The organism is Erwinia sp. (genome assembly GCF_049696395.1).
GTDB lineage: Bacteria > Pseudomonadota > Gammaproteobacteria > Enterobacterales > Enterobacteriaceae > Erwinia.
Genome location: NZ_JBAVTT010000029.1, coordinates 1 through 115,343, shown reverse-complemented (window position 1 = coordinate 115,343; position 115,343 = coordinate 1). Strand labels below are relative to the sequence as shown.

Here is a 115,343-nt window from a genome sequence, read left to right as displayed (position 1 = left end):
CGCTTTATCCAGCTTCAGCTGCATTTTTGCCACTTCATCCGCCCCAAACGCCCGGTTATCCTGAATCGCATCCAGCAAAGAAAGCCCCATACGGCTGAGTTCTTCCACCTGCTGAGCCACGGGCTGCAAAGGCTGTAGCTGGTAGTTTTGCGCCAGCAGAGGCATCACTTCCGGCACGTTTTGCTGCCACAAACGCAGCTGATGACGGATGGCCTGCATCGCCTGGCGATCGCCTCTGTTAGCGATCACCGCCTCAACGTACCGATCCAGCTCGCGGACTTTATCGCTCTCAGCCGGTAAGACATCCGCAAGGCGATTCAATGGCTCGTTCAGATCGTAATGCCCGGCCTGGAATTTCAGGTGCTGTCGGGTGTAATACTGGGCAGGCTCCAGCGCTTCAGCAAAGATTTGCAGAGGAACGATGTCGCTGCTGTTGGCCAGACGGATCATCTGTGTCTGCGCCTGAGCATGCTGCTGCAGACCTACCGATACGGTTGACCAGCGGTCCACCGCCGCCAGCCGCTGATACATGTTCTGCTCATTGGTCACATCTCTTGCTGACCAGAGGCGCTCCGCCACGACATAAGCTCGCGGCCACAGGCGAACATCAATCACCTGTGGATTAACGATCTCTGCCCACAGCGCGGCTTCACCGCCAAGCAGGTTATCTTTCATCTGCTGCTCGCCCGGCACGCTCGGCTGGATGCCCGCAGGCACAGCCTCTAACTTACTCCCCTGGGTTGGATAGCGTGCGTTGCCCACCAGCATATAACCAGAAAGCCGATCGCCATCCAGCGTGACTACCGGTTGGACGTTCCCCATCCAGGTATCCACAGCGAAGGTCACCTGATGCGGTGAAAGCCAGTCCACCTCGCGCACCATCCGCCGCGATTTTCCGGCAAAATCAATAAAACCGCGCCACTGTCCCTCATGCTCAATCAGTGTGAAGCTACCTTTCACCGCACTGCCTTTCAGCCTTGGCAGGGTGAACTGCCAGCTCTGCGCCGTATCGCCCTGCTGAAGCTGGTCTTTGCCGTTCAGGCCGACAGGATAGACTTCATTGCGGAAGTGGTAAGAGGCCGGTTGCGCCTGGTCCAGATAGAAACCGGCTGACAGAATGCCGTGATAATCCTGCTTGCTGACCTCACCCAGCGCATCCTGCCCCTGCCAGGATTGGATCAGAATGCTTTTTGGCAGATCCGGATGGGCAATCTCATCCCAGCCCAGCATCTGGCGATGGTGCTTCTCAAGGATCTTCTCCACTCGCTGGTTGAAGTAAGCCTGGAGCGCATGCTCATCCTTCAGCCCTTTTTCCTGCATAAACGCCTGAACAGATTTCGACTCTTTCCACTGCGTGGCATCTACTTCATCACCGCCAATGTGCAGCCACGGATCCGGGAAGATGGCCGTCACTTCACCGATCAGCGTATCGATAAACTGATAAACCTGCTCGTTGCTGGGATCAAGCAGCGGTTTGAATACGCCCCAACCCCGTTCGATCTGATACGGCCCTGGGGCGCTGATCAATTCCGGCATCGCTACCGCCAGCGCAGTGGCGTGACCAGGAAGATCGATCTCCGGCACCACACGCACGCCACGATCCGCAGCGTACTGCACGATCGCCTTCATCTGATCCTGGGTGTAAAACAGGCCATCACTGCCCTTTTCCTGCAGCTGAGGGAAATGCGTGGAAGCAAATCGCCAGCCCTGATCGTCCGTCAGGTGCCAGTGAAAGACGTTCATTCTGGCCGAGGCAATCCCATCGATCTGGCGGCGGATCGTGTCAAGCGGCATAAAATGGCGGGCAGAGTCGATCAGGATCCCTCGCCACGGGAAGCGCGGACTGTCGTGGATCGTCACATAAGGGATCTCGCTGGCCTGCTTGTTGTTCTGCACCAGTTGCAGCAAGGTTTCCATGCCACGCATCGCGCCGAAACGCGTGGCTGCCTCCAGCACCACACCTTCACTGCTGACCTTCAGATTGTAGCTTTCATCACTGTCCGGCTGCGGGACAGTGTCAACGCGTTTGGCGATCACAACCCTGATGGTGGGCTCCGCTACTTCACTGGTCTGCGGCATCATCTGCCAGCCAGTTTGCAGGCCAATTCGCAGACGCCAGCGGTCGACGGCGCCCGGCAGATCATCCCCTTCAATGCGGATAGAAAGCGTATTATCAAGCCGTAAATTCCCGCCGCTGGCAGGCTGTTCTACCTGCTGTGGCCAGGGCATCAACGGCAGGTTGCCAGCAGGGGTGGCATGCGCATAGAGTGAGACCAAAAGGGAACTGGCAAGTAACGACAAACGCAGGGAATGAGGCATCAAAACTTCTCCATAAGTATGACGGGCCAAAAAAGACAAAAAACCCATAAAACATATTTCGCAATGCGCATCAAGTGACTTCGGGTTTCAGGCCCCCGCCACTGTCTGGTTTTGTGACACCTTGCCAGTTAATGGCTAATCTTAGGAAATAAGAACGGATTAGAACGATCGAGACAGCCCGACCCTTTCACCTGAGAATCAGGATTGAGCGATGACAAAAACTCCCCCGTGGTGGCAAAACGGCGTTATTTATCAAATTTATCCCAAGAGTTTTCAGGACACCACCGGCAGTGGAACCGGGGATCTGGCCGGCGTGATACAGCGCCTGGATTATTTAAAAGGGCTTGGCGTGGATGCTATCTGGCTGACGCCGTTCTATATTTCCCCCCAGGTGGACAATGGCTATGACGTGGCGAATTACATCGCCATCGATCCGATCTTCGGCACCCTGAACGATTTCGACAAGCTGGTAGAAGAAACCCATCGGCGCGGGATGCGGATCATTCTGGATATGGTGTTTAACCACAGCTCTACCCAACATCACTGGTTCCATGAAGCGCTGGATCGCGATAGCCCTTATCGCTCTTACTATATCTGGCGTGACGGCACGCCAGGCCAACCACCCAATAACTGGCTGTCGAAGTTTGGCGGCAATGCCTGGCGCTGGCATCCGGAAAGCGCCCAGTACTATATGCACTTGTGGGCGCCTGAGCAGGCCGAGTTGAACTGGGAGAATGACAATCTGCGCGCCGAGCTGAAGCAGATCGTGAACTTCTGGGCAGATCGCGGTATCGACGGCCTGCGGCTGGACGTGGTGAACCTCGTGTCCAAACATCAGGATTTCCCGGACGATCCCGGCGGTGACGGGCTGCGGCTTTATACCGATGGCCCGCGCATTCATGAATTTATGCAGGAAATGAGCCGCGACGTGTTCCGCCCGCGTGAGTTGATGACCGTTGGCGAGATGTCTTCCGCTACGCTGGAACACTGTCAGCGTTATGGCTCGCTGGATGGCGAAGAGCTGTCGATGGTGTTCAGTTTTGATCATGTTGAGGTTGACTTTTACAACGGCCAGAAATGGACGCTGACGCCGCTGGACCTGGTGGCGCAGAAAGCGATTTTCAGCCACTGGCAGCAGGGCATGCACAATCGGGCGTGGAATGCGCTGTTCTGGTGTAATCACGATCAGCCACGAGTGGTGTCGCGCTGGGGAGATGAACATCACTATCGCGTGCAGTCAGCCAAGATGCTGGCGCTGGTGTTGCACGGTATGCAGGGCACGCCTTACATCTTCCAGGGCGAAGAGCTGGGAATGACCAATCCGCACTTCACCCGAATCATCGATTATCGAGATATCGAAAGCCACAATATGTACGCTGAGCTACGTTCCCAGGGACGGGACAGCGATAACCTGCTGGCTATCCTCGCCAGCAAATCCCGCGACAATGGCCGCACGCCAATCCCCTGGAACGCTGGCGAGAATGGCGGCTTCACCAGCGGCACGCCGTGGATTGGCATGTGCGACAACCTGGAAACGATCAATGCAGAAGCGGCGGTGGCCGATTTGGGATCGGTGTATTACACCTATCAGCGGTTGATCCAGTTACGCAAAGAGTTTGCGATCCTCACCTGGGGCGATTATCTGGATCTGCTGCCGGATCATGCTTATCTGTGGTGCTACTGCCGACGGCTGGAAAACGAGACGCTGGTCGTGGCAACCAACTTCAGTGCCGAGACGCAGGTCTGGCATCCACCGGCCTACAGCGGCCAGTGGGACGTGTTGATCAGCAACTACCCCGATACTCACGTTACGCCGGGCGAAGTGATGCTGCGCCCGTGGGAAGCCGTCTGGTGGTATCAGAAGCGTTGAGTTAACCTCGCCCAACTTCGTTGTTTGTTATAGCGGCGCAAACAGCATGGCGAGATCGTCACTGGTGAAACTGGCTGGTTCGCTCAGCTCATCCTCAAGGATGCTGTCTGCCAGTTCGGCTTTCTGCCCTTGCAGCGCGACGATCTTCTCTTCAATGCTGCCAGCGGCAATCAATTTGTAGACGAAAACCGGCTTGTCCTGGCCGAGGCGGTAAGCCCGGTCGGTTGCCTGATTCTCTGCTGCCGGGTTCCACCAGGGATCGTAATGGATCACTGTGTCCGCCGCAGTCAGGTTAAGCCCCACGCCGCCAGCCTTCAGGCTGATCAGGAATACCGGCACTTCACCTTCCTGGAAACGCCTCACCGGCTCAATACGATCCCGCGTGCTGCCCGTGAGGGTGACAAAAGGGATACGGGCTTTTTGCAGCTCTTCGGCAATCAACGTCAGCATGGTGGTGAACTGCGAAAAGATCAGGATGCGGCGATCTTCCGCCAGCAGATCGTCCAGCATCTCCCGCAACAGTGCCAGCTTGGCTGAGTGCTTCACCTTCGCCGCTTTATCGGTTTTCACCAGCCGAGGATCGCAGCAAATCTGCCGCAGTTTCAGCAGCGCATCCAGCACCAGCAGATGACTGCGTCCTGCGCCCTGCTGCTCCACCGCCAGCCGCACACGATCCTGCATGGCGCTGCGCACGGATTCGTACAGTTCGCGCTGGCTGCCTTCCATCTCCACAGATCGCACGATGGTGTTCTTCGGTGGCAGCTCTTTCGCCACTTCCTGCTTGCGTCTGCGCAACATAAACGGCCTGACGCGGCGAGCAAGGAGCTCTCTACGAACGCGGTCGCCATTGCGCTCAATCGGCACTCGCCAGTCTTGAGTGAACTGCTTTTCGCTGCCAAGAAAACCCGGCAACAGGAAATCAAATTGTGACCACAGCTCGCCGAGGTGGTTTTCCAGCGGCGTACCCGTCAGGCACAAACGGTGACGAGACTTCAGCGAGCGAATAACAGAAGCCGCACGGGAGGCGCTATTCTTCACGTACTGGGCTTCATCCAGGATCAGCAGATGATAGCTGTGACCAATCAGCTGTGGCTGGTCGCGCCATAACAGAGAATAGGTGGTGAGCACCACATCGTACTTTTCGATGTCGTCATAAAAGGCTTTCCTGTCCGGCCCGGTCAGCGCAAGAACGGTAAGTTCCGGCGTAAAACGGCTGGCTTCCTGCGTCCAGTTATAGACCAGCGTGGTAGGCACTACGATCAGCGCCGGGCGATCCAGCCTGCCCGCTTCTTTCTCCAGCTGAAGGTGCGCCAGTGTCTGAATCGTTTTACCCAGGCCCATATCATCCGCCAGCACGCCAGAAAGATCCTGCGCACGCAGGAACTGCATCCAGTTCAGGCCTTGCTGCTGGTAATCACGCAGCTGAGCATGCAGCCCTTTTGGCGGCTCGACAGGAAGGATGCCTTCACTGGAACGCAGGCGTTCAGCCAGTTGGTAAACGCCGCTGTCGCCGTGGAACTGCCAGCGCCCGGTGTCACTGAGCGCCGTTAAGCGGCCAGCCTCGTAAGGGGCAATGCGCAGTGGAGTATGAGCCCCCAAAGCAAACAGGTCGATCAGGTTGCCCACCAGCGGCTTCATCACGCTGGCGCTGATGTGCAGCCGTTCGTTGCGATCGCTTCTGAGTTCGATCACCTCTTCGTCCGGGATGTGGTTCAGATTGCCAGAGAACCAGCGCCGGTCTTTCTGGAACAGCGCAGACAGCAGTGGCTGCATCCGTACCTGACGTTTGCCCACGCTCACTTCCAGCTCAAGATTGAACCAGCCGTCTTCTCCCTGCACGGCCTTACCTTCAATGCCGGCAATGTCGGTAACGTTCCAGGTAAAGTCATTATCCATGCTGACCTTCCACCCGCGTTTGCGCAGTTTAGGCAGCTGTTTACGGATAAACGCCCGCCACTCAACCGGGGTTTCAGGGGCAAAGATCAAAGGAGGTAAAGGGGCAGACTCAGGCGTGTAGATGTGCCCGGCGGGGATAGTTTCCAGACCTGCGGCATTAATGTCCTGCACCCAGCCCTGTTCAAGCTCAAGCTGGCGCTGAACCAAAAATGGCGCGCCCTGACGGTCTTCAAAGCGTTCACCCGTGCTGCCAGCGGCCACCGCCACGCCCGCATAATCAAAATGCACCGCAGCGAAGTCCAGCATCTTCTGCCGGTGACCATAACGGCCAAATCCACTGACAAATTTCGCGCGCGACTCAAGCCGCAGCGTAGGGACAGGCCTGGCGGAAAGTGTGTGTAATACAGGTTCTTCTGACGCTTTTTCAGGCTGCTGTTGCAGCCAGGCCAGCATCACAGCCGCAACGTGGCGACAGTTGTTTTTTACCGGACAGGTACATTCACCGTTGGCGAGCAGCTTGCCCTGCGGCCTGCTGAAATGCACCATCACCTGAAAAGGTTCGATTTTCCTGCCTGGCACTTCGCCCGTCAGCAGGTTGTTTTGCCACTGAATATTCTGCGCTTTTTCCACCAGGCTTCTTCCCCTGGCAACGGTGCGCGCACCGATCCATCGGCTAACCTGTTTTTCATTGTACGTCACAGAAGGCATCAGACAGTATCCCGGGATGACCTGAGCAAAGACATGTTTGCTCCGCATAACAGGCAATAATATGAATTCCTCTGCTATGAATGCAACTGAAGTGCGCCATTCTGTCGCCAAAAAATATTTACAGCTGCGTTGTTGCCCGTTCTCCGGCCAAAGTTTCAACGCCGCAGGGAGCAGATCAGATCACCAGAGTCGGGCTGAGAGGGAATGGGGAGTCATCGCTAAGGACTAACAGGCCGATCTTCATCGACCGGCCTGTTTGTTCTGATTAGACGGCGGGCTGTGAAGCGGCGGCGGCTTCTACATTTTTCTGGGCGGCCTGTTGCTCTTCGCGGGCTTTGAGGTTGTCCCAGGCGCGGAAGAACGGATAGTACATCACCAGCGAAATCCCCAAATTCACTACTTGCAAGACGGTTCCGGAAATATGGCCGCCGGTTGCCAGATAGCCGCTAACAAAGATCGGCGTGGTGAACGGCAGCGCAATTCCGGCTGGGGGAGCCACCAGACCGGTAGACATCGAGAAGTAGGAAACCAGCACCAGAATCACCGGCGTCAGGATAAACGGCAGGAAGAAGTAAGGGTTCATCACTAACGGAATACCAAACACCATGGGTTCACTGATGTTGAACAGCGCGCCAGGTGCAGCGATTTTACCCAGCTGACGCATCTGTGCGCTTCGGCTACTGATCACCATAAAGATCACCAGTCCCAGCAATGCGCCTGTGCCGCCTGGTGCTATCCACAGGTCATAGAACTGCTGGGTGATGATGTGCGGGATCGGCAGGTTATGCTGAAAGGCATTCAGGTTTTCCGTCATATTCGAGAGCCACACCGGCTGAATAAACACCAGCACAATGGCATCGCCATGCAGCCCCAATGTCCAGAGCACGCCAATCAAAATGACCGAGAAGATCATCCCCGGCAGCGTACCGCCAACGTGATGCATAGGAATGCCAATAATGGTGGCAATCATGTTGTTTACATCGCCAAAGGAGGAGGCTTCTACCGCCAGTCTGATTGCCAGCACCACGGCCAGCACGCAGAAGCCCGGAACCAGCGCCAGGAACGATTTTGCCACCGCTGGCGGCACGCCTTCAGGCATGCGGATCACCAGATTTCGTCCGCTGACAAAGCGGTAGATCTCCGTTGAGAGCAACGAAATGATGATCGCCACAAACAGCCCCTGACTGCCAATCAAATTGACTGGGATCACCCCATCAATGATTTTCTGAGAGGCACCTTCTACCGGCGCAAATAACGTGTGCTGCGGGATGGTCATCATAAAGGCTACCAGCGACATCGCCCCGCTGGTCAGCGGATCAATCGTACGGTATTTTTCCGCCAACCGATAAGCGATGCCGAAGCTGGAGAGGATCGCCATGATGTCGTAAGTGGCTTTCACCGGGTACAGCAATTTATCCTGCCAGGTATCCCCGAACAGATCGGCCATCAGATGTCCCCAGGCAGGGATCGGCAGATAGGCAAAAATCAGAAAGAAGGAGCCAATCAGCATAAAAGGCATGTTCAAAATAATGCCGTCGCGGACCGACAGGACATGCTTTTGCCCGGCGACTTTCAGCGCTACGGGCAGGACATAACGCTCAATGATTGTTTTATTCGCAGTCACAGACACCCCCATCACCGGTTCGTCGCCGGTGTTTTCCCATCAGTTAAATTGCGGCAGATACGGTTTGTTCAGCGTCAGCACGTCTTCCAGCAAGGCTTCAGCACTGGCCAGATTGCCAATCAACGGATTGGTCACCAGTGCCAGCAGCGCGCTCTGGCGATCGCCTTTTACCGCGGCTTCAATAGTCAGTCTTTCAAAGTCTTTTACCTGTTGCGTCAGGCCATTCATCGCCGGAGGCAAAGGTCCAAAAGCCAGCGGATGAGCGCCCTGTGCATCAATCAGGCAGTTGATTTCAACCACCGCATCCTCTGCCAGTCCCTGTATCGCCCCGTTATTGCGGCAGTTCACCACCAGCTCTTTTCCGGCGTTGGTGTAAATAGCGCTGATCAGCTCTACCGCCACTTCCGAATAGTGTGCCCCACCACGGAAGCTAAGCTGCTCCGGTTTGGTATCCAGCTGTGGATCGGCATACAGCTCAAACAACTCTGCTTCCACTTTCATCACCTGCTCGGCTCGCGTGCCACGGGATTTGGCCGCCTCAATTTCCTCTTCGATCATCGAGGCAGTTTGATAGAAATAACGATGATAAGGACAGGGAATGGCGCCCAACGCTTTCAGGAAGGCTGGCGGCCACGGCAAATCTTTAATGTTGTTCATCGACAGCGCTTTACCATCACACAGCAGATCGATCGCCTTCGCCGTCAGATCTTCACCCAGCCTGCTGACCTTGTGTACCCAAACCATATGATTCAGCCCGGCAAACCGCAGCGACAGCTCCTGATAAGGCACTTCAAGCATGTCAGCAATCATATGGTGCATGGTGATTGGGACATTACAGAGGCCGATAATTTTTGCCTGGCTGTAGCGTGAGACGGCTTCAGTGACAATGCCTGCCGGGTTGGTGAAGTTGATGATAAATGCGTCCGGAGCCAGCTGTTCCACCTTGCGCGCCACGTTCAGCATGACCGGAATGGTTCTGAGCGCTTTAGCAAACCCACCGACGCCGGTCGTTTCCTGGCCCAGCAAGCCATATTTCAGCCCAAGACGTTCATCGGCGGCACGTGCGGCTAACTGCCCGACACGCAGCTGCGTCAGCACAAAACTGGCGCCACGGATGGCTTCATCCAGCTCGAAGTGAACGCTGACCTTTACCTGCTCCAGCCCGCTATGCTTAAGCATCCTGCGTGCCAGAGCGGCTATCACTTCCACCTTCTCGCGCCCGGATTCCACATCCACCAGCGCTAATTCCGTTATGGGCACCTGCTGATAGCGTTGGATCAGCCCTTCCATCAACTCTGGCGTATAGCTGCTACCGCCACCCACTACCGCGATCTTAAGCATGACAAACCTCCTGGGGTAAACGGCGGTAAAGCGTAATGAAGTCCGTTGCCAGATCCTGAATCAGCATCGCATTCATCAGATGATCCTGGGCATGGACAGTGATTAAGGTAACGGGCACCTTGCCGCACCCTTCATCCATGCCGATCAGTTCAGTCTGGATCTGGTGAGCTTCATTGACTGATTCTTTGGCTGCCGCCATGGCGAGATCGGCCGCGATAAAATCGCCTTTTCGCGCTTGTTGCAGCGCAGAGAGCGCATGGCTTCGGGCGCTTCCAGCCCTTACCAGCAACTCCATGATCAGGTTTTCCAGTGACATGAAAATTCCTCTTTGACGAAAAAAAAGTGCAGTGAGCCGCACGCTGCAAAAGCAGCGCGTAACAGCATTAACCTAAAAGGGAAGTGAGGGGTCAGGCTCCCAGCAACGCCAGGGCTTTATCCAGCACGTTATCACCACGCATCATGCCGTAATCCAGCATATCGATGACTGCAACCTGCTTGCCTTGAGGGGCTGCAAGCGCCTGAAGACGGGCGGCTTCGTACTGGACCTGCGGGCCCAGCAAAACGATATCCGCGCCACCCAATTCCTGCTCGAAATGGGCAACCGGTACCGCTTCGATCTCAATCTGCAACGCGCGCTTTTGCGCTTCGGCTTTCATCTTAGTGACCAGCATGCTGGTAGACATTCCAGCGGCACAACACAATACGATTCGCATCAGCTTTCCTCCTGTGATGGCGTGGAAGCATATAAGCCTGAACCTTCAGGTTCTGTAAATACCCTGAGGACATAGGATTTGCTGATGTTTTTGGAAAGGTGTTAATAATCATCAAGATAGAAATCACTCTCCATGAAAATAATTTTCATGAATGTGATCTGGATAGATTTTCGTTAATTAATTCCTGCTGGGTTATTTTTTAAAACCATTTATAATCATGCAATTAACATTATTAACTCCCTTTCAAGACCTAAGAAAGCAATGTGAAAAAGTTTTTCATTGGCATATGATGGTAAAACAGTTCTCTGGTTACACTCCGTCAAAGGCAGAACGGTTCTGGATATTCTCTGGCAATTGCAAACAGCGAAGACAAGCTCACCCGCTCAGCAGTCGCGGGTTGCGCGTTTTGTGCTGGATAACTTAGGGTTTACCTCTCAGGCCAGTATCGAACAACTGGCCACGAAGGCAGGGGTTAGCGCTGATACGCTGACGGCTTTCGCACGCTCGGTAGGATGCAAAGATTTGAATGATTTTATGGCGCAATTACGGGCCCTGAACACCGAACAGGTTGATGAAAACAGCGTTGCACCTGCCGTCACTGGTGATATCGACTTCTCGACCACCACCGCGCTGGAGAAGCTGGCAGCGAAGGCCGGTATCGGCCCGGAGATGCTGAAACGTTTTGCGCGTTCAATTGGCCGGGAAGACTTCAGCGATATTCTGTTCCAGATCCGTCGCCGTCTTAACGAGCTCAGTCAGCAGGAAGCGAAAGTGGCACGGGCAGTGTTAGACGATGTCGATTTCGCCTCTTCAGCCTCTATCGAGCAACTGGCGACCCGTTCAGGCGTCAGCCCGGCAACCATTACCCGTTTTGCCAAGTCCGTGGGCTGTGAAGATATCCGCGAGATGAGAATGAAACTGGCTCAGGCCAGCACCAGCCATTCACGTTATCTGCCTGCCAGAGAAGCCACCAATCTGCCTTCCGTCTGGCAGAATACCCTGTCAGGCGTTGAACAGGCGCTGCAAAAGCAACTGCAGAACAGCGACACAAATGCCTTCAGCCAGGCCGCCGCCTGCCTGAAAAAAGCCCGCAGCGTGACTCTGTTCGCCATGGGGAACCAGGATGCCCCTTTTGCCAGCGAGCTTCAGCATCGTCTGCTCCAGGCAGGCATCATGACCACGCTTTGCCAGGAAAGTAATCTGATGCGGATGACTGCCGCTACCTTAACCGACGATCACGCGCTGCTGGTGCTGGCAACCGATGAAGCCGACATGATGCTGCAAGCTGCGGTGCTGCAGGCGCGAGAACACGGCCTGCCCATCATCACCCTCGCCCCTGCCACCAGCCCGCTGGCCGCACTGTCACAGCATCTGCTGACGCTGCCTGCCGGACAGAAAATGGCCCGCTATGGCGCGTTAATGGCGATTGATTTGCTGCTGGCCGAGTGGCAATAGACTGGCTGGGTCTGCTTATTAACGCCCTGAATCCCCTCTGATTAGCACCACTTCCCCCCCCCCTTATTCAGGGAGGCTGATCCTGCGTGATTAAGACTTTGCTGATCATTTGCGCCAGGTCAACAAACTGGCAGTTATATCCGCCAAATCACTACATATAGCGTTTATCATGCCACTCTTACTCCATATATAGATATTCAATGAGGGATGTAACGTGGCTAGGGTGATTAAACGTGATGGCTGCAGTATGCCATTCGATGCAACACGCATCGGCGAAGCGATCAAAGGCGCGGCACGAGCGGCGGAGATTAAGGATGAGGCTTATTGTGTTGAGGTAACCGCACAAATTTGCCAGCAGCTTCAGCAACACGACAGCCTGGATATTCATGATATCCAGCGGGCAGTAGAAAACCAGCTGATGGCCGGACGCTATCCTGAGCTGGCCCGCACGTACATCGAATATCGCCACGATCGGGACATTGCCCGCGAGCTGCGCGGGAAACTGAATAAAGCCATTCGCGGCCTGGTTGAGCAAAGCAACCCTGCCCTGTTGAACGAAAATGCCAACAAAGACAGCAAAGTGATCCCGACACAGCGGGATCTGCTGGCGGGGATCGTTGCCAGGCATTATGCCTCGCAGCATATTTTACCGCGTGATGTGGTGATGGCGCACGAGCGTGGCGAGATCCACTACCACGACCTCGACTATTCGCCTTTTTTCCCGATGTTCAACTGCATGCTGATCGACCTGAAGGGAATGCTGACCCAAGGCTTTAAGATGGGTAACGCAGAAATTGAGCCACCGAAATCCATCTCCACCGCTACCGCCGTCACCGCGCAAATCATCGCTCAGGTCGCCAGCCATATTTACGGCGGCACTACCATCAACCGCATTGATGAAGTGCTGGCCCCCTTTGTTGAGGCCAGCCAGGCAAAACATCTGAAAACCGCCCATGAGTGGCAAATCGCGGATGCCGAAGCCTATGCCCGCAACCGGACTGAGAAAGAGTGCTATGACGCTTTCCAGTCGCTGGAATACGAAGTGAATACCCTGCATACCGCCAACGGCCAGACGCCTTTTGTCACCTTTGGTTTTGGCCTTGGCACCAGTTGGTCTGCGCGCCTGGTACAGCAATCCATTCTACGTAATCGCATTGCCGGGCTGGGTAAAAACCATAAAACAGCGGTGTTCCCTAAACTGGTGTTTGCTATTAAAGAAGGGCTGAACCGGCTGGCTGGCGACGTGAACTACGATATCAAACAGCTGGCTCTGGAGTGCGCCAGCAAGCGCATGTACCCGGATATTCTCAACTATGAGCAGGTGGTGAAAGTCACCGGTTCATTTAAAACGCCAATGGGTTGCCGCAGTTTCCTCGGAACCTGGGAAGAGAATGGCGAACTGGTGCACGAAGGCCGCAATAATATTGGCGTGATCAGCCTTAACCTGCCGCGTATTGCGCTGGAAGCGAAAGGGAATGAAGCGCACTTTTGGACGCTGCTGGACCAGCGCCTTGAACTGGCGAAGAAAGCATTGATGACCCGCATCGCAAGGCTGGAGAACGTCAAAGCTCGCGTCGCGCCGATCCTGTATATGGAAGGTGCCTGTGGCGTCAGGTTAAAAGCCGATGATGATGTGGCAGAAATCTTCAAATATGGCCGCGCCTCAATCTCTCTGGGCTATATCGGGCTGCACGAGACGATAAATGCCCTGAGCGGTGGCGAAAACCATGTTTATGATGATGCAGCGCTGCGGGCAAAAGCGGTGGCCATCGTCAGCCATTTACGTCAGGCCACCGATCGCTGGAAGGCAGAAACCGGCTACGGCTTCAGTCTTTACAGCACACCAAGCGAGAACCTTTGCGATCGCTTCTGCCGCCTTGATGCCGCTGAGTTTGGCGTGGTGGCTGGCGTAACTGACAAAGGGTATTACACCAACAGCTTCCACCTCGATGTGGAAAAAAAGGTGAACCCTTACGACAAGATTGATTTCGAAGCGGCTTACCCGCCTGTCGCCAATGGTGGCTTCATCTGTTACGGCGAATACCCCAATATTCAACACAACCTGAAAGCGCTGGAAGACGTCTGGGATTACAGCTACAGCCGCGTGCCTTATTACGGCACCAATACGCCAATTGATGAATGCTATGAGTGCGGCTTTACCGGTGAATTCTCTTGCACCAGTAAAGGCTTCACCTGCCCGAAATGCGGCAATCACGATGCGGCGAGGGTTTCCGTAACCCGTCGAGTTTGCGGCTATCTTGGCAGCCCGGATGCCCGGCCTTTCAATGCCGGCAAACAGGAAGAGGTGAAGCGGCGCGTTAAGCATTTAAGTGGGCCGCTGGGGTGAATATCCACCAGTATTACCCGGTCGATATCCTTAACGGGCCGGGAACCCGCTGCACGTTGTTTGTGGCGGGTTGTGAGCATCACTGTGTTGGCTGCTATAACAAAAGCACCTGGCGGCTCAATTCCGGGCAGCCTTTTACCGTTCAGCAGGAAGAGCAGCTGATCGCTGATCTGAATGATTCGCGCATTCCCCGCCAGGGTTTTTCCCTGTCGGGAGGCGATCCCTTACATCCGGCTAACGTAGCGGACGTATTGAGGCTGGTGAAGCGGGTGCGGCGCGAGTGTCAGGGCAAAGATATCTGGCTGTGGAGCGGATACCAACTGGCTGAGCTGACGGCGAAACAGCAGCAGGTTGTAGAGGAGATTGACGTGTTAATAGACGGAAAATTTGTCGAGGCGTTAAAAGACCCGGCGCTGCTCTGGCGCGGCAGCAGCAACCAGGTCATTCACTATTTACGTTGATCCCACTTAAGAGGCTTAAAGCAGTAACAGCCCAAGGCCGCCAACAATCATCCCGCTTAACGCCACTAACCCACCTGTAAGCCATAAAGACCGGGCAGGAAGCGTGCCGTGCAACATCAGCAATGACGGCACGCTGACCGCTGGCAAGGTCATCAGCAGGGCCAGCGCAGGTGCCATTCCCATCCCTGCCAGCATCATAGCCTGGACGATCGGAATTTCAGCCGCCGTTGGGATCACAAACAGACAACCGGCAATCGCCATGGCCACGACCCAGAACAGCGTATTGCTGACAAGGCCATCTGCATGGGGAAACAGCCAGACTCGTGCCGCACCCAGCAGAAGAACCGCCAGGATATACAGCGGAATGGTATTCCAGAACAACGACCAGAGTGCGCTAAGCCAGCGACGCAGAAACGGCGTGTTATCCACTTTTGGCCTCATCGGGATCACGTTGCTCACTTGCGCTTCTGGCGTCATTTTTTGCACCAGCAAGGCGATCCCCAGCACCATCAGCAAACCGGCAACCAGCCGGATAGCCGCAAACTGCCAGCCAAGCACAAACCCCATAAACACCAGCGTGGCCGGGTTAAGAACGGGATTGCCCAACCAGAACGCCAGCGTTCCTCCGACGGAAGCGGAAGACCTCCTAAGCCCGGCAGCAACCGGCGCAGCACAACAGGTACACATCATACCAGGCAGTGAAAGCAACGTGCCGAACAACGTACCGGCAAAACGCGGCTGCCCCAAGGTGCGTAACAGCCAGTTCCTCGGGATCAGCACCTGAACCAGCGAGCCTAAGATCACCCCCAGTACGGCGGCTTTCCATACGGCCAGAAAGTAGACCTGCGCATAATCCCAGGCTGCCTGTAAAGGGTGTTCGCTCGGATTGGCGAGCAGAGACTTGCCAATGCTATGCGTGTCGGCGGCAAGGAAAGCTTTAAAGTAATAAGGCTGCCATTTGACGTACCAAAGCCCGGCAACCACTACGGCTAAAAACAGCAGCGGTTTCCATCTGGCAAACGCAGGAAGGGTAAGGCGTGATGAGCTTATATGGGACATTCCGATGACTCCGGATCATTGCAGGCTACGCCCGACGTCGTCATAGTACTCAGGATCCTCTGTCCACAGTTTGATCAGGGTTCAATTTCAGGTTACATGTTGCTTGAATAAACGACTTATTCTCGCGTCCAGATCAGTTTTTTACCAAAGCCTAACGCATTATCGGTCATCTTCAGCTCATCGAGCTTTATTTCCCATAACGGCGCAGAGACTTTTGCCGCGATCGGGAAACGTTTGATGTATGCCTTGCGGGCATGCTGTTCTTCTTCGCCCTCCAGCAAGACTATCCGCCCGGAATATTGCACGCCTTTAATCAACAGTACCGATTTAGGCTGCCCATTGATGGTCCCGGCCACCAGCGGATCTTTTGCTATCGTTGCGCCGTGGCGGGTTTCCGTTTCCGTCATCAGCCAGAACGCGACCCGTTCAGCGTCATAGACGTAAAAGCAGTTGGCGCACCACACGGGATTGCCACTGCAAAGGGACAGCACATGGTGTTTTTTAAGATACCGACCGATCGCAATTAGGTGTTCGCTTGCTGACATTCCGCCTCCCTGAAAAACGCTACTTTGCCACATTCACAGCAGGTTTTGCTATGCTGCGGGCAGAGGAATTGTGATGACAGAAATGATAATCGAAAATGAACGCGCGCACTGGCGTCTGTATATCCTGCGCACGGCCAGCGGTCTGTTATATACCGGGATCACCAATGATGTGGCCAGACGCTTCTTGCAGCATCAGGCGGGAAAAGGGGCGAAGGCGTTACGCGGTAAAGGCCCGCTGGAGTTGCTGTTTCACTGCGAAGCTGGCGACCGTTCTTCTGCTTCGCGCCTGGAGTATCAGGTGAAGCAGTTGAAGCGTGCGGAGAAGATCAGGCTGGTAGAACACCAGCCTGTCTCATTAAGCGCCTGGCTGGAGGCACTTAAGAGCGGTTAAAGGGTGCAGAATAGTCAATATGGCCTTCGGCACCGGTAAACGCATTGTCAGCCAGCTTGTAGACCTGAAAAGCAGCCTCCGCGCCCGGCGTGCGGCAACGAAGTTGATGCCTGGCTGCCGGTTCAAAACCGTAACGCTCGAAGTAGGCCGGATCACCGATCACCACCACCGCGGCATAGCCAAACTCATTCAGCGTATCCAACCCTTCATAGATCAACTGTTTACCCAGTTCCTGCCCGCGGAAACTGGCGTCAACGGCGAGTGGCGCAAGGCCAACCCACTGATAATCTTCACCATTCAGCGTAACTGGGCTAAATGCGGCATACCCGAGAACCTGGCCTTCCTCATCCGTGGCAACGACGCCAAGGGTAAGTAAACCGTCTTCACGCAGTTGCTGAACCAACTCGGCTTCTGCGGAGGTCTCAAAACAGCGGCGCAACAGACTGTCAATACTCGCCGCATCCATTCCTATTTCACTACGAATCAACATGGTGCACCCGCGCGATCCGCTGGGGAATTCGCGTCCTCAGTCAGTCCAGCCTCAACCAAATCGGCCAGTTGCATAAGGCCAAAGCGCAACGGCGCTGGCATGAATTCAAGCTCAATCGCATCCATCAGATTTTTCACTTCCAGCCCCAATTCTGTGTCTCCTTCAATCACCAAACGGCGCTGGAAAAACAGGGTATCGGGATCCAACCTGCGAGCGGCAATAAGCAGCAGATCGTTAGCGTCGCCACGAAACCAGACGTCCGCTTCCACCCGTTCAGCTACGCGTATTTTTCCCTGTTCAACAGTCGTTGCCCAGCTCAGCCCGAGGTCACGGATCTCAATCCCTAACCAACGCCCCTGCAGAAAGTTTACCTCACCTTCGGCCAAAGCATGGTGAAATTGCCCGTTCAGGATCTGCTGCAGCATCTGCTTCTTGATCATAAACGGCGCAAACTGCAGCGGTATCCGTAACATTTTCGGACCTTTTCGAACCAATTGAGCGCGAAATGGGTTCAACACCATCGTGACTCCTTCTGAGTAAATTTCGACTATTTTGCCAGATTGACAAAACACATCAGGCAGTTGGATCAACAAAATGAGCGAACTTTCTGGAAATCGTCGGTAAATCTCTTCCCATCAATACGCCATTAGCTGCCTTAAATCAAAAATTGTCCTCTCCATGCTGACTAAACTCGACGGCTCTTCAGTTTATCCGGAATGTCTTGATATGGAATTGCTTTGCCCTGCAGGTAACTTACCTGCCCTGAAGGCGGCGATAGAGAATGGCGCTGATGCCGTGTATATCGGCCTGAAAGACGACACCAATGCACGCCATTTTGCCGGGCTCAACTTCACAGAGAAACGTTTGCAGGAAGCTTCCCGCTACGTTCATCAGCATAGACGCAAACTGCATGTTGCGATCAATACATTTGCCCACCCTGACGGTTATCAACGCTGGGAACGGGCGGTGGATATGGCCGCACAGGCCGGTGTAGATGCTCTGATCCTTGCCGATATCGCGATGCTGGAGTATGCCGCCGAGCGCTATCCGCACATCGAGCGCCATGTTTCGGTTCAGGCTTCAGCCACTAACGCCGAAGCGATCAATTTCTATCAACGTAACTTTGAGGTTTCGAGGGTCGTTCTTCCCCGAGTACTTTCAATTCACCAGGTTCGACAGCTTGCGCGGGCCACCACCGTACCGCTTGAAGTCTTCGCCTTTGGCAGCCTGTGCATCATGGCCGAAGGACGCTGTTACCTCTCCTCTTACCTGACTGGCGAATCTCCGAACACCGTTGGCGCCTGTTCTCCCGCTAAATATGTCCGCTGGCAGCAGACACCAGCGGGGCTTGAGTCGCGTCTGAACGAAGTGCTGATCGATCGCTACAGCGCCAATCAGAACGCCGGTTATCCCACGCTTTGTAAGGGCCGTTATAAAGTAGATGATGTGCCCTATCACGCCATGGAAGAGCCGACCAGCCTGAATACGCTGGAGCTGCTTCCCACGCTGCTGGCGGCGAACATCGCCTCGGTGAAAATCGAGGGACGCCAGAGAAGTCCGGCTTATGTCGCTCAGATCGCTCGCATCTGGCGGCAAGCCATCGATCGCTGCAAAGCAGATCCGCAGAGTTTCACCGCACAACAAAGCTGGATGGACGCATTAAGCGCGCTCAGCGAAGGCACACAAACCACGCTCGGTGCCTATCACCGTGAATGGCAGTAAGGATCACCATGAAATACGCATTAGGCCCGGTTCTTTGGTACTGGCCAACTGAAACATTGCAGGCATTTTATCAGGCGGCTGCAGACAGTCAGGCCGAGATCGTCTATCTGGGCGAAGCCGTTTGCAGTAAGCGCAGGGCAACAAAACATGCCGACTGGTTGGGCATGGCAAAAGAACTGGCAGCCAGCGGCAAACAGGTGGTTCTCAGCACGCTGGCACTGGTGCAGTCCCCTTCTGAACTGACGGAGTTGAAAAGGTATGTCGATAACGGTGAGTTTCTGATTGAAGCCAACGATATGGGCACGGTGAATATGGCTTCTGAGGCCGGCCTGCCTTTTGTCGCCGGGCATGCCCTCAACTGTTATAACGCTGTAACGCTGCGCCTGCTGCACAAAATGGGCATGGTGCGCTGGTGTATGCCGGTTGAGCTTTCCCGTGAATGGCTGGTCAATTTGCTCACCCAATGCCAGGCGCTGGGCATCAGGAATAAGTTTGAGGTAGAAGTGCTGAGTTACGGCCATTTGCCTCTGGCTTATTCCGCGCGCTGCTTTACCGCCAGAGCGGAAAATCGCGGTAAAGATGACTGTCAGACTTGCTGCATTGACTATCCCCAAGGCAGAGCATTGCGCTCACAGGAAGATCAGCAGGTGTTTGTGCTTAACGGCATCCAGACCCTGAGTGGCTACTGCTATAACCTGGGCAATGAACTGATTTCGATGCAGGGACTGGTCGACATTGTGCGTCTGTCTCCGGAAGGCAGTGACACCCTGTCGATGCTTGACGCTTTCCGCAACAATGAAACCGGGAAACACCCTTTACCGCTGGTTTCTCGCCAGCAATGTAATGGCTACTGGTGGAAAGTGGCCGGGCTGGAATTAGTTAACTAAAAATCAGCGGGTTAATGGCCCGCTGAATTCCCCTAAGAATAATGGCAGTTTTAATATGACTGATGATGGAGGATACTGGTCGGACTAGCCTGTCCTGAGCGCGAACCGTTGGAGTGGCAGGTCTTATGACCGGCCCGGCGCTGTGAAAAGTGCTGCAAACTGCCAATCCTTTTGAGAAGAAATCGTCCAGGATAGATATTTGTATTGGCGCTAAGCCGCCCTTCGAATAAGTGAGCACCCATGTCTGATATAAAAAATGTTCCACTTTCGGTTCTCGATCTGGCGCCGATCCCGCAAGGCGCTACAGCGCGCGAGGCGTTTCACTCTTCTCTGGCACTCGCACAGCAAGCGGAAAAGTCAGGATATAACCGTTACTGGCTGGCTGAACACCACAACATGACCGGTATTGCCAGTGCGGCAACGTCCGTGCTGATTGGTTATCTGGCTGCCAACACCACGACGCTGCGCCTGGGGTCTGGGGGCGTGATGCTGCCGAACCATTCACCGCTGGTCATTGCTGAACAGTTCGGCACACTCGAATCTCTCTATCCCGGCCGTATCGATCTGGGACTGGGTCGCGCGCCGGGTTCGGATCAACGCACAATGATGGCACTTCGCCGTCATATGGGCGGCCATGTAGATAACTTCCCGGCTGACGTTTCAGAGATGATTGCCTGGTTTGATGCCGAAGACGGCGAACAACCAGCCGTACAACCGGTGCCGGGACTTGGGCTAAAAATCCCTGTCTGGTTGCTTGGTTCCAGCTTGTATAGCGCTCAACTTTCCGCACAGCTAGGCCTGCCGTTTGCCTTTGCTTCGCATTTCGCGCCGGATATGTTGTTCCAGGCTTTGCATCTTTACCGTGAAAACTTCAAGCCTTCGGCCCGCCTTGAGAAGCCCCATGCGATGGTGTGCGTGAATGTCGTCGCGGCGGACAGCGAACGCGATGCCCGCTTCATGTTCACTTCAATGCAGCAGCAGTTCATCAATCTGCGCCGTGGCAAACCAGGCCCGCTTCCCGCGCCGGTTGAGAACATGGATAATCTGTGGTCACCTTCAGAGCAATACGGTGTGCAGCAGGCGCTGAGCATGTCGATTGTGGGCGATCTGGATAAAGTTCGTCAGGGACTGGCTTCACTGATCCGTGAAACTCAGGCTGACGAAATCATGGTGAATGGTCAGATTTTTGATCAGCAGGCGCGTTTGCGCTCGTTTGAACTCGCTATGGAAGCGCATAAGTCGCTTCAGGCATAAGAAACCTGCCCCCGAAAGCACTGCTGTGCTTTCGGGTCACTCTTCAGAAAGGCCCTCTTCCTTCCACCAGTCATCAATCACCTGAATTCCACCGGCTCGTTGTTCGGGCGGAAGCAGGCCGCAGATTTTCAGGGTTTGTAGCGGAGTTTAAAAGCGCCAAAGGTGATAATCAGAAATGCTGCCGCTACCACCGTGAAGGCGACGTAAAGACTGGAAAGATGAGCAACCCAACCCAACAGCGCGGGTCCGCCCAGCACGCCGAGGTAACCCATCGTCGCCACCAACGCTACCGACATGTTGACCGGCATCACCGTTTCCTGACCGGCAAGCGTGATTAGCACCGGAACAATATTGGCCGCACCAACGCCTACCAGAGCAAACCCAACCAGCGACAACTCCCAGCCCGGTAGCAACACGACCATCAGATAGCCTGCCAGCCCAACCAGTCCCCCCCAGGTCAGCACGCGCTTGCGTCCCAGTTTTTTCACCATGGCATCGCCGGTCAGTCGCATCAGTGACATAGTGAAGGCAAAGAGCGCAAATCCCCATCCGGCATGCTCTACCGCCAGCCCGCGCTGGCCGGTCATAAAGACGCCGCTCCAGTCCATTACCGCCCCTTCCGCCATAAAGGCAATCATAGCCATCACTGCCATCAGCACCAGACGGAAATTAGGCCGTCCCTTCGCTTTGCTGCTGTTACCGTCCGGCTGCTGATTACCTGAAGCCAGCAGGCCTGAAAGTGAGAACACGGTGACCAGCGCTATTATGCTTACGGCAAGCACAGTACTTAATTCAGGGGTGATGCCGCTGCCAAGTAGCAGTGCGCCGCCAGCGGCACCGACCATGCCACCTACGCTCCAAAGACAGTGGAAGCCAGACATCAAAGGCTTATCGGCGGCCTGCTCAACCATCGTTCCCTGCACGTTAACCGCCACATCAGCCAGGCCAATCCCCATGCCAAAAATAAACAGGCTCAGCGCCAGCAGGCGGATGTCGTTCAGCGCTGCCATGAGCGGCAGCATCAGGCAGTACAGTACAACCGCACTGACAATCACTGCCCGGCAGCCAAATCGGCCAATGATGCGTCCCGATCCGATCATCGACAGCAGTGAGCCAGCGCCAAGGCAGAGCAACAAGAGTCCCAATTCACCCTCGGCGGCTCCTGTTCGCTGCTGAGCGAAAGGTACCAGAGCCGCCCAAAGTCCCATCGCCATCCCGGTGACAAAGAAGATTGCTCTGGTGGCGAAACGTCTGGCAGGGTTGTCGGCGATAGTCAGGGAATGATTAACGGACATAGTCAGCCTTTCTCAGTAGGAAATCGTTTCACTGCAACAGCAGTACGCACTTATTAAAAGACTTATAATAAGTGCTGATTATAGTATCGCGCGACAAGAGCTGTCAAATCACGCGGTGATGAAATTACCGCGTAAAGTGAGGGATGCAGGAGTGGGTAGAGAGGTTAACGGTCAAAGAGTCGATGAAGGTTGTAACTTTGGGCCGTGAGTTCCGCGATCCCCTGTAAGTAGTCCGGACGGACCGAGTGGCGATAGACCAACTCAGGAATATGACGTTCAGGAATGCGCTCAGCACAGCGCTCGCGGATTTGTGCAACCAGCCGTTCACTAACCTGTGGCCCGGAGAGTGCCACCGTGGCGGGGTTCACCGTTGCCGTAAGAGAAAGCACGATATTAATCAGTTCATCCTGCACCAACTGTGGTTTAGGTGTGTTGCACGGAAGGTAAGAGACCTCACCTGCGAAGTAGCTTGCCCCCTGCAGAAGCTGGCCGTTAATCACTATTCCACAACCGGTACAGGGCACTTCAGGTTTCAGCAGGAATGCGACGGGAGCGGTGGCTGCAGCACCGCTGCTGCGATAAAACCCCCAGGCAGTGTAGTTCATGTCATTGTCCGCCTGAACGTACAGGCCGAGCCGTTCGCGCAGCCGCTGTGCAATCGGTACACCAGTAAACAGGCTGATATCACAAGAGAGCACAACGCCTTCCGCCACCACGCCGGGTAATCCTACGCCCAGTGCTTTCACATTGGGATAAGCTTTTATCAGCATAGCAGCCTGCTCAATGAAGTTTTCCAGCGTTAGCGGCAGAAAACCGACTTCCCCCTGCGCCAGAACCTGGCCGGTTGCGGAGGTAACCGACCATACCAGGTCAGACGAATCATCACTTCCTTCCGCATAGAGGCTCAATAAAGAGAAGAAATCAGGATTGCAGGCATAGCGTTGAGCAGGCCGTCCCCCGCGCGAAGACTCCAGCTCAAGGGCCAGCACTTCACCGCTTTGGCATAAATCATTAAGCACCGTGCCGCAGGTAGCCACGCTCAAGCCTGTTTGTGCAGCAGCTTCTGCTTTAGTGGCTGAGCCGAGCGACTTAAGCACATCGGTAACCAGCACGACGTTGTTGATCTTCATCTCATGTGTCGTACGGCTGACGGGGGTTCTCATATTGCCTCACTGGCCTGTTCTTCAACGGGCCTAATTTACCACAAGGTGAGCGGCAGCCTGTAGCAGCCCTGCTCACCGATATTCAGGCAAAAAAAAAGCCAGTCACCGAAGTGACTGGCTTTTCGTGTGAACAACGCCGTTAAGCGTCAGTCAGTGATTATGCATCACGACGACGAGTTGGCGCGTTGCCACCTTCGGTACGAGGACCGCGGTTGCCACCGTCACGGCTGAAACCGCCGCCACGACGCTCACCACCGGCAGCAGGTCCGTTGCGGTCATTGCTGAAGCGACGAGCGCCTTCAGGACGATCGCTACGGCCGCCTTCACGGTTGCCAGCGCCGAAACCACCACGGGCTGGAGCAGGACCACGACGCTCGCCGCCACCACTACGCTCTTTGCTGTGTGGCACGGCATCGCCAATCAGCTGCATATTCATTGGTTTGTTCAGAATACGCGTACGAGTGAAGTGCTGCAGGATGTCACCCGGCATACCTTTCGGCAGCTCGATAGTTGAGTGAGTACCGAACAGTTTGATGTTACCGATGTAACGGCTGCTGATATCGCCTTCGTTAGCGATAGCACCAACGATGTGACGCACTTCAACGCCGTCATCGCGGCCAACTTCAATGCGGTAAACTTCCATATCGCCAACGTCACGACGTTCGCGACGGGCTGGACGCTCGCCACCTTCACGGTTTTCACGAGGAGCACGCTCTGGACGGTCTCCACGACGATCGTCACGCTCTTTGAACTCACGACGAGGACGCTGAGGTGCATCGGCAGGAACGATCAGAGGACGTTCACCCTGAGCCATTTTCAGCAGAGCAGCGGCCAGCGTTTCGATATCCAGCTCATCTTCTGCAGGCTGCATTTTGCTCAGCAGCGCACGGTACTGTTCCAGATCGCTGCTTTCCAGCTGCTGCTGAACTTTAGCCGCGAACTTAGCCAGACGACGCTCACCCAGCAGTTCTGCGTTAGGCAGTTCAACTTCTGGAATGGTCAGCTTCATGGTGCGTTCAATGTTGCGCAGCAGACGACGCTCACGGTTCTCAACGAACAGCAGAGCGCGACCAGCACGGCCAGCACGACCGGTACGGCCGATACGGTGAACGTAAGACTCTGCATCCATTGGGATGTCGAAGTTTACCACCAGGCTGATACGCTCAACGTCCAGGCCGCGGGCCGCAACGTCGGTTGCAATCAGGATGTCCAGACGACCATCTTTCAGGCGTTCCAGAGTCTGCTCACGCAAGGCCTGGTTCATATCACCGTTCAGAGCAGCACTGTTGTAACCGCTACGCTCCAGCGCTTCAGCAACTTCCAGCGTCGCGTTTTTGGTACGCACGAAGATGATCGCAGCATCAAAGTCTTCAGCTTCCAGGAAGCGAGTCAGTGCATCAGTCTTACGACCGAAAGCAGTCCAGTAGCTCTGAGAAATGTCAGGGCGAGTGGTCGTGCTTGACTGGATACGCACTTCCTGCGGATCTTTCATAAAGCGTTTAGTAATACGACGAATCGCTTCTGGCATGGTGGCAGAGAACAGAGCAGTCTGATGATTGTCTGGGATCTGAGCCATGATAGTTTCAACGTCTTCGATGAAGCCCATACGCAGCATTTCATCGGCTTCGTCCAGCACCAGGCCGCGCAGGTTAGACAGATCTAACGTGCCACGCTTCAGGTGATCCAGCAGGCGACCAGGCGTACCCACAACAACTTGTGGACCCTGGCGCAAAGCGCGCAGCTGAACGTCATAACGCTGACCGCCGTAAAGGGCAACCACGTTAAGACCTTTCATGTGTTTAGAGAATTCGGTAATTGCTTCGCCTACCTGAACCGCCAACTCACGAGTTGGTGCCAGCACCAGGATCTGAGGTGCTTTCAGGGAGCTATCAATGTTGTTTAGCAGTGGCAGCGAGAACGCTGCAGTTTTTCCGCTACCGGTCTGTGCCATACCCAGAACATCACGGCCTGCCAACAGGTGAGGAATACACTCAGCCTGGATTGGAGAAGGCTTAACGTAGCCCATACCGTTCAGAGATTCGAGGAGTTCGGCGTTCAGGCCAAGGTCAGCAAAAGTGGTTTCAATATCAGTCATGTAGTACACGTGCCTCTTAGATTGCGGCGGCCAGTCTACATAACTCGTCGTGAAAACATTCAGTCATTTTCATCAAAAAGTGTGAACCGGCTCAAATTAGTGGTTTCGACGAACAAGAAAGCCCTCATCCGCTAAGATGATGACATTTCGAAAAAAGGGCGATAGTAGTTCGTCAGCTATTGCTGGTCAGATTCTGATAAATCGTCTTGTGTCTGGCCGAGTAGGGCCAGCTCCAACAATGCATATCGGTGCTCAACGAAGTTATGAACGTTGTTAGCGACCGTCAGCTTGAACAACGCTTCTGCGTCGTCCTTCTCCCCCAGACTTAGGTAATGTTTACCTAAATAGAAGTTGGTTTCACTGAGATGTTCAGCGAGCGAGGTGTTATCCGTTGCGTCTGCCTTGAGACTGTCCATCAGTGTACTTTCACTGATATTTCCCAGGTAGAACTCGACAATTTTCCATCCCCATTGGTCTCTGACCGCTTTGTCATAACGCTGTTGAAGCGCTATTTTAGCCTTGTCTGCATCCATCTCACGTTCGTCGAGATAGAGCCACAGGCTGCGGAAAGGATCGTTAGGATCGTCTTGATAAAACGCCAGCAGATCATCTTGCGCTAATTTATACCTTCCGCCGTAGTATAAGGCGATACCGCGGTTTAAATGCGCATAATTGTAAGTTGGATCAAGCTCAAGTACAGAATCGAACGCTTCATAGGCAGCATCAAAATTGCCTGCCTGCGTTAAGTATATGCCTAAGTAATTGAATACTTCAGGCATATCAGGTCTGACAGATAACGCTAATGAAAAGTCATTTCGCGCCAGTGCTCTCAAACCTAAACTATCATACAACACTCCGCGCTCATATAACAGCTGTGCGCGTTCATCATCGCTAAGGGATCGACTGGCAAGAATTTGTTCCATACGTGCCAGAATCACTTCCTGTTGCAGCGTAGGCTGCAGCGGAACAGCCAGAACCTCGTTCTTACGCCAATCCGAGTTGCTGCATCCTGCCAGCGTTAAAGCTGTCGCAACGAAACACCAGCGTAAAAAAGGCTTCATTTCCCACTCCCAAATACAAACAATGGGATGACCATCCTTTCATCCGCCTGCCGTGCACAAGGTGTCGTCCTGTCCTCGCGATGATACAGCTCTCCCTGCGAACAGGGAGAGCTTAAGGGTCTGACTTTATTCTGCTTCAGGAGCTTCAGGCGCTGCTGGCGTCGCAGCTGCTTCAGGCTCTGCAGCCTGCTCAGTCGCTTCTTTGATGCTCAGACGCACACGGCCCTGGCGATCAACCTCCAGTACTTTCACCGGCACTTCCTGGCCCATCTGCAGATAGTCGGTCACTTTCTCTACGCGCTTGTCAGCGATCTGAGAGATGTGAACCAGACCTTCTTTACCACCACCGATAGCTACGAAGGCACCGAAGTCAACGATGCGGGTCACTTTACCTTGGTAGATACGGCCCACTTCGATTTCTGCAGTGATCTCTTCGATACGACGGATAGCATATTTCGCTTTATCACCGTCGGTCGCAGCAATTTTCACCGTGCCATCATCTTCGATTTCGATGGTGGTGCCGGTTTCTTCAGTCAGCGCACGAATAACAGAACCGCCTTTACCGATCACGTCTTTGATCTTGTCCGGGCTGATTTTGATAGTGTGAATACGTGGTGCGAACTGAGAAATATCGCCGCGCGGTGTGCTGATAGCCTGTTCCATCACGCCCAGAATGTGCAGACGCGCACCCTTAGCCTGATTCAGAGCCACCTGCATGATTTCGCGGGTAATACCTTCAATTTTAATGTCCATCTGCAGCGCGGTGATACCTTCACGGCTACCGGCTACTTTGAAGTCCATGTCGCCCAGGTGATCTTCGTCACCCAGAATGTCAGACAGAACCACAAAGTTCTCGCCTTCTTTTACCAGACCCATCGCAATACCGGCTACGGCTGCTTTGATTGGTACGCCTGCATCCATCAGTGCCAGAGAAGCACCACACACGGAAGCCATTGAAGAAGAGCCGTTTGATTCAGTAATTTCTGACACTACACGCACGGTGTACGGGAACGCATCGGCTTTAGGCATCACAGCTAACACGCCACGCTTCGCCAGACGACCGTGACCAATTTCACGACGCTTAGGCGACCCAACCATGCCAGTTTCGCCTACGCAGTACGGAGGGAAGTTGTAGTGGAACAGGAAGCTGTCAGTCTTCTCACCCATCAGCTCATCCAGGTTCTGCGCATCACGGGCGGTGCCCAGTGTAGCGGTAACCAGTGCCTGAGTTTCACCACGGGTGAACAGCGCGGAACCGTGAGTACGTGGCAGAACGCCAGTGCGCACATCCAGACCACGGATCATGTCTTTTTCGCGACCATCGATACGTGGAGCGCCGCTCAGGATACGACTACGAACCACGTTCTTCTCAAGTGAATGCAGAAGGTCGCCGATTTCGTTAACGTCCAGGTTTGCGTCTTCCGCCAGCAGTGCTGCGGTAGTTTCGGACTTGATCACACCAACCTGAGCATAACGCTCTTGTTTCTCAGTGATCTGGTAAGCTTCGCTCAGGCGGGATTCAGCCAGCGCAGCAATACGGCCCTGTAAAGATTCGTTGACAGCTTCTGGCTGCCATTCCCAACGTGGTTTGCCAGCTTCAGCCACCAGGTCGTTGATTTGATCGATAACAATCTGCTGCTGCTCATGGCCAAACACCACAGCACCCAGCATCTGGTCTTCGCTCAGCAGTTCAGCTTCAGACTCAACCATCAATACCGCGCCCTGAGTACCAGCAACAACCAGGTCCAGCTTACTTTCTTTCAGCTCATCTGTTGTTGGGTTCAGCACGTACTGATCGTTAAGGTAGCCAACGCGAGCGGCACCGATTGGACCATTGAAAGGCAGACCTGACAGGCTCAGCGCTGCAGAAGCACCGATCAACGCCACGATATCAGGGTGAACCTGTGGGTTAACAGACACCACGGTTGCAATGATCTGGACTTCGTTAATGAAGCCTTCCGGGAACAGCGGACGAACCGGACGGTCAATCAGGCGAGAGATGAGGGTTTCACCTTCGCTTGGACGGCCTTCACGACGGAAGAAGCTGCCTGGGATACGACCAGCAGCGTAAGTACGCTCCTGATAGTTAACAGTCAGCGGGAAAAAGTCCTGTCCTGGCTTAGTGGTCTTTTTGCCTACAACGGTAACGAACACAGCGGTGTCGTCCATGCTTACCATTACGGCTGCCGTTGCCTGGCGAGCCATCATACCGGTCTCAATGGTGACGGTATGCTGACCATACTGGAATTTTCTTACGATCGGGTTCAGCAAAATTATGTCCTTAACGTACTGGCAAGGCACTGACCCTGCCGTTAATTTTAAATCCTCATCTGCATCCTCGCGACTAATGACAACCCTAATCCCTTATGGGACAAAGCCTCTCATTAGCCGCGCGAACCTCTGCAACTGAAGATCACACCCAGCAACAATACAATAGTTTGGCTTGAAATGCTGCCGCTGACCTGAAAAAAGGGGCCATAAAGGCCCCTTTTTAGCGAAACTCGCACGAATCTGCCATTACCGTATTTCGGACCATCAGAATGGCCCGAAATGACCTGGCAAACTCTAAGACTAGCGACGCAGACCCAGACGCTCGATCAGGCTGGTGTAACGTGCTACATCTTTACGCTTCAGGTAATCCAGCAGCTTACGACGCTGGGAAACCATACGCAGCAGACCGCGACGGCTGTGGTGGTCTTTTTTGTGCTCAGAGAAGTGACCCTGCAGATGGTTAATCTGCGCAGTCAGCAAAGCAACCTGAACTTCGGTAGAACCACTGTCATTCGCATCACGACCGTAATCAGCAACGATCTGCGCTTTAGTTTCAACACTTAGAGACATGATAACTCCAAATTATAAGATAAATGTACAGGCGCCGATCTCTAATTCAGCAACCCAATGGTAAAGCCGCGCCATTCTACTCTTAGCCAGAAGCTTACGCAAATGACTAGTCGGAATATTCTACAACCAGCCGGCGTGGCGCCACGCGACCGTCGTCAGCAATTTCAGCCATGCCGATAAACTTCTGCTCTTCGCCTTCCGTGACCCGAACCAGGCCGGAAGAAGGAGCATTAGCGGCCTGCACTGGCATGCCTTGCCTGAAGTAAGCTGAGACAGCTAAAGGCAGATTTACCGCTGGATAAGCGGCTGCCGGGCTATCCATTGGCATCAGTAACGCATCAAGCAGTTCTGCCGGCGTGCGCTCTGTGCGGTAAGCTTCTTCACTTAGTTCAGCCAACTGTTCCAGCGTCACCATACTGGCGATGGGATAGGTAGCAACCTGTAATCTGCGCAGGTAAATTACGTGCGCTCCGCAGCCCAGCATCTCGCCGAGATCGTCGGTGATGGTGCGGATATAGGTGCCTTTAGAACAGTGGATTTCCAGCTCCAGCTCGTCGCCTTCCCAGCGAATAAACTTTAGCTCGTAAACGGTAATGCTGCGGGCTTCACGCGGGACTTCAACGCCTTCTCGGGCATACTCGTACAGCTTGCGACCCTGATACTTCAACGCTGAATACATAGACGGCACCTGCTGGGTTTCCCCACGGAAGCTGTCTAAGGCCTTCTCCAGTTGTTCCTGAGTAAAGGCTAGCGGACGTTCGCTGATAATTGCGCCATCGGCGTCAGAGGTATCCGTGCGTTGTCCCAAACGGGCAATCACGCGATAACGCTTATCTGAGTCCAGCAGATACTGAGAAAACTTGGTGGCTTCCCCCAGGCAGATCGGCAGCATGCCGGTAGCCAGAGGATCTAACGCGCCGGTGTGGCCAGCACGGTTTGCTGTGAACAACCGCTTCACTTTCTGCAGGGCATCGTTACTCGACAGTCCCTGGGGTTTGTCCAACAGCAGAACACCGTGGACGTCGCGTCCGCGACGACGAGGACGGCTCATCAGTCTTCCTTCTTGTCTTCTTCTTCCTGCTCTTCCTGCGGTCCACGACGTTCAACGTCGTTTCTGACCACGTTAGTAACCAGGTTAGACATGCGCATCCCTTCCACCAACGAGTTGTCGTAGAAGAAGGTCAGTTCAGGCACGATGCGTAAACGCATTGCTTTGCCCAGCAGCGTACGGATGTAACCAGAAGCATCACCCAGTGCACGCAGGCCGCCTTTAATAGCGTCTTCGTCTTTGTCGTTCAGGAAGGTAACAAACACTTTGGCGTAGGCCAGATCGCGAGACAAATCGACGCCTGACACGGTAACCATCATGCCCAGGCGGGGGTCTTTAATCTCACGCTGCAGAATGACAGCAATCTCTTTCTGCAATTCCTGGGAGACACGCTGTGGGCGACCAAATTCTTTCGCCATAATAATACTCTCCAAATAATTCGGGAGGCACAACGGCCTCCCAAATAAGTCACTGTTTTCAGGCGACCATTAATCGATAGTACGTTGGATCTCGATAATCTCGAACACTTCGATCATATCGCCAACACGCACATCGTTGTAGTTCTTCACGCCGATACCACATTCCATGCCGTTACGGACTTCGTTAACGTCATCTTTGAAGCGGCGCAGGGATTCCAGCTCGCCTTCGTAGATAACCACGTTGTCACGCAGTACGCGGATTGGGTTGTGACGTTTGATGTTACCTTCAGTCACCATACAGCCCGCTACAGCGCCGAACTTAGGTGATTTGAACACGTCACGAACTTCAGCAAGACCGGTAATCTGATGCTTGTACTCAGGCGCCAGCATACCGCTCATCGCCTGCTTAACTTCGTCAATCAGATTATAGATGACGGAGTAGTAACGCAGATCCAGACTTTCGGTATCCACTACGCGGCGAGCAGAAGCATCGGCACGGACGTTGAAGCCCAGCAGGATAGCGTTAGAAGCAGCGGCCAGAGTTGCGTCAGTCTCGGTGATACCACCTACGCCTGAACCAACAATTTTCACTTTCACTTCGTCAGTAGACAGCTTCTGCAGGGAATCAGAGATCGCTTCGACAGAACCCTGAACGTCAGCTTTCAGTACGATATTCAGTTCAGAAACTTCACCTTCGGTCATGTTAGCAAACATGTTCTCCAGTTTAGATTTCTGCTGACGTGCCAGCTTAACTTCACGGAATTTGCCCTGACGATACAGTGCAACTTCACGGGCTTTCTTCTCGTCACGAACCACTGTTGCTTCATCACCGGCTGCAGGAACACCTGACAGACCCAGAATCTCAACAGGAATTGAAGGACCAGCTTCAGTCACTTCACGACCTAATTCGTCACGCATCGCACGCACACGGCCATACTCGAAGCCGCACAGCACGATATCGCCTTTGTTCAGCGTACCTTCACGTACCAGCACGGTAGCAACCGGACCACGACCTTTATCGAGGAAGGATTCGATAACCACACCGCTTGCCATACCCTGACGAACCGCGCTCAGTTCCAGAACTTCTGCTTGCAGAAGGATGGCGTTGAGCAGGTCATCAATACCGGTACCGGCTTTAGCAGACACGTTCACGAACATGTTCTCACCGCCCCACTCTTCCGGAATGATTCCGTACTGGGTCAGTTCGTTTTTAACACGTTCTGGATCGGCATCTGGCTTATCAACCTTGTTCACCGCTACAACAACCGGCACTTTCGCCGCTTTAGCGTGCTGGATAGCTTCGATAGTTTGTGGCATCACGCCATCATCTGCCGCTACAACCAGGATAACGATGTCCGTTGCCTGAGCACCACGAGCACGCATTGCGGTAAACGCGGCGTGTCCCGGGGTATCCAGGAAGGTGACCATACCGTTTTCAGTTTCAACGTGGTATGCACCAATGTGCTGAGTAATGCCGCCCGCTTCGCCAGAGGCGATTTTGGTGGAGCGAATATAATCCAGCAAAGACGTTTTACCGTGGTCAACGTGGCCCATGATGGTCACGACTGGTGCACGGGATTCCTGCAGCGCATGAGTATCACGATCGCTCATTACCGCTTCTTCCAGCTCATTCTCGCGGCGCAGCGTCACTTTGTGACCCATTTCTTCCGCGACCATCTGAGCAGTTTCCTGATCGATAACCTGGTTAATGGTGGCCATGGCGCCCATTTTCATCATCGCTTTGATGACCTGGGAACCTTTCACCGCCATTTTGTTAGCCAGTTCGGCTACGCTGATGGTTTCGCCGATGATCACATCACGGTTAACAGCCTGCGCTGGCTTGTTAAAGCCCTGCTGCAGAGTGCTTGGCTTGCGTTTGCCGCCTTTACCGCCGCGAACCTGCGCACGCGCTTCTTCACGGTCAGTTTTCGCTTCAGAATGCTTGTTGCCTTTCTTGGAGCGTGGCGCTTTTGCCGGGCGGACTGCACGGGTGCGACGGTCGCCTTCAACCTTCGCATCGTTTTCGTCTTCAGCCGCACGGGCGTGGGTAGAAGTGGTTACGTGATAGTCAGAAGTGTCTTCAACTTCTTTAACCTCAGTCCACTCGGTGCCTTTCTCTTCTGCCATTTTACGAGCCTCTTCCGCTACGCGCTTCGCTTCTTCTTCAATCTTGCGATGCGCTTCTTCTTCGGCTTTACGCTTCAGTTCTGCAGCTTCTGCTTCGCGACGGGCTTTATCAGACTGCGTTGCCCGGGTTACTTCATCAGTAGGTTGATTGCTCACTTTATCTTTTTCCGCTGCTTCACGTTTGGCTTTATCAGCTGCCTGTTTAGCCTGCTCCTCGGCTTCACGCTTCGCTTTGTCTTGGGCTTCATGCTTGGCTTTTTCTTCAGCCTCGCGACGAGCCAGTTCTTCCGCTTCACGCTGTGCCTGCTCTTCTGCTTCAGCCTGTTCAGCTTCTGCAGGATCGCCTTTTACATAGGTGCGCTTTTTGCGGACTTCAATTTGGACTGACTTGCTTTTGCCCCCGGTAACGGGAACATTCAAGGTGCTGCGCGTCTTGCGCTGCAGAGTCAGTTTACCTGAACCGCCGTTATGATCGCGATTCAAATGGGTCAGGAGCGTTTCTTTTTCCTGCTGTGTCACAGAATCAGTCTCAGACTTGCGGATCCCTGCATCAGCAAACTGCTGTACCAGGCGTTCTACCGGTGTCTGGATCTCTGCGGCCAGCGATTTTACAGTTACATCTGTCATGCTGTTCCTTCCTGCTACAGTTTATTACGCGTCGTCGCCGAACCAGCAGATATTGCGTGCAGCCATAATCAGCTCACCAGCCCGTTCATCGTTCAGGCCTTCAATATCTGTCAGGTCGTCAACACCCTGTTCGGCAAGATCTTCCAGCGTACAGACGCCAATCGCTGCCAGCTTAAATGCCAGCTCACGATCAAGACCTTCCAGATTCAGCAAATCTTCTGCCGGCTGGTTATCGCCCAGGCTCTCTTCTTTCGCCAGCGCCAGGGTTGTTAACGCATTTTTCGCACGATCGCGCAGCGCTTCTACTGTCTCTTCATCCAGACCGTCAATTTCCAACAGCTCGTTGATCGGAACGTATGCCAGTTCTTCCAGAGAAGAGAAACCTTCTTCAACCAGAACGGTAGCAAAGTCTTCGTCAATATCGAGATGCTTGGTAAAGACGTCGATGGCAGCATGGGCTTCAGCCTGGTGCTTCGCTTGCAGATCGTCGACCGTCATCACGTTCAGCTCCCAGCCACTCAGCTGAGCTGCCAAACGTACGTTTTGACCATTACGGCCAATCGCCTGAGCCAGGTTACCGGCTTCAACAGCGATATCCATGGTGTGATTATCTTCATCCACCACGATAGAGGCAACATCCGCAGGGGCCATGGCATTGATCACGAACTGCGCAGGATTATCATCCCACAGCACGATATCAATACGCTCGCCACCCAGCTCACTGGATACTGCCTGAACACGCGCACCACGCATACCTACGCAAGCACCGACCGGGTCGATACGCTTGTCGTTGGTTTTTACCGCAATCTTGGCACGAGAACCAGGATCGCGCGCGGCAGCTTTAATCTCAATCACTTCTTCGCCAATTTCTGGCACTTCAATGCGGAACAGTTCGATCAGCATTTCCGGCTTGGAACGGCTGACAAACAGCTGAGCACCGCGAGCTTCTGGACGCACTGCGTACAGAACACCACGAATACGGTCGCCCGGACGGAAGTTTTCGCGTGGCAGCATGTCTTCACGAATGATGACGGCTTCAGCGTTGCTGCCCAGATCCAGCGAGATGTTGTCGCGGTTAACTTTCTTAACCACGCCGGTGATGATCTCACCTTCCTGCTGACGGAACTGATCGACAACCATCGCACGTTCAGCTTCGCGCACTTTCTGCACGATAACCTGTTTCGCGGTTTGGGTGGTGATACGGTCGAAGGTTACAGATTCGATCTGGTCTTCAACGTAGTCGCCCAGATTGAGCGATTCGTCTTCGTAGCGAGCCGCATCCAGCGTGATTTCACGCGTTGGCATGGTCACTTCGTCAACGATAACCCAACGACGGAACGTGTCGAAATCGCCGCTTTTACGGTCAATGCTGACACGGACTTCGATTTCCTGCTCGTATTTTTTCTTGGTCGCCGTGGCCAGTGCGCTCTCCAGCGCTTCGAAAATCTTTTCGCGCGGGAGTGATTTCTCGTTCGACACAGCCTCAACTACAGCTAAGATTTCTTTGTTCATCCTGGTATGCCTCAATCCGGACTTTTAAAAGTGGGGAACCAGGTTCGCTTTCTGAATGTTGCTCAGCGCGAACACTTCGTCGTTACCCTCAACAGCAACAGTGATCATTTCACCTTCAACAGATTTAATGATTCCCTGCCATTTGCGGCGGTTTTGAACGGCCATACGCAGCACCAGGCTCACTTCTTCGCCAATAAATTGTGCGTAATGCGCAGCGGTAAAGAGTGGGCGCTCAAGGCCTGGTGAGGAGACTTCAAGGTTGTAAGCTACGGTAATCGGGTCTTCGACATCGAATACGGAACTTACCTGGTGGCTAACATCAGCACAATCGTCAACATTGATGCCATTTTCACTATCAATATAGATGCGCAACGTCGATGTGCGACCGCGTACAAACTCGATACCGACCAGTTCGTAGCCCAGCGCCTCTACAGGTGCTGTGATCAGCTCAGTTAATTTTTGCTCTAATGTGGACAAGGCCACCCCCAAGACATAAAAAAAGGGCTTAATAGCCCAGTATGCTGTTTCCTGATAACAAAAAACCCCGATAAATCGGGGCTTTATGCGACTGGACCCTGTACGCCAAACATCTGGCGGTTCGGCACAATCCAAAAGAATTTTTTTCAAAATCTGCTGAGATGCGCCGTTCGATGCATACAGTATATTTGAAAAAGAACTCTAAGGGAAAGTGGTTGCGGGGGCCGGATTTGAACCGACGACCTTCGGGTTATGAGCCCGACGAGCTACCAGGCTGCTCCACCCCGCGTCCGAAATAACGTGGCAAATACTACGCCGATCTTGCATAAAATGCAAGCAATACTGAAGTTTGGTACCGAGGACGGGACTTGAACCCGTAAGCCCATGCGGGCACTACCACCTCAAGGTAGCGTGTCTACCAATTCCACCACCACGGCACTAAAGAGACGACTTTTTTATTTCTGTCGTGTCGAAATCACTGCTTTTTACGACTTACTGCGGGATATCGCTACCCGGGGTTGCCGGCTTAGCTGGCTGGCTCTGCTGCGACTGTGCAGGCTGAGTCAGATTTTCCCACTCGCTTCCTTTCTGAGTCTTATTGGTGTTGAGGTTACCCAGAATCAAGCTAATGATGAAGAACAGTGTTGCCAATACTGCGGTCATACGGGTCATGAAGTTGCCTGAACCGTTAGAACCAAACAGCGTTGCCGAACCGCCTGCACCAAATGACGCGCCCATGTCAGCGCCTTTACCTTGCTGAAGCATGATCAAACCTACAAGGCCGATTGCAACAATAAGGAAAACTACTAAGAGAGCTTCGTACATAATTAACCTGTTTCCTTGCGCGGTAGCCGCACATCAAAAAGCTTCAAACCAGTTAGAGAGATAGCGTTGTCACTACCCATCAGAAGCGGGTGTGAATACTAACTAAAGCCGCCTGACTGCGCAAGGGCAATTTAGCGACAGATAACTGATTGCGGAAAAAAACGGCAAATGAGCAAAAAAACTGCTGCTAAATCACTCATCTGCCGCCCTTTTTGGGCTTATCAGACCGCTTTCACCGCATCGGCAATACGGTGTGCCAGCGCCGTCACTTGCGCTTCATCTTCGCCTTCTACCATCACGCGGATCAGGGGTTCAGTCCCTGACTTACGCAGCAATACACGGCCACGGCCATGAAGCTCTTTTTCAACTTCTGCCGTGACTGTTTTAACGGTTGCATCTTCTAACGGATCGGTTGCGCCGCTAAAACGCACGTTGACGAGGATTTGTGGCAGCAACTTCATGCCGCTGCACAGATCGTGCAGAGTCATGTGGTTACGTACCATCGCAGTAAGCACCTGCAAACCTGCCACAATGCCATCGCCGGTGGTCGTTTTGTCCAGCAGGATCACATGACCGGAGTTTTCTGCCCCAATACGCCAGCCTCGTTCCTGCAGTTTTTCCAGCACGTAACGGTCACCCACTTTGGCACGGACAAAGGGGATACCCAGCTGCTTAAGCGCCAGCTCCAGCCCCATATTGCTCATCAGTGTGCCAACGACACCACCACGCAGTTGCCCCTGCCGCAAACCTTCACGGGCAATGATATACAGGATCTGATCGCCATCCACCTTGTGGCCAAGATGGTCCACCATCATGATGCGGTCGCCATCGCCATCATAGGCCAGGCCCACGTGAGCTTTCTCAGCCAGCACGCGTTCCTGAAGCTGACGGACATCTGTCGCGCCGCAGTCTTTATTGATGTTCATGCCATCCGGATTCACCCCAATGGTGATAACCGTTGCGCCGAGCTCACGCAGGACATTTGGCGCGATGTGATAGGTCGCACCGTTTGCGCAGTCCACCACAATCTTCATGCCATTCAGGCTAAGTTCGCTCGGGAAGGTTCCTTTGCAAAACTCGATATAGCGACCGGCAGCATCGACAATGCGGCTGGCACGTCCCAGTTCTGCAGATTCAACGCAAGTGATGGGTTTCTCCATCTCAGCTTCAATTGCCTCTTCCACGTCATCTGGCAGCTTGGTGCCTTCGATAGAGAAGAACTTGATGCCGTTGTCGTCGAAGGGATTGTGGGAAGCTGAGATCACGATCCCGGCTTCAGCACGGAAGGTTCTGGTCAGATAGGCAATCGCTGGGGTTGGCATTGGGCCGGTAAAAGCGGCAGACAAACCTGCGGCTGCCAGGCCAGCTTCAAGAGCCGACTCCAGCATATAGCCAGAAATGCGCGTATCTTTACCGATAATGATTTTCTTTGAGCCATTGCGTGCCAGCACTTTACCCGCTGCAAAGCCAAGCTTAAGCACGAAGTCAGGTGTAATAGGAGACTCACCCACTTTGCCGCGGATGCCATCTGTCCCAAAATACTTACGGTTGCTCATAGCGTTCTTATTCCTTCGCTGACAGTGTTGCTTCGACGACGCGCATCGCTTCGACGGTTTCTTTAACATCATGAACGCGCAGGATGTGCGCGCCTTGCATTGCGGCTATCACCGCGCAGGCCAGACTGCCTGTCAGCCGCTGCGAGGGGCCAACATTCAGCAGTTGACCAATCATACTTTTGCGGGACATGCCGACCAGCAGTGGCAGGCCGAACTGGTGAAAATCTGCCAGATGGGCCAGCAACTGATAATTGTGGGACAGATTCTTACCGAAACCGAACCCTGGGTCGAGGATCAACTGCTCTTTTTTAATCCCTGCCGCCTCGCATCTGGCGATATGGTGCACAAAAAAGGCTTCCACATCCTGCAGCAGTTGTTTGTACTTCGGCGACTGTTGCATGGTACTGGGGGCGCCCTGCATATGCATCAGGCAAACGGGAAGGCCGGTTTCAGCCGCAGCTTCCAAAGCGCCAGGCTCCTGCAGAGAACGAATATCATTGATGATATGCGCCCCGGCTTTTGCGGATTCCCGGATCACTTCAGGTTTTGAGGTATCAACTGATATCCACACTTCAAATCGTTGAGAGATTGCCTCAACCACAGGAATAACGCGCTCCAACTCCTGCTCAACGCTAACTTCGGAAGCGCCTGGACGTGTAGATTCTCCGCCAACATCAATGATGGTGGCCCCCGCGTTAATCATTTCATTGGCATGAGTCAGCGCCTGAACCAAATCGTTATGCTTGCCGCCATCAGAGAAAGAGTCCGGGGTCACATTCAGGATCCCCATCACATGAGGATGGGAAAGATCGAGGACGGTGTCTCTGGCGTAAAGCTTCATAACGGTAAGTCTCCATACGGGTTTCGCAGGTCTGTTGGACCGGGTAATGAAATTGTAGATATAAAAAACCCCGGACAGCGCCGGGGTTTGGAGTGAGCTCAGACCAGCAAGTAAATTACTTGTCGCCCAGCTGCTCTGACATGGTGTTACCAGGATTTGGCGTGCGCGGTTCATCAACCGGGCGCGGCGCCTTTGGCGTACCGTTGCTGTCAGAATTGTTGGTGCTGCCCGGATCTTCCCAGCCCTGCGGCGGACGCACTTCGCGGCGTGCCATCAGGTCATCGATCTGCGGAGCATCAATGGTTTCATACTTCATCAGGGCATCTTTCATCGAGTGAAGAATGTCCATGTTTTCATTCAGAATACGACGGGCACGTTGGTAGTTACCTTCAACCAGAGATTTTACTTCCTGGTCGATGATACGCGCGGTCTCATCAGACATGTGCTTCGCTTTGGCTACTGAACGACCGAGGAACACTTCACCCTCTTCTTCAGCATACAACAGCGGGCCCAGTTTCTCTGAGAAGCCCCATTGCGTAACCATGTTACGTGCTATTGAGGTCGCTACTTTGATGTCGTTAGAGGCACCAGTAGATACACGCTCAACACCGTAGATGATCTCTTCTGCCAGACGGCCACCGTAGAGGGTAGAAATCTGACTTTCCAGTTTCTGACGGCTGGCGCTAATCGCGTCGCCTTCAGGCAGGAAGAAGGTCACACCTAATGCACGGCCACGAGGAATGATGGTCACTTTGTGCACCGGATCATGTTCCGGCACCAGACGACCAATAATCGCATGACCAGCTTCGTGGTAGGCAGTCGACTCTTTCTGCGCTTCTGTCATCACCATGGAGCGACGTTCTGCACCCATCATGATTTTATCTTTCGCTTTTTCGAACTCAACCATCGAGACAACACGTTTATTACCACGGGCAGCAAACAGCGCAGCTTCGTTGACCAGGTTAGCCAAATCGGCACCTGAGAAGCCTGGTGTACCACGGGCAATAACAGAAGCTTCAATGTCGGTTGCCAAAGGTACGCGACGCATATGCACTTTCAGGATCTGCTCACGACCACGAACGTCTGGCAAGCCTACAACAACCTGACGGTCAAAACGGCCTGGACGCAGCAGCGCTGGGTCAAGTACGTCTGGACGGTTAGTAGCGGCGATGACGATGATGCCTTCATTACCTTCAAAACCATCCATCTCAACCAGCATCTGGTTCAGCGTTTGTTCACGTTCATCGTGACCACCGCCTAAACCAGCACCACGCTGACGACCTACTGCATCGATCTCATCAATAAAGATGATGCAAGGCGCGGCTTTCTTGGCTTGTTCAAACATGTCACGGACACGGGATGCACCCACACCAACGAACATTTCAACGAAGTCAGAACCGGAGATGGTGAAGAAAGGCACCTTAGCTTCACCGGCGATAGCTTTCGCCAGCAGCGTTTTACCGGTACCCGGAGGCCCGACCATCAGTACGCCTTTCGGAATTTTACCGCCCAGTTTCTGGAAACGGCTTGGCTCACGCAGGTATTCAACCAGCTCAGCCACTTCGTCTTTCGCTTCGTCGCAACCGGCAACATCAGCGAAGGTAGTCTTGATCTGATCTTCCGTCAGCATGCGGGCTTTGCTTTTACCAAAGGACATTGCCCCTTTGCCGCCGCCGCCCTGCATCTGGCGCATGAAGAAGATCCAGACACCAATGAGCAATAGCATTGGGAACCATGAGATGAAGATCGACGCCAACAGGCTCGGTTCTTCAGGCGGTTCGCCAACCACTTTTACATTTTTAGTCAACAGGTTATCAAGCAACTTGGGATCGTTGACAGGAATGTAAGTCGTGTATTTGTTGCTGTCTTTTTTGACAACGTTGATTTCACGCCCGTTAATACGTGCCTCGCGGACCTGATCCTGGTTCACTTCTGACAGGAAGGTTGAGTAGTCAACCCTACGGCCATTCGACTCGCTGGGCCCAAAGCTCTGGAATACAGACATCAGCACGACTGCGATGACTAACCAAAGAATTAGGTTTTTCGCCATGTCACTCAAGGGGATTAACCTCTTATTACAACTGTGTTAACAGACAGCGTAGGGTACTATAGTTTGCGCCCTGTCGCTACAATGTACACTTCACGCGAACGAGAGCGTGAAGCGTCCGGCTTACGAATTTTTACTTTCGTAAACAGGGAGCGAATTTCCCGGAGGTAATCTTCAAAGCCATCTCCCTGGAACACTTTTACTAAAAAACTGCCGCCAGGTGCCAATACATCACGACACATTTCCAGTGCAAGCTCAACTAAATACATTGCACGTGGAATATCAACTGCTGGCGTTCCTGTCATGTTGGGAGCCATATCGGACATCACAACTTGTACTTTGTTGTCACCTACTCGTTCCAGCAACGCTTTCATGACCAGTTCATCACGAAAATCGCCCTGAAGGAAATCGACACCGGCGATAGGATCCATCGGCAGGATATCACACCCTATAACACGCCCTTTTGACCCAATCTGCGTTACCACATACTGAGACCAGCCACCGGGTGCAGCACCCAGGTCGACTACGGTCATGCCAGGTTTGAACAGCTTGTCACCTTGCTGTATTTCATCGAGTTTAAACCAGGCGCGCGAACGCAGCCCTTTTTTCTGTGCCTGAAGCACATATTTATCGCTAAAGTGTTCCTGCAGCCAGCGGCTGGAACTGGCCGAACGCTTTTTACCAGTCATACAATTTCCAACTATGATTCAACGTATGCGATAAATAAACCGCGCAAATCAGCAAAGCCGATTTGGTGATACACCAGAGATGGCGGTAGAATGACCCGTTTTCAATCCCAATGTAAGTAAAAAATACGATGAATCTGAGTACCAAACAAAAACAGCACCTGAAAGGACTGGCCCATCCGCTGAAGCCCGTTGTCATGCTGGGCAACAATGGTTTGACCGAAGGGGTGCTGGCCGAGATCGAACAAGCACTGGAGCACCACGAGCTCATCAAAGTGAAAATCGCCACGGAAGATCGTGAAACGAAAGCACTGGTTGTTGAGGCTATCGTGCGCGAAACCAAAGCAGCAAACGTGCAGGTTATCGGCAAGATGCTGGTGCTGTACCGTCCAACGAAGGAACGCAAGATCTCCCTTCCTCGCTGAGGATCAGATAACAATTCTGACACTTAGACCGGAGAAGGTGACACGCTCCTGATGTTGATAAAAGGCCGCTATGCGGCCTTTTTCCTTTCTTTACAATACGCGTGATAATTTCAGCGTAGCAGAAATCAAAGATATTCTATCTTCAAAATCTCATACTCGACGTCGCCGCCGGGCGTTTTCACGATTGTCACATCATCGACTTCTTTGCCAATCAGGCCACGCGCCATTGGCGAATTCACAGAAATCAGATTTTGCTTAAAGTCAGCTTCATCATCGCCCACGATGCGATAAGTCGACTCTTCGTCAGTATCCAGGTTCAATACCTTGACGGTTGAACCGAAGATCACCCGACCGTTCGCGTTCATTTTAGTGACGTCGATAACCTGAGCATTAGACAGTTTTGCCTCAATCTCCTGGATACGACCTTCACAGAAGCCCTGCTCTTCGCGCGCTGCGTGATACTCAGCGTTTTCTTTTAAGTCACCATGCTCGCGTGCGTCTGCAATTGAGGCAATAATTCGGGGGCGTTTAATGGTTTTCAGCTCTTCCAGCTCTTCGCGCAGTTTGTCCGCGCCCCTTAACGTCATTGGAATCTGATTCATCTCAATACCTCGTAAACTCTGTCCTGTGCAAAATTTCGTCATCCTGACAGGTTGATGCAGAAAAAGCGTTCTGCGGCGCTTGCCACTGAATTACAAACGAAATAAACCAGACCCAGAGGGAAGCTCAGGGCCTGGAGGTTTTGCATTTTGATACGTATTTTAACCCAGAGTTCCTTATGGGTCATCGTTTACTTTCCACAACGATGCACCGTAGTATGTCAGCATCACCTGTCAGTAAACGCGAGATTATGCGATTTTCACGAATTGTTACCGGTTTAGCCTGCGCATTTATGCTGAATGCCCACGCTGCTTCGGTTGAAGACTACACCCAATATTTACCTGATGGCGCAAACCTGGCGCTGATTGTGCAGAAAATAGGCGCAACCACCCCCACGATTGATTACCACAGCAAGCAAATGGCCCTCCCGGCCAGTACAATGAAAGTATTGACCGCTCTGGCGGCTTTGCTTCAGCTCGGCCCGGACTACCGCTTTCATACGCAACTGGAAAGCAAAGGATCGATTACTGACGGCACCCTGCAGGGCGATCTGGTGGCCCGTTTTGGCGGCGATCCTACACTGACGCGGCAAGACCTGCGCAATATGGTCACCACCCTTAAAAAACAGGGTGTAAAGCATATCCAGGGTAATCTGGTGGTTGATACTTCAGTATTTGCCAGCCACGACGAAGCACCAGGCTGGCCGTGGAATGATTTGACCCAATGCTTTAGTGCCCCGCCGGGCGCAGCCATTGTTGACCGTAACTGCTTCTCGGTATCGCTTTACAGTGCCCCGAATCCGGGCGACAAGGCGTTTATCCGTGTTGCCTCTTATTACCCCGTCAATATGTTCAGCCAGGTTCGTACGCTGGCGAAAGGTTCGCCGGATGCTCAATACTGTGAACTGGATGTGGTACCTGGCGAGTTAAATCGCTTTACCCTGACGGGCTGCATGACTCAACGAGCCGAGCCGTTGCCTCTCGCTTTTGCCGTTCAGGATGGCGCGAGTTATGCCGGGGCCTTGCTAAAAGCTGAGCTGCAGGCTGCCGATATCGATTATTCCGGCCATTTGCTGCGCCAGACTCAAGTCACGCAGCCTGCCAAAGTACTGGCTGAAACACAGTCGGCTCCTTTACACGACCTGCTGAAAATCATGCTGAAGAAATCGGACAACATGATTGCTGACACGGTATTCCGCACTATCGGTCATGAAAGATTTGGTGTGCCCGGAACCTGGCGGGCGGGCTCAGATGCTGTGCGCCAGATATTGAAGCAGAAGGCCAATGTCGATCTTGGCAACAGCATTCAGGTGGACGGTTCTGGCCTTTCGCGGCACGATTTGATTTCCCCGGCTACGATGATGCAAGCGTTGCAATATATTGCACAAAATGATCAACAGCTGAATTTCATTTCCATGTTACCTCTCGCGGGATACGACGGAACATTACGCTATCGCGGGGGTCTTCATGAAGCCGGCGTGGACGGAAAAGTGTCAGCTAAAACCGGTTCATTGCAGGGTGTCTACAATCTGGCTGGCTTTATGACCACCGCCAGCGGGCAGCGCGTGGCATTCGTCCAGTATCTTTCTGGCTATGCCGTTCCGCCGGAAGATCAACGCCAGCGCCGTATCCCGCTGGTCCGCTTTGAGAGCCGGCTCTATAAGGATGTTTACCAAAACAACTGACAATTATGAAACTACTGATTGTTGAAGATGATGCACTGCTGTTGGGTGGACTGGTTCAGGCACTGACTGCCGAAGGTTATGCGGTGGACGCTGCCTGTAACGGTGCTGAAGCCTGTGCACTGCTCCAAAGTGGGCAGTACAGCCTGATCGTTCTGGATCTTGGGCTGCCAGACCGTGATGGCAGCCAGTTGTTGCGCCAGTGGCGCAAAGAGAGTGTCGATCTGCCGGTGCTTATTCTTACTGCCCGTGATGCGTTAGAAGATCGGGTTGATGGGCTGGATGCCGGTGCTGATGATTACCTGATTAAACCCTTTGCTCTGGCAGAATTAAAAGCCAGAGTCCGGGCTTTAATCCGCCGTTATCAGGGCCGTAGCGATAACTTGCTGCAACAAGGCGACCTCTCCCTCAACCTGTCATCCCAGCAAGTGTATATAGACAATCAGCCTGTTGAACTCACGCCGAAAGAGTTCGCGCTGCTTACCCGTTTACTCATGCGTATCAGCCAGACCGTTCACCGCGAGACGCTGCAGCAGGACCTTTACAGCTGGCAGGATGATACCGGCTCCAACACCCTTGAAGTCCATATCCATAATTTACGTCGCAAACTGGGCAAAGACCGTATCAAAACCGTGCGTGGCGTCGGTTACCGTCTGGAAGAACGCAGTTGAACAGTATGCGTCGGCGTTTATTGATTATGCTGGCTCTGATCCTGCTCTCCTGCCAGATGATGAGCGCAGCCTGGCTGTGGCATGAAAGCCGTGAACAGATCAGTTTTTTGGTCAATGAAACACTGTCTGCTCACGCACGAAATGAGCGAGTAGAGAATGAAATCCGCGAAGCGATAGCCTCGTTGCTGCTTCCTTCCGTCGTGATGGTCTGTTTCACGCTACTGCTCTCCTTCTGGGCGATAAGCTGGATTATTCGCCCTTTAAAGTCCCTGCAGACCAGTCTGTCTGAGCGCTCAGCCGATAATCTTACTCCGCTCCCCTATTTTTCTGATATGGATGAAATTGCTGCCGTTACCGGAGCCCTCAACCAGTTACTGGGCAGGCTCGATCACACATTACAGCAAGAGCGACTTTTCACGGCTGATGCCGCACATGAGCTGCGTACACCGCTGGCCGGACTGAGGCTTCACCTTGAACTGCTGGAACAACAGGGTGTTTCTCAGGGGCCGATGTTAGTCGAACGCATCGATCAGCTGATGCATGTTATTGAGCAACTTTTAATGTTGTCTCGTGCAGGGCAAGCTTTAGCGGGTGGACACTATCAGGTTGTTAGCTGGGAGAACGTCTTCCAGCCTTTGCAGCAGGAAATGACTGAGATGTTATCGCTTCGCGGGCAGACCCTGGATATCTCTGGCGATTTATCTCTCGAAGCTCAGGGAGATGCCGTGCTGCTGCGGTTGATGGTACGAAACCTGCTGGAGAATGCGTCCAGATACAGCCCTGAAGGTAGCCATATTGCCCTGTTAGCGGCAAGTGAAGACGGTGGCAGCAGCTTAACTATCAGAGATGAAGGACCCGGTATCGATCCTTCTGCCTCAGCCGATCTGACGAAAGCATTTCGCAGGATGGATCAACGTTACGGCGGAAGTGGTTTGGGCCTGAATATTGTGCTGCGAATCGCGCAGATCCATCATGGAGAATTGCGATTAACCAATCGTGACGATCGCAGTGGGCTCAATGCCACCTGTTGGCTACCCCATAACCTGAACTGATCGCGGTGGATGGGCCACATCAACGCACCTCGCAGAGATAAAAAAAGGGACACCTCGGTGTCCCTTTGTTTTGGATTAACGCTTGTAAATGATTTCGACGCCTTCGTCGTCTTCTTCATCCCAGTCGTCATCCCAGTCGTCATCTTCCACTTCAACGGCAGATTCTGCTTCAGCTTCTTCGAGTTGCTGGCGATGGTAGTCATCCCACATAAACTCGACTTTCTCAGGCTGCTTCTGTGCTTCTTCCGCTTCTTTCGGATTGGCGTTGATAAAGGACATCACGTCCCAGCACAGTGGCGTTACGCCAACGCGATTAGCAGCAGAAATCAGGTAGTATTTCTCCGTCCAGCCCAGGGCTTCAGCGATAGCTTTCGCACGGGATTCTGCTTCTTCCTGGTCCAGCAGGTCAACTTTGTTGAACACCAGCCAGCGCGGTTTGTTGAACAGCTTCTCGCTGTATTTTTCCAGCTCACCCAGGATAATGCGGGCATTCTCAATGGGATCCGATTCGTCAATGGGTGCCAGATCAATAGTATGCAGCAGAACACGGCAGCGCTCGAGGTGCTTCAGGAAGCGAATACCCAGACCCGCGCCATCAGAAGCCCCTTCGATCAAACCAGGGATATCCGCAATCACAAAGCTCTGCTCGGTGTCCATACGGACGACGCCCAGGCTTGGAACCAGCGTGGTAAACGGATAGTCAGCCACTTTTGGTTTCGCTGCAGAAACAGCACGGATAAAGGTAGATTTACCGGCATTCGGCAAGCCCAGCATGCCAACGTCGGCCAGTAACATCAATTCCAGCTGGATATCACGAATCTCACCCTTGGTCCCCATCGTTTTCTGACGAGGAGAGCGGTTTACAGAGGATTTGAAGCGAGAGTTGCCCAGGCCATGCCAGCCGCCTTTGGCAACCATCTGGATCTGACCATGAGTCATCATGTCGCCCAGCGTCTCACCCGTTCCCTGATCGATGATACGGGTGCCCACCGGGACTTTGATAATAATATCTTTGCCGCGTTTGCCGGTACAGTCACGGCTCTGGCCATTCTGGCCACGCTCTGAACGGAAAGATTTTTCGAAACGGTAGTCAATCAGGGTGTTGAGGTTTTCATCAGCCTGCATGTAGACATCGCCACCGTCACCACCGTCGCCGCCGTCCGGACCGCCTCTTGGAATATATTTTTCACGACGGAAGCTGACGCAGCCATTGCCGCCATCACCCGCAGCGACGAGTATCGTCGCTTCATCAACAAACTTCATGTTACTTCTCCGTAAATCATTCGCCCGACGCTGGCAAGGTGACGCGTGTCCGGGAGTGATCCGCCGTGGCAGGCTGTGATGCCTGATGACGGAAACTGGGTTTCTGGCGCCGCAAAAGCTGTCTTCACGTCGATTCCAGATAGGGGATCCGCCTCAAGACATCGTGCAGCTGAATATAAAGTGTACAGCAAAAACGACGTTTGCTGTGACCCCTCTGGCGTAATTACACCGGGGCAAAACGCAGAATGTAAAAAGCCCCGCAATCATAGCGGGGCTTTTAGATTCGCTGCTGAAAACAGTATCAGGTACCGCTTTCAGGCACGAAAACCTTACTCAGCAACGATGCTGATGTATTTACGGTTGTTCGGGCCTTTCACTTCGAACTGGACCTTGCCGTTTGCAGTAGCAAACAGAGTGTGGTCACGGCCGCAGCCTACGTTGGTGCCCGCATGGAATTTAGTTCCACGCTGACGAACGATGATGCTACCTGCCAGAACAGATTCGCCGCCGAAACGCTTAACGCCGAGGCGTTTTGCATTGGAGTCGCGACCATTTCGAGTGGAGCCGCCAGCTTTCTTGTGTGCCATTTGTCAGATATCCTCTTACGCGCTGATGCCAGTGATCTTCACGTCAGTAAACCACTGACGGTGACCCTGCTGCTTACGGTAATGCTTACGACGACGGAATTTTACAATCTTGATTTTGTCGCCGCGACCATGAGCAATAATTTCTGCCTTGATCAAGCCACCTGAAACTAAAGGCGCGCCAATTGACACATCTTCACCGTTGGCAATCATCAGAACCTGGTCGAATTCAATCGTTTCGCCGGTTGCGATGTCCAGCTTTTCCAGGCGAACGGTCTGACCTTCGCTTACTCGGTGTTGTTTACCACCACTTTGGAAAACCGCGTACATATATACTCCGATTTCGCGCTTGCCGTCTTAGTTTCAGGCTGCGCTATAAATATTCATAATAGGGCGCGAATTCTACGCAACTTCCAGGGTAATGACAAGTGTCTGATGCGGGGTATTGCAGAAAAAAAACGCTAAGCGAATGCAATTGTTTCGTTGCGCCGATTTTCCAGTACAATCTGTTATACATTACATGCCGCAGGCACGGGTAAAGACGCTTATCATAGCAGCATACTGAGCAATAGCTGAACAGACTGATGAACTTAGAACAGATAAACGAACTCACCGCGCAAGACATGGCGGACGTCAATGCAACTATCCTCGAACAGCTGAACTCTGAGGTCTCCCTCATTAATCAGTTGGGTTACTACATCATCAGCGGTGGAGGCAAGCGCATCCGTCCGATGATCGCTGTCCTGGCGGCGCGAGCCGTTAATTACAGCGGTAAACAACATGTTACCGTAGCAGCCCTGATCGAATTTATTCACACAGCCACGCTGCTTCACGACGATGTTGTGGATGAGTCAGACATGCGCCGCGGTAAAGCCACGGCTAATGCTGCCTTCGGTAACGCGGCCAGCGTGCTGGTAGGCGACTTCATCTACACGCGCGCTTTCCAGATGATGACCAGCCTTGGATCGCTCCGGGTTCTGGCGTTGATGTCAGAAGCGGTGAACGTCATCGCTGAAGGCGAAGTCCTGCAGTTGATGAACTGCAACGACCCGGACATCACCGAAGAAAGTTACATGCGGGTGATTTACAGCAAAACAGCCCGTTTGTTTGAAGCGGCGGCTCAATCTTCGGCAATCCTCGCTGAAGCTGCGCCAGAGCAAGAAAAAGCGCTGCAGGACTATGGCCGCTATATTGGCACCGCTTTCCAGTTAATTGATGATTTGCTGGATTACAGCGCGGACGGCAAAACGCTCGGTAAAAATGTCGGTGACGATCTGAGTGAAGGGAAACCTACTCTGCCACTGCTACATGCGATGCGTAATGGCAGCCCTGAGCAGTCGCAAATGATCCGTGAGGCAATTGAACAGGGTAACGGGCGTCATTTACTGGAACCCGTTCTGGAAACCATGCGTCAATGTGGCTCCCTGGAGTGGACGCGTCAGGCCGCAGAACATGAAGCGGATAAAGCCATTGCAGCCCTCAAAGCGCTGCCAGAATCACCGTGGCGCAGTGCCCTTGAAGCGCTGGCTCATATGTCAGTACAGCGCGAGTTTTAGTCTCTATAGCGCGGGCAACCGCGCTTTGTTTCTTCTCCCCTACTCCTTCACCTTCCGCCTTAACGCTGCCTTTAACACCTGCTGAATGCAACAAGCCAGTCTTTACGCAACTTTTGCGTGCAATCGCACAAAATTAACTCCACATCTAGAAATTATTGGAAAATAAAATCCAATTATTGCTATAAACCTATGGCGTTATACCGCTACAACGAAGAGTTAATGCAGGCACTGTATTAGCAAATGGAGTCAGGCTACCCAGGCGTCAACAAAGCAATGCCCTGCGTAATCAGGTGTACAAGGAGGAGACACAAATGGTTAAAATGAAAGAGGATTGGCACAACGCAGACATCATCGCCAGCCTGCGTAAAATCGGAACCAGCCTTGCTGGTGTTTCCAGAGAAGCCGGACTCAGCTCATCAACACTGGCAAACGCGCTGTTTCGCCCATGGCCAAAAGGTGAGTGGCTGATCGCCGATGCGTTACAAATCCATCCCGCAGAGATATGGCCAAGCCGCTATTACGATCCGATAACCAAAAAGCTTATCGACCGCAAAGGATTGATGCGGTGATAAAAAAAGGCGGTAGTTTCCTACCGCCTTTCATTGTTGGCTACAAAGTTAGCGACAAAAAAAGTTACTCTTCGCCGCTAACACGCTCGATGTTCGCACCCAACGCCTTCAACTTATCTTCGATGTGCTCATAGCCACGGTCGATATGATAAATACGGTCAACAATGGTCGTCCCTTCTGCGATACAACCTGCCAGCACCAGGCTGGCTGAAGCACGAAGGTCGGTCGCCATGACTTGCGCGCCGGAAAGCTTTTCAACGCCATGGCAAATCGCCGTGTTGCTCTCGATTTCGGCATGCGCTCCCATGCGGATCAGCTCAGGAATGTGCATAAAGCGATTTTCAAAGATGGTTTCGGTGATCACGCCGGTGCCTTCTGCGACCAGATTCAGCAAGCTGAACTGAGCTTGCATATCCGTCGGGAAGCCAGGATGAGGCGCAGTACGGAAGTTCACCGCTTTAGGGCGCTTGCCATGCATATCCAGGCTTATCCAGTCTGGGCCCGTTTGAATTTCTGCCCCAGCTTCACGCAGTTTGGCCAGCACGGCATCCAGCGTATCCGGTTGGGTGGCCCGGCAAACGACCTTGCCCCCAGAGATCGCGGCAGCAATCAGGAAAGTTCCTGTTTCGATGCGATCTGGCAGGACGCGATAAACACCGCCGCCCAAACGCTCCACCCCTTCGATGGTAATCCGGTCGCTGCCTGCGCCGGTGATCTTCGCACCTAAGGTATTCAGGAAGTTCGCCGTATCAACGATTTCCGGCTCGCGCGCGGCATTCTCGATAACCGTGGTGCCGGTAGCCAGTGTGGCTGCGCTCATGATGGTGACAGTAGCGCCAACGCTGACCTTGTCCATCACGATATGCGCGCCTTTCAGACGGCCATCAACCGAAGCTTTCACATAGCCTTCTTCAAGCTTGATCTCGGCACCCAGCTGTTCCAGACCAGTAATGTGCAGGTCAACAGGACGGGCACCAATGGCGCAACCGCCAGGCAGAGAAACCTGCCCCTGGCCAAAACGTGCCACCAGCGGACCCAGCGCCCAGATTGAGGCACGCATGGTTTTCACCAGGTCATAAGGTGCACAGTAGATATCAACATTACTGGCATCAAGATGCACTGAACCGTTACGTTCAGCCTTCACACCCAGCTGGCTTAGCAGCTTCATGGTGGTATCAATGTCCTTCAGTTTCGGGACATTCTGAATCTCTACAGGCTCTTCCGCCAGCAGAGCGGCGAACAGGATCGGCAGCGCGGCGTTTTTTGCGCCGGAAATAGTAACTTCCCCGCTTAAACGGGTCGGACCCTGCACACGAAATTTATCCATTACACCAGCTCTCTTTTAAAAAAATAAAGGTCTGTTCGCCTCACCACGATGTTGCGCGGTGACCTCAGCGAAACAGCTTAAAAACCGTTTAATTTACGGTCGCGCGCCCACTCTTCAGGGGTAAATGTTTTGATTGAGACTGCGTGGATGCGGTTGTCAGCGATGTACGCCATCAGTGGCGCATAGACAGTCTGCTGTTTTTTGACCCGGCTGAGATCGCCAAACAACTCGCCTACCGCGATAACCTGAAAATGGCTGCCATCGCCAGTAACGTGGACTTCCTGCAATGATAACGCGCCCATCAGCACGGATTGAATTTCACTAGTTTCCATGAGGCTTCTAAATTTGATTGATGATAAACAGGCACACATATTAGTGGAAAGTGCCGCTATCTTAAACAAGCAAAAAGCCCCTGACTGTGCAGGGGCCCTTTCTGTTCAGTTTCCGCCAGGAATTTTACCCGCGAGAAACAATGATCTGCTGCAAATTATACAGGGTAATCAGCGAACGAAGTTTATCGTTGATGCCCGTAAAGTGGGGCGTTTTGCCCTGTTGCAAAGCAATCTGCCGCAGGTGTACCAGCAGCGCCAGCCCAGCGGAATCAACCCGTTCCAGTGCTGAAACGTCGATTGTATCGATCTGTTTCATCACCGTCTCACGCTGTTTCCAGAGCGCTAACAGGGTTTCGCGCTCCAGTTCACCGGACAGATGTAACTGGTTTGCCTCAAGACGCCAGCTCAGTTGATCGCTCATTACTGCTGTTTATCCAACTTGATTGGCTGCTTAGCATAAGACTTTAGCTGCTCTGTCAGGCCATCAATGCCTTTCTGACGCAGCACGTCGCTCCATTCGTTTTGCTTGGTGGTAATCATGCTCACACCTTCTGCAATCATGTCATAGGCCTGCCAGTCGCCGGTACGGCTGTTCTTGCGCCACTGGAAGTCCAGACGCACAGGCGGACGACCATTGGGATCAACGATGGTAACGCGTATGGCAATGATTGTTTTATCAGCATAGGATTGCTCAGGGGCAATCTGGTAAGTCTGGCCGTTATACAACGCCAGTGCCTGACCGTAAGCCTGAGCCAGATAATCTCCAAAAGCTTTGAAATAAGCCTCGCGCTGCGCAGGCGTCGCGTCTTTGTAATAGCGGCCCAACACCAGAGCGCCAGCGTATTTGATTTGTACGTAAGGCAGCAATTCTTCACGCACCACCTGACGCAGGTAGTCAGGATTTTGTTTTATTTTCGGTTGATCAGTCTTCAGCCGGGTAAACGTTTTCCCTGCCGCTTCGTTCATCAGCTGATAGGGATTGGTTTGATCCGCAGCGGCATTGGCTGCTATCGGAGCAATAACCAGCATTGCCATCATCAGGATACGTTTAAACATGACTAGTCCTCTTAGGGTGTTGTCGTAGCAGCCGGCGCGGGTTGACCGCTAGCTTCCGGTGCCTCTTTATTGTCATTACCATTGCCGCTCTTATACAAGAACTGGCCAATCAAATCTTCCAGCACCATCGCCGATTTGGTGTCCTGAACGGTACTGCCCTCTTTCAGCATAGCGGTTCCCATTTCCGGATCGTCAAACCCAACATTCAGCGCCAGGTATTGCTCCCCTAACAGACCGGAGGTTCTTATCGCCAGTGAGCTCGTGTCAGGCAATTGATTATATTGATCTTCGATATCCATCGAAACACGCGGAGAGTAGGTTTTTGGGTCGAGTTCAATATCGGATACCCGGCCAATCACCACACCGCCCACTTTGACTGGTGAACCTGTTTTCAGGCCGCCAATGTTGTCGAATGTGGCATAGAGTTTCCAGGTTGGCGTGCTACCAAGCGATTGTAAATCCGCCACGCGCAGGCAGAGAAAAAGCGCCGCACACAGCGCCAGCAGTAAAAACACGCCTACCCAAATTTCGCTTTTTTTCGTTTGCATTGAATCAGTTCCCAAACATCAGTGCAGTCAGCACAAAATCTAAACCGAGTACAGCCAGAGAAGCATGTACCACAGTGCGAGTAGTTGCCCGGCTAATCCCTTCCGAAGTAGGGATAGCATCATAGCCATTGAACAGAGCAATCCAGGTCACCGTGAAGGCGAAGACCGCACTTTTGATCACGCAGTTAAGAATGTCAGTGCGCACATCAACAGCATTTTGCATCGCCGACCAGAAGAACCCGCTGTCGATGCCTTTCCAGCTGACGCCTACAATGGCGCCCCCCATAATACCGACAGCAACAAAAATCAGCGTCAGCAGCGGCATACTGATAAAGCCAGCCCAGAACCGCGGTGAAATTATCCGCCGCAGTGGATCGACCGCCATCATCTCCATACTGGAGAGCTGTTCCGTGGCTTTCATCAGGCCTATTTCAGCCGTTAACGCGGAACCTGCCCGTCCAGCAAAAAGGAGTGCGGTCACTACCGGGCCCAGCTCACGCAGCAGCGAAAGCGCCACCAGCATGCCAAGACTGCTGTCAGCACCGTAGGTGTTTAATACCAGATAGCCCTGTAATCCCAGTACCATGCCAATAAATAAGCCCGAGACCAAGATGATCAACAGAGACTGTACGCCAATGCTGTAAAGCTGTTTGATCAGCAGTGGCGCATGCTTACGAAAGCGGGGGATCCCCACCAGCGCATGAAAGAGCATTAATCCGGCACGACCAAAGGAAGCGCAGGTATTGATCCCCTGCCGTCCAAGCGCACGTAAAAACATCAGTTAGTTAACTCCCTGAACCGGTTAAGTCTTGCAGATAATCGCCTGCAGGAAAACGAAACGGTACCGGACCATCGGCGATACCATCAATAAACTGGCGGACACGCGCATCTTCATTCTCATTGAGGGATTTTGCCGTCCCCTGAGCAATCACCTTTTGCCCGGCAATAATATAAGCGTAGTCAGCGATGCTCAGCACTTCCGGAACGTCGTGAGAGACCACGATACAGGTCATACCCAGTGAATGGTTGAGCTCATCAATCAGTTTGACCAGCACGCCCATGGTAATCGGATCCTGACCGACAAAGGGTTCATCGAACATAATCAGGTCCGGCTCTAATGCTATGGCTCGAGCCAGCGCCGCACGGCGTGCCATGCCACCAGAAAGCTCCGACGGCTTCAGTTGCGCCGCGCCGCGTAATCCCACGGCTTCCAGTTTCATCATCACTGTACTGTGCAGCAACTGAGGGGGAAGCTGAGTGTGTTCATGCAGTGGCCAGGCGACGTTATCAAAGACGCTAAGGTCGGTGAACAACGCGCCGGACTGGAACAGCATGCTCATTTTTTTTCTGGCTTCATACAAGCGTGATCGAGACAGGCTGGGAATATTTTCGCCGTTAAACCAGATTTCGCCGCTGTCAGGGCGTATCTGGCCACCAATCAGGCGTAATAAGGTGGTTTTACCAATGCCTGAGGGGCCCATAATGGCCGTGACTTTCCCTTTTGGCACAGTCAGCGAGATGTTATCGAATACTGGCCGATCTCCACGGGCAAAGCTCACGCCCCGGACATCTACCAAATTCGTCTCCGTCTGGCTCATAGTTACCTCTCCACATTTCAGGCATTAAATTTATCTCCGATGGTAGCGTATAACCCATCAGACAGGACACTTTTACAGAAACTTACCTCGAAGACGTGGCTAAAGTTGGCATAAGTTTTACTTTTTGCTTCCAGACCGTCAAAATCAGCACAATAACGTACCCCACTTGCTTTACTCGTCGCGCAAGGCGAGCCGACGATTATACCCGATCAAAGGACATTTCATGCTCGTAGCAATAGCACTGTTAGTTATCGGTTTAGTTCTGCTGGTCTATGGTGCAGATCGTCTGGTCTTCAGTGCCGCTATTCTTAGCCGCGCGCTGGGCATTCCCCCACTGATTATTGGTATGACCGTGGTCGGGATAGGCACCTCGCTGCCTGAGCTAATTGTCTCTTTCTCCGCCGCAACTCATGGGCAGATGGATATTGCTGTTGGCACCGCTATGGGGTCGAACATCACCAATATCCTGCTCATTTTGGGAGGTGCTGCGCTGCTTCATCCTCTTACCGTCCATTCAAATCTTATCCGTCGCGAACTGCCACTGATGCTGCTGGTCACATTATTGTGCGGCGTAATGCTGTTTGATAATACCCTTAGCCGCAATGATGGCGTGGCACTGATCGCCATTGCGGCGGCTTATTTACTGTTTATTATCAAAATCGCCCGCAAAGCTGAGCGCGAGAACAACGATTCGCTGACACGAGAACAGCTGGCTGAGCTGCCAGGGGACGATGCCGGCAATACCGTCGCCTTTTTATGGCTCGCCGTAGCCCTGATTATCCTGCCGATGTCGACGAGGATGGTTATCGACAATGCCACGGTCATTGCAGACTTCTTTGGCATCAGCGAACTGATTATCGGCCTGACCGTGATCTCTGTTGGCACGAGTCTGCCTGAGCTGGCTACAGTGATAGCCGGTGCGCTGAAAGGCGAAGATGATATCGCCATTGGCAACCTGATCGGTTCTAACATCTACAATATTGTCATTGTGCTGGGCGTTCCGGCTCTGATTCATCCAGGCGATATTGATATGCACGCGTTCGCCCGAGACTATTGGGTCATGCTGGGCGTTAGCGCGTTATTTACCTTAATCTGTTTGCAGCGCAGTCGCTGTATCGGCCGGGTTGCTGGTGCGCTACTGCTCTCTGGTTTTGTTGCCTGGGTTGCCCTGCTCTACTGGCTGCCCTCGGCTACTCTCTGGTAAAAAGGAAGATAAATTATGGCACCTGGCAACCTCGAACCCGGCTTTGACTTTGAGCAGGCAGGGAAAGATGTCCTGAATATAGAACGTCAGGGCCTGGAGCAGCTTGATCAATACATCAACGACGATTTTACCCAAGCTTGTCAGCGTATTTTCCACTGCTCAGGGAAAGTCGTGGTGATGGGCATGGGCAAGTCAGGTCACATCGGCAAGAAGATGGCCGCGACCTTTGCCAGTACCGGGACACCGGCTTTCTTTGTCCATCCGGCTGAGGCCAGCCATGGCGATCTGGGGATGGTAAGTGCGGGTGATATTGTTATTGCCATCTCAAATTCCGGCGAGTCCTCTGAAATTCTGGCACTTATCCCGGTGTTAAAGCGCCTGCACGTTTCGCTGATTTGTATGACCAGCAAACCAGAGAGCGCAATGGGCCGTGCCGCTGATATTCATCTGTGTGTTAAAGTACCGCAGGAAGCCTGTCCTCTGGGCCTGGCACCGACCACCAGCACCACGGCCACGTTGGTGATGGGTGATGCGCTGGCCGTTGCGCTGTTAAAAGCACGCGGCTTTACCGTCGAAGACTTTGCCTTGTCCCACCCTGGCGGCGCACTTGGTCGTAAGCTGTTGTTAACCGTCAATGATATTATGCACACTGGCGACGAAATCCCCCATGTCAGTCGCGAGGCTTCCCTGCGGGATGCACTGCTCGAAATCACCCGAAAAAACATGGGTATGACGGTAATCTGCAACGATCTGATGAAGATCGAAGGCATTTTCACCGATGGTGACCTGCGCAGGGTGTTTGATATGGGAATTGATATCCAGACGGCCAGCATTGCCAGTGTGATGACCTCCGGCGGGATTCGGGTACGTCCAAATCTGCTGGCTGTGGACGCGCTAAACCTGATGCAAAGCAGAAATATCACCGTGGTTATGGTGGCTGACGGTGACACGCTACTGGGCGTGGTGCACATGCATGACATGCTGCGCGCTGGCGTGGTTTAACAAGGAACAAAAGACAAATGAGTACTGCTGCAGAGTGGGTTGAAACTTGCTACGGCGAGGTTAGCCTTGATGTCATGGCGCGTGCGCGTGCGGTTAAGCTGTTAATTTGTGACGTTGATGGCGTCATGTCCGATGGGGTGATCTATCAGGGCAACAGTGGCGAAGAGCTGAAAGCGTTCAACGTCCGCGACGGTTATGGCATCCGTTGCCTGCTGACATCAGACGTGGAAGTGGCCATTATTACTGGCCGGAAGGCAAAACTGCTGGAAGATCGCTGTGCCACCCTCGGGATTACGCATCTTTACCAGGGACAATCTGATAAGCTTTTGGCCTTCCGCGAACTTCTGGATACACTAGCACTTCGCCCCGAGCAGGTGGCTTATATTGGTGACGACCTGATTGACTGGCCGGTGATGGCCGAAGTAGGTCTCAGCGTTACCGTGGCTGATGCCCATCCGGTTCTGCTTCCTCGTGCAAACTACGTAACCCGTATTGCCGGTGGTCGTGGAGCGGTGCGTGAAATTTGCGATCTGATATTGATAGCACAGGATAAGTTTGATGAGGCCAAAGGGCAGTCTGTATGAGTAAAACCAGACGTTGGATCACGCTGTTACTGGCACTAGTGGCTATTGTGCTGATTGGCTGGAATCTGGCCGGTCCGGATGACAGCGCAAAACCCGTTGCGAACAGCGACCAGAATCCTACCTACACGAGCCAGAGCTCCAATACCGTGGTGTATAACCCTCAGGGTGCCCTGAACTACAAGCTTGTTTCGGATAAAGTGACCTATTTTTCCACTGAGGCCATCAGCTGGTTCGATAACCCGGTGATGACCACATACGATGAAAACAAAATTCCGACCTGGTCAATCCGGGCAGACAAAGCCAAGCTGACCAACGACCGTATGCTGTATCTTTACGGCCACGTAGAGGTCAATAGCCTGACTCAAGATGCTCAACTTGAGCGGATTAAGACCGATAATGCCATAGTAAACCTCATTACCCAGGATGTGACCTCGGATGATCAGGTAACGCTTTATGGCAGCAACTTCAACTCTACGGGGATGAAGATGCGTGGAAATTTACGGAAGAAAACAGCCGAGCTGATTGAAAAGGTCAAAACCTCTTATGAAATCCAAAATGCAAAACAACCTTAAGTTTCTGGCGCTCAGCTTATTGCTGGCTACCAGCCTGCCGGCCTTAGCGCTTACGGGCGACTCAGACAAACCGGTCAATGTTGATTCCGAAAATCAGGCCCTCGATATGCAGGGTAACGTTGCTACCTTTACCGGCAACGTGATCGTCACCCAGGGGTCGATCAAAATCACGGCTGACAAAGTCGTGGTGACTCGCCCAGGGGGTGACAGCAACAAAACTATCGTCGACGCTTACGGCAATCCGGCTACCTTCTACCAGTTGCAGGACAATGGAAAGCCGGTCAAAGGTCATGCGCAGAAGATGCATTATGAGCTGGCGAAAGACTTTGTAGAGCTGACAGATAATGCTTACCTGGAGCAGCTCGACAGTAACGTGAAGGGTGACCGGATTACCTATCTGGTGAAAGAGCAGAAAATGCAGGCTTACGGCAGCAGCGGCAAACGCGTGACTACCGTACTGGTTCCTTCCCAGTTGCAGGACAAAGGCACCCAGTCAACCGGACCAAAAAAGAGTAACTAATCAGCTATGGCTACGTTAATTGCAGAAAACCTGGCGAAGGCTTACAAAGGCCGTCGTGTGGTCGAAGATGTCAGTCTGCAGGTCAAATCCGGTGAGATTGTTGGCCTGCTTGGCCCAAATGGCGCAGGCAAGACCACCACGTTTTATATGGTCGTGGGTATCGTGCCGCGTGATGCCGGTCGTATCATCATTGATGATGAAGACATCAGCATCTTGCCGTTGCACGCCCGTGCCCGCCGTGGGATTGGCTACCTGCCTCAGGAAGCGTCGATATTTCGCCGCCTGAGCGTCTATGACAACCTGATGGCCGTGTTGCAGATCCGTGAGGATCTGACAACAGAGCAGCGCGAAGACCGTGCAAATGAGCTGATGAACGAATTCCATATCGAACATCTGCGCAACAGCATGGGTCAGGCTTTATCAGGTGGTGAACGCCGTCGTGTGGAAATCGCCCGCGCGCTGGCTGCCAACCCGAAGTTCATTCTGCTGGATGAGCCCTTTGCCGGCGTTGACCCAATCTCCGTTATTGATATCAAGAAAATCATCGAACACCTGCGTGACAGCGGCCTTGGCGTGCTGATCACCGACCATAACGTGCGTGAAACGCTGGCGGTATGTGAACGTGCTTATATCGTCAGCCAGGGGCACTTAATTGCTCATGGGACTCCGGCAGAAATTCTGGAGGATGAACAAGTTAAAAGAGTCTATTTGGGCGAAGAGTTCAGACTCTGATAAGGTGTTAAAACCAGGTAAGATTTTCGAGGAATTAGTATCCTGAATATGAAGCAAGGTTTGCAACTCAGGCTTAGCCAACAGCTTGCCATGACGCCACAACTGCAACAGGCGATCCGCTTGCTGCAGCTCTCTACGCTTGAACTACAGCAGGAAATTCAGCTGGCGCTGGAAAGTAATCCGTTGCTTGAACAAACCGACATTCATGAGGAAGTGGACGTACGCGAATATCAGGAGAAAGAGGCTCTGGATACCAGGGAAGCGCTGGAACAGAAAGAGATGCCCGAAGAACTGCCTCTGGATGCAACCTGGGACGAAATCTATACCGCCGGCACGCCGTCAGGCACCGGAACGGATTATCATGACGACGAGTTGCCGGTGTACCAGGGAGAAACTACTCAGTCACTTCAGGATTACCTGATGTGGCAGGTTGAGTTAACGCCGTTCACCGAAACCGACCGGGCGATAGCGACTTCAATTGTAGATGCCGTGGATGACACAGGGTATCTGACCGCCTCGCTGGATGAGATCCTCGACAGTATTGGCAATGATGAACTGACCATGGATGAAGTGGAAGCGGTGTTAAAACGCGTCCAGCGCTTCGACCCAGTTGGCGTCTGTGCCCGCGATCTGCGTGACTGCTTGCTGGTACAGCTTTCCCAGTTCCCGCCTGAGGCTCAGTGCCTGAAAGAGGCACGATTAATCGTCAGCGAGCATCTGGACCTGCTGGCCAACCATGATTTCCGCAGCCTGATGCGCGTGACACGGCTGAAAGAAGAGGTGCTGAAAAACGCCATGCAGGTGATTCAGTCTCTCGATCCGCGTCCTGGTCAGTCGATCAATACCACTGAACCGGAGTACGTGATCCCAGATGTGCTGGTGCGCAAAGCCAGCAATCGCTGGACAGTTGAGTTGAATTCAGACAGCGTACCAAGGCTGAAGATAAATCAGCATTATGCCTCGCTGGGCGGTTCAAGCCGTAACGACAGTGACAGCCAGTTCATCCGCAGCAACCTGCAGGAAGCTAAATGGCTGATAAAAAGTCTGGAAAGCCGTAATGATACGTTACTGAAAGTGACACGCTGCATTGTCGATCAGCAGCAGGCTTTTTTCGAACAGGGCGAAGAATTTATGCGTCCAATGGTGTTGGCGGACATCGCCAGTGCCGTAGATATGCATGAGTCCACGATTTCTCGCGTTACCACGCAGAAGTATCTGCACAGTCCTCGCGGGATTTTTGAATTAAAGTATTTTTTCTCCAGTCACGTCAATACCGAGGGTGGCGGCGAAGCTTCCTCCACGGCGATACGCGCATTGGTGAAAAAATTAATCTCGGCGGAGAATCCCGCCAAACCACTGAGCGACAGCAAGCTCACTACTTTGCTCTCTAATCAAGGGATCATGGTAGCGCGTCGAACTGTCGCAAAGTACCGAGAGTCTTTATCCATCCCGCCTTCAAACCAGCGCAAACAGCTAGTCTGATCGAACAGATAAGGAAGAACGTATGCAACTCAACATTACCGGGCATAACGTGGAAATCACCGAACCTTTACGTGATTTCGTAACGACAAAATTTGCCAAACTGGAACAGTACTTTGATCGAATTAATCAGGTCTATATTGTGCTGAAGGTCGAAAAGGTCACTCAGATAGCGGATGCTACTCTGCATGTGAATGGCGGTGAGTTGCATGCCACCTCGGAAGGGAAAGATATGTACGCGGCGGTTGACGGCTTGATAGACAAGCTGACACGCCAACTCAATAAACATAAAGACAAGCTGAAGCAGCACTAAATTTCACTCAAGCATTGATTATTTCTTCGCCACCCTAATCTTAGTATCAGGCGTGACGCAAGATGACCGGCTCGCCTCCCTTTCACCGGGGAGGCGAGCCGTTAATCAATCAGGCAGGCTGAGCAGTCGACCGATGACCCTCTTCCTTATGGTAAGGAGCAGAGGAGTCCCGTAATTTTGCCAGGCAGAAGTGAACACGTAAGTGAAACTATGATGAACAATGAATTAACACTGGAACTGAGCTCGGTACTGAATGTGTCCTGCACCCGCAGCGGCGTCCATTGCCAGAGTAAAAAGCGGGCGCTGGAGATCATCAGCGAGCTGGCGGCTAAACAGCTTAACCTTCCGCACCAGACCATCTTCGAAGCGATTCTGACCCGTGAACGTATGGGCAGTACCGGAATTGGTAACGGGATAGCGATCCCCCATGGCAAGCTGGTAGAAGACACACTGCGTGCGGTGGGTGTGTTTATCCGCCTCGATCAGCCGATCGCTTTTGATGCTATTGATAATCAACCGGTGGATCTGCTTTTTGCCCTGCTGGTCCCTGCCGATCAGTGTAAAACTCACTTACACACGCTGTCGCTGGTCGCCAAGCGTCTGGCGGACAAAACCGTGTGTCGCCGCTTGCGCGCTGCGCAGACGGATGAAGAGCTGTATGAAATCATGGCTGAGACTTCTGAGGAGAGCCACTGATTTCACCGGGCCGGAAGGCTCCGGCTCAATATTAAGCATGTGGGTCATTCCGGCCAGGGCTGAACACCCACGAACAGGCAAATTCAGGAGAACAAGTCATGGTGCTGATGATTGTCAGCGGTCGATCGGGATCGGGTAAGTCTGTCGCCTTGAGAGCACTGGAAGATATGGGCTTTTACTGCGTGGATAACTTACCCGTGGTTTTGCTGCCTGAACTGGCTAATTCGCTGGCCGACCGTAATATGCCTGCTGCGGTCAGTATTGACGTGCGCAACATGCCTGAGTCGCCTGAAGTTTTCGAAAAAGCCCTGACCAGCCTGCCGGACAGTTTCTCCCCTCAGTTGCTGTTCCTTGATGCCGATCGCAATACTCTGATCCGTCGCTATAGCGATACTCGCCGCCTGCACCCTCTTTCCAGCAAGAATTTATCGCTGGAGAGCGCCATTGACGAAGAAAATGAGCTGCTTGAACCGCTGCGTTCTCGAGCCGACCTGATTGTTGATACTTCAGAAATGTCGGTGCATGAGCTGGCCGAGATGCTGCGAACTCGTTTACTGGGTAAACGCGAGCGTGAGCTGACCATGGTGTTCGAATCCTTCGGCTACAAGCACGGAATTCCTATCGATGCTGACTATGTCTTCGATGTTCGCTTTTTGCCGAACCCACACTGGGATCCAAAACTGCGCCCAATGACGGGTCTGGATCGCCCGGTAGCCGCCTTCCTTGATCGCCATACGGAAGTGCACAATTTCATTTATCAGACGCGAAGCTACCTGGAATTGTGGTTACCGATGCTGGAAACCAACAATCGCAGCTACCTTACTGTCGCCATCGGCTGTACCGGTGGTAAACATCGTTCCGTTTACATCGCTGAACAACTGGCTGACTACTTCCGCTCACGCGGCAAAAACGTCCAGTCCCGTCACCGCACGCTGGAAAAACGCAAATCATGACTGTCAGGCAAACCGTTGAGATCAAAAATAAGCTGGGAATGCACGCTCGCCCGGCAATGAAACTTTTCGAGTTGGTGCAGAGTTTTGACGCGGAGGTATTGCTGCGTAATGAAAGTGGTACCGAAGCAGAAGCCAGCAGCGTTATTGCTCTGCTGATGCTGGACTCAGCCAAAGGAGGCCACATCGAAATTGAAGCCTCAGGTCCGGAAGAAGAGCAGGCCTTAAGCGCGGTAATTGAACTGTTTAATGCTGGTTTCGACGAAGATTAACGCTTTTCCTGCCAGGCATAACACGCGATTATGCCTGGTAAAATCCCCTCACCTTAGCTTATGTTCACGTAAGAACCCTTCGCCCCCAAGCTGTTTCATCTGGCGCAAAATCCACTGCTGACGCTGACGTATATAGCCCGATGGCGCATCGGCTTTAAAACGGATGGGGTTAGGTAACACAGCAGCCAGTAACGCGGCTTCAGACATCGTCAGTCGGCTGGCCGGTTTATGGAAGTAACGTTGGGAAGCCTCCTCCACGCCGAAAACGCCTTCGCCAAACTCAGCCACGTTCAGGTAAACGGTCAGAATGCGCCTTTTCGTCCACACGGTTTCAATCCCAACCGTTAAACCAGCCTCTAAACCTTTGCGCACCCAGCTTCTGCCGTCCCATAAAAAGACGTTCTTAGCGGTTTGTTGCGACAGGGTTGAAGCCCCGCGGATCCTCCCTCCCTCGTCGTTATCCAGCACCGATTGAATGGCCTGGACATCGAACCCCCAGTGTGTCGGAAATTTTTGGTCTTCAGAAGCGATCACGGCCAAAGGCATCCACGGAGAAATGTCATCCATGCTGGTCCAGTCAGAGTGGGCGACATAATCAAAATTGCCGCTAAACCAGGCACCTAGCTGCCGTTCTACCATAACAGCGGAGAAAGGCACCGGTATAAAGGAAAACAGTAAAATCCCGGCAATCCATGCACCAAAAACGGTCATAAACGCGCGTAAAAGCCACGTTTTGAGCGAGTGAAAACCCTTTTTATTGCGTTTTTTCATACCATAATATCCATGACTATCTTATCAATTCCTGTAAGGGGATCGTTGTAAGCCCCTTTTCTTCTTAAACAAGAACCTGAAGCTTACATTGCCAGTAAAAGGCGCTTTTACCGCCAAAAAACCGGTCTTATTTGAAATGTCCTAACCGCTTCAACCACTTCCGCTCTTCAGGAATCGGTTCCATAGACCAAACGAAACTGATAACGCCATCGCGACGTCCTTTAAGCCAACAGAATGAGTAGAAAAAAAATGATTCATAGTACTTATACGTTAATTCCCTAAGCTTTTGCAAAACAGGCCTGATAGAGGCCAAAACCCTGAGAAGATTCTGAATCAGGCCTTTTACAGAGCCAGCAACATAACGGGTTCATCCAGATCTAAAAAGTTATTAAAATAGCCTTGATCAATCGGTATAAACTTGCAGTGGCGCTTTTATCTGTCGCCCTTTAATTCCGTGCTACTCCGAGACCCTAATCTCACAAAAAGAATATGATATACAGAGGGTTAAACTTTTCATTAGCACGGCTACTTTTGATTAGCATCGCTGCTAGCTACCGGATGTGACACTTCGTCTACAGCGTCAATGTGAATACGTTAAAAAGTGTCACATTCGTTCAAAAAAACACCATTTCAACGCAAAAAATCATTTCCAGCTTGACTGTGTTATCAAATTAATGTTTTCTGTCTGAAATCGCTGCTCAACATCACACATTTTAATGAATCTCGTAACATGTGATGGAAGATTTGCTAATGTAGTTCCTGAGCGTTTTACCCAATACCGCGCCTGTGCTTTTAAACTCTTACTCTAAGAATAGCGCAGGTTACCCATTTCCCTGGTGTTGGCGCAGTATTCGCGCACCCCGGCCTCGGTCGGGGTCATTTTTTTCCAGCGTCCGAAACCCATTCACGTAACACTTCTACGTCGTTCCGCCACTCTTGCTTCAGCTCGTCAATCCACTCCTGAACGTTGTCCCACCAGGCTGGCAGTTCCGGACTTTGAATTTGTTTAGCTAACTGCTGCAAATGCACCAGCCCCACAGATCCCGCAGCCCCCTTAATTTTATGGCCCTCTTCCGCTATTCCTTTCTGATCGCGAGCCATCATGTTGGAGTCCAGCACATCCAGATAGCCCGGCATCATCTGCTCAAACATCTCCAGGCTCTGGTAAATCAACTGTGGACCCACCAGCTCGATATACTGCTCAAGCATGGTGACATCCAGTAACCCCAGTTTCTTCTCGTCCACTTTTCTTTCCTCGGCTTCGTCTTGCTGAAAGTCCCAGTATTTTTTGATGATGGCAGTCAGAGCAGGAACGGCCAGCGGCTTACTCAGAACATCATCCATCCCGGCATCCAGATACTCTTTCTTGTCCTTCAGCACGTTGGCAGTCAGCGCGACCAGCGGCGGCAAATGTTTGTTGCCATGACGCTGATGGATCTCGCGGGCAACATCCAGACCGGTCATATCCGGCAGCTGAATATCCAGCAACACCAGATCGAACTCTTCCGGGTCAAACATAGCCAGGGCTTCTTCGCCCGTCATGGCCACCTCAACGCTGTTACCGAGCTTCTCGAGTACAGAGCGGGCAACCACCACATTCAGCTCGATATCCTCAACCAGCAGCACGTGAAGCGCAGGAAGTGGCATATCATCGGCTGGCTGCTGATCTTCCGGCTGCTCGTCAATACGTGGGGCGTTAATGGTCAGGGTAAAGCAGGAACCTGTTCCCGGCGCGCTGCGAACAGTGATATCACCGCCCATGCTCTGAGCCAACCTGCGTGAAACGGCCAGGCCAATGCCGGTTCCGGTGGCTGGTTTGCCACCGTGTTGATCTTTAACCTGGTAATACATAGCAAAGATCTTATCCAGTTCGTCCTGAGGAATACCCATACCTGAGTCTTCCACTTCGAAGCGCAAGCAGTCTTCCCCCAGATACTCGACGCGGACAATAATGCTGCCCTTCTGGGTAAACTTTACCGCATTGCCGATCAGGTTCCACAGGATCTGCCGCAGACGCGTGCCATCGGTCATGATTTTGTGCGGCAGAGGCAATTGCGGATCCAGTACGAACTTCAACTCTTTCGGTTGGGCCAGCAGCCCGGAGAGATTTTCCAGGTCGGCCAGGAACCCAGTAAAGTCAACCGGCTGAATATCCAGCTGAACTTTACGCCGCTCAATTTTGTCCATCTCAATCACGTCATTGAAAATGTTGCCCAGCGTGATGGCAGAGACGTGGATGGTTTTCAGGTATTTGAGCTGCTCCTGGTTTAAATCGGTATCCAGTAGAATACGGCTCAGCCCGACGATGCCATTAAGCGGCGTACGAAGCTCATGGCTGATCGTTGAGATAAATGTGGTCTTCTCCCTGCTTGCGTTCTCTAAAGCGTCCTGGTAACGCTTACGTTCCGTTATATCGCGTCCAAAGCCCATCAGGCCGCTTCGTTTTCCAATGCGGTCGTAATAAGGCACTTTGCGGATTTCGAAGCAGGCTTTGCGGCCGTCCGGGTATTGCAACCATTGTTCGTAGGTTAGTGAGACGTTGTGGCGGAAGACTTTATCGTCGGTCTCCAACACCTTGGTGGCGGCGTCTTCGTCGTACACATCACGCGGCGTAAGCCCAATCAGTTGCTTTTCGCTTTTTCCCGTCAGCAATTCCATTGCCCGGTTACAGCCAGAGAACTGCTGGTCAATGTTGCGGTAGAACACCAGATCGGGTGAAGCGTCCAGGAATGAACGCAGGAAGGAGGATTGCTGCTCAAGTTCTATCTGCGCTTCCTCGCGCCTGGCCATCTCTTCCTTCAGCTTGGCCATCACCTGCAAACGCGCCTCTTCAGCTTTGATACGGTCAGCTATTTCCTGATTCAGCTGGGTAATGTTTTCTTTCATCTGCTGGTTCAGCTCAAGATCGCGATGACGCATCTCTTCAAGCTTATCGACCAGGCGCGACAGGCGCTGCCTTGACTCTTCGAGTTGTTCAACCACCACCGAGAGGAAATAGACCGCCCACGGGGTGATCAGCAGACCAAAAAACACCGACCGCACCATATCGATACTTTCAACATGCCCGCGCAATACCATGGTCACCGCCATCTGCACGATCATCGCCAATACCACCAGCGCAGAGGCCAGCAACAGCGAGAAGCGTACCAGCCCCAGCTTGACCATTAGATCGACATAATATTGTGCTAAGAGACGAATTTGTTTCATAAAAGATTCCTTCCGGGCCAATAGTCTCAATCATACCGTAAAAGCTCAAAAGACCCACGCAACCAGTACAAAGCTGCAGCGCACCAGACTGGTGCAGCTGCGGGATTGAATGACTGCTTACGCACTCACCCATCGAAAGAAACAAACTGTCCTAAGCAGAATTCTGGTGCTGCCACTGATTAACTAACCCTGGCACGATCGCCTTTCTTCCTCCCGGTTATAAGCGGTTCCGGCAGGTTGTTACCTGGTCCAATACCCTCAGGATTTCGGCTAAATCAGTCAGCACGCATCGGCCCGCAAGTACCGTACACACTGGATCCGAGCTAAAAAATCGACTTAGCTGAAAATGAAAAGTGCTTTACCAGACTCCTTTGTCATCTTCTTGTCGTCATTCTGCTGGACGCTTTATTTGACTGCATAATTTGCGAGGCAGTCCCTGGTCAGCTTTTCCTCACTGAAGAGTGTAATTCATAGTGATAAGCGCATCCCTGCCCACTCCCCACCTCAGCCTTACGAATAATAATTCACATTAAATGAGAACTTACTCAATGTAATGATGATTAATTTTACTAATGAAGACCCGCTGTTTAATTCAAATAAGCCACAGAGATAAAAACAGTATTTTTCAGCAAAGAGCGTATAATTGTCAGAACATTCTACTACCAATGCCCCCAGCACCAGCATGGTGCAGAGATATGGCGCCTGCACTACAGTGAGACAGCTCACACTTATTGCGGTCTTTGCCTCAGCGGGTTTGGCAGAAAAAACCCTGACAAACACTTACATATCAATACTATAAGCTGTCATAAGGTCGCAAAAGCCTCAGTAAGAACGCTATTTGACCTGAGTACGCTTTCCCGATAAGTTGGAAATCCGCTGGAAGCTTTCCCGACGGGCCAGTGTCTCGGCATATCTATGCAGCAAGAAGACTCCCTCGTGATGCAAGTTATCTCCCTTTAAGAGATTCGGAAATTTGAGAGCAGCCCCCCTTCAAGGACGTCAGGAAAAAAGTCTGAAGAGGTAACGCTCGGGGTAACGGCGTCCGCATTAAGCGGTCAGGAAAATGAGACAGAGCCTGAGAGAGACTCCTCAGATGCACTCTGTGCTTGAAACACTATAGGTAATGTCACAAAGAAGTTGAGGAGGCCCCCGATGTCCAACACAAATCCTTTTCCCTATGGCTTGTACGATCCTTCAAAAGACAGCGACAGCTGTGGCGTAGGTTTCCTGACGCGTAAGGACGGCGAGCAAACTCATGAGATCCTGCAGATGGCCCATAGCGCCCTGTGCACGGTACCTCATCGCGGGGGTATGTCGGCGGAAGGCGTCGGTGACGGTGCTGGCGTCAACGTGGATATCTCTCTGCACTTCTTCCGCAAGATTACCGGCCTGCAGCTCGAAGCCGGTCGTTTCGGCGTTGGTAACTTCTTCGTGCCTAAAGATGTTGAACTGCGCGCGAATGCTGAACGTCTGGTTGAACAGACACTGGCCGCCTATGGCCTGCCGGTGTTGCTGAAACGCGACCTGCCACTCGATGGTAGCGTGCTGCGTCCAGCTGCGCTCTCTTTCCAGCTGCCTATCGTGCAGTGGGTGTTTACTGCCCCGCAGGATGCAGAGACGCAAAACGATTTCGAAAAACGCATTTACCGCGCTTTGCTGGACATTGAAGCTCGAGCCTTTACCGAAAGCCAGTTTGGCGGTCTTTATCCGCTGTCGCTTTCTTCGCGCACTCAGGTCCTGAAAGCCCGTCTGAATTCCAATGAAGTGATCCCTTACTTCAAAGACCTGACCGATCCGGATCATCAGGTGCGCGGGCTGTTCTTCCATACCCGCTTCTCAACTAACACCGATCCGCACACCACTATGGCGCAGCCTTTCCGGCTGATGGCCCATAACGGCGAGCTGAATACCGACCGTAAAAACCGCATTGCTGAGTCTGCGCTGGCGCTGGCTCGCGGCAAGAAAATTGTGCGCCCTAAAGGGCAGTCTGACAGCTCGCGTCTGGATCAGAGCATCCAGAGCCGCCTGATGGAAGATAACCTCGACCTGATCAACGCCGTGGTATCGATGATGCCTCCGGCATGGGAAAACGATCTCACCTTATCTACTGAAGTCCGCGCGATGCTGGAGTACTTCTCTTTATATGAAGAGAAGAACGATGGCCCGGCCGCCTTGATCTTTGGTAACGGTGAAGTGATCGGTGCCCGTCTGGACCGTCTGGGCCTGCGCCCACTCCGCTCTGTAGAGACCGCCGAGTATATCGGTGCGATGTCAGAAGCCGGACAGATCGCCTTCCCACCGGAAAGCGTCTTACGCCGTGGCCGTATTGAAGCCGGCGGGATGCTCTATTACGATCACAGTGAAAAACGCAGCTACACCACACTGGAAGCGCTGGAGAAACTGGCTGCCGAGAAAGATTACCCGGCGCTGGTCGAACAGGCCCGTGTGATGTTGCAGGATTTGCCTGTCGTTCCAGCAGAACAACAGGGTTCACCGTTGCGTTACAGCGGCGACCTGAAAACTTACCAGCGGTTTGTGGCTTACTACTACAACCAGGAAAGCTTCAAATTCATGATGGATCCGATGCTGACTACCGGCGCAGAAAAGATTTCTGCCATGGGTTACGGCAACGCGATCAACGGTCTGTCCGATCATGAAGGCGGAATGGCGCACTACTTCTCTCAGCGCTTTGCTCAGGTAACTAACCCACCGTTAGACTCCATTCGTGAAGTTGACGGGATGACTCTGCGCGTTGCGCTGGGTGCGAAACCGCATCTGGGCCGCAGCAAAGGTCGTCAGATTATCGTGCCTACCCCGATCCTGACTCACCTGGATATGCTGCAGCTGCGTGAACAAGATGTGGCGCCTTATGCCCGTTTTGACATGCTTTACATCCCGGTTGTAGGCACTGAGCCGCAAAACCGTATCGACAACGCCAATGCGCTGGAAAAAGCCATTGATGACCTTGCTCAGCAAGTGGTGGACTTTGCCCGTGAACAAGGGGGTATTGCGGTTCTGACTGACCGTCATATCTCTTCTACCCGCGCCGGAATCCCAATGCTGCTATTGGTTTCTGCCATCAACCAGCGCCTGGTACAGGAAGGCTTGCGTCTGGATGTTTCTCTGGTGGTTGAAAGCGGCCAGAGCATCTCTTCGCACCATATCGCGGCTACCCTCGGCTTCGGTGCTTCTGCTGTTTACCCTCTGGGCGTGCAGATGCGTGCCGAAGAGAAATATGGCGAAGGCGAAGAAGGCAATAAAGCGTTCAAACGCTATGCCAAGGCCGCGGAAAAAGCCCTGATGAAAACCATGGGTAAAGTCGGCCTTTGTACCGTTGAAAGTTACAGCTGCGGTGAGTTCTTCGAACCGAACTTCCTCAATACCGACGATCCGGTACTGAAAAAGTACTTCCCGAACATTAAAACCCCGGTTGGCGGCGCTGGCTTTGCCACTATCGCCCAGATGGCCGTGGACTGGCACCAAAGCTCCCTGAAAATTCAGGGTGAATCCGAAGTGCCGTTGTTAGGTCTGTTTAAAGAGCGTGCGGAAGGTGCTGGTCACTCTTACGGCACCATTGCCGTGCGTACCTTTATTGATATGACAGAGCAGCCGATCCGCTTTGCTGACAAGCCGCGTGATGAAGATCAGTTCATCCGTTTGCTGACGCTGGCGAAACTGGATAATGCTTTCAATATCAAGCCAAGCGCTTTCGCGGATACCAGCTTCGAACGTATCCCGAATGACGTTATTGATAACTTCACCATCACGCCGGACTATCGCGAATTCTCCAGCCTGATGCTGCAGGAACGTAAGCGCCGCCCGGCTGCGCTGCGTGACATTCTGACCTTCCCAGCCGACCTGACCCATGTGGACAGCCAGGCAGAGTTTGCGCGCAAACTGGGTCGCTACTCGTTAACCAATAATGGTTTCGCTACCCGAGGTCTGGCTTGCGAAGCAACGGAAGGTCGTGAAGGTCACTTCACCCTGCGCCTTACCGACAGCATCGTTGGGCTGAAACCAGAGAACGAGCGTCTTGCTGCCCTGTTCAGCGCGCTGAAAACCCGTTTCACCGATGAGATCGGCGAAAGTGAGATTGTGGCCGGTGGCCTGCAGCTTGCCGCGACAGGCAAAGCGGCTGAGTATCTGTCACGCATCTTCACCTCCGCCCCTTCTCTGCCGCTGAACGAAATTCAGCCGGCCAGCGAAATCACCCGGACCTTTGCTTCCGGTGCGATGAGCCACGGCGCCCTGGTGGCCCCAGCTCATGAAGCGGTGGCACACGGCACCAACATGGTGGGCGGCATGAGCAACTGTGGTGAAGGCGGCGAACACTATTCCCGTCACGGCACCATCCGTGCCTCACGCATTAAGCAGCTGGCTTCCGGTCGCTTTGGCGTGTGGGCTGCTTACCTTGCGGATCCCATGCTGGAAGAGCTTGAAATTAAAATCGGACAGGGCGCAAAACCTGGCGAAGGGGGTCAGCTGCCTGCCGCAAAAGTCACGGTTGAAATTGCCGCTGCTCGTGGCGGTACGCCTGGCGTGGAGCTGGTTTCCCCTCCTCCGCACCACGATACTTATTCGATTGAGGATTTGGCTCAGTTGATCCATGACTGTAAAGCAGCACGCGTGCGGGTCATTGTGAAACTGGTTTCTTCTGAAGGCATTGGCACCATTGCCGTAGGCGTGGCAAAAGCCGGTGCTGACGTGATCAACGTAGCAGGCAACACCGGTGGTACTGGTGCGGCTTCTGTTACCAGCCTTAAATACACCGGTCGTGTGGCAGAAATCGGCATCGCCGAAGTGCATCAGGCGTTGTGTGCCAATGGCCTGCGTGAAAAAGTTCTGCTTCGCTGCTCCGGCGCGCAGCAAACTGGCAGCGATGTAGTGAAGTCTGCCCTGTTGGGTGGCGACAGCTTCGAATTTGGCACCACCGCGCTGATGATGCTGAAATGCGTTATGGCGAAAAACTGTAACGTGAAATGCCCGGCAGGCCTGACCACCAATGCCGAAGCCTTTGATGGCGATCCACGTCAGCTGGCGCAGTACTTTATGAACGTAGCGCATGAAGTGCGTGAGATCCTGGCACGCCTTGGCTTGCGTTCACTGCGTGAAGCGCGTGGCCGCTCTGACCTGCTGCACCTGATGGATCACCCGCTGGAAGTCGGCAAGCTGGACTTCCGTGCCATGCTGACCGTGGTCCCGGAACTGAAAATCGCCCGTCCGGTCTATCTGGAAAAAGATTTCGAGCTGGATAACGGCTGGATAGATCAGCTGAAACTGGAGCTGGTTGATCAGGGTAAAACAGACATTCAGTTCGGCAATGGCATCACGCTGAACAACCGTAACAAAAGCGTTGGCGGCCAGCTGGCAATCGACATTGAGCGCCTGCTGAACCACAAGCTGGATGCTGAGCAGCTGAGCAAGATCCCTGCGGCCTTGTCAGACGATCGTGGACGCCGTTATCTGGCCCCGAACACCATCAACATCTCCACCTCAGGATCTGCCGGTCAGTCCTTTGGCGTATTCTGTAACGACGGTATGCAGCTGAAGCATTACGGCACCTGTAACGATGGCGTAGGTAAAGGCCAGTGCGGTGGCGAGATTGTCGTGATGTCGCCTGGCGGCGGCTCACAGGATGCTGAAGGCAACGTGCTGATCGGTAACTTCGCGCTGTTTGGCGCAACCGGTGGACGCCTGTTTGTTCAGGGTCAGGCTGGTGACCGCTTCGCAGTTCGTAACTCCGGCGCAACGGCAGTGGTTGAAGGCGTTGGCGATTTCTGCTGTGAATACATGACCAATGGCGCGATCCTGAACCTGGGCACTTACGGCACCGGTTTCGGTAACGGCATGAGCGGCGGTTTTGCTTACCAGTACGATCCGTACGGCACGCTGGCAGGTTCAGCAGCCGGAGACTCCGTGCTGTTTGGATCAATCACTGACGACAATGAAATGGCGAGAGTCCACAAGGAAGCGGTGCTGACCATGCTGAACTGGCATCTGGAAGCGACCCAATCTCCTCGTGCGGCCTGGCTGCTTGAGCACTGGGAAACCGAGTGCCAGCACTTTGTCTTTGTGATGCCACGTTCCCTGCTGCTGTACCAGGAAAGCACCGAGATCCTGAAGGCCAAGACCCGCAAGGATCTGCTGGAAGAGCTTTCGACGGCTCTGGCAAGCCATCAGGTAGCGAAGTTCAAAGCAGCCTGGCGCACCAAGAAAACGATTGCCAATGGCGCAGTGCCTGAATACGGTGCAACAGACACGCAAGATATGTTTGTGTTGCTGAACAACTATACCGTGCTCAGCTTCGCGCAGCAGCTGGCGCTCTCCCGCCTGCCGAAAGGCACGCCGGTTGAAGATGCTGCGGTAGAAAAAGCCGTACGTAATTTGTTGATGACAGAGGACTTCGCCCTGATCAGTAAGCTGCAGCGTCACGCGCGTGAAGCGATTGAAAACTACAGTGACGATGAACTGGCCTGTCTGATTGCAGCCAAACGTATGGCGGACTACAAGGCAGCCCTGACGCAACGTAACATCCGCTCGATGGACAGCCTGGCAACTTATGGTTGGATCATTTATCAGGATGCGCGCAACAGAGAAGTGCTGGGTGGACTGCCTGACTTCGAAGAGCTGTTTGCTCGTGCCGCACTGCCTGAAATCGCTGCAGCCGTCGGGAAATTATCCTGACGGTTTACCGGACTGAATGTGACTATCTACTGAACACGACGAAACGGGATTGAGTACAGATAACCCATGAAAATTCCTTACATTCCTGAAGACGCGCCATTTAATGGCGACCAGAAATACTGGCTGGCGGGGTTTCTCGCCGGGCTACACTCACGCCTGTTAGTACTGGAAGACAGCAAGCAGGTTGCCAGCGGAACCAGTTCTGCGGCAACCACGCAGTTGCATATCCTGTTTGGCTCGCAGACCGGCAATGCCGAAGCGCTGGCACAGAGCGCAGCTAAAGCTGCCCGTGCTCAGGGCCTGGTTCCTGTGGTACAGGGCCTGGGTGAAGTGGATATCGAAGTGTTCGCGACTATGCGTCACGTACTGGTGATCACTTCCACCTACGGCGAAGGCGAGATGCCTGACAATGCTCAGCTGTTCTGGCAGGCGATTTCTGCCAGCACCGCACCGCGACTGGAGCAGATGCACTTTGCCGTACTGGCCATCGGTGACACTGGCTATGATGGCTTCTGCCAGGCCGGTAAGTTTATCGATATGCGCCTTGAGCAGCTGGGCGCCAAACGCGTCAGCGACCGTATTGATTGCGACATTGATTACGAAGAGCCTTCTAATCAGTGGATCTCCACCTCTATGCCACAGTTTGCAGCCAGCGCTGGCAGCAGCGGGACTGCGCTGGAGAATTTACCTGAAGAGCCGGTTATTCCAGGCAGCAACAAGCAGAACCCTTATGCGGCGGCACTGATCACCAATAAGCGCCTGTCTGGTGGTGACTCTGGCAAAGATATCCGTCACTTCGAATTCGATCTGACCGACAGCGGGCTGAAGTATGAAGCCGGTGATGCGCTGGGCGTTATCCCGGTGAACGATCCTTCGCTGGTTAAACTGTTGCTGACTCAGCTCAACTCTGATTACGATACCTCGGTTTCAGGCTTCGACAGAACGCTGGGCGATCTGCTGACCTATCAGTTCGAGATCTCTGAACCTTCCCGTAAGCTGATTGAATGGGTAGGCCAGAACACCACGAACCAGGAACTGCGCCACGTTCTGCAGCACGACGACAAAGAGGCGCTTGGCGTCTGGTTGTGGGGCAAAGACACGCTGGACCTGCTGCAGCTTGAGCTAACCCGCTCAATGAGCATTCCTGAGTTCGTTGCGCTGTTGCGTCCGTTGCAGCACCGTGCGTACTCCATCTCTTCAAGCTCGAAGGCGCACCCTAACCAGGTTCACCTGACTATTGCCACGCTGCGTTATCACAGCACTGGCCGTCCTCGTAGCGGTGTCTGTTCTGCCTATCTGGCTGAACGCGTTGGCCGTGGTGAAAAGCCGGCAATTTTCATTTCGCCGAACAAAGCTTTTCGCGTTCCAGCTAACAACGATGCGCCATTGATCATGATTGGCCCTGGTACCGGTATTGCGCCGTTCCGTGCCTTCCTGCAGGAACGTCAGGCAACCAGCGCGAAAGGCAAAAACTGGTTGTTCTTCGGCGACCAGCATCAGGAACACGACTTCATCTATAAAGACGAACTGCTGGGCTGGCAGGAAAGTGGCTTGCTGACTCGTCTGGATTTGGCATTCTCACGCGATCAGTCGAAGAAGATTTATGTGCAGAGCCGCATGCTTGAGCAAGGTGCAGAGCTGTTTGCCTGGCTGGAACAAGGCGCTTACTTCTACGTCTGCGGTGATGCATCGCGCATGGCGAAGGATGTGGATAAAGCCTTGTACGAGGTGATTACTCAGTTCGGCGGGATGTCTGTTGAGCGCGCGGCCGACTATGTTGACCAGCTAAAGAAAGAGAAGCGTTACCTGCGAGATGTTTACTGATCTCAGCAATAAAAAAAACGGGCCGAAAGGCCCGTTTTTTATTTCACGACGCGTAACGCCGGTCGACCACCACGCGGCGGCGGCGGTGGATCGTTATCGGGATTATCATCATCGTTCTGCACGCTGTCATCCGGGCGATCGCCATCGATAACAGACATCACCGTTTCTGGTGTGTCGGTCTGCTCGGAATCCGGATTATATTCCCCGGCTTCTTCGTAGACTGGTTCAGGCTCAAACATGGTACCTGCGCCGTTTTCACGGGCATAAATAGCCATGACTGCCGCCAGAGGAACCGTCACCTGACGAGGGACACCGCCAAAACGAGCGTTGAAAGTCACCTCATCATTCCCCAGCTCCAGGTTACCTACCGCACGCGGTGCGATGTTCAGAACGATCTGACCATCACGCGCATACTCAAGAGGCACCATCACACCCGGCAGATTGATATCCACCACCAGATGAGGGGTCAGCTGGTTGTCCAGCAGCCAGTCATAGAACGCCCGCAGTAAGTACGGGCGACGAGCGGTAAGTTGTGACATTTCTTCCATCGTAATCAGCCCCGCGTTTGCAGGCGCATTTCACGTTCTGCTTCCGTCAGAGAAGCCAGGAAGGAATCACGCTCGAAGACACGAGTCATGTAACCTTTCAGCTCTTTTGAGCCTGCGCCGACCAGCTCAATGCCCATCTGCGGCAAACGCCACAGCAGTGGTGCCAGGTAGCAATCTACCAGGCTGAACTCTTCGCTCATAAAGAACGGGGTGCGGGCAAACAGTGGAGCGATAGCCAACAGCTCTTCACGTAACTGCTTACGCGCGGCTTCTGCTTCCTGCGCCGTGCCGTTCTCAACCTTACGCATCAGGCTGTACCAGTCTTGCTCCACGCGGTGCATCATCAGACGGCTTTCACCACGAGCAACCGGATAAACCGGCATCAATGGTGGATGCGGGAAACGCTCATCAAGGTATTCCATGATGATGCGGGATTCGTACAACGTCAGTTCACGATCAACCAGCGTAGGAACAGTGCGGTACGGATTGAGGTCAATCAGATCCTGGGGCAGGCTATCCATTTCTACCTGCTCGATCTCTACGCTGACACCCTTTTCCGCCAGAACAATACGAACCTGGTGGCTAAAAATGTCAGTAGGACCAGAAAACAGCGTCATTACCGAACGTTTGTTGGCAGCGACAGCCATGTAAACCTCCAAGTTTATCCAGAAAATTACTGCGCAAGCCCGCCAGGTGGCGTTTAACCTGCTTAATAGAGTGCCATTAGCATGATGTGAAGCCGAACCAGCATCCACTCAGGATTTCATGCATCAATGCCCTGCTAATGCGCGCAAAGTGACACAGAGTTTACCAGATTTTAGACAGCTTGTGGGGGCGGGAACGAGGATTTGACGGGAAAAGGGTAAACCCCATCGCGTTTTCCTTCACTTTGCCAGCGGCAGAAAAGAAAAAACCCGGTGCAGGCACCGGGTTTTTCGATAATCGACTCTGCCGGAGCAGAATAAATTAACGCTTGGAGAACTGAGGACGACGACGTGCTTTACGCAGGCCGACTTTCTTACGTTCTACCTGACGAGCATCACGAGTCACGAAGCCTGCTTTACGCAGTTCGCCACGCAGTGATTCGTCAAACTCCATCAGAGCGCGTGTGATACCGTGACGGATCGCACCAGCCTGACCAGAGATACCACCACCTTTAACAGTGATGTACAAATCGAATTTACCAACCATGTCCAACAGTTCCAGCGGCTGACGAACTACCATGCGGGCAGTTTCGCGACCGAAGTACTGTTCTAAAGAACGCTGGTTAATAACGATGTTACCGCTACCCGGCTTCATGAAGACGCGTGCGGAAGAGCTTTTGCGGCGACCAGTGCCGTAGTTTTGATTCTCAGCCATTGCCTGTAATCCCGATTAAATGTCAAGAACTTGCGGTTGCTGTGCCGCATGGTTGTGCTCGTTGCCCGCGTAAACTTTCAGTTTACGGTACATCGCACGACCCAGCGGGCCCTTTGGCAGCATGCCCTTAACCGCGATTTCAATCACACGCTCAGGACGGCGAGCAATCATCTCTTCGAAGGTCGCTTGCTTGATACCACCGACGAAACCGGTGTGATGGTAATAAATCTTATCGGTACGCTTGTTACCGGTTACGGCAACTTTCTCAGCGTTAAGAACGATAATATAATCGCCAGTATCAACGTGCGGAGTATATTCCGCTTTGTGCTTACCGCGCAGGCGACGAGCCAGTTCGGTCGCTAAACGACCTAAAGTTTTGCCAGTTGCGTCAACAACAAACCAGTCACGTTGGACCGATTCTGGCTTAGCTGTAAAAGTTTTCATTTAAAAGCTTACCCAAATTAAGTTACACGTTGGTGAAATCCCAAACGCTTGAATAAACGGTTGAGGCTCACACGACCATCTTGACCAGCAAGCCCACCCCTTCGGATAGAGTTACTGGAACACAAAGAGTTTTGGGAAAAAAACCTTTGTTGTAACGTGGGGTCGCAAGATTATAGAGAAGTCGGCCACAAAGCGCGACCCTTTTCTCACAATAATTGCACCCCAGCGCCCCGCCCTGGCTTGCTTCAGGGCAAGTGCGCCAGCCGGAGGTACTCTTCGCTTTGCATCTCCTGCAAGCGGGAGACGCAGCGTTGGTATTCAAACTTCAGCCGAGCGCCTTGATAAATCTCAAACAATGAGGCTTCGGCGGAGACCACTAGCTTAACATGCCGCTCGTAGAACTCATCCACCAATGCCAGAAAACGCCTTGCCTGGTCTTCCGTCTTGTAGATCATCACCGGCACGTTATACAGCAGCACGCTGTGAAAACGTCGCGACAGTTCGATGTAGTCATGCTGGCTACGCCCTTCACCGCACAACGTTTTAAAATCCATAGCCACCACGCCTTCAGCCATTCCCTGCGTAGGCAGAGAACGGTGATTGATCTCCAGCACCGGCTTGTCACTTCTGGCAACCCCCGCCAGCGCCACAAACATCCTTTCCATCTCTTTGCTGGTATCGTCATTTAGCGGCGTCATCCACAGATGGGCTGACGTCAGCGTGCGCAGGCGATAATCAATCCCGGCATCGACGTTCATGATTTCGCAATGCTGCTTAATCATCTCGATGGCTGGCAGAAAGCGAGCCCGCTGCAGGCCATTGCGATAGAGATCGTCCGGTGGAATGTTGGACGTGGCTACCAGAGTGATCCCTCTGGCGAATAACGCTTCCATCAGCGTGCCCAACAACATGGCATCGGTGATATCAGAAACAAAGAATTCATCGAAGCACAGCAGGTCAGTTTCGCTTTTGAAACGATCGGCGACAATTTGCAGTGGATCGCTTTGTCCCTGAAGCTCCGTCAGCTCCTGATGGACACGTAACATAAAGCGGTGAAAGTGCAGACGCTGCTTACGCTCTCCAGGAATTGCCTGAAAAAACATATCCATCAGCCAGGTTTTCCCCCGGCCAACGCCGCCCCACATATATAAGCCACGAGCCGCTGACGGCGTCTCAGCTTTTCCTTTGCCCATCAGCTTATTTAGCTTGCCAAAAAGACCCCTGGCAGGCTGAGGAGAAACCGGCTGAAGGCTAGTCAGCGCCTGATAAATACCGTCCAGGCGAGTCATGGCGTCGAGTTGTACTGCGTCAGGCTGGAATTCGCCTTTTTCCAGCGCCTGCTGGTACCGCGCCAGAGGAGACATCGTTTGCATAATTTATTCACATTCCCTGAAAAATTCGGTGCGTCAGGTGGTTGATTGTCGAAAAAAAGGCCGCTATACACTAAGCGATGCAGCCTCAGGATTCCACTTCCATCAGATTAGCGGTTATAGTGGCAGGTAGTGAACTGGCGTTGGCCAGTAGCCCTTACGGAACAACGAAGACAACACGGGAGTTATTATGACCTGGGAATACGCGCTTATTGGCTTGGTAGTTGGATTAATCATCGGCGCGGCGGCCATGCGTTTTGGCAACAAAAAGCTTCGCGAGCAGCGGAGCCAGCAGTACGAACTGGAAAAAACGAAAGCTGAACTGGCCGATTATCGTGAAGAGCTGACCAGCCACTTTGCACAAAGTGCTGAGCTGCTGGATAACATGGCGCGCGATTACCGTCAGCTTTATCAGCATATGGCAAAAGGGTCTAATGACCTGCTGCCAAACCTGCCGGGTGAGAAAAACCCCTTTGCTTACCAGCTGACTGAATCAGAAGCTGATAACGATCAGGTCCCGGTTCAGATGCCACGCGACTACCCGGACAGCGCTTCAGGCCTGCTTCGCGGCGACCGTGCAGCACAGAAATAAGCAGAATGAAGTCAGGGCGCTCAGCGCCCTTTTTTTCCTTTTGCAGCAGTAAAATCCGCACTCTGAGTTGTAGACCGATATCTGAGTTCCCCCACCCTTTTTGTAGCGAGAGCGTCTTAGCGATGAAGAAAAAATCCTTACTGTTAAGTGCATTGGCATTGAGTATTGGCATGAATCTGACCATCGCTCCCCAGGCTTTGGCTACGCTCCCCGCGCAAATTGAGGGGCAACCACTGCCAAGCCTGGCACCGATGCTTGAAAAAGTGCTTCCTGCCGTGGTTAGCGTGCATGTGGAAGGCACCCAAACGCCGGCACAATCTCAGGAAATCCCTGAACCCTTGAAGAAATTCTTTGGTCAGGGCCAGGACGGTGATTCACAGCCGCAGCCCTTCGAAGGGCTGGCTTCCGGCGTAGTGATCAATGCTGATAAGGGTTATGTGCTGACCAATAATCATGTGGTCAATGGCGCCACCAAAATCAGTGTCCAGCTGAGCGATGGTCGTGAAATCGATGCCAAACTTATTGGCCATGATGAGCAAACCGATATCGCTCTGATCCAGATCAGCGGAGCGAAGGGCCTGACGCAGATAAAAGTGGCAGATTCCGATCAGCTTAAAGTCGGTGATTTTGCCGTTGCTATTGGTAATCCTTTTGGCCTGGGCCAGACAGCCACCTCAGGGATTGTCTCAGCTCTGGGACGCAGCGGGTTGAATCTTGAAGGTCTGGAAAACTTTATTCAGACCGATGCAGCGATCAACCGCGGCAACTCAGGCGGCGCGCTGGTGAACCTGAATGGCGAACTGATTGGCCTGAATACCGCCATTCTGTCGTCCGCCGGGGGCAATATCGGTATTGGCTTTGCCATCCCAAGCAATATGGCGATGAACCTGGCTCAGCAGCTGATTGATTTTGGCGAAGTGAAGCGCGGCCAGCTGGGCATTAAAGGCACCGAGATGACGGCTGATATGGCCAAAGCCTTTAACGTTGAGGCTCAGCGCGGGGCTTTCGTTAATGAAGTTCTGCCGGGTTCTGCGGCGGCTAAAGCTGGTATCAAGGCCGGGGATATCATCACCAGTCTGGATGACAAGCCGATAGACAGCTTCGCCGCGCTGCGGGTTAAAATTGGCACCACCGCACCAGGCAAAGACGTTAAAGTCGGCCTGATCCGTGAAGGTAAGCCGGTTACCGTGACCGTCAAACTGGATGCCAGTACGCAAACCTCAACCACTGCCGACCAGAGCACACCAGCTCTGCAAGGTGCCACCTTTACCGATGGTGCAGCGAAAGACGGAACCAAAGGGGTTGTAGTGGATGACGTCGCTAAATCCTCGCCAGCTGAGCAATACGGCATGAAGAAAGGCGATGTGATTGTCGGCCTTAACCGTACCAGAGTGGCAAACCTGGCCGAGCTGCGTAAGCTGCTGGAAGCCAAACCCCCTCTGCTGGCACTGAATGTCATCCGTGGTGAGTCGAGCCTCTATCTGCTTTTACGTTAAATCATGAAGCGGACACCTGCGTGTCCGCTTAACTCATGCTATCCTGCCCAACGTTCATTCACTCACCTTTTAAAGCCATGTTTCCTAAACTATTGCGTTCAGTGCTTCTTGGCCTTGTGGTTGCGGGTCTCTTACTGGCTGGTCTGCCAGCACTGAGGATCGGCAGTGACTTTTTCACGCACAAAGATGACAGCGCTGATGAAACGCCTGTCAGCTACAACTCTGCTGTCCGCCGGGCTGCTCCCGCGGTAGTGAATGTTTACAACCGTAGTGCCAATGCCTCCGCTGATAACCTTGAGATCCGCACCCTGGGATCGGGCGTGATCATGGATGGCCGTGGCTATATTCTGACCAACAAACACGTGATCAATGATGCAGACCAGATCATCGTTGCGCTGCAAGATGGCCGCATCTTTGAGGCTATGTTGGTGGGCTCAGACAGTCTGACCGATCTTGCCGTGTTAAAGATCACCGCTTCCGGCCTGCCGGTTATCCCGATCAATCCCAAACGCATTGCCCATATCGGCGATTTGGTGATGGCAATCGGTAATCCTTATAACATTGGTCAGACAGTGACTCAGGGGATTATCAGTGCCACAGGCCGCGTGGGCCTGAGCCCTTCCCGCTATCAGAACTTCCTACAGACAGATGCTTCCATCAACAAAGGGAACTCGGGCGGTGCCTTGATCAACTCCCTGGGTGAACTGATGGGAATTAACACCCTGTCGTTTGATAAAAGTAATGACGGGGAAACCCCGGAAGGAATTGGTTTTGCTATCCCTACCGCGCTGGCAGCGAAGATCATGGATAAGTTAATCCGCGATGGTCGGGTTATTCGTGGATTTATCGGCATCAGCGGCCGCGAAGTGCCACAAATGCACGGCCAGAACAGCAGCCTCGATCATATTCAGGGCATTGTGGTGACCAATGTGTCTCAGGGCGGCCCGGCAGCTAAAGCGGGACTGCAGATGAATGATGTGATCACCAGCGTGAACCATAAACCGGCTATTTCTGCCCTGGAAACCATGGATCAGGTTGCTGAGATTCGACCAGGTACGGTGATAAACGTGGATATTATCCGTAACGATCGGAAGATGACGTTACCCATTACCGTGCTGGAATATCCTGGGAATTAAGCGTGAAGCGCATGAATGCAGGGCCAGTCAGTGCTGGCCCTGTAGCAGGATTATTTAACGAACTCTTCACCCAGGGTGATATCTTTCTTCAGCGTGTCCAGCATACCTTCCAGCGACTTCTGCTCGAAAGCGCTCAGCGTACCGATTGGTTTGCGCTCAACGATGCCGTTTTTGCCCAGCAGCAGAGGCTGTGAGAAGAAGCGAGCATACTCACCTTCGCCTTCAACATAAGCACATTCCACGACATTGCTTTCGCCGTTGATGGCGCGTACCAGCGACAGGCCAAATTTGGCTGCGGCCTGTCCCATAGACAGCGTGGCGGATCCGCCACCAGCTTTCGCCTCAACCACTTCGGTACCCGCGTTCTGAATACGTTTAGTCAGATCGGCCACTTCCTGTTCGGAGAAGCTAACGCCTGGGATCTGTGAAAGCAGAGGCAAAATAGTCACGCCTGAGTGTCCACCCACGACCGGAATGTCCAGCTCGGCAGGGTTTTTGCCTTTCAGCTCCGCCACAAACGTATTGGAACGGATAATGTCCAGCGTGGTAATGCCAAACAGCTTGTTCTTATCATAAACTCCGGCTTTCTTCAGCACTTCCGCCGCAATAGCTACCGTGGTGTTAACCGGGTTAGTGATGATACCAATCAGCGCTTTAGGGCAGGTGCTGGCAACCTGTTCTATCAGATTACGCACAATTCCGGCGTTAACATTAAACAGATCGGAACGATCCATGCCTGGCTTACGTGCCACGCCAGCGGAGATCAGCACAACGTCAGCACCTTTCAGCGCCGGAGTCGCGTCTTCGCCACAGAAACCTTTGATATTGACTGCTGTAGGGATGTGGCTCAAATCAACAGCTACGCCAGGCGTAACGGGAGCGATGTCGTACAGAGAGAGGTCTGAACCCGCTGGAAGCTGGGTTTTAAGCAGAAGTGCGAGAGCCTGGCCAATACCGCCAGCTGCGCCGAGAACTGCAACTTTCATCCTGAACTCCTTATTATAGTGAGCGTAAAGTACTGTGAATCCATCTGATTACGAACATAGACGACCATTCAGGTTCTGGCGATTGCTATCATAACTTTCTGGGCGCTCACGCCCAAAACCGCAGAAGCAGGTGAGATTGACCGCATTTAAGGGCAAGGCCATTCGTAGCCAGCTGCAGAAACAGGATTCGGCTTTACATTACACCCTTAGCGCTAAGCAGAACAACATCAATTTAATAACAAATCGTTTACTTTTTGCGCTACATCCTTGTCTGAGCGGGTATTTTTTTTCCGTCGAAAGTTTGGCATACTGTCGCGCCTCCGCCCTATCCCCAGCATAAAATCCCGCGCCTTATTGCATAACAATTCATTTAATTGCATAATCACCGCCAGCCCCGTCAGGGAAATCCCCTTTATTTCTGACTCTTTAGCGGAAGCCTATGCGTAACCCATCAAAACAAGAAGACCTGATTAAGGCCTTTAAATCTTTACTGAAAGAAGAGAAGTTCAGCTCGCAGGGCGAGATTGTGGCGGCTTTGCAGGAAGATGGCTTCGACAATATCAATCAGTCTAAAGTCTCCCGTATGTTGACCAAGTTTGGTGCCGTGCGCACACGCAACGCCAAAATGGAAATGGTCTATTGCCTGCCGGCCGAACTTGGCGTGCCCACCACCACCAGCCCACTCAAAAACCTCGTGTTAGATATCGACTACAACGATGCGTTGGTGGTGATCCATACCAGCCCCGGCGCGGCACAGCTGATAGCGCGCCTGCTGGACTCGCTGGGCAAGGCAGAAGGGATCCTCGGCACCATCGCCGGTGACGATACGATCTTTATTACCCCTGCCCGCGCCTTTACGGTAAAGCAGCTGTTCGAAGCGATTCTGATCCTCTTCGAGCAAGAGTTATAAGCAGCCGCAATGAAAGCCTGATAATTAACCGAAGGCTAACTAACTCTTATCATCACCTTTTCGTAGAGCCGGCGCCTGCCGGCTTGTGCTTTCCCACCGTTCAACACCCCTCTTATCAGCATGATGCACTGCCTTTACCAGGCTATATCAGGCAGAAAAACCAGATACCCTCGTCTCATAGTGTGATCCACCCCAAATAAGCGCACAAATAGCTAAAGTAACCTATCTCCATGTTTTTACATGTATTTAACATGTGGAGGGCAAGTTATAAGCGTTTTTTATAACGTCTGGTTATTAAAATGCAGTTTTCGGCTAAAGTATCGCAACAAAACATTATTAGCAGGCTATTAATATTTTACGTTATTAGATCTATACTTGTTTTCGTGATGACAATCACACTAAACAAAAAGATAAAAATCATATTACGAGGAAATAAACATGAACATTAAAACTACTGTTGCGGCTGTAACCGTTCTTTCTGCTCTCTCATTTGGTGCTTTTGCAGCTGAATCTGTTAACGCGGATCAGGCGCAAAATCTGCAATCCGTTGGCACCATCTCCGTGAGCGGCGTTGCCGGTTCACCAATGGACATCAATCAGAAGCTGAATGATAAGGCTGATGCTCAGGGTGCCAGTGCTTACCGTGTTGTAGAGGCTTACAACAACGGCAACTACCATGCGACGGCAGAGCTGTACAAATAAGCAAAGACTTTCCGGCAGTACGGTATTAACGACTAAATAAAACGGTAACCCCAAGAATAATAATCGCTTTTGAGCCCTTTCGGTTACCGCTCAACTTTATCTGGAGCATTGATCATGAAAACCAAATTAGCACTCGCAGTCCTTAGTCTGGCCTCCGTTCTCTCTTTCGGTGCCAACGCCGCTCATCTTGTGACTGACCAACAGGCTGCCGATCAGAACTTGCAGTCAATGGGAACCGTCAGCGTCAGTGGTATTGACGGTGCGCCTACCGATATCCGCCATGAGCTCTCTCAGAAAGCGGATCAGCAAGGTGCCAGCTCTTATCGCGTGATCGAAGCGCGCAATGATGGCAACTACCACGCGACTGCAGAGCTGTATAAATAAAGTCGAGTAAGTACAAAAAATTAGAAGGTGCCAGCGCCTGCTTGTTGTCGAACACGCCAATCCCTTTAGCTGGCTTGTCACTGCTACTGTAAGACATTCCTCGTCAGTATGACGAACCCTTTGGCCCCGCTTGTCGGGGCCCTTTTTGTCTCTACTGACTAATGAACATTAAAGCGGAGCTGCCCTTCCAGCTCCTCTTCTGCCTCATCAAACAGCAGGATTAACGCCCCATAACGCCGCTTCTGGCCGATCCCTAAATGAATGAATTCAATCTCTAAGGGCACAGGCAGCGCGGTGACGGCTTCCCATAAGCTGTCTAAATCCGTCACGTTCACCTCCACCAGCGCAAATCGTTCGCTAAACTGGCGGTAAAAGTGTGCCTGATCGACAATTTCATCAAAATCAAAAATCTCTGTTCTCATACCAGCCGCTCCACGAGGCACTCGGTTGGGCGACTGAGGCCGCCCGGTGAGTTACAGTCCCCCAATATGCAGGGCTTTCACTTCTAAAAACTCTTCTAGCCCCAGTACCGATCCTTCACGTCCCAGGCCAGATTCTTTCACACCGCCAAAAGGCGCCAGCTCTGTTGAGACCGCACACTCGTTAATGCCGACCATGCCACTCTCCAGTGCTGCAGAGACCCGGAACACGCGCTGAAGGTTTTGCGTATAGAAATAAGCAGCGAGGCCAAACTCGGTATCATTTGCCCGACGAATAACCTCTTCCTCCTCATCAAAACGGAAGCAGGCCGCCACGGGGCCGAAAGTCTCCTCATTGGCCAGCTTCATCTTCTCATTGGCTTCGGCTATCACCGTTGGCTGCCAGAAATTGCCACCCAGCTCATGTCGGCCGCCACCGGCAACAATTTTGCCGCCATTGGCAACGGCATCGTTTACGTGCTCTTCCACTTTTTCCAGCGCGGAAGCTTCAATCAAGGGCCCAACGATCACCCCTTCTTCCATCCCGTTGCCGACTTTCAGTTTTTTAACCTCGTCAGCCAGCTGACTGACAAAGCGGTCGTAAACGCTGTTATGAATGAAGAAACGGTTAACACTGACGCATACCTGGCCTGCATTGCGGAATTTATTGGCGATGGCGCCTTTTACGGCGGCATCAATATCAGCATCTTCAAAAACGATATAAGGCGCGTTGCCACCCAGCTCCATCGAGACCTTTTTCATCGTCTCTGCCGCGTTTCGCATCAACAGCTTGCCCACAGCCGTAGAGCCGGTGAAAGAAATCTTCCTGACCGCCTTACTGGCCATAATGGCATCGCTGATGGCATGAGTATCTCCCGCCACGGCATTCAGAACACCGTCTGGCACGCCAGCCCTCTTCGCAAGTGCCAGCAGAGCAAAGGCGGAAAGTGGGGTATTGTTGGCTGGTTTGATGACACCGGTACAGCCTGCAGCCAGTGCCGGTCCCAGTTTGCGGGTCAGCATCGCCATCGGGAAATTCCAGGGCGTAATAGCGGCGACTACACCAACAGGCTCACGCGTTGCCAGGATCCGCGAGCCAGCCTTAGCAGGCGGAATGATCTCTCCGTTAGCGCGCTTAGCCTGTTCGGCGAACCACTGAATGAAGCTGGCCGCATACTCCACTTCGCCTTCGGCTTCCTTCACTGGCTTTCCCTGTTCGGCGGTCATTAACTTACCCAGCCAGGCTTTATTGTCGATTATCAACTGATACCAGCGATGAAGGATTTCACTGCGCTCTTTAGCTGTTTTGGCCCGCCAGGCTGGGAAAGCTTTCTCTGCCGCGGCAATCGCTTGTTCAGTTTCTGCTTTACCTGCTCGTGCTACCTGGGCAATCACTTCGCCGGTAGCCGGATTCAGTACATCAAAAGTGGCAGCCGTGCGTAGCCACTGACCGTCACAAAAATAGCCGGTCTGGAACAGTTCGTGATCCTGAAGCATAGAAGTGCTCATCGTGTTCTCCTGAGGGGTTTGCCATCCTGATGGAATAAGTATAGATGGCACACTTTATCCCTGTATGAACCTGTCGGGGAGAAACGTGAATGGGAAAGCGCTGATACCGGACGGTATCAGCGTAAAGTCAGATTTGGATGAGGGTGTTCTGGTACTTTTTCAGCGTATTCGCCAGCCTTTTGACCGGTTCGGTGACGTTCAGCGGGGCTTCATACTGGACAAGTTTTTCCTGATAAACCTCCAGCTCCGCCAGCAGGCGCTCGAAGTAGCGCTGCCTTTTCGCCTCGGTTCTGGCCGCTATCACCTGGTCCGCAGTATGCCGCAGCTGTTTGTGGTAAGCCGATAAATCGCCGTTGACCGGAATATCAGCATCCCGCAGGCGCTGATGCCCGATGATCAGCGTCAGGGCAATACGGAATTTATCGATGTCGCCCGGGAAAATGTTCAGCAACATAAAGAGCTGGTGATAAAGAGCAGGCAGATGGTTCTCACGGCGGCGAGCCTGATTGGTGCTCATGGCCGAGACGGCGGCATACATAAAGCGATTTAACAGGATCCGGCCCGTGCGGGCTTTCGAAGTATCGCGGATCAACAGGATCACCAGCAGTGCGAGGAAACAGCCGATGGCCTGTCCCAGCGCATTATCCAGAAACGCGGTGACGTTGAAAGTCATCGGGTTATCCAGAGTAATAATGTTGATGGTGCCGACCAGAGCACCAAGCGTGCCAATCTGCCGCCGCTGGATCAGGATCCCACCGATAAACGCCATCACGCCAAGAGAGATGCACAGCAGCAGCATGCTTTGCTGCGTTGAGGGCATAATGACCATGTAATAGAGCGATCCAAGGGGGATCGCCACGATCATGCCGTAAAGAAAATCCTTCGCCATCATTAACGGATTTGGCATACGCATCGCTAATGCGGTGATCACCGCGAGCATGACCATAGCTCCGCTGCCTGAAGCCCAGCCGGTCCATAACCAGAACAGCGATCCTACCGCAGTGGCAACAAAGGTTCTGACGCCGTTAATGATGGCATGGCGTGATTCGGCCGAACGCATTTTCACTACCGGTTCATCATTCAGGACTTCCCGCTCAATGCGGCTGATGCTGCTGTTGGTGTGGATCCCTTTTAACAGCAGCAAGTAGCGTGTGGCAGCTACCACCCAGTTCTGCAAAGTCACCGGGGTGTTTTTGCTGCCACTGGTGGTGATAACCCGGCGCATGATCTTCATTCGCTTATGGATATCACCGATGTTTTCGACCGATTTATCAAAAAAGATATGAAACTGCGGCGGGACATATTCTTTGCGACTGTCCTGGATCAGGTAAGTTTCGGCTGCCTGAGTAATCAACGTCAGCGAAAGGGTGCTCAGCGCTCGCATCCGCTCATCAATTTTCTGCCAGCGGCTCGATTCCATCATCAGGTTGCCACGCATACCGTTCAGCGCAGTGGTCCGGCGAACTAAATTGGTCCATAACCGATCGACTTCTTCCTTATCACCGTGTGCGACACAAAGCTGCATCAGTTTGTACTGATCCACCAGCAAGGCATCGATTTCACGGTCAATATCCTGTTTCACCGAGCGTGGCGAAAACAGCATATCGGCCAGGATCGCACAGACGATCCCGATAATGATTTCACTGCAGCGTTCAACCGCAAACTGAGGAGCAAGCAGCACCGACCCGTTAGCGTCGACGCTGACCACAATGATCAGCGCGGTGTAGCCCGCCAGGCCCAGCGCATAAGAGTTTTCAATTTTGATCAGAGATGAGAGCCAGACACAAAGCCCGGCCCACATGCAGCAAAGCAGCATCATCAGAGCGGGCGCCCTGATGGTGGCAATCATGATCACCAGCGCGGCAATACAGCCGAGGAAGGTGCCGATTATACGCAACATGCCACGATGGCGAAGCGCACCGGAAAAGGGATCGCCCCCCGCGGCAAACGCGGTTCCGCCTGCCACGATGCAGGCGGTCATTACTGCCCAGCGGGGCGTTTCAAGATTGAAGTGAAAACCAATCAGCAGTGACAGCACAATGGCAAAAGTCAGCTTGATCGGGAACCGCAAACGGTGCCACTGCATAATGCTCTCCTGCTTAACCGAACTCACGCAGGCGATGCATCAACTTCGACATCGGCGACATCTGCTCCGGCTTGCGATCTTCCGCACCGGTGACCACGATAGTCGCAGTAGTCCCAGACGGGTAAAGATTGCCCTGCTGCTCATCCAGGTGAATACGCACCGGCACACGCTGCGCCAGACGAACCCACTCAAGGTTGGAGTCGATAGTGGCCATCCCTTTACTGTCGAGAGTGCTGCTGCTGTTGGTCACACCAGCCGCGACACTGTCCACCGTTCCGTGTAATACACGGTTGCTGCCCAGCGGGGTGATCTCCACACGGTAGCCAGGACGAACGCCTTCCAGCTTGGTTTCTTCCATGTAGGCCAGCACATAGAAAGTATGCTGCTGCACCAGGGCTACGGCGGTTGAACCTCGGGTGATGAACTCACCACGGTACACGTTCAGGTTAGTGACCCAGCCATCGGCCGGTGCTTTCACTACGGTACGCGCCAGATCTAATTTTGCGGTATCACGGGTAGCGATAGATTTCGCCAGCTGGTGCTCAGAAGTTTGATAATCGTTATTGGACTGTTCGATGGCCTCACGGGACATCGCAGAAACCCCCAACTGATTACGACGAGCAGCTTCGCGACGTTTCTCGTTCACCAGGGCCTGGTAGTAAGCCACATCGGCTTCGGCTTCATCCAACGCCTGCTGATAGCGCGGCTGATCGACCACAAACAGCACCTGGCCTTTCTTCACCAGCTGGTTATCGCGTACCTGAACATCAGAAATCAGTCCGCTAACGTCCGGGGCAATCGCCACGACATCCGCAGTAAATTTCGCATCGCGTGTCCACGGGGATTCTGTGTAGAACACCCATGCGCGGAAAATCAGGATAATGGCGATCACAACCAGAATCAGGGTTATGGCGTATCGGGCAATTTTTGTTGTTAGCGCTTTCACTATGACCTCAGACAAACAATCGGGAAACCAGGTAGAACAGGCAGCAGTAGAGTGCTGTATTAAACAGTGCAGGATGCCAGACCAGGTCATAGATCCCGGTAGGTGTTAACAAACGACGCACCAGCCAGAACAGCATCAATGACACAATAATTTCAAAGAAAATGGGCGGGAAAGAGAGCCCAAATATCACAATAACCGGAAGCACACTCATCTTTTATCCTTGTCAGTACCTTACCGGGCACACGCCTTCTGGCAGACTCAAGCCACCTCCCGGTTCAAGGGGGGCTGCTGCTTTACAGGTTGATGATGATAGAGTAACAGACAAGCTGTCAGATAATCATAACCGGCGCTCAATGAATAATAGCGTATTCAGGAGCCAGCATTGCGGTGAGTAGAGTTACGGAAAGGTAACCCGGCGCCGCTATAATAACGCGCCTGACTATGTGTTATCTACCTAATGTGATCTAAATCACTTTTAAGCCAGGGTTAACAATGGAAAGACTGAAGGGCATGTCCGTCTTCGCACGGGTGGTGGAACTGGGATCCTTTACGGCGGCGGCCAATCGGATGCAAATGAGCGTCTCTGCCGTCAGCCAGATTGTAGCCAAACTGGAAGATGAACTGCAGGTCAAATTATTGAATCGCAGCACCCGCAGTATAGGGCTGACCGAAGCCGGGAAAATCTACTTTCAGGGCTGCCGCCGCATGATGTCTGAGGCGCAGCAGGTCCATGAACAGCTTTACGCCTTTAATAATACACCCGTCGGCACCTTAAGGATCGGCAGTTCCTCTACCATGGCGCAAAACGTGCTGGCCAATATGACGGCAGAGATGCTGCGGGAATATCCGGGACTGACAGTGAACCTGGTGACCGGCAGCCCGGCACCCGATTTGATCGCTGATGGACTGGATTTAGTGATCCGTTTAGGCGCGCTGCAAGACTCCAGCTTGTTCTCGCGGCGGTTGGGCTCAATGCCGATGGTGGTTTGCGCAGCCAAAAGCTATCTGACGCAACACGGCACACCCGAGAAACCCTCTGACTTGAGTAACTTCTCGTGGCTGGAATACAGCGTCCGCCCTGATAATGATTTTGAACTCACGTCACCTGAAGGCGTTTCTATCCGACTTTCTCTACAGGGCCGCTTCGCTACCAACGATTCACAAACCCTGATCCGCTGGCTGGTTTCCGGTACGGGGATCGCTCATGTGCCGTTGATGTGGGTCATTGATGAGATTAACGCCGGGCAGGTGGAGATCCTGTTTGCTCATTATCAATCCGCACCCCGACCTGTTTATGCCGTGTATACGCAGAAAGACAAGCTGCCGCTGAAGGTACAGGTCTGCATTAACTATCTGACCGACTATTTTGACAAAGTGGCGGATGTTTATCAGGAGTCCCGGCAGGAGTAGAGGCCGGAAAAGCAAAAAGGGACGATTTCTCGTCCCTTTTGTCTGCAGGCGTTGACCTGTCGCTAACGGATTAGGCCGTTCCACCCACCGTCAGTTTATCCAGCTTCAGCGTTGGCTGACCAACACCTACCGGCAGACTCTGGCCTTCTTTACCACAAACCCCAACGCCTTTATCCAGCGCCAGATCGTTACCGACCATTGAGATTTGCTGCATCGCTTCAATGCCTGAGCCAATCAAAGTCGCGCCTTTTACTGGCTTGGTCACTTTGCCGTTCTCAATCAGGTAGGCCTCTGAAGTAGAGAACACAAACTTACCTGAAGTGATATCTACCTGACCGCCGCCGAAATTCGGTGCATAAAGACCGTATTCCACGCTTTCAATAATATCCTGCGGTGTGGACTTACCGGCCAGCATATAAGTATTGGTCATGCGCGGCATTGGCAAGTGAGCATAGGATTCACGGCGGCCGTTTCCGGTCGGGTTAACCCCCATCAGACGCGCGTTCAGCTTGTCCTGCATGTAGCCTTTCAGAATGCCGTTTTCAATCAGGACGTTGTACTGACCCGGCACGCCTTCATCATCCACCGCCAGCGAACCGCGCAGGCCTTCGAGGGTGCCATCGTCCACAACGGTACAAAGCTCAGAGGCTACAAGCTGCCCCATTTGTCCACTGAAGACAGAGGTGCCACGGCGGTTGAAGTCGCCTTCCAGCCCGTGGCCGACAGCTTCGTGCAACAGCACGCCTGGCCAGCCAGCGCCCAGCACCACAGGAATGGTTCCTGCTGGAGCGGCTACCGCATTCAGATTGACCAATGCCATTCGCACGGCTTCACGCGCCCAGGCTTCTGCACGCATTTCGCCAGACTCATCGGCCAGGAAGAACTCATAGCCGAAGCGTCCGCCGCCGCCGCTTGATCCCCGCTCACGCTTGCCGTTCTCCTCAACCTGTACGCTGACAGAAAGGCGAACCAGCGGTCGAATATCGGTCGCCAGCGTGCCGTCAGTGGCGGCAACCAGGATCATTTCATATACGCCGCTCAGACTGGCGCTGACTTCCTGCACGCGTTTGTCTGCAGCGCGAGCAGCGCTATCAACACGGTGTAATAAAGCAATTTTCTCTTCGCGAGTCAGGCTTTGCAGCGGATCCACCGTTGGGTACAGCGGACGATGCATCACCGCGCCAAGCGTGTGGGATTTTCCATTACCTTGTTCACGCACAATGCTGCGGGCAGCTGTCGCGCTCTGCGTCAGGGCATTCAGCGTGATCTGGTCTGCATAAGCAAAACCGGTCTTTTCGCCGCTGACGGCACGGACGCCGACACCCTGATCGATGTTCCATGAACCGTCTTTGATGATGCGGTCTTCCAGCACCCAGGATTCGTGAAAGCTGGACTGGAAATAGAGGTCGGCATAATCCAGTTTACGTTCAGACAGCTGACCGAGAAGGGAAAAGAGATCCTGTTGATTAATGTTATTAGCAGTTAGTAACTGCTCACTTACCAGATTCAGACTCATGAATTCTCGCTCTGTTTGGATGAGCCAGTAACCGCTGGCATCGCATATCTATAGCCTGAGGCAATTCGCAGGTCACGTCAAATTCACTTCGCGCTCTTTTCAATGGGTTTACGCAGCACTTCGTCAATCTGCGGCTTATCTATCGAGCCGGAGATATGGTAGCGAAGCACCGAGATTTTGTTCCACAACGGGCCCAAAACTTTACTGGCAGCAAACACCGCCGCACCCACAATCGGATTGACGGCAAACGCTGCGGCCACCCCAACGGTAGCGGAAATTTCTGGTGCCACAACGGCTTCCATATCGACCTGGCGTTTGACCAGATCCAGTTTGCCTTTCATCGCAATATCCGCTTCCAGCCCATCTACCAGCAAATTGTCGGTATGCATTACGCCCTTTTCAATCCAGGCGGTGCCGTTGATGGAGTCGTAATAGAAGCCCTGGCTGAAGGTATCGCTGAAATCCAGCCGCATTTTGCGCAGTAACGCATCAAAGCTGACCAGCCTCAGTAACTGCCCGGCTCTGCCGGTGTTCACATCCGCAATCTCACCGGCGCCGAAATGCGTTTTTAACACGCCGCTTAAGGTCTCTTCTGAGGGTTGCCACGGCGCCGACTGCCAGTGAAGATCGTAATCGATATTGAACGGAGAGTTGCGCAGTGGAGTATTTAGCCCAAACCAGTTAGTGGCATCGTTAATCTTCTTGCCGCTCAGCACCCCTTTTAACGCCGTACGCTGAGCTCCGGGACGATTAACCCACTCACCCTCTACTTTCAGACTGGAATTTCCGGTATCAATCAGCCCATTCTTCAGGGTAAGCGTGTCGCTGGTGTGGCTGAGGTCCGCCGCCATGCGGCCAAATTTCTGCCCCCGCAGCCAGCATTCATCACAAGTCAGTGCCAGCGCTGGCCAGCGACTGAAATCAATCGTGGTGGCATCACCTGGCAATGGAGAACTGCCCTTCGAAGAAGCCCATTCCGGATTGTAATACAGGTAGTTGAGATGAGCAGCCCAGGGGGAACGTTGGTTCATTTTCAGCGAGCCGTTGATCTCTTTCCCTTTGGCCTGAATCTGCGTCTCTCCCGAGACATTCTCGCTCACCGTGGCTTCCAGATCGTGCCATTGCTGCCCCCCAAGCGTCAGGGCCGGTGTGCGCAAGGTGATATTCCCTGGAATAAACGCGCGACTTTTCGTTGTTTGTTCAGAGGAAGAGATAGCGGCACTTTTGCCCGAGCTCTGGCTGTTAAATAACCCCAGCCAGGCTTCGCCATCCAGTGGAGGCAGATTCAGCACCATGCCATTGGCTTCAGGAAGAGCAGGCAGCGTTTTGGTGTCGTTCTCCCAGATGCCGCGATCGATCCTCAACTGTTTGCCCAGCAACCACTTGCTGTTAAAGCGACGGTCATTCCCCACTGCGCCACTCAGGGTGAAACTGTTCAGATCACCTTTGGCGGTGACGGTGACTGGCATAGCCACATTCCGCTTTTTATCTAGCGGTGCAGGTAAGTGACTGCTAACATTTTTTAGGTCCCCGTCCAGCGCAACCAGGTAATTGGCGCTACCACCGTGCGGCAGATTGATCAGAACGTTGCTCTTCCAACTGGCATTGCCACTGAGCTTGTCACGGATCGGTGCAGGGACCACGTCCATTTTGCCTGGCTGCCAGTCGCCTTTAAGATCAACGCCAATCTGGTAGTTCTTCTCGCCTTCCTGGGTGTTAAAACTGACATCCATAGGCTGGCCGAACCAGCTGGCGGTCATTGGGTCGCTCTTCAGATCGCCATTATCATAGGTAAAGTGGCCAGTAAGCTGCTCGATGGTGCTTTCCAGCGGCTTTATGAACAGGGAGTTGTTCTTCAGATTCACATCACCGGTAGCCCGAACCTGCTCACCATCCAGCGGAATATCCAAATGTAAGCGACCACTTACATCGCCGCCAATCTGCAGTTCATCTAGCGCGGCACCTAATGATGGCTTCAATGGCGTCTGATTGAAGTAGTCGCCAATCGCTTTACCTGCACCGTTAATGTCGGCATCGATAATCAGCTTCTCTTTCAGATAGTCCGGGATCACCGCCGAGATGTTACTGCCATCAACCTGCCCCAATTTGGTGTGCGCGGCTTTCATAAACAGGCCGTCATTAACGAAGTCGAGGTTGATGTCCAGATTTTGCAAATCCGGCCAGCCAGGCTGGAACTGATAGGTCGATTGCTTCAGCGGAACCCACACCTCAAACAAACCGTCATTGTGCTTGAACGGGAACAGATGGGGGTTACCGGCGAAAATCAGTGAAGCATTCTGTACCTGGCCCCCTTTAATTGCCCCGCTGAGATAGTCCACCAGCGACTTGCCCATTAAGGGTTCAGGGAAGTAACGCCAGGCATCTCCGGCGTGGGTCACATTGATACCAGCCAGAATGTCCAGTCGGGGAGCTTTATCCTTCGGCTGGGAGTAAGTGAAGTCGCCTTTCGCCCACAGCGAACGCGCCTTCACATCTAACTGATGCCCTGCCAGAGAGAAATGGTCGTTGGCGTACTGCCAGCTAAGCGCGCCTTTGGCCCGCTCGATTTCAAGCGGTGCGCGGAACATAGTGCCGTAAGGCAGGATGGCATTGTTGACGTTGAACTCTACCTGCCCGTTCTCTACACCGCCGTTCACAGAGCCGCTAAAGTGCTCCATTCCAGGCAACAGCTCCCAATGTTGCCAGCTCAGGTCCTTCCATTGCGCCTGGAAACGGCTCCGCTCAGGTTGCTGGACAGGAATGTCTACGGCCAGCGCTTCAATGCGGCCTTTAGGCTGCAGCGCTCGCCAGTTTTCCAGCAGCGTTGGGGTCAGTTTGGCAAATAAAGGGATCAGAGGATCAAGGCGTTCCAGATCCAGTTGCGTGGCGCGAATACGCACTTCTTTATTATGATCCGGGCCAGGCAACACCCCTTTCTCAGGTTGCCACAGGCCAGAGAGCTGACCTTTCGGCCAGGCTTGACCGTCAGTCACCAGATTGGTCTGAGGCACCTTGATGCTCCAGCCATTATTGAAGCGGACAATATGCGCGGTGACGTTATCAACGGTCAGATGATGTTGTTGTCGATCGCCCTTCCAGCTCGCGCCGCCTTTCTTCAGCTGGATATCGCCATCGTAAATCTCACCCTCTTTCAGGCTCATCCACGCAGCCAGGCTGAATCTTGCACTGTCCAGGCTGGTATTGTCGCGCATCCACTGGCCTAACCAGGGTTTCACGTCGACATCATCAGCCTGCATCCAGACGCGACCGGTATCCAGATAACCGTTGCTGTCGCTCAGATCCAGCCGCACCTGAATTTCACCATGCTGCCCGTTCAAACTGGACAGACTGACCACGCCTTCCGCACGGTGACGGTTTTTTTCGTTTAACCAGGTAAGCTGCGGGATCTCCAGACGGGCACGCTGACCGGAGAGCGTGACAAAACTGATATGGCTGTCGCGCAGATCGAAATGATCGAACTGGCGCAGGAACAGATCGCTGAATTTACCCGGTTCCAGCTGCAATTTCTCCCCATTACCAGAGGACAATGGCTGGCTGGTCGCCAGGTTCAGCTGATAGAAAGTCAGATCGCGAAACTGCCAACGGAAGTGAAGGAGCGACTGCCAGATATCCAGCGCCAGGGTGATGCGTTCGGCCTTTAATTCATCGCCCTCTTTCAGGCTGACGTGCAGATCTCTGATCTCCAGCACCGGGCCGAAGTTTTCCCACTTCCCGTTTAATGCACTGGCCTCCACCGGCATGCCGGCCACGGACGAGATCTTTTCCAGCAGCGGTTCACGCCAGCTGTTCAGGTGCGGCATCACCAGACGCAGCCCACTGACCATCAGCGCAACGATCACCACAATAGTTGCGCCAGTCAGTAGCAGGATCCCTGGTAATCGCCTCACACACTTCTCCCTGTGTTGGTCACATCATAATCACGTCAAACTGCTCCTGGGTATAGAGCGGTTCAACCTGGACTTTGACCTGCTTGCCAACGAAGATTTCGACTTCGGCCAGCGCATGTGATTCATCGGATTTCAGGGCTTCACCCACCGCGGGTGAAACGTACACCAGGAAGCGGTCCGAGTCGTAAGCATGATGAACACGCACAATCTCACGCATCAGCTCGTAACAGACTGTCTCTACCGTTTTTAGCGTGCCGCGTCCCTTACATACCGGGCAATCCTGGCAGAGCACATGTTCAATGCTTTCCCTGGTGCGTTTGCGCGTCATCTCTACCAGCCCAAGCTGGGAGAAGCCATGAATGCCGCTTTTCACCCGGTCTTTACTCAAACCCTGCTCAAGCGAATGCAACACTCTGCGCCGGTGATCTTCATTGGTCATATCGATAAAGTCGATGATGATAATGCCGCCGAGATTGCGTAAACGTAACTGCCGGGCAATGGCATGAGTGGCTTCAATATTGGTATTGAAGATGGTCTCATCCAGATTGCGGTGGCCGACAAATGCCCCGGTATTGATGTCGATGGTGGTCATCGCTTCGGTTTGATCGATGATCAGATAACCGCCGGATTTCAGCTCGACTTTGCGATCCAGCGAGCGTTGGATCTCATTCTCAACGTCAAACAGATCGAAAATAGGTTGCTTGCCGGTGTACAGCTCCAGCTTCGCTGTCATCTCTGGGATATATTCGCCAGTGAATTCCACCAGGTGCTCGTAGGTCAGACGTGAGTCAATGCGGATCCGGTCAAGCGCTGCACCCGCAAAGTCCCGCAAAATTCGCTGGGATAACGCCACCTCACCGTACAGGCGGCAGCGGGTCTGATTGCGTTTTCTCCGCTCAATGACCTTGGTCCACAGCCGCTTAAGAAAAGCCGCATCGGAAGCCAGCTCAACTTCACCAACACCTTCAGCCGCCGTGCGGATGATATAGCCGCCCAGTTCGTCGCAATAAGCAGAGACGACTTTTTTAAGCCGTTCGCGTTCGGCTTCACTTTCAATGCGCTGAGAAACACCGACATGAGAGGCGCCGGGCATAAAGACCAGATAGCGTGAGGGCAGCGTAATATCGGTGGTGAGGCGCGCGCCTTTGGTGCCGAGGGGATCTTTCACCACCTGCACCACAAGGTCCTGACCCTGACGGACCAGCTCGGAGATATCGCGCACCGAGAAGTTTTTCTGTTCGTCTCCCGCCACGCACTCCGTGTGAGGCATGATATCGGAAGCGTGCAGGAAGGCGGCCTTCTCCAGGCCTATATCAACAAACGCGGCCTGCATGCCGGGTAACACACGGCTGACACGCCCTTTATAGATATTGCCCACAATCCCACGGCGCGCTTCGCGCTCAATATGGATCTCCTGCAGGGTGCCACCATCAATATAGGCAACGCGAGTTTCCGAAGGGGTGATATTTACCAGCAGTTCAGCGGTCATGTTGTTCCCTTACCTCACGCAGTGACTGAAAGTGGCTGAGTAACTCAGCAGTTTCAACCAACGGCAACCCGACCACTGCGTGATAGCTTCCATTAATCTTGCGGACAAAATTGCCCCCTAACCCCTGAATGCCATAGGCACCGGCTTTATCCATCGGCTCACCGCTGGCAATGTAAGCCGCGATATCTGCCGTGGTTAAGGTGCGAAAAGTAACTTCAGTGACCACCAGACAGTCCAGTGTGCTCTCTTTATCTGCCAGCGCAACGGCTGTCAGTACCTGATGCGTCTGACCAGACAGTTTAGCCAGTATTTTGGCCGCGTGAGCCTCATCATCAGGTTTTTCCAACACCTCGCCATTCAGCACCACAATGGTGTCTGCGCCCAACACCGGGAGATCCCGTTCTGCCACAACAACGCCGGCCTGGGCTTTTTCACAGGCCAGACGGCGAACGTAGGTTTCAGCCTGCTCATCCGGGCGTTTCAGTTCTTCAACTTGGGTGGAGAGGCGTTCAAAGCGCAGGCCAAGCTGGGTGAGCAGCTCGCGACGACGGGGAGAACCAGAAGCCAGATAAAGGGATACCATAATCATCCTTATTGTACGGCAAACTGGCGGCGTATTTTTCTCATCAACAAGAACAGCCAGGGCCAGAGGACACCGTCTACTACGCTACTCCAGAAAATTTCCGGTCGGAACGAGACGTTTATCACTAAAAATTCAGCCCAGAATATAATGACGTCCATTGCCAGCGACAGCACCATGACCATCAACGCCTGTTGCCAGAGCGCGAGATTACGGAACAGTTGGAATTTGAACGCCACCAGATAAGCCAAGATGCTGAACGCCAGAGCACGAACGCCCAGCGTCGAGCCCGAGATAAGATCCAGTATAGAACCCATCACAAAGCCCGTGCCGACATTCACCCGATGAGGCAGAGCCAGCACCCAATAAATCAGGATCAGAAGCAGCCAGGAAGGCCTGAACATAAAGAACTGCTCAGGCCAGGGCATAATTTGCAGAACCAGTGCGACCAGGAAAGACAACCAGATAACCCAACGCCCGTGGCTGCGATAACTGCTCAAGGCTGGCCTCCGCGGGAAGCAGGCGCGGCCTGACGACCAGCAGAAGAAGGGGTAGCAGGAGCAGGAGTTTGGCCCGTAGCAGCAGGAAGGGAACCAGCAGGTTGCCCCGGTGCTGGCGGCCCCATCAGCTGGTTCGCAGCAGGCAGAACCTGCGGCATCATCTGCATCAGTCGTTCATTGGCTACACGGTGCACTTCGTTCGGCGCCATTGGCATGGTGCCATTACGATCGGCGCCCCACAGCAGCAGCAGATAGCGCAAGCGCTGTAAACCAGCGGTAGGCCGGGCCTGAATCACGGTGTAAGCACGTTGTGTATCAAGCTTGACGGAAGACACCACGCCAACCGGATAGCCCTCCGGGAAACGACCACCCAGTCCGGAAGTGACCAGAACATCACCTTCGCGGATGTCGGTATTACCCGGCAGGTGTTCAAGCTGCAGGTCTTCGGTACAGCCGTTGCCGGCTGCGATGACCCGAATGTCGTTACGCAACACCTGGATAGGTAAAGCATGGGAAGAGTCACAGATCAGCATCACGCGGCTGGTGATTTTGCCAACGGCAACCACCTGCCCGACCACGCCTTTATCACTGATAACAGGCTGGCCTTCGTAAACGCCATTCACGCTGCCTTTATCAATCACCACCTGATCGGTGTAGGGATCGGTACCGGTAGAGATCACCTGGGTGACCATCTTGTGCTCGTCCTGACGCAGAGGAGAACCAAGCAGCTCACGGAGACGGGCGTTTTCCTGCTTAAACTGGCCAAGCATCAGCAATTCGCTGTTCTTAAGCATCAGTTCGCGCTGTAGGCCTTTGTTTTCCAGTTCAAGCTGCTGGCGTGAGGCCAGTGTTTCAGAAACACTGTCCAGAATTTGACGTGGCCCGTTGGCCAGAAAATAGAATGGGCTAACCGCCGTATCCATGTAGGTGCGTATCTGACTGAAAGCGCCCATACGACTGTCGGCGACAATCACGCCTATAGCCACAATAACCGCTAAAAATAAGCGTAATTGCAGGGAAGGTCCCCTGCTGAAGATCGGCTTCATAAACTCGGCGTATTCCTCGACATCTTAAAAAAGGAGTGCAGGACAGAGCGTACCTACACTCCTTAAAGCAAATTATTCTTCGCTGAACAAATCGCCGCCGTGCATGTCGATCATTTCCAACGCTTTACCGCCACCGCGAGCAACGCAGGTCAGCGGATCTTCTGCAACCACAACCGGAATACCGGTTTCTTCCATCAGCAGACGATCGAGGTTACGCAGCAATGCGCCACCGCCGGTCAGAACCATACCGCGTTCAGAGATGTCGGATGCCAGTTCTGGCGGACACTGTTCCAGGGCAACCATCACCGCGCTAACGATGCCGGTCAGCGGCTCCTGAAGAGCTTCCAGAATTTCGTTGGAATTCAGCGTGAAGCCACGCGGCACACCTTCTGCCAGATTACGGCCACGCACTTCAATTTCACGCACTTCATCGCCCGGGTAAGCAGAGCCGATTTCATGCTTGATACGTTCAGCGGTAGCTTCACCAATCAGTGAACCGTAGTTACGGCGCACATAATTAATAATAGCTTCATCAAAGCGATCGCCACCGATACGGACAGAAGAAGAGTAGACCACGCCGTTCAGAGAGATCACGGCCACTTCAGTAGTACCACCACCGATATCCACAACCATTGAACCCGTTGCTTCAGAGACGGGCAGACCAGCACCGATTGCGGCGGCCATTGGCTCTTCAATCAGGAACACTTCACGTGCACCAGCACCTTGTGCAGATTCACGGATAGCGCGACGCTCAACCTGAGTAGCGCCAACAGGTACACAAACCAGCACGCGCGGACTTGGGCGCATGAAGCTGTTGCTGTGAACCTGTTTGATAAAGTGCTGCAGCATTTTTTCGGTAACGAAGAAGTCAGCGATAACGCCGTCTTTCATTGGCCGAATAGCAGCGATATTGCCGGGGGTACGACCCAGCATCTGTTTTGCTTCATGACCGACTGCCGCAACGCTTTTAGGGGAACCGGCACGATCCTGACGGATGGCAACGACGGAAGGTTCGTTCAGAACGATACCCTGCCCTTTCACGTAAATCAGGGTATTGGCGGTACCCAAGTCGATGGACAAGTCGTTGGAAAACATGCCACGGAATTTTTTAAACATACTAAAGGATAATCCTGCAAGCTGGGGGCGGAAAATAAAATCCGCTTACTTTACCAACCACACGAAGCAGCGACAAGGCGCAAAAACAGTCTACTTCGGTGAAAAATCACGCTATCTCACGTAAGGGCCACACCCTGAAGCCGCGTTGCGAACCACAAGCCTGATTTCAGGCCATTACACTCAAAGTTCAGGGCTGACAGACGGACATAGCGTACATAAAATTTAACATTTCTTGGGTCTCTGGCTGACCAGTTTCCCCATACCGGCACCACAGCCGCGCGGGTATTCTACGTGAAATCCAGCACAACGGCAGATTAAACTTGATATCTTTGCGAATATTTTTTTACGCTGGTATTTAGCGGTTGTGACGAGGCGATGAAATCGCCCTGACCTCCCGCCACACCTAGCTCCGCAAGGATTTGCCACTCGCCCCTGGTGCGCACACCAGCAGCGAAAACCTGGGTAGAAGTCCTGGTGCAACTCTCAAGAAGACTCCGGACAAACAGCTGATTCTCTGTACGGCGCTCGATGTTCCTAACCAGAGCGGGGTGCAACTTGATTAGCTCCACCTCAAACTGACGGATATAAGCGGTACTAACCACCGTCAATCCAGCCTGAGTGATCGCCATGCGACAGCCAAAACCCTTCAACAATCGAAACGCAGAACCCAAACGGCTGATGTGTTGACACACATCTGCTTCAGCAAGTTCAAATAAAATGTGATTTCTTTGCAATTTGGTGCATTGCAGCAGCATGTCTCTGAGCCAAATCTGAAAAGGACGCTGTAATAAGGCATCCACCGTTAACGGAATGGCGAACGTCTCTTGTGGCCAGACAGGCAGAAGAGCCAGGATTCGGGTCACTAATTGGCGATCATAGCCTTCGGCCATTCCTAGCTGCTGAATGAGGGGCAGAAACTCTGCTGACAGCAGCTCTTTCTCTCCATCATAGATCCGCGGCATCATCTCCCGATGATGGACAACGCCCTCAAGGGTGACCGCGGGTTTCTGATACAGCCTTGGCCCGCCGCGGTGCAGCGTATTTTCCAGTAACGTACGCCATTTCACGCTGCCGCGGGCGAACTCTTGCTGCGGAGCTTCACCGACTGACCAATTGTTCCCGCCCAACAGAGCGGCATGGCGGGCAGCCAATTCTACGTTTTCCATCACCTGCTGCGTTTCCTGCCCGCTGTGCCAGGCGCTGATGCCAATGTGGATCATATCTTCACGGTCCAGCATGCGTGTTGGCGGCAGTGCATCCACGGCATTAATCAGTTGGGAAGCAATGCTGTCGGCGTCTTTCAGGCTACGGTGGGGAAGCAAAACCGCGAAATCACTGCGGAAATAGCGGGCCAGTAAGGCTCCGGGATAGCGCATTACAAATGTCGATAACAGATTCACCAGCGCAAACAGATAGTCTTTGGTCTGATTGTGTCCCCAGTTATCCCGCAGCGTGTCAAAGTCAGGTAAGCGGATCATCATCACCATGCCGTGCGCGCCACCGGTTTCGCTGTCTTCAAGCATGGTCGCTAACTGGTTATCAAAGAAGAGGCGATTGTTGAGCCCGGTCGTCGCATCCTGCGCGGCAAACGCACGAATTAAAGTGTCAATGCGTGTGCGCTGTTCGCCCGCTTCCTGCAGGTCTGCCAGCAGTAAATCAATGGCACTGCTGGCTTTGGGTGGCCACTCATGTACCGTCCCCGCTCTGACTGTGCCTCTTTCCCCTTTAATAACCTTACCGGCTCTGGACTCAAGCCGTTCCATGCCCTGAAACTGCCGATTTAGCCAACGATGCGTAACAAACAACAGCGTGGTCATGATGGCTACAATCACGATGACCACGCTAAGAATAAAGGCGCCAATAAAGGACTTTAGCCAGGTTTTCGTGGAATCGACCCACTGAATATGCAGGCTGTAGCCGGGGTGTTTGGGCAGGGGAAGGACCGACTTGCGATACTGGTTTTGTTCATCTTCCAGCACCGGCTCCTGATGGTGGACAATGGTCAACAACGTTTGCTTATCTTTAATCAGCTCAGTCCGGACAATTTGCAACGGACCCATGACTTTAGTTAGCCACAAAGACACCTGGTCCGGCGATTCTGTCAGTAATGCGGTATCCACATCTCCGGCCATCAGCTCAAGCCGGTGTTCTGTTCTCTGTGTGCTGAGGTAAAAAAAACTCATCACGCATCCCACCAGCATCAGTAACATCGCCAGTGCGCTTAATAAGGTGATCATCGTCGAAAGTTTGGTGGTTAATCGCATCCCTGTGCCTGTAACTGCGGTTTGAGTGGCGCACTTTGCGCACTGAACCTGTGCCGTGTAAATGAGTGGATCTGGCTGCCGAAAACCGGGCAGCCGCTGAAAGTAGCATATCCTGGCAGGCGTTAACTTGCCGGATGTCAATTTAGTGACCAGCCTGGCGAGTATAGTAGCCCGAGGCTCCCTTCCCGGTCTTTCAGCCTTCACTTTCAGGTGATTCTCATTTCCAGGAAATTTCACATTTTTCGTCCTTGATTCGCAGAAAGCCCACTCTTTGGTCATGCTGAAAGGGAGATAAGAACGAGCCTGTGGAGGCCGCACAATGAAACCCGTTGATAAACTTACCGAAAGCGATGTCACCCCCGAGAGCATTTTTAACGCGAGTCGCCGTGACTTGCTGAGAACGCTTGGCATCAGTGCGGCTGCCTTATCGCTGCCCTCTGCTGCTCATGCCGATGTTTTGTCCTGGTTTAAAGGCAATGACCGTCCTAAAGCGCCGGCAGGAAAACCGCTCGACTTCAGCAAACCCGCTCAATATCAGGCCGATTTAGCCCTGACACCGGAAGACAAAGTCTCTGGTTACAATAACTTTTATGAGTTTGGCCTTGATAAGGCCGATCCTGCTGCCAACGCCGGAACGCTGAAAACCGACGACTGGAAAATTGAAATTGGCGGCGAAGTGGCAAAACCGATGACGCTGTCGATGGATGACATTTTCAAACGCTTCCCGCTGGAACAGCGTATTTACCGAATGCGCTGTGTTGAAGCCTGGTCCATGGTCGTTCCCTGGGTCGGTTTTGAATTGGGTAAACTGCTGAAAGCCGCCGAACCCACCAGCAATGCACGTTACGTGGCATTTCAGACCATTTATGCGCCAGATGAAATGCCCGGTCAGAAAGACCGCTTCATTGGCGGCGGCATCGACTACCCCTACGTTGAAGGATTGCGCCTTGATGAGGCGATGCATCCGTTGACTATGTTGACCACTGGTGTCTACGGCAAAGGCCTGCCACCCCAAAATGGTGCGCCGATCCGACTGACTGTTCCCTGGAAGTACGGTTTTAAGGGCATCAAGTCGATTGTTAAAATCACGCTGGTCAAAGATATGCCGCCGACCACCTGGAACCAGCTTGCCTCAAACGAGTATGGTTTTTACGGTAATGTGAACCCGCATGTGGATCACCCTCGCTGGTCGCAGGCGACAGAGCGATTTATTGGTTCAGGCGGCATTCTGGACGTTAAACGTCAGCCGACCTTGCTGTTTAACGGCTATGCAGAGCAAGTGGCCTCGTTATACCGCGGATTAGATTTGCGGGAGAATTTCTAGTGGTGCGCATAACGGCAAGGCAAATCACCGGATTAAAGGTTTTACTGCACCTTGCAGGTTTTCTCCCTTTGCTGTGGTTACTCCTTTCCATCGATCAGGGTTGGTTCAGTGCCGATCCGGCAAAAGATATCCAACATTTTACCGGCAGAATGGCGTTGAAGTTCCTGCTGGGCTCATTATTGATCACACCTCTGGCACGCTACGGTAAACAGCCTTTGCTGATCCGTGTGCGCCGCCTGCTTGGCCTTTGGTGTTTTGCCTGGGCTACGTTGCATCTGGTGAGTTATTCCGTGCTGGAATTGGGCATCAGCAACCTCGGCCTGTTGGGTTCCGAGCTGATCTCCCGGCCTTATCTGACGCTGGGCATTGTCAGCTGGCTAATCCTGCTCTCTTTGGCCCTGACGTCGTTCCAGAAAGCGCAGCGCAAACTCGGCAGACGCTGGCAAACCCTGCACAACGGGGTTTACCTGGTGTTAATCCTCGCGCCCATCCATTATCTGTGGTCGGTAAAGACTTTTTCGCCACAACCGTGGATTTATGCGCTAATTGCCGCGATCTTGCTGGCATGGCGTTATAAAAAATTTCGCCAGTGGTTCCGTTGAAAACCCCCTCAAGACTGTGGGCCACTCCGCATATCCGGTAATAATCCGCCTGGCCTTTTGGCCAAGCGGTTGATAATCTTCGCTGATACGACCAGTATTTAGCTGCGAATTGCCACGAAATCGTTATAATGCCCGACTTCAAACTTGCGAACCGACCAAATTTCATCTTGAAAGGTGACAAATGGCGTTTCGCGTTGTATTTTGTGCGATGCCTCAATTATCGCAGGAGATAGCAGCAAGATGACGGATAAGTTTCACATACTGCTTTTAAACGGTCCCAATCTGAACCTTCTCGGCACTCGTGAGCCGGAAAAGTACGGGAAAACGACCCTGGCAGAGATCGTAAGTGACCTTACCACGCAAGCTGAAGCGCTCAACGTGAAGCTGAGCCATCTCCAGTCCAATGCGGAACACGCGTTGATTGACCGCATTCATGAGGCGAAAGGCAATGTCGATTATATCGTCATTAACCCGGCGGCATTCACCCATACCAGCGTTGCGCTTCGGGATGCCCTGCTGGCAGTCAGCATCCCATTCATTGAAGTCCACCTGTCGAATGTGCATGCTCGCGAGCCTTTCCGTCATCATTCATATCTTTCTGATATTGCTGCCGGCGTAATCTGTGGACTTGGTGTCGACGGTTACTCCTGGGCTTTGCAGACGGCCGTCAAACGCCTGTCACAATCTAATTAAACAGAGTACGGAACCACACTCATGGATATTCGTAAGATTAAAAAACTGATCGAACTGGTTGAAGAATCAGGCATTTCTGAACTGGAAATTTCTGAAGGTGAAGAGTCTGTTCGCATCAGTCGCGCACCGGCTAACACTGGCTACCCAATGATGCAGCATTATGCTGCACCGATGATGCAGCAGCAGCCTGCACTGGCTAACGCCGTGGCACCTGCAACAGCACCAGTCATGGAAGCCCCGGCTGCAGCTGAGATCAGTGGCCACATCGTACGTTCACCAATGGTGGGCACTTTCTACCGTACCCCAAGCCCGGACGCTAAAGCGTTTGTGGAAGTGGGTCAGAAAGTTAACGCTGGCGACACTCTGTGCATCGTTGAAGCGATGAAAATGATGAACCAGATCGAAGCCGATAAATCCGGCGTTGTGAAAGCGATCCTGGTTGAAAGCGGCCAACCCGTTGAATTTGACGAGCCGCTGGTAGTCATCGAATAACGAGGCGAACCATGCTGGATAAAATTGTAATAGCTAACCGTGGTGAAATCGCGCTGCGCATTCTTCGTGCCTGTAAAGAGCTGGGCATCAAGACTGTAGCCGTGCACTCCACTGCGGACCGCGATCTGAAACATGTGCTGCTGGCAGATGAGACCGTTTGTATTGGTCCTGCACAGTCAGTGAAAAGCTACCTGAACATCCCTGCCCTGATCTCTGCTGCAGAGATCACCGGTGCGGTGGCTATCCACCCAGGCTATGGCTTCCTGTCCGAGAATGCGGACTTTGCTGAGCAGGTTGAGCGTTCAGGCTTCATTTTCATCGGCCCGAAAGCTGAAACCATTCGCCTGATGGGTGACAAAGTTTCGGCAATCAACGCGATGAAGAAAGCGGGCGTCCCTTGCGTACCTGGCTCTGACGGCCCGCTGACTGAAGACATGGACAAGAACCGTGCCTTCGGTAAGCAGATCGGCTACCCGGTGATCATCAAAGCCTCTGGCGGCGGCGGTGGTCGTGGTATGCGCGTTGTGCGTCAGGAAAAAGACCTGGAACAGTCCATTAATATGACCCGTGCGGAAGCCAAAGCGGCTTTCAACAACGATATGGTCTATATGGAGAAGTACCTGGAAAACCCACGCCACATCGAAATTCAGGTGTTGGCTGATGGTCAGGGCCACGCTGTCTATCTGGCTGAACGTGACTGCTCAATGCAGCGCCGCCACCAGAAAGTAGTGGAAGAGGCTCCAGCACCAGGCATCACTGAAGAGATGCGTCGCTTCATTGGCGAGCGTTGCTCTAAAGCTTGTATCGAAATCGGCTACCGTGGCGCAGGCACCTTCGAGTTCCTGTACGAAAACGGCGAATTCTACTTCATTGAGATGAACACCCGTATCCAGGTTGAACACCCGGTTACTGAGATGATCACTGGTGTAGACCTGATCAAAGAGCAGCTGCGTATTGCTGCCGGTCAGCCTTTATCGATTAAACAGGAAGACGTGGTGATCCGTGGCCATGCGGTAGAATGCCGTATCAACGCCGAAGATCCGAACACCTTCCTGCCAAGCCCAGGCAAAATCACCCGCTTCCATGCTCCTGGTGGTTTTGGCGTGCGTTGGGAATCTCATATCTACGCTGGCTACACTGTGCCACCGTACTATGATTCCATGATCGGTAAGCTGATCACTTATGGTGAAACCCGTGATGTGGCTATCGCCCGCATGAAAAATGCGCTGGCTGAGCTGATCATCGACGGCATCAAAGTGAACGTTGAACTGCAGATGAAGATCATGTCCGACGAAAACTTCCAGCACGGTGGAACCAATATCCACTATCTGGAGAAAAAACTCGGCCTTCAGGAAACCTGATTAGCCTGATGTTTTGAAAAAAGGCCGGTCTGACCGGCCTTTTTCTTTGCATTTTTAAAGGTGAGGAGAGAGATGGACAAGCGTTTCGTTCAGGCTCATCGCGAGGCCCGTTGGTCATTCTGGCTGGCAGTCGCCTATCTTATCGCCTGGTCGTTGATGGCCTGGCTACCGGACGATAAACAAGGAATTACCGGGTTGCCGCACTGGTTTGAAATGGCCTGCCTGCTGGTTCCGGCGTTGTTTATCCTGCTCTGCTGGCTGATGGTCAGGCTGGTATTTCGTGACATTCCTCTGGAGGATGAAAAGTGAAACTTGAAATCATCCTGCCCCTTATAGCCTACCTGCTGCTGGTCGCTGGCCTCTCTGTGTATGCTATGCGTAAGCGCCGTGAAGGCAACTTTCTGACTGAATATTTCCTCGGCAGTCGATCGATGGGCGGCTTTGTGCTGGCCATGACTCTGGCGACCACTTACATCAGCGCCAGCTCCTTTATTGGCGGGCCAGGCGCGGCCTATAAATACGGCCTTGGTTGGGTGCTGCTTTCGATGGTGCAGGTTCCAGCCGTCTGGCTTTCGCTGGGCGTGTTGGGCAAAAAATTCGCCATTCTCGCCCGACGATATAATGCCGTTACCCTCAACGATATGCTTTATGCGCGCTATCGCAGCCCATTACTGGTTTGGTTCGCCAGCCTGAGCCTGCTGATCGCCTTTATCGGTGCCATGACCGTGCAATTTATTGGCGGCGCGCGGCTTCTGGAAACGGCTGCCGGCATTCCTTACGACACTGGGCTACTGATTTTTGGTGGCACCATCGCGCTCTATACCGCTTTTGGAGGCTTCAGGGCCAGCGTGCTGAATGATGCCATGCAAGGCGTGGTGATGCTGGCTGGGACCTTCCTGCTGCTGTTTGCGGTGATCCATGCCGCTGGCGGTATGCACAGTGCAGTCGATAAGCTTCAGCAAATCGATCCCAAGCTGGTGTCCGCTGGCGGCGTTGATAATATCCTCAGCCCAACTTTCCTGGCTTCGTTCTCCGTTCTGGTCTGCTTTGGGGTGATTGGTCTGCCACATACCGCTGTGCGCTGCATCTCTTACAAAGACAGTAAGGCCGTTCATCGGGGGATCATTATTGGTACCCTCGTGGTGACTATACTGATGTTTGGCATGCATCTGGCAGGCGCGCTTGGGCGTGCCGTGATGCCCGACCTGGCTATTCCGGATCAGGTGATCCCAACGCTGATGATCCGTGTGCTCCCGCCCATCGCTGCCGGGATCTTTCTGGCTGCCCCGATGGCAGCCATTATGTCGACCATCAATGCTCAGCTGTTGCAGTCTTCGGCCACCATCGTGAAAGATCTCTATTTACGGCTTTACCCTCAGCATATGGATAATGAGCCCCGGCTGAAGAAGATGTCAGGAGTGATCACGCTGGTACTTGGCCTGTTGCTGCTGCTGGCCGCATGGAATCCGCCTGAGATGATCATCTGGCTAAATCTGCTGGCTTTTGGCGGACTGGAAGCTGTTTTCCTCTGGCCGCTGGTCCTCGGGTTATACTGGGAAAAAGCCAATGCTACGGGCGCGCTCAGTAGCATGTTTACCGGTGCGGGTTGTTATACGCTGCTGGCCAGTTTTTCGCTGCAGCTCTGGGGATTCCACCCTATTGTTCCCTCACTGATATTGAGTCTGATTGCCTTTGCAGTTGGAAACCGTTTTGGCCATGCCGCTGCCCCGTCAGCGCAGGCTTCCACCCCTGTTTGAATAAGAGAACTGCCATGCCCTGGATACAGATGAAAATTAATACCACCGGCGCTCAGGCTGAAGAGCTGGGCGACGCGCTGATCGAGAACGGGGCTGTCTCGGTCACGTTCCAGGATACGCACGACAACCCGGTTTTTGAGCCCTTACCAGGCGAAACGCTGCTGTGGGGCGACACTGACGCAATCGGCTTATTTGATGCTGAAACCGATATGGATCTGGTGGTGATTGGCTTAGAAGCTTGTCCTCTGCTGGGCAGCGGCTTCGCGCATAAGATTGAACAGATCGAAGATAAAGACTGGGAACGTGAATGGATGGTCAACTTCCACCCTATGCGTTTTGGTCAGCGTCTGTGGATCTGTCCAAGCTGGCGAGATGTGCCGGATCCTGAAGCCGTGAACGTGATGCTCGATCCCGGCCTGGCGTTCGGTACCGGAACTCACCCAACCACCTCAATGTGCCTGACCTGGCTGGATGGATTGGATCTGCAAGGCAAGACAGTGATCGATTTTGGCTGCGGTTCCGGCATTCTGGCAATTGCCGCGCTGAAACTGGGTGCGGCCAGCGCCATTGGGATCGATATCGATCCGCAGGCGATCCAGGCAAGCCGTGACAATGCAGAGCGTAACGGGGTTTCTGAACGTCTCTCCCTTTATCTGCCGCATGAGCAGCCTGAGAATCTGAGCGCCGACGTTGTGGTAGCGAATATCCTTGCTGGCCCTCTTCGCGAGCTGGCACCTTTGATTAGCGTATTGCCGGTTAAAGGCGGCTCACTGGGCCTGTCAGGCGTTCTGGCAAGCCAGGCTGACAGCGTTTGTGAAGCCTACCAGCAGCTGTTTACTCTGGACCCGGTGGCCGAAAAAGAAGAGTGGTGCCGTATTACCGGCATCAAGGCATAAACCACGGTTGAAGCCTTTCCTGCAAAGCCCCTGAAAAGGGGCTTTTTGTTTTGTAGCGGTAAAAGTCACTGAGAGGAGGGCTTGGAAGAAGTGGGCTGTCAGGATTTTTAAATGCCTCAAATAGCGTGGCCAATGTAAGCATAATGCCATGAAATTTAAGTAATTTTACAGATATATTTGATTTTGAACATGGAAAGTCCATCCACTCATTTAGTGCATTGTTGTTACATTATCCCTTAGTTACTATCCGCTGGTTCGCCCTGAAGCTTTGCTCAGGGCTTTTACACCAGCAATATTTAATCAGGATAGTTTGCATAATGAAAATGAAAATGGCGCCACTTACGCTGGCTTTTACCCTCCTTATCGCGACCTTTGCCCATGCAGATTCGCATCCTCACTGGTCCTATTCGGGTGAGGGTTCGCCGGAGAAATGGGGGAAACTAAGCCATGACTTCGCCGTTTGTGAGGAAGGTTTTAATCAATCCCCTGTTGATATCAAAAACATCACGAAAGGTGAGCTTCCGCCCCTGTCGCTGACCTTCAATGCAAAAGACAAGTCAATCATCAATAATGGCCATACCCTTCAGGTGGACGTTCGTGATGGTGATACTTTGACGCTGGACGGCAGCAAGTTCACCCTGAAACAGTTCCACTTCCACGCGCCTTCAGAAAACCGGATTGATGGCCGTGTTTACCCATTGGAAGTGCACTTTGTTCACAGCAATGCCAAAGGTGAGCTGGCAGTTGTTGGCGTGATGTTTGAACAAGGGAAAGAAAACCCGACCATTGAGCAGATCCTGAAAAATCTTCCGTCTAAGAAAAACGAAGCCCGCCCGTTAGATACTCCTCTGGCACTGTCAGACCTGATGCCTGGCGATAAGAATTACTACCGTTTTAGCGGCTCGCTGACCACACCTCCTTGTACGGAAGGGGTACGCTGGCTGGTGATGAAGCAGCCCATTTCTGCGTCTCCAAAACAGATTAGCGCTTTTGAACTCGCACTCGGACTGAAAAATAACCGCCCAATTCAGCCCCTGAATGGACGCTTAATCGTAAACTAAGGTTTCAGTGCTCTGAAAAGGTGAGATCGTCTGGTTTTGCCTGTTTCGTGCGTCACATGTCTCGTAAAGAGGGGCATGTGATGCCATTTATCCGGCTGTTTTGCTCATAAAAAAAGAAAAATATTTGTTCGCATTTTAATCGCTTTTTATTAAGCGATTGAATTTATTATATAAAATAAATTTACTGCATGCCACATCCCTGCAACCTCCCCTCTTAACGTTGAATTGTTCAAAGTTTGGCCTTTCATCTTCAGTAGAAAATGCGTAATATACGCCGCCTTGCGGACACACTATGGTCACTTTTATTTCATGCGCATTGGAAACCACCAGCTTCGTAATCGTCTGATTGCCGCGCCAATGGCCGGGATAACCGACAGACCTTTCCGGACCCTTTGCTACGCAATGGGCGCTGGTATGACCGTTTCCGAGATGATGTCGTCTAACCCTGAAGTCTGGGCGACGGACAAGTCCCGGTTGCGTATGGTTCACAGTGATGAGCCCGGTATTCGTACCGTGCAAATTGCAGGTTGTGACCCTCATGAGATGGCTGAAGCGGCGCGTATCAATGCTTTATCTGGCGCGCAGGTGATTGACATCAACATGGGATGTCCAGCCAAAAAGGTGAATCGCAAACTGGCGGGATCTGCCCTGCTGCAACACCCTGAGTTGGTAAAGTCTATCCTCTCTGCGGTGGTTAATGCAGTGGACGTTCCCGTCACGCTGAAGATTCGCACTGGCTGGGATCCAGACAACCGTAATTGTGTTGAAATTGCCCAATTGGCTGAACGCTGCGGTATTCAGGCCCTGACCATTCACGGACGCACTCGCGCGTGTTTGTTCAACGGCGAAGCTGAATATGACAGCATTCGGACAGTTAAGCAGAATGTCTCCATTCCCGTTATCGCGAATGGCGACATCACTGACCCGCATAAAGCCAGAGCCGTGCTCGACTATACGGGGGCTGATGCCCTGATGATAGGACGTGCGGCTCAGGGAAGACCTTGGATCTTCCGGGAAATCCAGCATTATCTGGACACTGGGGAGCTGCTGGCACCGATGCCACTAGCTGAAGTAAAGCGCTTGCTCATCGGGCACCTACGGGAACTGCACGACTTTTATGGTCATCGCAAGGGATACCGTATTGCCCGGAAGCACGTCTCCTGGTATCTCCAGGAGCATGCCCCAAACGACCAGTTTCGGCGCACATTCAACGCCATAGAGGATGCCAGCGAACAGCTGGAGGCGTTGGAAGCATACTTCGAAAATCTTGCCTAATAGAAATAAAGAGCTGACAGAACTATGTTCGAACAACGCGTAAATTCTGACGTACTGACCGTATCTACCGTAAACTCACAGGATCAGGTGACTCAAAAGCCACTGCGTGATTCGGTCAAACAGGCACTGAAGAACTATTTTGCTCAACTGAATGGTCAGGATGTGAGTGACCTGTATGAGCTGGTATTGGCTGAAGTAGAACAGCCTTTGTTGGACATGGTCATGCAGTACACCCGTGGCAACCAGACCCGTGCGGCCCTGATGATGGGCATCAACCGTGGTACGCTGCGTAAGAAACTGAAAAAATACGGCATGAACTAATAGCCACTGGCTATCATGTTGTTTATAAAGGCGTTTTACCTCACGGTATGACGCCTTTTTTATTAATGTTTATACAAATGTTTATACATGGAGTGATGAACAGTACTGAAAGCGTGCGAACAAATCGCTGTTAGTGGAAGCGTTGCAGTTTCACCTGCACCACTATCGACGGCGGAAAGCAGTAGGTTTTTGCCAGTTGAAAGTAGCTGAAGCCGAACGTTCACGCTCACATCTGCGGCGCTGCGCTGCCAGCGTGGATGATATGCCTGTGCGGATAATCAGACAGTCCTGACCGTTGAGTCCTTGCCCCTGCTTCTGCATGGTGGCTATTAAAGCCGCTTCAATCGATTCACGTTTAAGCATGGCTCTCCTCATTGCTGGTCTTCTGTGAAGATACCTGCTGAAATTACTGCGCCTCCAATCTCACGCTGCCCGTAAAGCAGTCCAACTGGATTACCCTGGGCGGTAGTGTTGACCGGGCCGCCAAATGCATATGAAGGCTTATTATCTGCATCCTCTCGCATTCTCAAACTCGTCTGTTGTGGGGCCATCATCTGGGCAACGCCACCAACGGCCATCGATGCGCCAGCCAAACCTACACCCATAGCTGTAGATGCTGATAGCGCCCCCCATCCTGCCGGGCCAGCCATCGCGGCCACTACAATGATTACGACACCCAGCACGGTCTGAAATACGCCTGCTCGTTTGCTGCCGATCGGAATGGGGATAATACGTATTTCTTTATCACCGGAACCAATCGATAAATCATCTTTATCCAGATTCTTTTTCCCTTTGAATATCGCAAAGGTTAGACCTTTATGGTGAGCCTCAAACATGTATCTTTCGAATCCATTGATGGTCACACATAATGCTCTGACCGCTTCCTTTGGCGAAGAAACTATTCGTTGGTGCACTCGTCCAAATTTATTACCGAGAGCGCCATATAATCTAATAGTGATCAATTTATCATTTTCTGTAAATGCACTCATTATCAACCCCCTGTTAATTTATACATTGTGGTAAAGATTGAAATGACTTCATGTTTTCAGAAATATATTCTTTCATGTGCTC

The 115,343-nt window shown here is 52.9% G+C and carries 106 protein-coding genes and 2 tRNA genes (1 of these 108 running past the window's edge); 45 read left to right on the top strand and 63 right to left on the bottom strand.

The window, feature by feature from the left end; all coding sequences use genetic code 11:
- Nucleotides 1-2,319, bottom strand: partial view of a beta-N-acetylhexosaminidase gene (locus WCC56_RS04495; RefSeq protein WP_424691226.1) — the 5' portion only. 72 nt of this gene lie to the left of the window's left edge; 2,319 of the gene's 2,391 nt are visible here — the first part of the coding sequence; it begins with the start codon at nt 2,317-2,319; its stop codon lies beyond the left edge, outside the window.
- Nucleotides 2,320-2,530: 211 nt separating this feature from the next.
- Here WCC56_RS04495 and WCC56_RS04490 point away from each other — a divergent pair, with 211 nt between their 5' ends.
- Entirely contained in the window at nt 2,531-4,189 is a 1,659-nt protein-coding gene (locus WCC56_RS04490) for an alpha,alpha-phosphotrehalase (RefSeq protein WP_424691225.1), read from the top strand.
- Between the two features lie 27 nt (nt 4,190-4,216).
- Here WCC56_RS04490 and WCC56_RS04485 read toward each other — a convergent pair whose 3' ends face one another.
- The 5 genes from WCC56_RS04485 to WCC56_RS04465 all read right to left on the bottom strand — a co-directional run bounded on the left by WCC56_RS04485 (nt 4,217) and on the right by WCC56_RS04465 (nt 10,474).
- Nucleotides 4,217-6,793: an SNF2-related protein gene (locus WCC56_RS04485; RefSeq protein ID WP_424691224.1), complete on the bottom strand. Its 2,577-nt coding sequence runs from the start codon at nt 6,791-6,793 to the stop codon at nt 4,217-4,219.
- A 265-nt stretch (nt 6,794-7,058) separates the two neighbouring features.
- Nucleotides 7,059-8,417, bottom strand: a complete 1,359-nt coding sequence (gene celB / locus WCC56_RS04480) for a PTS cellobiose transporter subunit IIC (RefSeq protein ID WP_424691223.1) — start codon at nt 8,415-8,417, stop codon at nt 7,059-7,061.
- Between the two features lie 39 nt (nt 8,418-8,456).
- Nucleotides 8,457-9,758, bottom strand: coding sequence for a 6-phospho-beta-glucosidase (locus WCC56_RS04475; RefSeq protein WP_424691222.1), 1,302 nt, complete (start codon nt 9,756-9,758; stop codon nt 8,457-8,459).
- Nucleotides 9,751-10,074 carry a PTS lactose/cellobiose transporter subunit IIA gene (locus tag WCC56_RS04470; RefSeq protein ID WP_424691221.1) on the bottom strand — a complete coding sequence of 108 codons (324 nt, stop codon included), beginning with the start codon at nt 10,072-10,074 and terminating at the stop codon, nt 9,751-9,753. The genes WCC56_RS04475 and WCC56_RS04470 overlap by 8 nt, the downstream gene beginning before the upstream one ends.
- A gap of 91 nt (nt 10,075-10,165) precedes the next feature.
- Nucleotides 10,166-10,474: a PTS sugar transporter subunit IIB gene (locus tag WCC56_RS04465; protein ID WP_424691231.1), complete on the bottom strand. Its 309-nt coding sequence runs from the start codon at nt 10,472-10,474 to the stop codon at nt 10,166-10,168.
- Between the two features lie 351 nt (nt 10,475-10,825).
- On the opposite strand from WCC56_RS04465, the gene WCC56_RS04460 reads away from it, so the two are divergent.
- The 3 genes from WCC56_RS04460 to nrdG all read left to right on the top strand — a co-directional run bounded on the left by WCC56_RS04460 (nt 10,826) and on the right by nrdG (nt 14,734).
- The gene (locus WCC56_RS04460; RefSeq protein WP_424691220.1) at nt 10,826-11,926 is read left to right on the top strand and encodes a MurR/RpiR family transcriptional regulator; all 1,101 of its coding nucleotides are present in this window, start codon (nt 10,826-10,828) and stop codon (nt 11,924-11,926) included.
- A gap of 214 nt (nt 11,927-12,140) precedes the next feature.
- Nucleotides 12,141-14,273, top strand: a complete 2,133-nt coding sequence (gene nrdD / locus WCC56_RS04455) for an anaerobic ribonucleoside-triphosphate reductase (protein WP_424691219.1) — start codon at nt 12,141-12,143, stop codon at nt 14,271-14,273.
- A complete protein-coding gene (gene nrdG, locus WCC56_RS04450) occupies nt 14,270-14,734 on the top strand; it encodes an anaerobic ribonucleoside-triphosphate reductase-activating protein (RefSeq protein WP_424691218.1) in 465 nt (154 codons plus the stop codon). The genes nrdD and nrdG overlap by 4 nt, the downstream gene beginning before the upstream one ends.
- A gap of 15 nt (nt 14,735-14,749) precedes the next feature.
- Here nrdG and WCC56_RS04445 read toward each other — a convergent pair whose 3' ends face one another.
- Both WCC56_RS04445 and WCC56_RS04440 read right to left on the bottom strand, forming a co-directional pair.
- The gene (locus tag WCC56_RS04445; protein WP_424691217.1) at nt 14,750-15,793 is read right to left on the bottom strand and encodes a permease; all 1,044 of its coding nucleotides are present in this window, start codon (nt 15,791-15,793) and stop codon (nt 14,750-14,752) included.
- Nucleotides 15,794-15,909: 116 nt separating this feature from the next.
- Entirely contained in the window at nt 15,910-16,338 is a 429-nt protein-coding gene (locus WCC56_RS04440; protein ID WP_424691216.1) for a YhbP family protein, read from the bottom strand.
- A gap of 73 nt (nt 16,339-16,411) precedes the next feature.
- Between WCC56_RS04440 and WCC56_RS04435 the strand changes: the two genes are divergently transcribed.
- A complete protein-coding gene (locus WCC56_RS04435; RefSeq protein ID WP_424691215.1) occupies nt 16,412-16,729 on the top strand; it encodes a GIY-YIG nuclease family protein in 318 nt (105 codons plus the stop codon).
- Here the strand turns inward: WCC56_RS04435 and WCC56_RS04430 are convergent.
- Nucleotides 16,716-17,219: a GNAT family N-acetyltransferase gene (locus tag WCC56_RS04430; protein WP_424691214.1), complete on the bottom strand. Its 504-nt coding sequence runs from the start codon at nt 17,217-17,219 to the stop codon at nt 16,716-16,718. The two genes, WCC56_RS04435 and WCC56_RS04430, sit on opposite strands and share 14 nt — an antisense overlap.
- The gene (gene ubiT, locus WCC56_RS04425; RefSeq protein ID WP_424691213.1) at nt 17,213-17,740 is read right to left on the bottom strand and encodes a ubiquinone anaerobic biosynthesis accessory factor UbiT; all 528 of its coding nucleotides are present in this window, start codon (nt 17,738-17,740) and stop codon (nt 17,213-17,215) included. Before ubiT ends, WCC56_RS04430 begins: the two co-directional genes overlap by 7 nt.
- A gap of 205 nt (nt 17,741-17,945) precedes the next feature.
- Here ubiT and ubiU point away from each other — a divergent pair, with 205 nt between their 5' ends.
- The 3 genes from ubiU (at nt 17,946) to WCC56_RS04410 (ending at nt 21,082) form a co-directional block, all read left to right on the top strand.
- Nucleotides 17,946-18,941, top strand: a complete 996-nt coding sequence (gene ubiU / locus WCC56_RS04420) for a ubiquinone anaerobic biosynthesis protein UbiU (protein ID WP_424691211.1) — start codon at nt 17,946-17,948, stop codon at nt 18,939-18,941.
- 8 nt (nt 18,942-18,949) lie between these two features.
- On the top strand, nt 18,950-19,828 hold the full coding sequence (locus WCC56_RS04415) for a U32 family peptidase (RefSeq protein ID WP_424691210.1): 879 nt from the start codon (nt 18,950-18,952) through the stop codon (nt 19,826-19,828).
- A gap of 240 nt (nt 19,829-20,068) precedes the next feature.
- Nucleotides 20,069-21,082, top strand: coding sequence for a luciferase-like monooxygenase (locus WCC56_RS04410; RefSeq protein WP_424691209.1), 1,014 nt, complete (start codon nt 20,069-20,071; stop codon nt 21,080-21,082).
- 128 nt (nt 21,083-21,210) lie between these two features.
- On the opposite strand, the gene WCC56_RS04405 is transcribed toward WCC56_RS04410, so the two are convergent.
- The 19 genes from WCC56_RS04405 to rlmE all read right to left on the bottom strand — a co-directional run bounded on the left by WCC56_RS04405 (nt 21,211) and on the right by rlmE (nt 41,705).
- Complete coding sequence (locus WCC56_RS04405; RefSeq protein WP_424691208.1) at nt 21,211-22,377, bottom strand: MFS transporter; 1,167 nt, start codon at nt 22,375-22,377, stop codon at nt 21,211-21,213.
- 164 nt (nt 22,378-22,541) lie between these two features.
- A complete protein-coding gene (locus tag WCC56_RS04400) occupies nt 22,542-23,540 on the bottom strand; it encodes an ROK family protein (RefSeq protein ID WP_424691207.1) in 999 nt (332 codons plus the stop codon).
- 157 nt (nt 23,541-23,697) lie between these two features.
- A complete protein-coding gene (locus WCC56_RS04395) occupies nt 23,698-25,635 on the bottom strand; it encodes a DEAD/DEAH family ATP-dependent RNA helicase (RefSeq protein ID WP_424691206.1) in 1,938 nt (645 codons plus the stop codon).
- Between the two features lie 16 nt (nt 25,636-25,651).
- Nucleotides 25,652-25,708, bottom strand: a complete 57-nt coding sequence (yrbN, locus tag WCC56_RS04390; protein WP_106382000.1) for a protein YrbN — start codon at nt 25,706-25,708, stop codon at nt 25,652-25,654.
- A 103-nt stretch (nt 25,709-25,811) separates the two neighbouring features.
- Nucleotides 25,812-26,696: a lipoprotein NlpI gene (gene nlpI, locus WCC56_RS04385; protein ID WP_424691205.1), complete on the bottom strand. Its 885-nt coding sequence runs from the start codon at nt 26,694-26,696 to the stop codon at nt 25,812-25,814.
- 126 nt (nt 26,697-26,822) lie between these two features.
- Nucleotides 26,823-28,967 carry a polyribonucleotide nucleotidyltransferase gene (pnp, locus tag WCC56_RS04380; RefSeq protein ID WP_424691204.1) on the bottom strand — a complete coding sequence of 715 codons (2,145 nt, stop codon included), beginning with the start codon at nt 28,965-28,967 and terminating at the stop codon, nt 26,823-26,825.
- Between the two features lie 300 nt (nt 28,968-29,267).
- Nucleotides 29,268-29,537, bottom strand: a complete 270-nt coding sequence (gene rpsO / locus WCC56_RS04375) for a 30S ribosomal protein S15 (RefSeq protein WP_024966694.1) — start codon at nt 29,535-29,537, stop codon at nt 29,268-29,270.
- Nucleotides 29,538-29,643: 106 nt separating this feature from the next.
- The gene (gene truB / locus WCC56_RS04370; RefSeq protein ID WP_424691203.1) at nt 29,644-30,588 is read right to left on the bottom strand and encodes a tRNA pseudouridine(55) synthase TruB; all 945 of its coding nucleotides are present in this window, start codon (nt 30,586-30,588) and stop codon (nt 29,644-29,646) included.
- Nucleotides 30,588-31,004: a 30S ribosome-binding factor RbfA gene (gene rbfA / locus WCC56_RS04365; RefSeq protein WP_424691202.1), complete on the bottom strand. Its 417-nt coding sequence runs from the start codon at nt 31,002-31,004 to the stop codon at nt 30,588-30,590. The genes truB and rbfA overlap by 1 nt, the downstream gene beginning before the upstream one ends.
- A gap of 69 nt (nt 31,005-31,073) precedes the next feature.
- Nucleotides 31,074-33,758, bottom strand: a complete 2,685-nt coding sequence (gene infB / locus WCC56_RS04360) for a translation initiation factor IF-2 (protein WP_424691201.1) — start codon at nt 33,756-33,758, stop codon at nt 31,074-31,076.
- 24 nt (nt 33,759-33,782) lie between these two features.
- Nucleotides 33,783-35,270 (bottom strand): transcription termination factor NusA, encoded by a 1,488-nt coding sequence (nusA, locus tag WCC56_RS04355; RefSeq protein WP_424691200.1) that lies wholly within the window; start codon nt 35,268-35,270, stop codon nt 33,783-33,785.
- Nucleotides 35,271-35,294: 24 nt separating this feature from the next.
- Nucleotides 35,295-35,747: a ribosome maturation factor RimP gene (gene rimP / locus WCC56_RS04350; RefSeq protein WP_424691199.1), complete on the bottom strand. Its 453-nt coding sequence runs from the start codon at nt 35,745-35,747 to the stop codon at nt 35,295-35,297.
- 212 nt (nt 35,748-35,959) lie between these two features.
- Nucleotides 35,960-36,036 (bottom strand) — tRNA-Met (locus WCC56_RS04345).
- A gap of 61 nt (nt 36,037-36,097) precedes the next feature.
- Nucleotides 36,098-36,184 (bottom strand) — tRNA-Leu (locus tag WCC56_RS04340).
- A gap of 55 nt (nt 36,185-36,239) precedes the next feature.
- A complete protein-coding gene (gene secG / locus WCC56_RS04335) occupies nt 36,240-36,572 on the bottom strand; it encodes a preprotein translocase subunit SecG (protein ID WP_424691198.1) in 333 nt (110 codons plus the stop codon).
- A gap of 221 nt (nt 36,573-36,793) precedes the next feature.
- A complete protein-coding gene (gene glmM, locus WCC56_RS04330) occupies nt 36,794-38,128 on the bottom strand; it encodes a phosphoglucosamine mutase (protein ID WP_424691197.1) in 1,335 nt (444 codons plus the stop codon).
- 7 nt (nt 38,129-38,135) lie between these two features.
- Nucleotides 38,136-38,969 (bottom strand): dihydropteroate synthase, encoded by an 834-nt coding sequence (gene folP / locus WCC56_RS04325; RefSeq protein WP_424691196.1) that lies wholly within the window; start codon nt 38,967-38,969, stop codon nt 38,136-38,138.
- Between the two features lie 115 nt (nt 38,970-39,084).
- Nucleotides 39,085-41,019, bottom strand: coding sequence for an ATP-dependent zinc metalloprotease FtsH (gene ftsH / locus WCC56_RS04320; RefSeq protein WP_424691195.1), 1,935 nt, complete (start codon nt 41,017-41,019; stop codon nt 39,085-39,087).
- Between the two features lie 56 nt (nt 41,020-41,075).
- Nucleotides 41,076-41,705 (bottom strand): 23S rRNA (uridine(2552)-2'-O)-methyltransferase RlmE, encoded by a 630-nt coding sequence (gene rlmE / locus WCC56_RS04315; protein WP_053145041.1) that lies wholly within the window; start codon nt 41,703-41,705, stop codon nt 41,076-41,078.
- 128 nt (nt 41,706-41,833) lie between these two features.
- Between rlmE and yhbY the strand changes: the two genes are divergently transcribed.
- Nucleotides 41,834-42,127, top strand: coding sequence for a ribosome assembly RNA-binding protein YhbY (gene yhbY, locus WCC56_RS04310; protein WP_013204025.1), 294 nt, complete (start codon nt 41,834-41,836; stop codon nt 42,125-42,127).
- 125 nt (nt 42,128-42,252) lie between these two features.
- Here the strand turns inward: yhbY and greA are convergent, their stop codons facing one another.
- Nucleotides 42,253-42,729, bottom strand: coding sequence for a transcription elongation factor GreA (gene greA / locus WCC56_RS04305; protein WP_013204026.1), 477 nt, complete (start codon nt 42,727-42,729; stop codon nt 42,253-42,255).
- 248 nt (nt 42,730-42,977) lie between these two features.
- Here greA and dacB point away from each other — a divergent pair, with 248 nt between their 5' ends.
- Genes dacB through pmrB form a run of 3 tightly spaced genes read left to right on the top strand, consistent with a single transcriptional unit; the run spans nt 42,978 to nt 46,131 of the window.
- Nucleotides 42,978-44,411: a serine-type D-Ala-D-Ala carboxypeptidase gene (gene dacB / locus WCC56_RS04300; protein ID WP_424691230.1), complete on the top strand. Its 1,434-nt coding sequence runs from the start codon at nt 42,978-42,980 to the stop codon at nt 44,409-44,411.
- Between the two features lie 5 nt (nt 44,412-44,416).
- Nucleotides 44,417-45,079 carry a two-component system response regulator PmrA gene (pmrA, locus tag WCC56_RS04295; protein WP_424691194.1) on the top strand — a complete coding sequence of 221 codons (663 nt, stop codon included), beginning with the start codon at nt 44,417-44,419 and terminating at the stop codon, nt 45,077-45,079.
- Nucleotides 45,076-46,131, top strand: coding sequence for a two-component system sensor histidine kinase PmrB (pmrB, locus tag WCC56_RS04290; RefSeq protein WP_424691193.1), 1,056 nt, complete (start codon nt 45,076-45,078; stop codon nt 46,129-46,131). Before pmrA ends, pmrB begins: the two co-directional genes overlap by 4 nt.
- Nucleotides 46,132-46,206: 75 nt before the next feature.
- Here pmrB and cgtA read toward each other — a convergent pair whose 3' ends face one another.
- From cgtA to rplU, 3 genes are all read right to left on the bottom strand, one after another.
- Nucleotides 46,207-47,394: an Obg family GTPase CgtA gene (gene cgtA / locus WCC56_RS04285; RefSeq protein ID WP_424691192.1), complete on the bottom strand. Its 1,188-nt coding sequence runs from the start codon at nt 47,392-47,394 to the stop codon at nt 46,207-46,209.
- A gap of 329 nt (nt 47,395-47,723) precedes the next feature.
- Nucleotides 47,724-47,981: a 50S ribosomal protein L27 gene (gene rpmA / locus WCC56_RS04280; RefSeq protein WP_013204035.1), complete on the bottom strand. Its 258-nt coding sequence runs from the start codon at nt 47,979-47,981 to the stop codon at nt 47,724-47,726.
- A 15-nt stretch (nt 47,982-47,996) separates the two neighbouring features.
- A complete protein-coding gene (gene rplU, locus WCC56_RS04275; RefSeq protein WP_013204036.1) occupies nt 47,997-48,308 on the bottom strand; it encodes a 50S ribosomal protein L21 in 312 nt (103 codons plus the stop codon).
- A 254-nt stretch (nt 48,309-48,562) separates the two neighbouring features.
- Between rplU and ispB the strand changes: the two genes are divergently transcribed.
- Both ispB and WCC56_RS04265 read left to right on the top strand, forming a co-directional pair.
- Entirely contained in the window at nt 48,563-49,534 is a 972-nt protein-coding gene (ispB, locus tag WCC56_RS04270) for an octaprenyl diphosphate synthase (protein WP_424691191.1), read from the top strand.
- A gap of 311 nt (nt 49,535-49,845) precedes the next feature.
- A complete protein-coding gene (locus WCC56_RS04265) occupies nt 49,846-50,103 on the top strand; it encodes a helix-turn-helix domain-containing protein (protein WP_424691190.1) in 258 nt (85 codons plus the stop codon).
- A 64-nt stretch (nt 50,104-50,167) separates the two neighbouring features.
- Here WCC56_RS04265 and murA read toward each other — a convergent pair whose 3' ends face one another.
- From murA to mlaF, 7 genes are all read right to left on the bottom strand, one after another.
- The gene (murA, locus tag WCC56_RS04260) at nt 50,168-51,430 is read right to left on the bottom strand and encodes a UDP-N-acetylglucosamine 1-carboxyvinyltransferase (protein WP_424691189.1); all 1,263 of its coding nucleotides are present in this window, start codon (nt 51,428-51,430) and stop codon (nt 50,168-50,170) included.
- A 77-nt stretch (nt 51,431-51,507) separates the two neighbouring features.
- Entirely contained in the window at nt 51,508-51,762 is a 255-nt protein-coding gene (gene ibaG, locus WCC56_RS04255) for a BolA family iron metabolism protein IbaG (protein WP_424691188.1), read from the bottom strand.
- Between the two features lie 124 nt (nt 51,763-51,886).
- Nucleotides 51,887-52,183 (bottom strand): lipid asymmetry maintenance protein MlaB, encoded by a 297-nt coding sequence (gene mlaB, locus WCC56_RS04250; protein WP_424691187.1) that lies wholly within the window; start codon nt 52,181-52,183, stop codon nt 51,887-51,889.
- Nucleotides 52,183-52,818 carry a phospholipid-binding protein MlaC gene (gene mlaC / locus WCC56_RS04245; RefSeq protein ID WP_424691186.1) on the bottom strand — a complete coding sequence of 212 codons (636 nt, stop codon included), beginning with the start codon at nt 52,816-52,818 and terminating at the stop codon, nt 52,183-52,185. The genes mlaB and mlaC overlap by 1 nt, the downstream gene beginning before the upstream one ends.
- Before the next feature lie 11 nt (nt 52,819-52,829).
- A complete protein-coding gene (gene mlaD / locus WCC56_RS04240) occupies nt 52,830-53,366 on the bottom strand; it encodes an outer membrane lipid asymmetry maintenance protein MlaD (protein ID WP_424691185.1) in 537 nt (178 codons plus the stop codon).
- A gap of 4 nt (nt 53,367-53,370) precedes the next feature.
- Nucleotides 53,371-54,144: a lipid asymmetry maintenance ABC transporter permease subunit MlaE gene (gene mlaE / locus WCC56_RS04235; RefSeq protein WP_424691184.1), complete on the bottom strand. Its 774-nt coding sequence runs from the start codon at nt 54,142-54,144 to the stop codon at nt 53,371-53,373.
- 7 nt (nt 54,145-54,151) lie between these two features.
- The gene (gene mlaF / locus WCC56_RS04230; RefSeq protein WP_424691183.1) at nt 54,152-54,964 is read right to left on the bottom strand and encodes a phospholipid ABC transporter ATP-binding protein MlaF; all 813 of its coding nucleotides are present in this window, start codon (nt 54,962-54,964) and stop codon (nt 54,152-54,154) included.
- Between the two features lie 223 nt (nt 54,965-55,187).
- On the opposite strand from mlaF, the gene WCC56_RS04225 reads away from it, so the two are divergent.
- The 11 genes from WCC56_RS04225 (at nt 55,188) to npr (ending at nt 63,288) form a co-directional block, all read left to right on the top strand.
- Entirely contained in the window at nt 55,188-56,168 is a 981-nt protein-coding gene (locus WCC56_RS04225) for a calcium/sodium antiporter (protein ID WP_424691182.1), read from the top strand.
- 15 nt (nt 56,169-56,183) lie between these two features.
- Nucleotides 56,184-57,170 carry an arabinose-5-phosphate isomerase KdsD gene (kdsD, locus tag WCC56_RS04220; RefSeq protein ID WP_424691181.1) on the top strand — a complete coding sequence of 329 codons (987 nt, stop codon included), beginning with the start codon at nt 56,184-56,186 and terminating at the stop codon, nt 57,168-57,170.
- A gap of 17 nt (nt 57,171-57,187) precedes the next feature.
- Nucleotides 57,188-57,754, top strand: a complete 567-nt coding sequence (gene kdsC / locus WCC56_RS04215; protein ID WP_424691180.1) for a 3-deoxy-manno-octulosonate-8-phosphatase KdsC — start codon at nt 57,188-57,190, stop codon at nt 57,752-57,754.
- Nucleotides 57,751-58,326, top strand: coding sequence for an LPS export ABC transporter periplasmic protein LptC (gene lptC, locus WCC56_RS04210; RefSeq protein WP_424691179.1), 576 nt, complete (start codon nt 57,751-57,753; stop codon nt 58,324-58,326). Before kdsC ends, lptC begins: the two co-directional genes overlap by 4 nt.
- Nucleotides 58,298-58,846 (top strand): lipopolysaccharide ABC transporter substrate-binding protein LptA, encoded by a 549-nt coding sequence (gene lptA / locus WCC56_RS04205; protein ID WP_424691178.1) that lies wholly within the window; start codon nt 58,298-58,300, stop codon nt 58,844-58,846. Before lptC ends, lptA begins: the two co-directional genes overlap by 29 nt.
- Nucleotides 58,847-58,852: 6 nt before the next feature.
- Complete coding sequence (gene lptB, locus WCC56_RS04200) at nt 58,853-59,578, top strand: LPS export ABC transporter ATP-binding protein (RefSeq protein WP_424691177.1); 726 nt, start codon at nt 58,853-58,855, stop codon at nt 59,576-59,578.
- A 48-nt stretch (nt 59,579-59,626) separates the two neighbouring features.
- The gene (gene rpoN / locus WCC56_RS04195) at nt 59,627-61,060 is read left to right on the top strand and encodes an RNA polymerase factor sigma-54 (protein ID WP_424691176.1); all 1,434 of its coding nucleotides are present in this window, start codon (nt 59,627-59,629) and stop codon (nt 61,058-61,060) included.
- Between the two features lie 22 nt (nt 61,061-61,082).
- The gene (hpf, locus tag WCC56_RS04190) at nt 61,083-61,370 is read left to right on the top strand and encodes a ribosome hibernation promoting factor (RefSeq protein WP_424691175.1); all 288 of its coding nucleotides are present in this window, start codon (nt 61,083-61,085) and stop codon (nt 61,368-61,370) included.
- A gap of 213 nt (nt 61,371-61,583) precedes the next feature.
- Nucleotides 61,584-62,066, top strand: a complete 483-nt coding sequence (gene ptsN / locus WCC56_RS04185) for a PTS IIA-like nitrogen regulatory protein PtsN (protein ID WP_424691174.1) — start codon at nt 61,584-61,586, stop codon at nt 62,064-62,066.
- A 98-nt stretch (nt 62,067-62,164) separates the two neighbouring features.
- Nucleotides 62,165-63,019, top strand: a complete 855-nt coding sequence (rapZ, locus tag WCC56_RS04180) for an RNase adapter RapZ (RefSeq protein ID WP_424691173.1) — start codon at nt 62,165-62,167, stop codon at nt 63,017-63,019.
- Nucleotides 63,016-63,288: a PTS phosphocarrier protein NPr gene (npr, locus tag WCC56_RS04175; RefSeq protein WP_424691172.1), complete on the top strand. Its 273-nt coding sequence runs from the start codon at nt 63,016-63,018 to the stop codon at nt 63,286-63,288. Before rapZ ends, npr begins: the two co-directional genes overlap by 4 nt.
- A 48-nt stretch (nt 63,289-63,336) precedes the next feature.
- On the opposite strand, the gene mtgA is transcribed toward npr, so the two are convergent.
- Nucleotides 63,337-64,059, bottom strand: a complete 723-nt coding sequence (gene mtgA, locus WCC56_RS04170; RefSeq protein ID WP_424691171.1) for a monofunctional biosynthetic peptidoglycan transglycosylase — start codon at nt 64,057-64,059, stop codon at nt 63,337-63,339.
- Nucleotides 64,060-64,935: 876 nt separating this feature from the next.
- The gene (gene arcB, locus WCC56_RS04165) at nt 64,936-67,266 is read right to left on the bottom strand and encodes an aerobic respiration two-component sensor histidine kinase ArcB (RefSeq protein ID WP_424691170.1); all 2,331 of its coding nucleotides are present in this window, start codon (nt 67,264-67,266) and stop codon (nt 64,936-64,938) included.
- 1,152 nt (nt 67,267-68,418) lie between these two features.
- Here arcB and WCC56_RS04160 point away from each other — a divergent pair.
- Both WCC56_RS04160 and WCC56_RS04155 read left to right on the top strand, forming a co-directional pair.
- Nucleotides 68,419-73,950 (top strand): glutamate synthase-related protein, encoded by a 5,532-nt coding sequence (locus tag WCC56_RS04160; protein ID WP_424691169.1) that lies wholly within the window; start codon nt 68,419-68,421, stop codon nt 73,948-73,950.
- Nucleotides 73,951-74,016: 66 nt separating this feature from the next.
- A complete protein-coding gene (locus WCC56_RS04155) occupies nt 74,017-75,774 on the top strand; it encodes a sulfite reductase subunit alpha (protein WP_424691168.1) in 1,758 nt (585 codons plus the stop codon).
- A 38-nt stretch (nt 75,775-75,812) separates the two neighbouring features.
- On the opposite strand, the gene sspB is transcribed toward WCC56_RS04155, so the two are convergent.
- The 5 genes from sspB to zapE all read right to left on the bottom strand — a co-directional run bounded on the left by sspB (nt 75,813) and on the right by zapE (nt 79,498).
- A complete protein-coding gene (sspB, locus tag WCC56_RS04150) occupies nt 75,813-76,322 on the bottom strand; it encodes a ClpXP protease specificity-enhancing factor (protein ID WP_424691167.1) in 510 nt (169 codons plus the stop codon).
- A gap of 5 nt (nt 76,323-76,327) precedes the next feature.
- The gene (gene sspA / locus WCC56_RS04145) at nt 76,328-76,969 is read right to left on the bottom strand and encodes a stringent starvation protein SspA (protein WP_424691166.1); all 642 of its coding nucleotides are present in this window, start codon (nt 76,967-76,969) and stop codon (nt 76,328-76,330) included.
- A 319-nt stretch (nt 76,970-77,288) separates the two neighbouring features.
- On the bottom strand, nt 77,289-77,681 hold the full coding sequence (gene rpsI / locus WCC56_RS04140) for a 30S ribosomal protein S9 (protein WP_424691165.1): 393 nt from the start codon (nt 77,679-77,681) through the stop codon (nt 77,289-77,291).
- Nucleotides 77,682-77,696: 15 nt separating this feature from the next.
- Nucleotides 77,697-78,125: a 50S ribosomal protein L13 gene (gene rplM, locus WCC56_RS04135; protein WP_013204066.1), complete on the bottom strand. Its 429-nt coding sequence runs from the start codon at nt 78,123-78,125 to the stop codon at nt 77,697-77,699.
- A 245-nt stretch (nt 78,126-78,370) separates the two neighbouring features.
- A complete protein-coding gene (gene zapE, locus WCC56_RS04130) occupies nt 78,371-79,498 on the bottom strand; it encodes a cell division protein ZapE (protein ID WP_424691164.1) in 1,128 nt (375 codons plus the stop codon).
- Nucleotides 79,499-79,685: 187 nt separating this feature from the next.
- On the opposite strand from zapE, the gene zapG reads away from it, so the two are divergent.
- From zapG to degS, 3 genes are all read left to right on the top strand, one after another.
- Nucleotides 79,686-80,087, top strand: coding sequence for a Z-ring associated protein ZapG (gene zapG / locus WCC56_RS04125; protein WP_013204068.1), 402 nt, complete (start codon nt 79,686-79,688; stop codon nt 80,085-80,087).
- Between the two features lie 122 nt (nt 80,088-80,209).
- Nucleotides 80,210-81,583: a serine endoprotease DegQ gene (gene degQ, locus WCC56_RS04120; protein ID WP_424691163.1), complete on the top strand. Its 1,374-nt coding sequence runs from the start codon at nt 80,210-80,212 to the stop codon at nt 81,581-81,583.
- A gap of 77 nt (nt 81,584-81,660) precedes the next feature.
- Nucleotides 81,661-82,719: an outer membrane-stress sensor serine endopeptidase DegS gene (gene degS / locus WCC56_RS04115; RefSeq protein ID WP_424691162.1), complete on the top strand. Its 1,059-nt coding sequence runs from the start codon at nt 81,661-81,663 to the stop codon at nt 82,717-82,719.
- A 50-nt stretch (nt 82,720-82,769) separates the two neighbouring features.
- Here degS and mdh read toward each other — a convergent pair whose 3' ends face one another.
- Nucleotides 82,770-83,705 (bottom strand): malate dehydrogenase, encoded by a 936-nt coding sequence (gene mdh / locus WCC56_RS04110; protein ID WP_424691161.1) that lies wholly within the window; start codon nt 83,703-83,705, stop codon nt 82,770-82,772.
- A 439-nt stretch (nt 83,706-84,144) separates the two neighbouring features.
- Here mdh and argR point away from each other — a divergent pair, with 439 nt between their 5' ends.
- From argR to yhcN (WCC56_RS04095), 3 genes are all read left to right on the top strand, one after another.
- Nucleotides 84,145-84,615, top strand: coding sequence for a transcriptional regulator ArgR (gene argR, locus WCC56_RS04105; protein WP_424691160.1), 471 nt, complete (start codon nt 84,145-84,147; stop codon nt 84,613-84,615).
- 438 nt (nt 84,616-85,053) lie between these two features.
- A complete protein-coding gene (gene yhcN / locus WCC56_RS04100; RefSeq protein WP_424691159.1) occupies nt 85,054-85,317 on the top strand; it encodes a peroxide/acid stress response protein YhcN in 264 nt (87 codons plus the stop codon).
- A gap of 114 nt (nt 85,318-85,431) precedes the next feature.
- A complete protein-coding gene (gene yhcN / locus WCC56_RS04095; RefSeq protein ID WP_424691158.1) occupies nt 85,432-85,701 on the top strand; it encodes a peroxide/acid stress response protein YhcN in 270 nt (89 codons plus the stop codon).
- A 158-nt stretch (nt 85,702-85,859) separates the two neighbouring features.
- Here the strand turns inward: yhcN (WCC56_RS04095) and WCC56_RS04090 are convergent, their stop codons facing one another.
- The 5 genes from WCC56_RS04090 to aaeX form a co-directional block, all read right to left on the bottom strand.
- A complete protein-coding gene (locus WCC56_RS04090) occupies nt 85,860-86,123 on the bottom strand; it encodes a barstar family protein (RefSeq protein WP_424691157.1) in 264 nt (87 codons plus the stop codon).
- Nucleotides 86,124-86,174: 51 nt separating this feature from the next.
- On the bottom strand, nt 86,175-87,629 hold the full coding sequence (locus WCC56_RS04085) for an NAD-dependent succinate-semialdehyde dehydrogenase (RefSeq protein ID WP_424691156.1): 1,455 nt from the start codon (nt 87,627-87,629) through the stop codon (nt 86,175-86,177).
- Between the two features lie 127 nt (nt 87,630-87,756).
- A complete protein-coding gene (gene aaeB / locus WCC56_RS04080) occupies nt 87,757-89,715 on the bottom strand; it encodes a p-hydroxybenzoic acid efflux pump subunit AaeB (RefSeq protein WP_424691155.1) in 1,959 nt (652 codons plus the stop codon).
- A gap of 13 nt (nt 89,716-89,728) precedes the next feature.
- Entirely contained in the window at nt 89,729-90,661 is a 933-nt protein-coding gene (aaeA, locus tag WCC56_RS04075) for a p-hydroxybenzoic acid efflux pump subunit AaeA (protein WP_424691154.1), read from the bottom strand.
- Nucleotides 90,662-90,668: 7 nt separating this feature from the next.
- Nucleotides 90,669-90,872 (bottom strand): p-hydroxybenzoic acid efflux pump operon protein AaeX, encoded by a 204-nt coding sequence (aaeX, locus tag WCC56_RS04070; RefSeq protein ID WP_034890367.1) that lies wholly within the window; start codon nt 90,870-90,872, stop codon nt 90,669-90,671.
- 281 nt (nt 90,873-91,153) lie between these two features.
- Here aaeX and aaeR point away from each other — a divergent pair, with 281 nt between their 5' ends.
- Entirely contained in the window at nt 91,154-92,071 is a 918-nt protein-coding gene (gene aaeR / locus WCC56_RS04065) for an HTH-type transcriptional activator AaeR (RefSeq protein WP_424691153.1), read from the top strand.
- A gap of 70 nt (nt 92,072-92,141) precedes the next feature.
- Here the strand turns inward: aaeR and tldD are convergent, their stop codons facing one another.
- The 8 genes from tldD to csrD all read right to left on the bottom strand — a co-directional run bounded on the left by tldD (nt 92,142) and on the right by csrD (nt 104,490).
- Nucleotides 92,142-93,587: a metalloprotease TldD gene (tldD, locus tag WCC56_RS04060; protein WP_424691152.1), complete on the bottom strand. Its 1,446-nt coding sequence runs from the start codon at nt 93,585-93,587 to the stop codon at nt 92,142-92,144.
- Between the two features lie 83 nt (nt 93,588-93,670).
- A complete protein-coding gene (yhdP, locus tag WCC56_RS04055; protein WP_424691151.1) occupies nt 93,671-97,495 on the bottom strand; it encodes an AsmA2 domain-containing protein YhdP in 3,825 nt (1,274 codons plus the stop codon).
- 19 nt (nt 97,496-97,514) lie between these two features.
- Nucleotides 97,515-98,984 (bottom strand): ribonuclease G, encoded by a 1,470-nt coding sequence (rng, locus tag WCC56_RS04050; RefSeq protein WP_424691150.1) that lies wholly within the window; start codon nt 98,982-98,984, stop codon nt 97,515-97,517.
- Nucleotides 98,974-99,567, bottom strand: coding sequence for a Maf family protein (locus WCC56_RS04045; protein ID WP_424691149.1), 594 nt, complete (start codon nt 99,565-99,567; stop codon nt 98,974-98,976). Before WCC56_RS04045 ends, rng begins: the two co-directional genes overlap by 11 nt.
- A gap of 8 nt (nt 99,568-99,575) precedes the next feature.
- Nucleotides 99,576-100,064: a rod shape-determining protein MreD gene (mreD, locus tag WCC56_RS04040; RefSeq protein WP_424691148.1), complete on the bottom strand. Its 489-nt coding sequence runs from the start codon at nt 100,062-100,064 to the stop codon at nt 99,576-99,578.
- The gene (mreC, locus tag WCC56_RS04035; RefSeq protein ID WP_424691147.1) at nt 100,061-101,110 is read right to left on the bottom strand and encodes a rod shape-determining protein MreC; all 1,050 of its coding nucleotides are present in this window, start codon (nt 101,108-101,110) and stop codon (nt 100,061-100,063) included. Before mreC ends, mreD begins: the two co-directional genes overlap by 4 nt.
- A gap of 72 nt (nt 101,111-101,182) precedes the next feature.
- Nucleotides 101,183-102,226, bottom strand: a complete 1,044-nt coding sequence (gene mreB / locus WCC56_RS04030; RefSeq protein WP_004385136.1) for a rod shape-determining protein MreB — start codon at nt 102,224-102,226, stop codon at nt 101,183-101,185.
- A gap of 314 nt (nt 102,227-102,540) precedes the next feature.
- Complete coding sequence (gene csrD / locus WCC56_RS04025; protein ID WP_424691146.1) at nt 102,541-104,490, bottom strand: RNase E specificity factor CsrD; 1,950 nt, start codon at nt 104,488-104,490, stop codon at nt 102,541-102,543.
- Between the two features lie 319 nt (nt 104,491-104,809).
- Here csrD and msrP point away from each other — a divergent pair, with 319 nt between their 5' ends.
- The 11 genes from msrP to fis all read left to right on the top strand — a co-directional run bounded on the left by msrP (nt 104,810) and on the right by fis (nt 114,272).
- The gene (gene msrP / locus WCC56_RS04020) at nt 104,810-105,814 is read left to right on the top strand and encodes a protein-methionine-sulfoxide reductase catalytic subunit MsrP (RefSeq protein ID WP_424691145.1); all 1,005 of its coding nucleotides are present in this window, start codon (nt 104,810-104,812) and stop codon (nt 105,812-105,814) included.
- Between the two features lie 2 nt (nt 105,815-105,816).
- Nucleotides 105,817-106,416, top strand: a complete 600-nt coding sequence (gene msrQ / locus WCC56_RS04015) for a protein-methionine-sulfoxide reductase heme-binding subunit MsrQ (RefSeq protein WP_424691229.1) — start codon at nt 105,817-105,819, stop codon at nt 106,414-106,416.
- Nucleotides 106,417-106,656: 240 nt separating this feature from the next.
- Nucleotides 106,657-107,109 (top strand): type II 3-dehydroquinate dehydratase, encoded by a 453-nt coding sequence (aroQ, locus tag WCC56_RS04010; protein WP_424691144.1) that lies wholly within the window; start codon nt 106,657-106,659, stop codon nt 107,107-107,109.
- A gap of 21 nt (nt 107,110-107,130) precedes the next feature.
- Nucleotides 107,131-107,601 (top strand): acetyl-CoA carboxylase biotin carboxyl carrier protein, encoded by a 471-nt coding sequence (gene accB / locus WCC56_RS04005; protein WP_424691143.1) that lies wholly within the window; start codon nt 107,131-107,133, stop codon nt 107,599-107,601.
- An 11-nt stretch (nt 107,602-107,612) separates the two neighbouring features.
- Nucleotides 107,613-108,962 carry an acetyl-CoA carboxylase biotin carboxylase subunit gene (gene accC / locus WCC56_RS04000; RefSeq protein ID WP_424691142.1) on the top strand — a complete coding sequence of 450 codons (1,350 nt, stop codon included), beginning with the start codon at nt 107,613-107,615 and terminating at the stop codon, nt 108,960-108,962.
- A gap of 72 nt (nt 108,963-109,034) precedes the next feature.
- Nucleotides 109,035-109,271: a YhdT family protein gene (locus tag WCC56_RS03995; RefSeq protein ID WP_013204093.1), complete on the top strand. Its 237-nt coding sequence runs from the start codon at nt 109,035-109,037 to the stop codon at nt 109,269-109,271.
- The gene (gene panF / locus WCC56_RS03990; RefSeq protein WP_424691141.1) at nt 109,268-110,719 is read left to right on the top strand and encodes a sodium/pantothenate symporter; all 1,452 of its coding nucleotides are present in this window, start codon (nt 109,268-109,270) and stop codon (nt 110,717-110,719) included. Before WCC56_RS03995 ends, panF begins: the two co-directional genes overlap by 4 nt.
- A 14-nt stretch (nt 110,720-110,733) precedes the next feature.
- Complete coding sequence (prmA, locus tag WCC56_RS03985) at nt 110,734-111,615, top strand: 50S ribosomal protein L11 methyltransferase (RefSeq protein WP_424691140.1); 882 nt, start codon at nt 110,734-110,736, stop codon at nt 111,613-111,615.
- 317 nt (nt 111,616-111,932) lie between these two features.
- Entirely contained in the window at nt 111,933-112,676 is a 744-nt protein-coding gene (locus WCC56_RS03980) for a carbonic anhydrase (protein ID WP_424691139.1), read from the top strand.
- 309 nt (nt 112,677-112,985) lie between these two features.
- Nucleotides 112,986-113,951: a tRNA dihydrouridine synthase DusB gene (gene dusB / locus WCC56_RS03975; protein ID WP_424691138.1), complete on the top strand. Its 966-nt coding sequence runs from the start codon at nt 112,986-112,988 to the stop codon at nt 113,949-113,951.
- Between the two features lie 24 nt (nt 113,952-113,975).
- Complete coding sequence (gene fis / locus WCC56_RS03970; RefSeq protein WP_003855228.1) at nt 113,976-114,272, top strand: DNA-binding transcriptional regulator Fis; 297 nt, start codon at nt 113,976-113,978, stop codon at nt 114,270-114,272.
- A gap of 162 nt (nt 114,273-114,434) precedes the next feature.
- On the opposite strand, the gene WCC56_RS03965 is transcribed toward fis, so the two are convergent.
- Both WCC56_RS03965 and WCC56_RS03960 read right to left on the bottom strand, forming a co-directional pair.
- Nucleotides 114,435-114,635 (bottom strand): hypothetical protein, encoded by a 201-nt coding sequence (locus WCC56_RS03965; RefSeq protein WP_424691137.1) that lies wholly within the window; start codon nt 114,633-114,635, stop codon nt 114,435-114,437.
- Nucleotides 114,636-114,643: 8 nt separating this feature from the next.
- On the bottom strand, nt 114,644-115,261 hold the full coding sequence (locus tag WCC56_RS03960; RefSeq protein WP_424691136.1) for a tail assembly protein: 618 nt from the start codon (nt 115,259-115,261) through the stop codon (nt 114,644-114,646).
- Between the last annotated feature and the right edge of the window lie 82 nt (nt 115,262-115,343).

Bases quoted from the DNA above. Each gene is read 5' to 3' on its own strand.
- lptA (WP_424691178.1), top strand. From the start codon at position 58,298: ATGAAATCCAAAATGCAAAACAACCTTAAGTTTCTGGCGCTCAGCTTA.
- mreB (WP_004385136.1), bottom strand. From the start codon at position 102,226: ATGTTTAAAAAATTCCGTGGCATGTTTTCCAACGACTTGTCCATCGAC.
- WCC56_RS04445 (WP_424691217.1), bottom strand. From the start codon at position 15,793: ATGTCCCATATAAGCTCATCACGCCTTACCCTTCCTGCGTTTGCCAGA.
- ispB (WP_424691191.1), top strand. From the start codon at position 48,563: ATGAACTTAGAACAGATAAACGAACTCACCGCGCAAGACATGGCGGAC.
- rplU (WP_013204036.1), bottom strand. From the start codon at position 48,308: ATGTACGCGGTTTTCCAAAGTGGTGGTAAACAACACCGAGTAAGCGAA.
- folP (WP_424691196.1), bottom strand. From the start codon at position 38,969: ATGAAGCTTTACGCCAGAGACACCGTCCTCGATCTTTCCCATCCTCAT.
- rpoN (WP_424691176.1), top strand. From the start codon at position 59,627: ATGAAGCAAGGTTTGCAACTCAGGCTTAGCCAACAGCTTGCCATGACG.
- pmrA (WP_424691194.1), top strand. From the start codon at position 44,417: ATGAAACTACTGATTGTTGAAGATGATGCACTGCTGTTGGGTGGACTG.
- aaeR (WP_424691153.1), top strand. From the start codon at position 91,154: ATGGAAAGACTGAAGGGCATGTCCGTCTTCGCACGGGTGGTGGAACTG.
- ubiU (WP_424691211.1), top strand. From the start codon at position 17,946: ATGGAATTGCTTTGCCCTGCAGGTAACTTACCTGCCCTGAAGGCGGCG.
- truB (WP_424691203.1), bottom strand. From the start codon at position 30,588: ATGAGCCGTCCTCGTCGTCGCGGACGCGACGTCCACGGTGTTCTGCTG.
- msrP (WP_424691145.1), top strand. From the start codon at position 104,810: ATGAAACCCGTTGATAAACTTACCGAAAGCGATGTCACCCCCGAGAGC.
- WCC56_RS04470 (WP_424691221.1), bottom strand. From the start codon at position 10,074: ATGTCACTGGAAAACCTGATCATGGAGTTGCTGGTAAGGGCTGGAAGC.
- kdsD (WP_424691181.1), top strand. From the start codon at position 56,184: ATGGCACCTGGCAACCTCGAACCCGGCTTTGACTTTGAGCAGGCAGGG.
- rpsO (WP_024966694.1), bottom strand. From the start codon at position 29,537: ATGTCTCTAAGTGTTGAAACTAAAGCGCAGATCGTTGCTGATTACGGT.
- WCC56_RS03995 (WP_013204093.1), top strand. From the start codon at position 109,035: ATGGACAAGCGTTTCGTTCAGGCTCATCGCGAGGCCCGTTGGTCATTC.
- mlaE (WP_424691184.1), bottom strand. From the start codon at position 54,144: ATGTTTTTACGTGCGCTTGGACGGCAGGGGATCAATACCTGCGCTTCC.
- aaeB (WP_424691155.1), bottom strand. From the start codon at position 89,715: ATGCAGTGGCACCGTTTGCGGTTCCCGATCAAGCTGACTTTTGCCATT.
- mlaB (WP_424691187.1), bottom strand. From the start codon at position 52,183: ATGAGCGATCAACTGAGCTGGCGTCTTGAGGCAAACCAGTTACATCTG.
- infB (WP_424691201.1), bottom strand. From the start codon at position 33,758: ATGACAGATGTAACTGTAAAATCGCTGGCCGCAGAGATCCAGACACCG.
- WCC56_RS04090 (WP_424691157.1), bottom strand. From the start codon at position 86,123: ATGAGAACAGAGATTTTTGATTTTGATGAAATTGTCGATCAGGCACAC.
- WCC56_RS04085 (WP_424691156.1), bottom strand. From the start codon at position 87,629: ATGAGCACTTCTATGCTTCAGGATCACGAACTGTTCCAGACCGGCTAT.
- mlaC (WP_424691186.1), bottom strand. From the start codon at position 52,818: ATGTTTAAACGTATCCTGATGATGGCAATGCTGGTTATTGCTCCGATA.
- rlmE (WP_053145041.1), bottom strand. From the start codon at position 41,705: ATGACTGGTAAAAAGCGTTCGGCCAGTTCCAGCCGCTGGCTGCAGGAA.
- kdsC (WP_424691180.1), top strand. From the start codon at position 57,188: ATGAGTACTGCTGCAGAGTGGGTTGAAACTTGCTACGGCGAGGTTAGC.
- sspB (WP_424691167.1), bottom strand. From the start codon at position 76,322: ATGGAAGAAATGTCACAACTTACCGCTCGTCGCCCGTACTTACTGCGG.
- mlaF (WP_424691183.1), bottom strand. From the start codon at position 54,964: ATGAGCCAGACGGAGACGAATTTGGTAGATGTCCGGGGCGTGAGCTTT.
- lptC (WP_424691179.1), top strand. From the start codon at position 57,751: ATGAGTAAAACCAGACGTTGGATCACGCTGTTACTGGCACTAGTGGCT.
- rbfA (WP_424691202.1), bottom strand. From the start codon at position 31,004: ATGGCGAAAGAATTTGGTCGCCCACAGCGTGTCTCCCAGGAATTGCAG.
- WCC56_RS04045 (WP_424691149.1), bottom strand. From the start codon at position 99,567: ATGGTATCCCTTTATCTGGCTTCTGGTTCTCCCCGTCGTCGCGAGCTG.
- ptsN (WP_424691174.1), top strand. From the start codon at position 61,584: ATGAACAATGAATTAACACTGGAACTGAGCTCGGTACTGAATGTGTCC.
- WCC56_RS04225 (WP_424691182.1), top strand. From the start codon at position 55,188: ATGCTCGTAGCAATAGCACTGTTAGTTATCGGTTTAGTTCTGCTGGTC.
- yhcN (WP_424691158.1), top strand. From the start codon at position 85,432: ATGAAAACCAAATTAGCACTCGCAGTCCTTAGTCTGGCCTCCGTTCTC.
- murA (WP_424691189.1), bottom strand. From the start codon at position 51,430: ATGGATAAATTTCGTGTGCAGGGTCCGACCCGTTTAAGCGGGGAAGTT.
- secG (WP_424691198.1), bottom strand. From the start codon at position 36,572: ATGTACGAAGCTCTCTTAGTAGTTTTCCTTATTGTTGCAATCGGCCTT.
- WCC56_RS03960 (WP_424691136.1), bottom strand. From the start codon at position 115,261: ATGAGTGCATTTACAGAAAATGATAAATTGATCACTATTAGATTATAT.
- WCC56_RS04400 (WP_424691207.1), bottom strand. From the start codon at position 23,540: ATGAGAACCCCCGTCAGCCGTACGACACATGAGATGAAGATCAACAAC.
- rapZ (WP_424691173.1), top strand. From the start codon at position 62,165: ATGGTGCTGATGATTGTCAGCGGTCGATCGGGATCGGGTAAGTCTGTC.
- mtgA (WP_424691171.1), bottom strand. From the start codon at position 64,059: ATGAAAAAACGCAATAAAAAGGGTTTTCACTCGCTCAAAACGTGGCTT.
- fis (WP_003855228.1), top strand. From the start codon at position 113,976: ATGTTCGAACAACGCGTAAATTCTGACGTACTGACCGTATCTACCGTA.
- yhcN (WP_424691159.1), top strand. From the start codon at position 85,054: ATGAACATTAAAACTACTGTTGCGGCTGTAACCGTTCTTTCTGCTCTC.
- tldD (WP_424691152.1), bottom strand. From the start codon at position 93,587: ATGAGTCTGAATCTGGTAAGTGAGCAGTTACTAACTGCTAATAACATT.
- rpmA (WP_013204035.1), bottom strand. From the start codon at position 47,981: ATGGCACACAAGAAAGCTGGCGGCTCCACTCGAAATGGTCGCGACTCC.
- nlpI (WP_424691205.1), bottom strand. From the start codon at position 26,696: ATGAAGCCTTTTTTACGCTGGTGTTTCGTTGCGACAGCTTTAACGCTG.
- WCC56_RS04475 (WP_424691222.1), bottom strand. From the start codon at position 9,758: ATGCTTAAGATCGCGGTAGTGGGTGGCGGTAGCAGCTATACGCCAGAG.
- WCC56_RS04395 (WP_424691206.1), bottom strand. From the start codon at position 25,635: ATGACTGATATTGAAACCACTTTTGCTGACCTTGGCCTGAACGCCGAA.
- hpf (WP_424691175.1), top strand. From the start codon at position 61,083: ATGCAACTCAACATTACCGGGCATAACGTGGAAATCACCGAACCTTTA.
- ibaG (WP_424691188.1), bottom strand. From the start codon at position 51,762: ATGGAAACTAGTGAAATTCAATCCGTGCTGATGGGCGCGTTATCATTG.
- WCC56_RS04490 (WP_424691225.1), top strand. From the start codon at position 2,531: ATGACAAAAACTCCCCCGTGGTGGCAAAACGGCGTTATTTATCAAATT.
- WCC56_RS04440 (WP_424691216.1), bottom strand. From the start codon at position 16,338: ATGTCAGCAAGCGAACACCTAATTGCGATCGGTCGGTATCTTAAAAAA.
- greA (WP_013204026.1), bottom strand. From the start codon at position 42,729: ATGAATCAGATTCCAATGACGTTAAGGGGCGCGGACAAACTGCGCGAA.
- WCC56_RS04160 (WP_424691169.1), top strand. From the start codon at position 68,419: ATGTCCAACACAAATCCTTTTCCCTATGGCTTGTACGATCCTTCAAAA.
- WCC56_RS04155 (WP_424691168.1), top strand. From the start codon at position 74,017: ATGAAAATTCCTTACATTCCTGAAGACGCGCCATTTAATGGCGACCAG.
- WCC56_RS04265 (WP_424691190.1), top strand. From the start codon at position 49,846: ATGGTTAAAATGAAAGAGGATTGGCACAACGCAGACATCATCGCCAGC.
- argR (WP_424691160.1), top strand. From the start codon at position 84,145: ATGCGTAACCCATCAAAACAAGAAGACCTGATTAAGGCCTTTAAATCT.
- zapG (WP_013204068.1), top strand. From the start codon at position 79,686: ATGACCTGGGAATACGCGCTTATTGGCTTGGTAGTTGGATTAATCATC.
- sspA (WP_424691166.1), bottom strand. From the start codon at position 76,969: ATGGCTGTCGCTGCCAACAAACGTTCGGTAATGACGCTGTTTTCTGGT.
- mdh (WP_424691161.1), bottom strand. From the start codon at position 83,705: ATGAAAGTTGCAGTTCTCGGCGCAGCTGGCGGTATTGGCCAGGCTCTC.
- WCC56_RS04410 (WP_424691209.1), top strand. From the start codon at position 20,069: ATGTCTGATATAAAAAATGTTCCACTTTCGGTTCTCGATCTGGCGCCG.
- arcB (WP_424691170.1), bottom strand. From the start codon at position 67,266: ATGAAACAAATTCGTCTCTTAGCACAATATTATGTCGATCTAATGGTC.
- WCC56_RS04485 (WP_424691224.1), bottom strand. From the start codon at position 6,793: ATGCCTTCTGTGACGTACAATGAAAAACAGGTTAGCCGATGGATCGGT.
- accB (WP_424691143.1), top strand. From the start codon at position 107,131: ATGGATATTCGTAAGATTAAAAAACTGATCGAACTGGTTGAAGAATCA.
- rplM (WP_013204066.1), bottom strand. From the start codon at position 78,125: ATGAAAACTTTTACAGCTAAGCCAGAATCGGTCCAACGTGACTGGTTT.
- degS (WP_424691162.1), top strand. From the start codon at position 81,661: ATGTTTCCTAAACTATTGCGTTCAGTGCTTCTTGGCCTTGTGGTTGCG.
- aroQ (WP_424691144.1), top strand. From the start codon at position 106,657: ATGACGGATAAGTTTCACATACTGCTTTTAAACGGTCCCAATCTGAAC.
- rpsI (WP_424691165.1), bottom strand. From the start codon at position 77,681: ATGGCTGAGAATCAAAACTACGGCACTGGTCGCCGCAAAAGCTCTTCC.
- mlaD (WP_424691185.1), bottom strand. From the start codon at position 53,366: ATGCAAACGAAAAAAAGCGAAATTTGGGTAGGCGTGTTTTTACTGCTG.
- prmA (WP_424691140.1), top strand. From the start codon at position 110,734: ATGCCCTGGATACAGATGAAAATTAATACCACCGGCGCTCAGGCTGAA.
- degQ (WP_424691163.1), top strand. From the start codon at position 80,210: ATGAAGAAAAAATCCTTACTGTTAAGTGCATTGGCATTGAGTATTGGC.
- mreC (WP_424691147.1), bottom strand. From the start codon at position 101,110: ATGAAGCCGATCTTCAGCAGGGGACCTTCCCTGCAATTACGCTTATTT.
- WCC56_RS03965 (WP_424691137.1), bottom strand. From the start codon at position 114,635: ATGCTTAAACGTGAATCGATTGAAGCGGCTTTAATAGCCACCATGCAG.
- nusA (WP_424691200.1), bottom strand. From the start codon at position 35,270: ATGAACAAAGAAATCTTAGCTGTAGTTGAGGCTGTGTCGAACGAGAAA.
- aaeX (WP_034890367.1), bottom strand. From the start codon at position 90,872: ATGAGTGTGCTTCCGGTTATTGTGATATTTGGGCTCTCTTTCCCGCCC.
- glmM (WP_424691197.1), bottom strand. From the start codon at position 38,128: ATGAGCAACCGTAAGTATTTTGGGACAGATGGCATCCGCGGCAAAGTG.
- WCC56_RS04405 (WP_424691208.1), bottom strand. From the start codon at position 22,377: ATGTCCGTTAATCATTCCCTGACTATCGCCGACAACCCTGCCAGACGT.
- WCC56_RS04435 (WP_424691215.1), top strand. From the start codon at position 16,412: ATGACAGAAATGATAATCGAAAATGAACGCGCGCACTGGCGTCTGTAT.
- yhbY (WP_013204025.1), top strand. From the start codon at position 41,834: ATGAATCTGAGTACCAAACAAAAACAGCACCTGAAAGGACTGGCCCAT.
- rng (WP_424691150.1), bottom strand. From the start codon at position 98,984: ATGACCGCTGAACTGCTGGTAAATATCACCCCTTCGGAAACTCGCGTT.
- csrD (WP_424691146.1), bottom strand. From the start codon at position 104,490: ATGCGATTAACCACCAAACTTTCGACGATGATCACCTTATTAAGCGCA.
- dusB (WP_424691138.1), top strand. From the start codon at position 112,986: ATGCGCATTGGAAACCACCAGCTTCGTAATCGTCTGATTGCCGCGCCA.
- ftsH (WP_424691195.1), bottom strand. From the start codon at position 41,019: ATGGCGAAAAACCTAATTCTTTGGTTAGTCATCGCAGTCGTGCTGATG.
- lptB (WP_424691177.1), top strand. From the start codon at position 58,853: ATGGCTACGTTAATTGCAGAAAACCTGGCGAAGGCTTACAAAGGCCGT.
- WCC56_RS04430 (WP_424691214.1), bottom strand. From the start codon at position 17,219: ATGTTGATTCGTAGTGAAATAGGAATGGATGCGGCGAGTATTGACAGT.
- WCC56_RS03980 (WP_424691139.1), top strand. From the start codon at position 111,933: ATGAAAATGAAAATGGCGCCACTTACGCTGGCTTTTACCCTCCTTATC.
- accC (WP_424691142.1), top strand. From the start codon at position 107,613: ATGCTGGATAAAATTGTAATAGCTAACCGTGGTGAAATCGCGCTGCGC.
- cgtA (WP_424691192.1), bottom strand. From the start codon at position 47,394: ATGAAGTTTGTTGATGAAGCGACGATACTCGTCGCTGCGGGTGATGGC.
- WCC56_RS04415 (WP_424691210.1), top strand. From the start codon at position 18,950: ATGAAATACGCATTAGGCCCGGTTCTTTGGTACTGGCCAACTGAAACA.
- ubiT (WP_424691213.1), bottom strand. From the start codon at position 17,740: ATGGTGTTGAACCCATTTCGCGCTCAATTGGTTCGAAAAGGTCCGAAA.
- dacB (WP_424691230.1), top strand. From the start codon at position 42,978: ATGCGATTTTCACGAATTGTTACCGGTTTAGCCTGCGCATTTATGCTG.
- npr (WP_424691172.1), top strand. From the start codon at position 63,016: ATGACTGTCAGGCAAACCGTTGAGATCAAAAATAAGCTGGGAATGCAC.
- zapE (WP_424691164.1), bottom strand. From the start codon at position 79,498: ATGCAAACGATGTCTCCTCTGGCGCGGTACCAGCAGGCGCTGGAAAAA.